The 114,828-nt window shown below is 70.2% G+C and carries 100 protein-coding genes, 7 tRNA genes and 3 pseudogenes (2 of these 110 only partly in view); 81 read left to right on the forward strand and 29 right to left on the reverse strand.

The window, feature by feature from the left end; all coding sequences use genetic code 11:
• The 4 genes from ACIPC1_RS26635 to ACIPC1_RS26650 form a co-directional block, all read left to right on the forward strand.
• Positions 1-566 carry the 3' portion of a thioesterase II family protein gene (locus tag ACIPC1_RS26635; protein WP_402521102.1) on the forward strand. It extends 253 nt beyond the left edge of the window, so only the last 566 of its 819 coding nucleotides appear in the window; its start codon lies beyond the left edge, outside the window; the stop codon is at positions 564-566.
• Positions 563-2,053, forward strand: a complete 1,491-nt coding sequence (locus tag ACIPC1_RS26640; protein WP_402521104.1) for a hypothetical protein — start codon at positions 563-565, stop codon at positions 2,051-2,053. The genes ACIPC1_RS26635 and ACIPC1_RS26640 overlap by 4 nt, the downstream gene beginning before the upstream one ends.
• A 5-nt stretch (positions 2,054-2,058) precedes the next feature.
• A complete protein-coding gene (locus tag ACIPC1_RS26645; protein WP_402521106.1) occupies positions 2,059-8,502 on the forward strand; it encodes an amino acid adenylation domain-containing protein in 6,444 nt (2,147 codons plus the stop codon).
• A 119-nt stretch (positions 8,503-8,621) separates the two neighbouring features.
• A complete protein-coding gene (locus tag ACIPC1_RS26650) occupies positions 8,622-9,608 on the forward strand; it encodes a TauD/TfdA family dioxygenase (RefSeq protein WP_402521108.1) in 987 nt (328 codons plus the stop codon).
• A 130-nt stretch (positions 9,609-9,738) separates the two neighbouring features.
• Here the strand turns inward: ACIPC1_RS26650 and ACIPC1_RS26655 are convergent.
• Positions 9,739-9,894 (reverse strand): annotated as a pseudogene (locus tag ACIPC1_RS26655) (DUF485 domain-containing protein); the annotation flags it as partial.
• A gap of 285 nt (positions 9,895-10,179) precedes the next feature.
• On the opposite strand from ACIPC1_RS26655, the gene ACIPC1_RS26660 reads away from it, so the two are divergent.
• Positions 10,180-11,709, forward strand: coding sequence for a S8 family peptidase (locus ACIPC1_RS26660; RefSeq protein WP_402521110.1), 1,530 nt, complete (start codon positions 10,180-10,182; stop codon positions 11,707-11,709).
• Between the two features lie 189 nt (positions 11,710-11,898).
• Here the strand turns inward: ACIPC1_RS26660 and ACIPC1_RS26665 are convergent.
• Positions 11,899-12,075 (reverse strand): annotated as a pseudogene (locus tag ACIPC1_RS26665) (transposase); the annotation flags it as partial.
• Between the two features lie 454 nt (positions 12,076-12,529).
• Here ACIPC1_RS26665 and argC point away from each other — a divergent pair.
• From argC to ACIPC1_RS26690, 5 genes are read left to right on the forward strand one after another with little or no spacing between them, the layout of a single operon-like run.
• Entirely contained in the window at positions 12,530-13,570 is a 1,041-nt protein-coding gene (argC, locus tag ACIPC1_RS26670) for an N-acetyl-gamma-glutamyl-phosphate reductase (RefSeq protein ID WP_402521112.1), read from the forward strand.
• Entirely contained in the window at positions 13,567-14,718 is a 1,152-nt protein-coding gene (gene argJ, locus ACIPC1_RS26675; RefSeq protein ID WP_402521114.1) for a bifunctional glutamate N-acetyltransferase/amino-acid acetyltransferase ArgJ, read from the forward strand. The genes argC and argJ overlap by 4 nt, the downstream gene beginning before the upstream one ends.
• Positions 14,715-15,626, forward strand: coding sequence for an acetylglutamate kinase (argB, locus tag ACIPC1_RS26680; protein ID WP_402521116.1), 912 nt, complete (start codon positions 14,715-14,717; stop codon positions 15,624-15,626). Before argJ ends, argB begins: the two co-directional genes overlap by 4 nt.
• Positions 15,623-16,831: an acetylornithine transaminase gene (locus ACIPC1_RS26685; RefSeq protein WP_402521118.1), complete on the forward strand. Its 1,209-nt coding sequence runs from the start codon at positions 15,623-15,625 to the stop codon at positions 16,829-16,831. Before argB ends, ACIPC1_RS26685 begins: the two co-directional genes overlap by 4 nt.
• Positions 16,832-16,838: 7 nt before the next feature.
• Complete coding sequence (locus ACIPC1_RS26690) at positions 16,839-17,375, forward strand: arginine repressor (RefSeq protein WP_402521120.1); 537 nt, start codon at positions 16,839-16,841, stop codon at positions 17,373-17,375.
• Positions 17,376-17,493: 118 nt separating this feature from the next.
• On the opposite strand, the gene ACIPC1_RS26695 is transcribed toward ACIPC1_RS26690, so the two are convergent.
• From ACIPC1_RS26695 to ACIPC1_RS26715, 5 genes are all read right to left on the reverse strand, one after another.
• Positions 17,494-18,231, reverse strand: coding sequence for an FAD:protein FMN transferase (locus tag ACIPC1_RS26695; protein WP_402521436.1), 738 nt, complete (start codon positions 18,229-18,231; stop codon positions 17,494-17,496).
• A gap of 43 nt (positions 18,232-18,274) precedes the next feature.
• Complete coding sequence (locus ACIPC1_RS26700; protein WP_402521122.1) at positions 18,275-19,090, reverse strand: FMN-binding protein; 816 nt, start codon at positions 19,088-19,090, stop codon at positions 18,275-18,277.
• 19 nt (positions 19,091-19,109) lie between these two features.
• On the reverse strand, positions 19,110-20,447 hold the full coding sequence (locus ACIPC1_RS26705; protein ID WP_402521439.1) for a ferric reductase-like transmembrane domain-containing protein: 1,338 nt from the start codon (positions 20,445-20,447) through the stop codon (positions 19,110-19,112).
• Between the two features lie 125 nt (positions 20,448-20,572).
• A complete protein-coding gene (locus ACIPC1_RS26710) occupies positions 20,573-21,028 on the reverse strand; it encodes an FMN-binding protein (RefSeq protein WP_402521124.1) in 456 nt (151 codons plus the stop codon).
• Positions 21,029-21,177: 149 nt separating this feature from the next.
• On the reverse strand, positions 21,178-22,530 hold the full coding sequence (locus ACIPC1_RS26715; RefSeq protein WP_402521127.1) for a ferric reductase-like transmembrane domain-containing protein: 1,353 nt from the start codon (positions 22,528-22,530) through the stop codon (positions 21,178-21,180).
• A gap of 220 nt (positions 22,531-22,750) precedes the next feature.
• Here ACIPC1_RS26715 and ACIPC1_RS26720 point away from each other — a divergent pair, with 220 nt between their 5' ends.
• Both ACIPC1_RS26720 and ACIPC1_RS26725 read left to right on the forward strand, forming a co-directional pair.
• Entirely contained in the window at positions 22,751-23,494 is a 744-nt protein-coding gene (locus tag ACIPC1_RS26720; RefSeq protein ID WP_402521129.1) for a response regulator transcription factor, read from the forward strand.
• Between the two features lie 128 nt (positions 23,495-23,622).
• On the forward strand, positions 23,623-25,179 hold the full coding sequence (locus ACIPC1_RS26725; protein WP_402521131.1) for an ATP-binding protein: 1,557 nt from the start codon (positions 23,623-23,625) through the stop codon (positions 25,177-25,179).
• 39 nt (positions 25,180-25,218) lie between these two features.
• On the opposite strand, the gene ACIPC1_RS26730 is transcribed toward ACIPC1_RS26725, so the two are convergent.
• Complete coding sequence (locus ACIPC1_RS26730; RefSeq protein ID WP_402521133.1) at positions 25,219-25,920, reverse strand: L,D-transpeptidase; 702 nt, start codon at positions 25,918-25,920, stop codon at positions 25,219-25,221.
• Positions 25,921-26,009: 89 nt separating this feature from the next.
• Positions 26,010-26,597, reverse strand: a complete 588-nt coding sequence (locus tag ACIPC1_RS26735) for a pyridoxamine 5'-phosphate oxidase family protein (protein ID WP_402521135.1) — start codon at positions 26,595-26,597, stop codon at positions 26,010-26,012.
• Positions 26,598-26,730: 133 nt separating this feature from the next.
• Between ACIPC1_RS26735 and ACIPC1_RS26740 the strand changes: the two genes are divergently transcribed.
• From ACIPC1_RS26740 to ACIPC1_RS26765, 6 genes and pseudogenes are all read left to right on the forward strand, one after another.
• Positions 26,731-27,927: an argininosuccinate synthase gene (locus tag ACIPC1_RS26740; RefSeq protein WP_402521137.1), complete on the forward strand. Its 1,197-nt coding sequence runs from the start codon at positions 26,731-26,733 to the stop codon at positions 27,925-27,927.
• Positions 27,928-28,059: 132 nt separating this feature from the next.
• Positions 28,060-29,493 (forward strand): argininosuccinate lyase, encoded by a 1,434-nt coding sequence (argH, locus tag ACIPC1_RS26745; RefSeq protein ID WP_402521139.1) that lies wholly within the window; start codon positions 28,060-28,062, stop codon positions 29,491-29,493.
• Positions 29,494-29,637: 144 nt separating this feature from the next.
• Positions 29,638-30,609, forward strand: coding sequence for an aldo/keto reductase (locus ACIPC1_RS26750; RefSeq protein WP_402521141.1), 972 nt, complete (start codon positions 29,638-29,640; stop codon positions 30,607-30,609).
• A gap of 98 nt (positions 30,610-30,707) precedes the next feature.
• Positions 30,708-31,289 carry a TetR/AcrR family transcriptional regulator gene (locus ACIPC1_RS26755; protein ID WP_384380176.1) on the forward strand — a complete coding sequence of 194 codons (582 nt, stop codon included), beginning with the start codon at positions 30,708-30,710 and terminating at the stop codon, positions 31,287-31,289.
• 75 nt (positions 31,290-31,364) lie between these two features.
• Positions 31,365-32,897 carry an MFS transporter gene (locus ACIPC1_RS26760; RefSeq protein ID WP_402521144.1) on the forward strand — a complete coding sequence of 511 codons (1,533 nt, stop codon included), beginning with the start codon at positions 31,365-31,367 and terminating at the stop codon, positions 32,895-32,897.
• 58 nt (positions 32,898-32,955) lie between these two features.
• Positions 32,956-33,192, forward strand: a pseudogene (locus ACIPC1_RS26765) (ATP-binding protein); the annotation flags it as partial.
• A gap of 84 nt (positions 33,193-33,276) precedes the next feature.
• On the opposite strand, the gene ACIPC1_RS26770 reads toward ACIPC1_RS26765, so the two are convergent.
• Positions 33,277-33,948: a lysophospholipid acyltransferase family protein gene (locus tag ACIPC1_RS26770; RefSeq protein WP_402521146.1), complete on the reverse strand. Its 672-nt coding sequence runs from the start codon at positions 33,946-33,948 to the stop codon at positions 33,277-33,279.
• A gap of 421 nt (positions 33,949-34,369) precedes the next feature.
• Here ACIPC1_RS26770 and ACIPC1_RS26775 point away from each other — a divergent pair, with 421 nt between their 5' ends.
• The 3 genes from ACIPC1_RS26775 (at position 34,370) to ACIPC1_RS26785 (ending at position 36,664) form a co-directional block, all read left to right on the forward strand.
• On the forward strand, positions 34,370-35,533 hold the full coding sequence (locus ACIPC1_RS26775; RefSeq protein WP_402521148.1) for a glycerophosphodiester phosphodiesterase: 1,164 nt from the start codon (positions 34,370-34,372) through the stop codon (positions 35,531-35,533).
• 74 nt (positions 35,534-35,607) lie between these two features.
• A complete protein-coding gene (locus tag ACIPC1_RS26780; RefSeq protein WP_402521150.1) occupies positions 35,608-36,114 on the forward strand; it encodes an RNA polymerase sigma factor in 507 nt (168 codons plus the stop codon).
• A gap of 46 nt (positions 36,115-36,160) precedes the next feature.
• A complete protein-coding gene (locus ACIPC1_RS26785; RefSeq protein WP_402521152.1) occupies positions 36,161-36,664 on the forward strand; it encodes a GNAT family N-acetyltransferase in 504 nt (167 codons plus the stop codon).
• Positions 36,665-36,685: 21 nt separating this feature from the next.
• Here the strand turns inward: ACIPC1_RS26785 and ACIPC1_RS26790 are convergent, their stop codons facing one another.
• Positions 36,686-37,129, reverse strand: a complete 444-nt coding sequence (locus ACIPC1_RS26790; protein WP_402521154.1) for a hypothetical protein — start codon at positions 37,127-37,129, stop codon at positions 36,686-36,688.
• 1 nt (position 37,130) lies between these two features.
• Positions 37,131-37,490, reverse strand: coding sequence for a hypothetical protein (locus ACIPC1_RS26795; RefSeq protein ID WP_402521156.1), 360 nt, complete (start codon positions 37,488-37,490; stop codon positions 37,131-37,133).
• 68 nt (positions 37,491-37,558) lie between these two features.
• Here ACIPC1_RS26795 and ACIPC1_RS26800 point away from each other — a divergent pair, with 68 nt between their 5' ends.
• The 10 genes from ACIPC1_RS26800 to ACIPC1_RS26845 all read left to right on the forward strand — a co-directional run bounded on the left by ACIPC1_RS26800 (position 37,559) and on the right by ACIPC1_RS26845 (position 50,991).
• On the forward strand, positions 37,559-38,206 hold the full coding sequence (locus ACIPC1_RS26800; protein WP_402521158.1) for an HAD family hydrolase: 648 nt from the start codon (positions 37,559-37,561) through the stop codon (positions 38,204-38,206).
• Between the two features lie 314 nt (positions 38,207-38,520).
• A complete protein-coding gene (locus ACIPC1_RS26805; RefSeq protein WP_402521160.1) occupies positions 38,521-39,621 on the forward strand; it encodes a methionine ABC transporter ATP-binding protein in 1,101 nt (366 codons plus the stop codon).
• Positions 39,618-40,355 carry a methionine ABC transporter permease gene (locus ACIPC1_RS26810; RefSeq protein WP_402521162.1) on the forward strand — a complete coding sequence of 246 codons (738 nt, stop codon included), beginning with the start codon at positions 39,618-39,620 and terminating at the stop codon, positions 40,353-40,355. Before ACIPC1_RS26805 ends, ACIPC1_RS26810 begins: the two co-directional genes overlap by 4 nt.
• A gap of 79 nt (positions 40,356-40,434) precedes the next feature.
• Positions 40,435-41,262: a MetQ/NlpA family ABC transporter substrate-binding protein gene (locus ACIPC1_RS26815; protein ID WP_402521164.1), complete on the forward strand. Its 828-nt coding sequence runs from the start codon at positions 40,435-40,437 to the stop codon at positions 41,260-41,262.
• 30 nt (positions 41,263-41,292) lie between these two features.
• Complete coding sequence (locus tag ACIPC1_RS26820) at positions 41,293-42,120, forward strand: MetQ/NlpA family ABC transporter substrate-binding protein (RefSeq protein WP_402521167.1); 828 nt, start codon at positions 41,293-41,295, stop codon at positions 42,118-42,120.
• Between the two features lie 146 nt (positions 42,121-42,266).
• Positions 42,267-42,902, forward strand: a complete 636-nt coding sequence (locus ACIPC1_RS26825) for a GNAT family N-acetyltransferase (RefSeq protein ID WP_402521169.1) — start codon at positions 42,267-42,269, stop codon at positions 42,900-42,902.
• A gap of 202 nt (positions 42,903-43,104) precedes the next feature.
• The gene (cbiE, locus tag ACIPC1_RS26830; protein ID WP_402521172.1) at positions 43,105-44,325 is read left to right on the forward strand and encodes a precorrin-6y C5,15-methyltransferase (decarboxylating) subunit CbiE; all 1,221 of its coding nucleotides are present in this window, start codon (positions 43,105-43,107) and stop codon (positions 44,323-44,325) included.
• A gap of 345 nt (positions 44,326-44,670) precedes the next feature.
• Positions 44,671-48,639 (forward strand): nicotinate-nucleotide--dimethylbenzimidazole phosphoribosyltransferase, encoded by a 3,969-nt coding sequence (gene cobT / locus ACIPC1_RS26835; RefSeq protein WP_402521175.1) that lies wholly within the window; start codon positions 44,671-44,673, stop codon positions 48,637-48,639.
• A gap of 233 nt (positions 48,640-48,872) precedes the next feature.
• The gene (gene cobA / locus ACIPC1_RS26840) at positions 48,873-50,108 is read left to right on the forward strand and encodes a uroporphyrinogen-III C-methyltransferase (protein WP_402521177.1); all 1,236 of its coding nucleotides are present in this window, start codon (positions 48,873-48,875) and stop codon (positions 50,106-50,108) included.
• A 64-nt stretch (positions 50,109-50,172) separates the two neighbouring features.
• Positions 50,173-50,991 carry a TrmH family RNA methyltransferase gene (locus ACIPC1_RS26845; protein ID WP_384380223.1) on the forward strand — a complete coding sequence of 273 codons (819 nt, stop codon included), beginning with the start codon at positions 50,173-50,175 and terminating at the stop codon, positions 50,989-50,991.
• Positions 50,992-51,036: 45 nt separating this feature from the next.
• On the opposite strand, the gene ACIPC1_RS26850 is transcribed toward ACIPC1_RS26845, so the two are convergent.
• Positions 51,037-52,359, reverse strand: coding sequence for a protein kinase domain-containing protein (locus tag ACIPC1_RS26850; RefSeq protein WP_384380273.1), 1,323 nt, complete (start codon positions 52,357-52,359; stop codon positions 51,037-51,039).
• Between the two features lie 196 nt (positions 52,360-52,555).
• Here ACIPC1_RS26850 and ACIPC1_RS26855 point away from each other — a divergent pair, with 196 nt between their 5' ends.
• The 4 genes from ACIPC1_RS26855 (at position 52,556) to ACIPC1_RS26870 (ending at position 54,821) form a co-directional block, all read left to right on the forward strand.
• Positions 52,556-52,795 (forward strand): hypothetical protein, encoded by a 240-nt coding sequence (locus ACIPC1_RS26855; protein WP_266824867.1) that lies wholly within the window; start codon positions 52,556-52,558, stop codon positions 52,793-52,795.
• A 243-nt stretch (positions 52,796-53,038) separates the two neighbouring features.
• A complete protein-coding gene (locus tag ACIPC1_RS26860; RefSeq protein ID WP_384380227.1) occupies positions 53,039-53,248 on the forward strand; it encodes a hypothetical protein in 210 nt (69 codons plus the stop codon).
• Positions 53,249-53,509: 261 nt separating this feature from the next.
• Positions 53,510-54,445 carry a phosphotransferase family protein gene (locus ACIPC1_RS26865; protein ID WP_402521181.1) on the forward strand — a complete coding sequence of 312 codons (936 nt, stop codon included), beginning with the start codon at positions 53,510-53,512 and terminating at the stop codon, positions 54,443-54,445.
• 73 nt (positions 54,446-54,518) lie between these two features.
• On the forward strand, positions 54,519-54,821 hold the full coding sequence (locus ACIPC1_RS26870; protein WP_384380233.1) for a zf-TFIIB domain-containing protein: 303 nt from the start codon (positions 54,519-54,521) through the stop codon (positions 54,819-54,821).
• 74 nt (positions 54,822-54,895) lie between these two features.
• Here ACIPC1_RS26870 and ACIPC1_RS26875 read toward each other — a convergent pair.
• From ACIPC1_RS26875 to ACIPC1_RS26895, 5 genes are all read right to left on the reverse strand, one after another.
• A tRNA-Val gene (locus ACIPC1_RS26875) sits at positions 54,896-54,967 on the reverse strand.
• A 40-nt stretch (positions 54,968-55,007) separates the two neighbouring features.
• Positions 55,008-55,079, reverse strand: a tRNA-Val gene (locus tag ACIPC1_RS26880).
• Between the two features lie 34 nt (positions 55,080-55,113).
• Positions 55,114-55,185, reverse strand: a tRNA-Val gene (locus ACIPC1_RS26885).
• Position 55,186: 1 nt separating this feature from the next.
• A tRNA-Cys gene (locus ACIPC1_RS26890) sits at positions 55,187-55,260 on the reverse strand.
• A 39-nt stretch (positions 55,261-55,299) separates the two neighbouring features.
• Positions 55,300-55,372, reverse strand: a tRNA-Gly gene (locus tag ACIPC1_RS26895).
• 157 nt (positions 55,373-55,529) lie between these two features.
• Between ACIPC1_RS26895 and ACIPC1_RS26900 the strand changes: the two genes are divergently transcribed.
• From ACIPC1_RS26900 to ACIPC1_RS26910, 3 genes are all read left to right on the forward strand, one after another.
• On the forward strand, positions 55,530-56,567 hold the full coding sequence (locus tag ACIPC1_RS26900; RefSeq protein WP_402521185.1) for a chorismate-binding protein: 1,038 nt from the start codon (positions 55,530-55,532) through the stop codon (positions 56,565-56,567).
• Between the two features lie 118 nt (positions 56,568-56,685).
• A complete protein-coding gene (locus tag ACIPC1_RS26905; protein WP_402521187.1) occupies positions 56,686-57,507 on the forward strand; it encodes an aminotransferase class IV in 822 nt (273 codons plus the stop codon).
• Between the two features lie 82 nt (positions 57,508-57,589).
• On the forward strand, positions 57,590-58,417 hold the full coding sequence (locus ACIPC1_RS26910; protein ID WP_402521189.1) for a GNAT family N-acetyltransferase: 828 nt from the start codon (positions 57,590-57,592) through the stop codon (positions 58,415-58,417).
• Positions 58,418-58,661: 244 nt separating this feature from the next.
• Here ACIPC1_RS26910 and ACIPC1_RS26915 read toward each other — a convergent pair whose 3' ends face one another.
• Positions 58,662-59,171, reverse strand: a complete 510-nt coding sequence (locus tag ACIPC1_RS26915) for a DsbA family protein (protein WP_402521192.1) — start codon at positions 59,169-59,171, stop codon at positions 58,662-58,664.
• Between the two features lie 209 nt (positions 59,172-59,380).
• Between ACIPC1_RS26915 and ACIPC1_RS26920 the strand changes: the two genes are divergently transcribed.
• On the forward strand, positions 59,381-59,824 hold the full coding sequence (locus ACIPC1_RS26920; protein ID WP_402521194.1) for a hypothetical protein: 444 nt from the start codon (positions 59,381-59,383) through the stop codon (positions 59,822-59,824).
• A 156-nt stretch (positions 59,825-59,980) separates the two neighbouring features.
• A complete protein-coding gene (locus ACIPC1_RS26925; protein ID WP_010988207.1) occupies positions 59,981-60,133 on the forward strand; it encodes a hypothetical protein in 153 nt (50 codons plus the stop codon).
• Positions 60,134-60,319: 186 nt separating this feature from the next.
• Here the strand turns inward: ACIPC1_RS26925 and ACIPC1_RS26930 are convergent, their stop codons facing one another.
• Both ACIPC1_RS26930 and ACIPC1_RS26935 read right to left on the reverse strand, forming a co-directional pair.
• Positions 60,320-60,880, reverse strand: a complete 561-nt coding sequence (locus ACIPC1_RS26930) for a CGNR zinc finger domain-containing protein (protein WP_402521196.1) — start codon at positions 60,878-60,880, stop codon at positions 60,320-60,322.
• Positions 60,881-61,146: 266 nt separating this feature from the next.
• Positions 61,147-61,560 carry an SsgA family sporulation/cell division regulator gene (locus ACIPC1_RS26935; protein ID WP_003959770.1) on the reverse strand — a complete coding sequence of 138 codons (414 nt, stop codon included), beginning with the start codon at positions 61,558-61,560 and terminating at the stop codon, positions 61,147-61,149.
• Between the two features lie 191 nt (positions 61,561-61,751).
• Between ACIPC1_RS26935 and ACIPC1_RS26940 the strand changes: the two genes are divergently transcribed.
• Entirely contained in the window at positions 61,752-62,186 is a 435-nt protein-coding gene (locus ACIPC1_RS26940) for a TIGR02611 family protein (protein ID WP_402521198.1), read from the forward strand.
• A gap of 81 nt (positions 62,187-62,267) precedes the next feature.
• Positions 62,268-62,342 (forward strand) — tRNA-Val (locus tag ACIPC1_RS26945).
• A gap of 411 nt (positions 62,343-62,753) precedes the next feature.
• Here ACIPC1_RS26945 and ACIPC1_RS26950 read toward each other — a convergent pair.
• On the reverse strand, positions 62,754-65,189 hold the full coding sequence (locus tag ACIPC1_RS26950) for an SCO7613 C-terminal domain-containing membrane protein (protein ID WP_402521200.1): 2,436 nt from the start codon (positions 65,187-65,189) through the stop codon (positions 62,754-62,756).
• Between the two features lie 51 nt (positions 65,190-65,240).
• Here ACIPC1_RS26950 and ACIPC1_RS26955 point away from each other — a divergent pair, with 51 nt between their 5' ends.
• Positions 65,241-65,720, forward strand: a complete 480-nt coding sequence (locus tag ACIPC1_RS26955; protein WP_402521203.1) for an SRPBCC family protein — start codon at positions 65,241-65,243, stop codon at positions 65,718-65,720.
• A gap of 39 nt (positions 65,721-65,759) precedes the next feature.
• A tRNA-Val gene (locus tag ACIPC1_RS26960) sits at positions 65,760-65,831 on the forward strand.
• 64 nt (positions 65,832-65,895) lie between these two features.
• Here the strand turns inward: ACIPC1_RS26960 and ACIPC1_RS26965 are convergent.
• A complete protein-coding gene (locus tag ACIPC1_RS26965) occupies positions 65,896-66,621 on the reverse strand; it encodes a 3'-5' exonuclease (RefSeq protein WP_384389142.1) in 726 nt (241 codons plus the stop codon).
• A 170-nt stretch (positions 66,622-66,791) separates the two neighbouring features.
• Here ACIPC1_RS26965 and ACIPC1_RS26970 point away from each other — a divergent pair, with 170 nt between their 5' ends.
• From ACIPC1_RS26970 to thrS, 3 genes are all read left to right on the forward strand, one after another.
• A complete protein-coding gene (locus tag ACIPC1_RS26970; protein ID WP_402521206.1) occupies positions 66,792-67,358 on the forward strand; it encodes a DUF4365 domain-containing protein in 567 nt (188 codons plus the stop codon).
• Complete coding sequence (locus tag ACIPC1_RS26975; RefSeq protein ID WP_402521208.1) at positions 67,355-68,581, forward strand: hypothetical protein; 1,227 nt, start codon at positions 67,355-67,357, stop codon at positions 68,579-68,581. Before ACIPC1_RS26970 ends, ACIPC1_RS26975 begins: the two co-directional genes overlap by 4 nt.
• Positions 68,582-68,685: 104 nt before the next feature.
• The gene (gene thrS / locus ACIPC1_RS26980) at positions 68,686-70,662 is read left to right on the forward strand and encodes a threonine--tRNA ligase (RefSeq protein ID WP_402521211.1); all 1,977 of its coding nucleotides are present in this window, start codon (positions 68,686-68,688) and stop codon (positions 70,660-70,662) included.
• A gap of 31 nt (positions 70,663-70,693) precedes the next feature.
• Here thrS and ACIPC1_RS26985 read toward each other — a convergent pair whose 3' ends face one another.
• A complete protein-coding gene (locus tag ACIPC1_RS26985) occupies positions 70,694-71,350 on the reverse strand; it encodes a potassium channel family protein (RefSeq protein WP_402521214.1) in 657 nt (218 codons plus the stop codon).
• 67 nt (positions 71,351-71,417) lie between these two features.
• Here ACIPC1_RS26985 and ACIPC1_RS26990 point away from each other — a divergent pair, with 67 nt between their 5' ends.
• Positions 71,418-71,981, forward strand: coding sequence for an HIT family protein (locus tag ACIPC1_RS26990; RefSeq protein ID WP_402521216.1), 564 nt, complete (start codon positions 71,418-71,420; stop codon positions 71,979-71,981).
• A 218-nt stretch (positions 71,982-72,199) separates the two neighbouring features.
• Here ACIPC1_RS26990 and ACIPC1_RS26995 read toward each other — a convergent pair whose 3' ends face one another.
• Both ACIPC1_RS26995 and ACIPC1_RS27000 read right to left on the reverse strand, forming a co-directional pair.
• Positions 72,200-73,894, reverse strand: a complete 1,695-nt coding sequence (locus tag ACIPC1_RS26995; protein ID WP_402521218.1) for a hypothetical protein — start codon at positions 73,892-73,894, stop codon at positions 72,200-72,202.
• A 150-nt stretch (positions 73,895-74,044) separates the two neighbouring features.
• A complete protein-coding gene (locus ACIPC1_RS27000; protein ID WP_402521221.1) occupies positions 74,045-76,243 on the reverse strand; it encodes an elongation factor G-like protein EF-G2 in 2,199 nt (732 codons plus the stop codon).
• A 219-nt stretch (positions 76,244-76,462) separates the two neighbouring features.
• Here ACIPC1_RS27000 and pgsA point away from each other — a divergent pair, with 219 nt between their 5' ends.
• The 15 genes from pgsA to ACIPC1_RS27075 all read left to right on the forward strand — a co-directional run bounded on the left by pgsA (position 76,463) and on the right by ACIPC1_RS27075 (position 92,077).
• Positions 76,463-77,191 (forward strand): phosphatidylinositol phosphate synthase, encoded by a 729-nt coding sequence (pgsA, locus tag ACIPC1_RS27005; protein WP_402521442.1) that lies wholly within the window; start codon positions 76,463-76,465, stop codon positions 77,189-77,191.
• Positions 77,188-78,147, forward strand: coding sequence for a phosphatidylinositol mannoside acyltransferase (locus ACIPC1_RS27010; protein ID WP_402521223.1), 960 nt, complete (start codon positions 77,188-77,190; stop codon positions 78,145-78,147). The genes pgsA and ACIPC1_RS27010 overlap by 4 nt, the downstream gene beginning before the upstream one ends.
• The gene (locus ACIPC1_RS27015; RefSeq protein WP_402521226.1) at positions 78,144-79,304 is read left to right on the forward strand and encodes a glycosyltransferase family 4 protein; all 1,161 of its coding nucleotides are present in this window, start codon (positions 78,144-78,146) and stop codon (positions 79,302-79,304) included. Before ACIPC1_RS27010 ends, ACIPC1_RS27015 begins: the two co-directional genes overlap by 4 nt.
• A gap of 140 nt (positions 79,305-79,444) precedes the next feature.
• Positions 79,445-79,990, forward strand: a complete 546-nt coding sequence (locus tag ACIPC1_RS27020) for a hypothetical protein (protein WP_402521229.1) — start codon at positions 79,445-79,447, stop codon at positions 79,988-79,990.
• Positions 79,991-80,122: 132 nt separating this feature from the next.
• Complete coding sequence (gene pdxS, locus ACIPC1_RS27025) at positions 80,123-81,046, forward strand: pyridoxal 5'-phosphate synthase lyase subunit PdxS (protein WP_384389175.1); 924 nt, start codon at positions 80,123-80,125, stop codon at positions 81,044-81,046.
• Between the two features lie 6 nt (positions 81,047-81,052).
• A complete protein-coding gene (pdxT, locus tag ACIPC1_RS27030; RefSeq protein WP_402521233.1) occupies positions 81,053-81,658 on the forward strand; it encodes a pyridoxal 5'-phosphate synthase glutaminase subunit PdxT in 606 nt (201 codons plus the stop codon).
• 73 nt (positions 81,659-81,731) lie between these two features.
• The gene (locus ACIPC1_RS27035; protein WP_402521236.1) at positions 81,732-82,484 is read left to right on the forward strand and encodes a YebC/PmpR family DNA-binding transcriptional regulator; all 753 of its coding nucleotides are present in this window, start codon (positions 81,732-81,734) and stop codon (positions 82,482-82,484) included.
• 196 nt (positions 82,485-82,680) lie between these two features.
• Entirely contained in the window at positions 82,681-83,298 is a 618-nt protein-coding gene (gene ruvC, locus ACIPC1_RS27040; protein ID WP_402521238.1) for a crossover junction endodeoxyribonuclease RuvC, read from the forward strand.
• Complete coding sequence (gene ruvA, locus ACIPC1_RS27045; protein ID WP_402521241.1) at positions 83,295-83,903, forward strand: Holliday junction branch migration protein RuvA; 609 nt, start codon at positions 83,295-83,297, stop codon at positions 83,901-83,903. The genes ruvC and ruvA overlap by 4 nt, the downstream gene beginning before the upstream one ends.
• An 88-nt stretch (positions 83,904-83,991) precedes the next feature.
• Positions 83,992-85,062 (forward strand): Holliday junction branch migration DNA helicase RuvB, encoded by a 1,071-nt coding sequence (gene ruvB, locus ACIPC1_RS27050; RefSeq protein ID WP_402521244.1) that lies wholly within the window; start codon positions 83,992-83,994, stop codon positions 85,060-85,062.
• A gap of 163 nt (positions 85,063-85,225) precedes the next feature.
• On the forward strand, positions 85,226-85,777 hold the full coding sequence (gene yajC / locus ACIPC1_RS27055) for a preprotein translocase subunit YajC (RefSeq protein ID WP_402521246.1): 552 nt from the start codon (positions 85,226-85,228) through the stop codon (positions 85,775-85,777).
• 141 nt (positions 85,778-85,918) lie between these two features.
• A complete protein-coding gene (secD, locus tag ACIPC1_RS27060; protein WP_402521248.1) occupies positions 85,919-87,691 on the forward strand; it encodes a protein translocase subunit SecD in 1,773 nt (590 codons plus the stop codon).
• Between the two features lies 1 nt (position 87,692).
• A complete protein-coding gene (secF, locus tag ACIPC1_RS27065) occupies positions 87,693-88,805 on the forward strand; it encodes a protein translocase subunit SecF (RefSeq protein ID WP_402521251.1) in 1,113 nt (370 codons plus the stop codon).
• Positions 88,802-89,341 (forward strand): adenine phosphoribosyltransferase, encoded by a 540-nt coding sequence (locus ACIPC1_RS27070; RefSeq protein WP_384389202.1) that lies wholly within the window; start codon positions 88,802-88,804, stop codon positions 89,339-89,341. Before secF ends, ACIPC1_RS27070 begins: the two co-directional genes overlap by 4 nt.
• A 204-nt stretch (positions 89,342-89,545) precedes the next feature.
• Complete coding sequence (locus ACIPC1_RS27075) at positions 89,546-92,077, forward strand: RelA/SpoT family protein (protein ID WP_402521254.1); 2,532 nt, start codon at positions 89,546-89,548, stop codon at positions 92,075-92,077.
• Between the two features lie 99 nt (positions 92,078-92,176).
• Here ACIPC1_RS27075 and ACIPC1_RS27080 read toward each other — a convergent pair whose 3' ends face one another.
• Positions 92,177-93,406 carry a DUF349 domain-containing protein gene (locus ACIPC1_RS27080; protein ID WP_402521256.1) on the reverse strand — a complete coding sequence of 410 codons (1,230 nt, stop codon included), beginning with the start codon at positions 93,404-93,406 and terminating at the stop codon, positions 92,177-92,179.
• A gap of 135 nt (positions 93,407-93,541) precedes the next feature.
• Positions 93,542-94,363, reverse strand: a complete 822-nt coding sequence (locus ACIPC1_RS27085; RefSeq protein WP_402521258.1) for a peptidylprolyl isomerase — start codon at positions 94,361-94,363, stop codon at positions 93,542-93,544.
• A gap of 187 nt (positions 94,364-94,550) precedes the next feature.
• Between ACIPC1_RS27085 and ACIPC1_RS27090 the strand changes: the two genes are divergently transcribed.
• The 5 genes from ACIPC1_RS27090 to rpsD all read left to right on the forward strand — a co-directional run bounded on the left by ACIPC1_RS27090 (position 94,551) and on the right by rpsD (position 99,640).
• The gene (locus ACIPC1_RS27090) at positions 94,551-95,258 is read left to right on the forward strand and encodes an MBL fold metallo-hydrolase (RefSeq protein ID WP_402521260.1); all 708 of its coding nucleotides are present in this window, start codon (positions 94,551-94,553) and stop codon (positions 95,256-95,258) included.
• Between the two features lie 11 nt (positions 95,259-95,269).
• Positions 95,270-96,532 carry a histidine--tRNA ligase gene (hisS, locus tag ACIPC1_RS27095; RefSeq protein WP_402521262.1) on the forward strand — a complete coding sequence of 421 codons (1,263 nt, stop codon included), beginning with the start codon at positions 95,270-95,272 and terminating at the stop codon, positions 96,530-96,532.
• 124 nt (positions 96,533-96,656) lie between these two features.
• Positions 96,657-97,298: a vitamin K epoxide reductase family protein gene (locus ACIPC1_RS27100; RefSeq protein WP_402521265.1), complete on the forward strand. Its 642-nt coding sequence runs from the start codon at positions 96,657-96,659 to the stop codon at positions 97,296-97,298.
• Between the two features lie 57 nt (positions 97,299-97,355).
• Positions 97,356-98,711 carry a replication-associated recombination protein A gene (locus ACIPC1_RS27105; RefSeq protein WP_402521268.1) on the forward strand — a complete coding sequence of 452 codons (1,356 nt, stop codon included), beginning with the start codon at positions 97,356-97,358 and terminating at the stop codon, positions 98,709-98,711.
• 314 nt (positions 98,712-99,025) lie between these two features.
• Entirely contained in the window at positions 99,026-99,640 is a 615-nt protein-coding gene (gene rpsD / locus ACIPC1_RS27110; RefSeq protein ID WP_365438425.1) for a 30S ribosomal protein S4, read from the forward strand.
• Between the two features lie 33 nt (positions 99,641-99,673).
• Here rpsD and ACIPC1_RS27115 read toward each other — a convergent pair whose 3' ends face one another.
• Positions 99,674-101,833, reverse strand: a complete 2,160-nt coding sequence (locus ACIPC1_RS27115) for an ATP-binding protein (RefSeq protein WP_402521272.1) — start codon at positions 101,831-101,833, stop codon at positions 99,674-99,676.
• A 160-nt stretch (positions 101,834-101,993) separates the two neighbouring features.
• Here ACIPC1_RS27115 and ACIPC1_RS27120 point away from each other — a divergent pair, with 160 nt between their 5' ends.
• The 13 genes from ACIPC1_RS27120 to nusB form a co-directional block, all read left to right on the forward strand.
• The gene (locus ACIPC1_RS27120; RefSeq protein WP_402521444.1) at positions 101,994-102,437 is read left to right on the forward strand and encodes a DUF948 domain-containing protein; all 444 of its coding nucleotides are present in this window, start codon (positions 101,994-101,996) and stop codon (positions 102,435-102,437) included.
• A gap of 7 nt (positions 102,438-102,444) precedes the next feature.
• Positions 102,445-102,801, forward strand: a complete 357-nt coding sequence (locus ACIPC1_RS27125; protein WP_402521275.1) for a DUF6167 family protein — start codon at positions 102,445-102,447, stop codon at positions 102,799-102,801.
• Positions 102,801-105,473: an alanine--tRNA ligase gene (gene alaS, locus ACIPC1_RS27130; RefSeq protein WP_402521278.1), complete on the forward strand. Its 2,673-nt coding sequence runs from the start codon at positions 102,801-102,803 to the stop codon at positions 105,471-105,473. Before ACIPC1_RS27125 ends, alaS begins: the two co-directional genes overlap by 1 nt.
• Before the next feature lie 11 nt (positions 105,474-105,484).
• Complete coding sequence (ruvX, locus tag ACIPC1_RS27135; RefSeq protein ID WP_402521281.1) at positions 105,485-105,949, forward strand: Holliday junction resolvase RuvX; 465 nt, start codon at positions 105,485-105,487, stop codon at positions 105,947-105,949.
• A 125-nt stretch (positions 105,950-106,074) separates the two neighbouring features.
• Positions 106,075-107,925: an endolytic transglycosylase MltG gene (gene mltG / locus ACIPC1_RS27140; protein WP_402521284.1), complete on the forward strand. Its 1,851-nt coding sequence runs from the start codon at positions 106,075-106,077 to the stop codon at positions 107,923-107,925.
• Complete coding sequence (locus ACIPC1_RS27145) at positions 107,906-108,745, forward strand: shikimate dehydrogenase (protein WP_402521286.1); 840 nt, start codon at positions 107,906-107,908, stop codon at positions 108,743-108,745. The genes mltG and ACIPC1_RS27145 overlap by 20 nt, the downstream gene beginning before the upstream one ends.
• Before the next feature lie 164 nt (positions 108,746-108,909).
• A complete protein-coding gene (gene aroC, locus ACIPC1_RS27150) occupies positions 108,910-110,094 on the forward strand; it encodes a chorismate synthase (RefSeq protein ID WP_384389248.1) in 1,185 nt (394 codons plus the stop codon).
• Positions 110,095-110,123: 29 nt separating this feature from the next.
• Positions 110,124-110,606 (forward strand): shikimate kinase, encoded by a 483-nt coding sequence (locus tag ACIPC1_RS27155; RefSeq protein ID WP_384389265.1) that lies wholly within the window; start codon positions 110,124-110,126, stop codon positions 110,604-110,606.
• Positions 110,603-111,694: a 3-dehydroquinate synthase gene (gene aroB / locus ACIPC1_RS27160; RefSeq protein WP_402521289.1), complete on the forward strand. Its 1,092-nt coding sequence runs from the start codon at positions 110,603-110,605 to the stop codon at positions 111,692-111,694. Before ACIPC1_RS27155 ends, aroB begins: the two co-directional genes overlap by 4 nt.
• A gap of 384 nt (positions 111,695-112,078) precedes the next feature.
• A complete protein-coding gene (locus tag ACIPC1_RS27165; RefSeq protein ID WP_402521291.1) occupies positions 112,079-112,945 on the forward strand; it encodes a Pro-rich N-terminal domain-containing protein in 867 nt (288 codons plus the stop codon).
• 116 nt (positions 112,946-113,061) lie between these two features.
• Positions 113,062-114,168, forward strand: coding sequence for a M24 family metallopeptidase (locus ACIPC1_RS27170; RefSeq protein ID WP_384389256.1), 1,107 nt, complete (start codon positions 113,062-113,064; stop codon positions 114,166-114,168).
• Positions 114,169-114,227: 59 nt separating this feature from the next.
• Positions 114,228-114,794 (forward strand): elongation factor P, encoded by a 567-nt coding sequence (efp, locus tag ACIPC1_RS27175; RefSeq protein ID WP_402521293.1) that lies wholly within the window; start codon positions 114,228-114,230, stop codon positions 114,792-114,794.
• A gap of 2 nt (positions 114,795-114,796) precedes the next feature.
• On the forward strand, positions 114,797-114,828 hold the beginning of the coding sequence (gene nusB, locus ACIPC1_RS27180) for a transcription antitermination factor NusB (protein WP_384389259.1). It continues 403 nt past the right edge of the window; the window shows 32 of its 435 coding nt (coding positions 1-32); it begins with the start codon at positions 114,797-114,799; the stop codon falls past the right edge of the window.

Below are 114,828 nucleotides of genomic sequence, written 5' to 3' on the forward strand. Positions count from 1 at the left end.
CGGCGGACGGACTCGACGATGTGCCGCTGGCGCTGTTCGGACACAGCATGGGCGCTCTTGTCGCGTACGAGATGGCCGGGCTCCTCGAAGAACGCGGTGTGCCGGTCGCGCGACTGTTCGTCTCCGGGTGCCGTGGCGCGGCCGTGCCCGACGATCCGCGGCGGTTGCACGCCCGCAGCGACGACGCCCTGATGGCCGAGTTGGCGGCGATGGGGGGAACCGACGTCAAGCTGCTCAGCCACCCGGACATCCGGCAGATGGTCCTACCGCCACTGCGCGCCGACTTCCGTGCCGTGGAGACGTACAGCCACCGGCCCCGGCAACCCTTGCGCGTCCCGGTGACCGCGCTGATCGGTGATATGGACCCCCGGGTGCGGCCGGGCACCGCAGAGGCCTGGTCCGAGCTCACGCTTGGATCGTACGAACTGCGGATCTTCCACGGAGACCACTTCTTCCTCGTGGCGCCGGGGACGTTCGGCGAGGTGGTCAGACTCCTGCGCGACCGGTTGACCGGACCGGGTCCATCGACCACTCACATCTCTCATGGTGAGGAAGAAGCACAATGATCACCCATTGGTGGCTCCATCAGCTGCCCCCGGTTTCCGGCGTCCTCAGGGCGGTCCTCTACGCGGGGCTGCTCGTACTCTGTATGAACCAGCAGCCCACGCCGCTGTTCGCGCCGAAGATCATGGCGAAGACCGAGTCGGCCTTCTACACTCCCGTCCTCGCGCTGCGCGTCCTAGGGATCCGATGGGTCCGCCCGGCGGTGCTCGTGATGGTCAGGAATCTGACCATCGTCGCCTGGATCGCCGCGACGGCGGGCCTGCTGCAACCGGTCGCCGGGATCCTCACCTTCCTGGGCTTCGCGTTCCTGCACGCGGTGAACACCGGTGCGCTGGGCGCCAACCACTCCAGCCACGCAGCCCTCTACACCCTGTTCGCCATGTGCTTCTCGGTGTCCTACGACTTCTCGCTCGACGGGCTGCTCGCCGACCACACCGCCTGGCCCCTGCTGGTGGCCCGCGACTCCGCGTTCACGTCGGGATTCGCCCCCTGCCTGCTGCTGGTGGCACTCGCCTACACCCTGTTCGCCGCCGGCGTCGCGAAGCTGCGCTTCGGCCGACAGGGCTGGTTCGACGGCACCGCGCTGAACTTCTACCTCCGGATCTCCCAGCCGGCGGCACGCTGGCTGTGGCTGTCGCGGTTGATGATCTCTAAGCCGTGGCTGTGCCGGCTGGCCGCCTGGGGCACGCTGGTCGTCGAACTCGGCGCGGTGGCCGCCATGTTCAGCTGGCAGCTGCGCATGCCCATGGTCCTGGCGTGGATCGCCATGCACATCGTCATCCTCTGGGTCATGTTCCCGGCCTACTACATCCAGATGTGGTGCTACCTGCTGCTGTTCGACTGGCCCTGGCTGATCGAGCAGGTCACCGGCGACCGTCCGGCGACGCACGTCTTCACCTCCGACGGGCCGGTCGCCACGACCATGGCCGTCGTGGGCTGCGCGCTGACCGCCGCGCTCCTCTACGTCCTGGTCGTCAGCTCGGAGCAGTGGCCGTTCACCAGCGTGCCGATGTACTCCAACGGCACCGCCGAGGCGGACCTGATCCCGCTGCCGGCCCGTGCCGAACTCCATGAGCGCGCCACCCGGGCGGCCCGCGGGCAGCACACCGCCTGGGGCCGCGCCTGGGTCGACGAGGAGTACCTGGAGGACATCTGGGCCCGTCCGGTGGACCCCGACGCCGAGCCGCAGCGCATGTTCCACCTGCTGATGGAGGAGGGCACTTCGACCTTCGTCCGCTGGTCGCAGTACGCCAAGGTGGTCCGCGAGCTCGCCATCGAGGACGTCCTCGCGAAGCCGCCGAACAGCCCGGAGCATGCCGAGGACCAGGTCTACCCGGCCGCCGCGTTCCTGCGGCAGGTCGCCCCGCTGTTCCGCGCGGCGCTGCCGACCTGGGAGAAGTACGAGGCACTGGAGCTGGTGTGCCGCACCAGTTGCGGTGGTGTCCTGATCGGCCGCGCCGAACTGGCCGAGTCCCGAGTCGCGAGGTGAACCCGATGACCGCACCGCAGAGCATCAGTGAGATCGCGTCCGCCCCGGACGCGGAGTGGTACCCGCTGTCGTCGGCGCAGCTGACGATGTGGCTGGCTGTCCAGTCCGGCGACGCCCACGCCGCGTACACGGTTCCCGCCGTCTACCGGCTGGACGGCGAGCTGGACGTCGAGGCGCTCAAGGAGGCGTTCACCGAGCTGCTGCGGCGCCATGAGGCGCTGCGCACCGTGTTCGGCAGCGTGGACGGCGTGCCCCTGCAGCGGCCGGCCGCCGACGCGGAGCTGGACTGGACGTACCGGGTCGCCACCCAGGGGACCGACCGGCTGATCGAGCACTTCGTGTCGCGCCCGTTCGACCTGGCCGCCGGGCGCCTGCTGCACGTGATGCTGGTGCAGGAGGCCGCCGACCGCCACGTCCTGGTCCTCGCGGCGCACCACATCGCGGTCGACGGATGGTCGTTGACCGTGCTCCTCGACCAGGCGCTGGACGCCTACCGGCGAGGTGTGCGGGGCGCCCCGCAGGAGGCCGAGGACGGGGCCCGGCTCCAGTACAAGGACTACGCGGTCTGGCAGCAGACCGTGCTCGACAGCGGCGCCCTGGACGCCTCCCGGGAGTACTGGTGGCAGCGTTTCCAGGAGCCGGTCGAGCGGGTGGACCTGCCCGCCGACCGCCCCCGCCCGACGGTGCGCAGCCACCTCGGCGCGAACGCCACCCGCGTCCTGCGGCAGGAGACGGTGGCCGCCCTCAAGGACCTCTGCCGGCTGGAGCGGACCACGGCGTTCGCTGCGCTCAGCGCCGCACTGCGGGTGCTGGTGTACCGCTACAGCGGGCAGCGGGACATCGCCCTGGGCACCTCCGCCGTCAACCGGCCGCTGCCCGAGCTGTTCGACCAGATCGGCTGCTACATCAACAGCGTGGCCCTGCGCGATCCGGTGGCGCCCGGCGCGAGCTTCCGCGAGCTGCTGCTCAACAGTCACCGGACCGTGCGCGGCGCCCTCGGCCACGCCGAGTACCCGTTCGACCGGGTGGTCCGTGACGCGGGCGCCGACGCCGAAGTGGGGCGCAACGCGCTCTTCGACATCATGATCATGTCCGATGAGGGCTTCGGCGAGCCCGGCGAACAGGTGCCCGGCCTCGGAGTGCAGGCGGTCCGCGTCGGCAACGGCCACAGCAAGATGGACCTGACGCTGTTCTTCGCGGAGACGCCCGAAGGGCTGCTCGCCACCGTCGAGTACGCCGTCGAACTGTTCGACGCCGACCGCATCGAACGGCTGCTGCGCCACTTCGAGGTTCTGCTGTCGGACGCGGTGGCAAGGCCGGACGAGCCGGTGGAGGCCCTCGAACTGCTCGACGCCGCCGAGCGCGAGCTCGTCACGCACGGCTTCAACCGCACCGATGCACCGTACGACCTCGACACCACCGTCGTGCGGCTGTTCGAGGAGCAGGTCCGGCGCACCCCGGACGCCGTCGCGGTCGTCGACGAGCAACGGTCCTGGACGTTCGCCGAGCTCAACGCGCAGGCCAACCGACTGGCGTGGACGCTGCGCGACAAGTACGGCGTGGCGACCGGCTCCCTGGTGGCGCTGCGGCTGGCCCGGTCCGCCGACCTGACGGCGGCGGTCCTCGGCGTCCTGAAAGCCGGTGGCGCGTACCTGCCGCTGAGCACGACCGACCCCGACGACCGGGTCCGCCACGTCCTGGACGACAGCGGATGCGCCGTCGTGCTGCGGGTCGGGGACGCCGTGGACCCCGCCCTCACCGGCCGGACGCTGCTGGACCTGGCCGGGCCGCTGTCGGAGCGCACCGACGACCCGCCGCCCGCCGCGGGGCCGGACGACCTCGCCTACTGCATCTACACCTCAGGGTCCACCGGGCTCCCCAAGGGCGCCCTGGTCGAGCACCGCTCCCTGGTCAACCGGCTGCACTGGATGGTCGAGGACCTGGGCCTCGACGAGGACGACGTCATCCTGCAGAAGACGCCGTACACCTTCGATGTTTCCGTCTGGGAACTGCTGCTGCCCGGGGCGATCGGCGCCCGGCAGGTCATGCTCCCGCCCGGGGGAGAGTCCGACCCCGAGCTGATCCGGTCGACCATCCGCCGCCACGCGGTGACCGTGGTGCACTTCGTCCCGTCCATGCTCAGCCAGTACCTGAACTCCTGTCAGGACGGCTTCCCGGGAGTGCGGTTCTGCGTCTGCAGCGGCGAGGAGCTCGACAGCAGCCTCGCGCGGAGCTTCTTCGGCGCCGTCGGGGACGACGGTGCGCGACTGATCAACTACTACGGCCCGACCGAGGCGGCCGTGGACGTCACCACGCTGCACGTGGAACGCGACCGGCCGGTCACCCTCGGCCGTCCGGCGCCCAACAACCGCCTCTACGTCCTCGACGACAGCGGCCGGCCGTGCCCGATCGGCGTCACCGGTGAACTCTGCATCGGCGGGGCCCAGGTGGCCCGCGGCTACCTGAACCGCCCGGAGCTGACGGCGGAGCGGTTCGTTGCGGACCCGTTCGGCAATGGCCCGTTCGTCGCGGAGGGGGACGGCACCGGCCGGATGTACCGCACTGGTGACCTGGCCTGCTGGTCGCCCGACGGACAGCTGCGCTACCTGGGGCGGCGCGACAACCAGGTCAAGATCCGCGGCCAGCGCGTCGAGCTGGGCGAGATCGAACAGGCGCTGCGGGACGAACCCGGGATCGAGCGCGCCGTGGTCCTCCCCCGCGCGAGCGGCGGGGAAACCGGGCTGCTCTACGCCTACCTGGAGGCCACCGGTTCGGCGCCCTCCAACGAGGCCCTGCGCGCGGCGCTGCTGCGCCGCCTGCCGACCCACATGGTGCCCTCCCACTTCCTGCGCGTCGACACCCTGCCGCTCACCGCCAACGGCAAGGTGGACCGCCGGGCGCTGTCCCGGCTCGGCGACGGGGAGCTGGCGACCGCGGAGCGGGTGGCGGCCGCCACCGAGACCGAGCGGGCGGTGGCCGGGATCTGGTCCGCACTGCTCGGCAGCGACGCCTTCGGAAGCACGGACGACTTCTTCGTGATCGGGGGCCACTCCCTGCTGGCCCTGCAACTGGCCAGCCGGGTCAACGAGCACTTCGGCCTCGACCTGCCGTCGGCCGCCTACTTCGCCCACCGCACCATCGCCGCCCAGGCCCGCCTGGTGGACGAGACGGCCCCGCGGACCCACACCGGGATACCGGTGGTCGCCCGCACGGACGGCCACCCGCTGTCCTTCGCGCAGGAGCGGATGTGGTTCCTGTCCCAGCTCGACTCCGACAGCACCGCCTACCACATCCGTACGCTGGCGACCTTCCGCGGCCCGCTGGACGTCCCCGCCCTGCGCCTCGCGCTGGAGGACCTCGTCGCCCAGCACGAGCTGCTCCGCGTCACCTACGACGCGGTCGGCGGGACACCGACCCAGCGGGTCCGGGAAGGGCTGCCCGTGGCCTACGCCGAGCACGACCTGACCGCGTGCGATCCCGCGGAGCTGGACGAGGCCGTCGCACGGCTGGTGCAGACCGACGACATGGTGCCCTTCCGGCTCACCGAGGAGGCACCGGTCCGGTTCGCCCTGTTCCGGACGGGCCCGTCCGAGCACCGGTTCCTGCTCACGCTCCACCACATCGCGGGTGACGGCTGGTCCATGAGGCTGCTGATGCGCGATCTCGCGGCCCTCTACGGCCGGCGGGCGGATCCGTCGCAGGCGCAGTCCGTGCCGGCGCCGTCGCGGGTCCAATACATCGACTACGCCGCGGCCGTCCGGGAACGGGTGGCGAGCGGGGCGGTCGAGCCCGATCTGCAGTACTGGCTCGCCAAGCTCGCGGGCGCGCCCCAGCTCGAACTGCCGACGGACGTGCCGGAGCCCCAGGGCAGCGGCCGGGCCGACGGCCGCCTCGCGCGGAGCGTGCCCGTGGAGACCGGCGCGGCACTGCACAGGCTCGCGGCGCATACCTCGACGACCCCGTTCGAGATCGCCATGGCCGCGCTCAACCTGCTCCTGTCCCGGCTCAGCGGCCAGTCGGACGTGGTGGTCGGCTACCCGGTGGCCAACCGTGACGCCGTCGAGACGGAGAGCATCGTCGGCCTGTTCCTCAACACGCTCGTGCTGCGGACCGAGCTGGCCAGCGACTCGACCTTCCTCGACCTGCTCTCCCAGGTCAGCGCCGGGCTCCACGAGGGCTACGCGCACGAGGCCGCGCCGTTCGAGCTGCTGGTGGAGCGACTCAACCCGATGCGGCGCCTCGACCGCAGTCCCGTGTTCGACGTGCTGCTCAACTACCTCGGCCGGCTCCACGAGGAGGCGGTGATCGACGGCGTGGAGACGTCGTTCGACGACACCCTCTGGGAGCCCGAGGCCAAGCTGCCGTTCACGTTCTACGTCTCGGAGCGGGACGACGCCGCCCTGCACATCGAGCTCGTCTACCGCACCGACTCCTGCTCGGCGGCCCGCGCGGCGGCCATGCTGGGGCAGTTCAGCGCACTGCTGACCCAGGTCGTCGCCGCACCGAACCGCCCGCTGGACGCGTACTCCCTGGTCCTGCCCGGTGACGCCCATGCCGGTGCGGCCCTGGCGACGCCGATGGACGCGCCCGCGCAGCCGCCGGTGACCGAACTGATCGCGGCCCGGGCCGCGATCGCACCGGACGCCACGGCCGTCAGCCACGGCGGCTCCGCCCTGACCTACCGGCAGCTGGTCGACCGCTCCGAGGAGCTCGCCCGGCACCTGGTCGCGGCGGGGTGCGGGCGGGGACAGGTGGTCGCGGTGACGGGGCCGCGGAGTCCGGGGTTCGTCGTGGCGATGTTGGCCGTGCTGCGCAGTGGCGCCGTGTTCTTCCCCGTGGACCCGGCGCTGCCAGCAGGGCGGCGTCGGCACCTGGTCGAAGTCGGCGCTCCGGTGTTCTGCGTCCGGGTCGAGGAGGCCGACGAGCCGCAGCCCGCCGTCATCGAGGGCATGCCGCAGACCACCGTGGACGCCGGTACCGGGCTGTCGCAGCTGGCGGGCCGCGAGGCGTCGCTCCCGGCGGCCCCTGAGGTGGCGCTCCCGGCGGTGGACCCCGATTCCCCCGCGTACCTGTTCTTCACCTCGGGAACCACGGGCACGCCCCGCGGAGTCCTGGGCCGGCACGCCTCGTTGACCCACTTCCTGCGCTGGCAGAGCCAGGAGTTCGGTGTGACGTCGCAGGACCGGTGCGCTCAGCTGACCAGCTCCTCCTTCGATGTGATGCTCCGTGACACGCTCGTCGGCCTGGTCAGCGGCGGCACCACGGTGCTGCCCGGGCCCGAGGACGTGCTGGGCGGGAAGGCGGTGTTCTCCTGGCTGGTGAGGGAGCGGATCACGGTGCTGCACGCGGCACCGACGGTGCTCCAGTCATGGCTGCTGGACGCGTCGGCCGGTACCGGCCTGGGCGAGCTGCGGCTGGCCTTCCTGGCCGGCGAGCCGCTCAAGGCGGCGCTCGTCGAGCGGTTCCGGGAGGTCCTCCCCGACTCCGCCGAGGTGGTGAACCTCTACGGCCCGACCGAGACGACGATGGCGAAGTTCGCCTACCGCGTCCCGCGGAACGCCGCGCTGCCGCAGCTGCTGCCGGTGGGCTCGCCGCTGCCGCAGTGCCAGGCCGTCCTGATGCGCGACGGTGAGCTGTGCGGTGTGGGCGAGCTGGGGGAGATCCTCATCCGCACGCCGTTCCGGACCTTCGGCTACTTCGAGAACCCCGAGGCGAACGAGGCGGCCTTCCTGCCGAACCCGCAGCGCGCCGACGCGTCGGACCTGCTCTACCGGACCGGTGACCTGGGCCGGCTGCGCCCCGACGGGCTGCTGGAGGTCCGCGGCCGGATCGACGACCAGCTCAAGATCAACGGAGTGCGCCTGCACCCCGCCGAGATCGAGAGCGTCGCACTGGCGCACCCGTCGGTGTCCGCGTGCGTCGTCGTGGCGCACCGCCGCAGCACGGAGGAGTACCACCTGGTGGCGTACGCCGTCCCTCGTGCGGGCGCCGATACGGACCGTCTGCCGTCGCAGCTGCGCTCGCACCTGGCCGAGCAGTTGCCGTCGGTCCTCGTCCCCGCCGAGTTCATCGTGGTCGACGCGATTCCGACGACGGCGAACGGCAAGCAGGACCGGGCCGCCCTGCCGCTCCCGCGCTTCCTGTCCGACCAGGCCGTCTCCGCCACGCCACCGCGCTCCGCGACCGAGGAGCAGATCTGCGCGATCTGGCAGGACGTCCTCGGCGGCCCCGTCGCCGGGATCGACCAGAACTTCTTCGAACTCGGCGGCTCCTCGTTGAAGGTGCTGCGCCTGCACGCGCTGCTGAACGAGCACTTCTCCAGCGCGGTCCGGGTGGCACAGCTGTTCACCCACGCGACCGTCGCCGGTCAGGCCGAGCTGGTTGCCCCGCGCCAGGTCCGCCACGAGGAAAGCCTCCTCGGTGAAGGGGTCATCGTGCTGGATTTCTAGCCCCTCTTCCTGGAACCACGGAAAGTTCCGGCTGTGCGGGACGGGCTCCCGTCCCGCACAGCCCGGACATCGGCGAATCGAACAGCACCGGCACGGCCGGCGTGATGGATGAAGGACGGATGATGACAGCGGTCAGCAACGGCTCCCCGTTGGTTGTATGGCATGTGGACGCACTTGATGACGCACGTGATGGAGCCCTCGACTGGGCCCGGCGCACCAGGGGGGAGTTGAGGTCGGCCGTCACGGAGCACGGCGCCGTGCTGGTGCGGGGCCTCGGGCTGGGCGACCCGGAGACCTTCGCCGCGGTCAGCAAGGCGCTCGCCGACACCGATGAACTGATGGTGGAACACGAGGGGTTCGCCCACCGCGACGAGGCCCCCGGACCGGTCTACTCCACCGCCAGCTGGGCCGACGACCAGACCATGTGCATGCACCACGAGCTGAGCTACGCCCGCGAGTTCCCCGCCATGCTCATCATGGGCTGCCTGATCGCCCCGGACCAGGGCGGCTGCACCGCTGTGGCCGACTCCAGCGCCGTGGTCGACGCGCTCCCCGCCGAGGTGGTGGACCGCCTGGAGACCGAGGGCTGGCTGCTCACCCGCAACTACAGCGACACGGTCGGGCTGCCCTGGGCGGAGGCCTTCGGCACCTCCTCCCGGGACGAGGTGGAACGGTACTGCCGCGAGGGGGGCATCGAGTTCGAGTGGCGAGGCGACGACCTGCGGACCTGGCACCGTCGACCCGCCCTGATCACCCACCCGGTCACGGGACGGCGGTCCTGGTTCAACCAGATCGCCTTCTTCTCCGAGTGGAGCCTCGATGAGGACGTCCGCGACTACCTCGTCTCGGTGCTCGGGCCCGACGGCCTCTCCTTCAACACCGGGTGGGGGAACGGCGAACCCTTCACCACCGACCTCATCCAGGTGATCAACGAGGCCTATGTGCGAGCGACCCGCCGCGAACCCTGGCAGGCGGGCGACCTGCTGATGGTGGACAACGTCCGGATGGCGCACAGCCGGGAGGCCTTCGAGGGCGACCGGCGCGTCCTGCTGGCCTTCGCGGACCCGCTGCGCGCCCGGCTCCCCGAGACCGCGCTCGGGATCTGACACCCGCGAGTCCCCCGGCCGCACTCGTGCCAGGCACCGTGTCCGCGGTGGATCCCGTACCGTCGGTGAGGGAGTCGCCGAACGCCACCACGCTGCCCGCGGCGCCCGGACGCAGCACGTCGACGCCGGTCACCGAGACTAGGTACCAGGCGATGAACGCCACGGTCAGCGGGAAGGCGAACGAGCGGTGGGAGCGGCGCAGTTCGCCGAACTCGGCGCTCGCCTGGACCTCGGCGGACGGCATCCCGCCCGCAGTCGTGATGGGGGAAGGCGCGTCGGTGGTCACGGGATCTCCTCGTGCTGCGGATGCGTGACGGCGATGGCTGTCGGAGAGGTGTAGCTCACCGGCGGGGACGGGTACGGGGAAGCGCATGCCTCTCCCGCACAAGAGCATTCCTGCGGAGCCTGGAGCCCATTCAACCCTCCTCTTTACTTTTCCCGTAGGTCATCACGAGCAAGTCATTGCCGCCCTAAAGGGGACGGTGGATAGCTTCTCCCGCCACATGGCATGCACCTGCCGGGCGCTACCAAGCGCCAGCTTGTTTACTTTTTCGAATGATATGGAGACCTTGTGGCTCAGCTGACTTCCAAACGACGCCTCGCCCTCGCCGTACCAGTCGTACTGTCGCTCACCGCCTCCCTGGGCTTCCTGCCCGGCGCGGCTTCGGCCGCCGCGGGCACCGCGCCCGCCGCCTCCGCCGCACAGGCCGCCGAGGGACCCGAACTGTCGTACGTGGTCAACACCAGGACGGACCGTCACACCCTCTCAGCGGTCCAGCGAGTCATATCCGCGGCGGGCGGCACGATCGTCGTGACGTACGACAAGATAGGTGTGATCGTCGTCCACTCCACGAACCCTGGCTTCGCCACCGCCCTGCGCGCGGTACCCGGAGTGCAGTCGGCGGGCGCCACACGTCACGCGCCGCTCCCGGCGCAGTCCACGACGGACGTCGGTACGCCGAAGGCGCTCACCGCCGACGAGGTCGCGCACGCCAAGGCCGCTGACGGGCAGGACCCGTTGGAGCCGCTGCAGTGGGACCTGCCCGCCATCAAGGCGGACAAGGCACACGAGCGGACGCTCGGCAGCCGCCGTGTCACCGTGGCCGTCATCGACACCGGTGTGGACGACACCCACCCGGACATCGCGCCGAACTTCAACCGCGACGCGTCCGCCAACTGCGTGTCGGGCAAGCCGGACACCACCGAGGGCTCCTGGCAGCCGACCGCCGAGGAGAGCCCGCACGGCACCCATGTGGCGGGTGAGATCGCGGGCGCCAAGAACGGCGTCGGTATCACCGGTGTGGCGCCCGGCGTGCGGGTCGCGGGCATCAAGGTGGCCACCACGGCCGGCTACATCTACACCGAGGCCGTGGTCTGCGGCTTCATGTGGGCGGCCGACCACCACGTCGATGTCACCAACAACAGCTATTACACTGACCCCTGGTACTTCAACTGCGCGAGCGACCCGGACCAGAAGGCTCTCGCGGAGGCCATCACCCGGGCGTCGCAGTACGCGGAGCGCAAGGGCACAGTCAATGTCGCGGCGGGCGGCAACGATGGCTACGACCTGGACGCCGCCTCCATCACCGACCCGGTCTCCCCCAACGACGGCACGCCCAGTGACCGGGTGATCGACCCGCACCAGTGCTTCGCCATCCCGACTCAGCTGCCGGGCGTGGTGACCGTCGCCTCGACCGGGGCGAAGGGCCTCAAGTCGTCGTTCTCCAACTACGGCCTCGGTGTTATCGACGTCGCCGCCCCCGGTGGTGACTCGACCGCCTACCAAGCCCCCGCCCCGCCCGCCACCAGCGGTAAGATCCTCGGCCCGTTGCCCGGCGGCAAGTGGGGATACATGTCGGGCACCTCGATGGCCACCCCGCATGTCGTCGGCGTGGCGGCCCTCATCAAGTCGACGCATCCGGACGCCTCCGCCGCCATGGTGAAGGCCCTGCTGTACGCCGAGGCGGACGAGACGGCGTGCACCGATCCGTATGACATCGACGCGGACGGAAAGATCGACGCGGTGTGCAAGGGCTCGAAGAACCACAACGGGTTCTACGGGTGGGGCACCGTGAACGCGCTGAAGGCCGTGTCCTGGTGACCGTGCGGCTGCACGCGTAGGGCATGCGCGGGGTCCGGTGCCGTCGGTGCCGGACCCGCGCCATGGTGACGCGCCGCACAGCGCACGGTGTGTTCAAGGGAGGGGGCCGGGAAGATCACCGCCCGTTGGCCCGGACACAAGGTGCACCTGGATGTGAAGATGGTCGGCCGGATCCCTGATGGCGGTGGGCGGGAGCAGCCGCCAGGCGCAGCCGGCCCGCACCCAGTACGCGAGGGCATCGATGATCTCCCGGCGAGGGTGCTTCGCCGGCCGTCCACCCGGCTTCGGCGGCGGCACGAGCGGCGCCAGAACCGCCCACTCCACGTCGGACAGATCGGTCGGATACGCGCGCCGTTCCCCGGCCATCTCGGCCTCCATCAGCGCAGGGACTACCAACTCACCTGCAATGAACGGGGCTTCTCAGACACCCTCTATCCCGGACCGGCCAGCAGACCTCGTCGGCGCCCACCTGCCACGTCGAACTCCACCGACGCGGCCAGTCGTCCCCGAGCCGCAGCCGATCCCGCAGTCCGGCGTCCCCGTCGTACGCCACGACAAGGTGGTCCAGCTGACTTGAATCCGACGGGATCTTCGCTAGCGCTGCCTTGCCCACTCATCCAGAGAAGCATCACTCGACCGGCAACGGGGGCGTTTCGCCGGTACTGCCCGCAACACAGCGTGACGGGACCAAGATTTGCCAACTAGCGTTCTCCATGTGCCAACTAAAAATCTCGGTCGCAATGGGTGGGCCCGCGGCAACATTCGCGTTGCATAAACGTGCAGCGAAACGTATAGTCATGCCATCGAGGAGGAGGGTTCCATGGCGGTACGTGCGGCGGTGGCGGGAGCGAGTGGGTACGCGGGCGGGGAACTGCTGCGGCTGCTTCTGGTGCACCCCGAGGTCGAGATCGGCGCTCTGACCGGCAATTCCAACGCGGGCCAGCGACTGGGTGCGCTCCAGCCGCATCTGCTGCCGCTCGCCGGCCGTGTCCTTGAGGAGACGACCCCGGAGGTGCTCGCCGGTCAGGGCCGGCGGCATGATGTCGTGTTCCTCGCGCTGCCGCACGGACAGTCCGCCGCCGTCGCCGAGCGGCTCGGCCCGGACGTCCTCGTCGTCGACATGGGCGCCGACTTCCGGCTGAAGGACCCGGCCGACTGGGAGCGGTTCTACGGCTCCGCGCACGCCGGGACCTGGCCGTACGGTCTCCCCGAGCTGCCCGGTGCCCGCACCGCGCTGGAGGGGTCCAAGCGCATCGCGGTGCCCGGTTGCTACCCGACGGCCGCCTCCCTGGCGCTCTTCCCGGCGTACGCGGCGGGCCTCGCGGAGAACGAGGCCGTGATCGTCGCCGCCTCCGGGACCTCGGGCGCCGGTAAATCGCCCAAGGCGCACCTCCTCGGCAGCGAGGTGATGGGCTCCATGTCCCCGTACGGCGTCGGCGGCGGCCACCGACACACCCCCGAGATCATCCAGAACCTCGGCGCCGCAGCGGGCGAGCCCGTCACCGTCTCCTTCACGCCGACCCTCGCCCCGATGCCCCGCGGCATCCTCGCCACGTGCAGCGCCAAGGCGAAAGCCGGCGTCACCGCGGAGTCCGTACGGGCCGTATACGAGAAGGCGTACGCGGACGAGCCGTTCGTGCACCTGCTGCCGGAGGGGCAGTGGCCCGCGACGGCGTCTGTCCACGGTTCCAACGCCGTTCAGGTACAGGTCGCCCTCGATGCCGCCGCGCACCGCATCATCGCGATCAGCGCCATCGACAACCTCACCAAGGGCACCGCGGGCGGTGCCGTCCAGAGCATGAACATCGCCCTCGGGCTTCCCGAGGACATGGGTCTTTCCACGATCGGAGTCGCACCGTGAGTGTCACCGCTGCCAAGGGCTTCACTGCCTCCGGCATCGCAGCAGGCATCAAGGAGAACGGCAACCCCGACCTGGCCCTCGTGGTCAACAACGGGCCCCGTCCGGCCGCCGCGGGCGTCTTCACCTCCAACCGTGTGAAGGCCGCGCCGGTGCTCTGGTCGGAGCAGGTCCTCAAGGGCGGCCGGGTGACCGCGGTGATCCTCAACTCCGGTGGCGCCAACGCCTGTACGGGACCCAAGGGCTTCCAGGACACGCATGCCACCGCCGAGAAGGTGGCCGACACCCTCGGGCTCAACGCGGCCGAGGTCGCCGTCGCCTCCACCGGCCTCATCGGTCTGCTGCTCCCGATGGACAAGCTGCTCAAGGGAGTCGAGACGGCGGCCACGTCCCTGAGCGAGCACGGCGGTGAGAAGGCCGCCATCGCCATCAAGACCACCGACAGCGTCCACAAGACCTCCGTGGTCACCGGCGACGGCTGGACCGTCGGCGGCATGGCCAAGGGCGCCGGCATGCTCGCCCCCGGCCTCGCCACCATGCTCGTGGTCCTGACGACGGACGCCGACGTGGAGAGCGACGTACTGGACCGCGCCCTGCGCGCCGCCACCCGCACCACCTTCGACCGCGTCGACTCCGACGGCTGCATGTCGACCAACGACACCGTGCTGCTGCTGGCCTCCGGGGCGTCCGAAGTCACCCCGGAACAGGGCGAGTTCGCGGAGGCCGTACGGAAGGTCTGCGACGACCTCGGACAGCAGCTCATCCGGGACGCCGAGGGCGCGAGCAAGGACATCAAGGTCGAGGTGGTGAACGCCGCGACCGAGGACGACGCCGTCGAGGTGGGCCGCTCCATCGCCCGCAACAACCTCCTCAAGTGCGCGATCCACGGCGAGGACCCCAACTGGGGCCGCGTGCTTTCGGCGATCGGCACCACGAAAGCCGCCTTCGAGTCCGACCGGCTCAACGTCGCCATCAACGGCGTCTGGGTCTGCAAGAACGGCGGCGTGGGCGAGGACCGCGACCTCGTCGACATGCGCTACCGCGAGGTCCACATCGTCGCCGACCTCGCCGCCGGCGAGGAGACCGCCACGATCTGGACCAACGACCTCACCGCGGACTACGTCCACGAGAACAGCGCCTACAGCTCATGAGCAACATGACGCGGAAACACACCGCACTCCCCAAGGCCCAGATCCTCATCGAGGCGCTGCCCTGGCTGACCCGGCACCGCGGCAAGACCGTCGTCGTCAAGTTCGGCGGCAACGCCATGATCGACGAGGACCTGAAGGCCGCCTTCGCACAGGACATCGTCTTCCTGCACCACGCCGGCCTCAAGCCCGTCGTCGTGCACGGCGGCGGCCCGCAGATCAGCGCCGCCCTCGACAAGCACGGCATCGTCAGCGAGTTCAAGGCGGGCCTGCGGGTCACCACCGAGGACGCGATGGACGTCGTACGCATGGTGCTTGCCGGGCAGGTGCAGCGTGAGCTGGTCGGGCTGCTCAACCAGCACGGGCCGCTCGCCGTCGGCATGACGGGCGAGGACGCGCACACCATCACCGCCACCAAGCACCGGCCCGTGATCGACGGCGAGTCGGTCGACATCGGCCGGGTCGGCGAGATCACCGCAATCGACACGGGTGCCATCGAGGCACTGCTCTCCGACGGCCGTATCCCGGTCGTCTCCTCGATCGCCCGCTCCCAGGACGACGGACATGTCTACAACGTCAATGCTGATACGGCGGCTGCGGCACTCGCTGCGGCGCTGGGTGCCGAAACCCTGATGGTCCTCACCGACGTCGAGGGCCTCTACGAGGACTGGCCCAACAGCGACGAGGTGATCAGCCGCCTCACCGCCGCCCAACTGGAGAAGCTGCTGCCCGAGTTGGCCAGCGGCATGGTGCCGAAGATGGAGGGCTGTCTGCACGCCGTACGCAACGGCGTCACCACGGCCCGGGTCATCGACGGCCGGGTCCAGCACTCGATCCTGCTGGAGATCTTCACCGACGAGGGGATCGGCACGATGGTCGTGCCGGACGAGAGCACCGAGGGGGACGCATGACCGGGACCGCGACCAACGCAGAGCTCACCCAGCGCTGGCAGGGCTCGCTGATGGACAACTACGGCACCCCGCGGCTGCCCCTCGTGCGCGGCGAGGGCACCCGGCTGTGGGACGCCGACGGCAAGGAGTACCTCGACTTCGTCGGCGGCATCGCGGTCAACGCGCTCGGGCACGCCCACCCGGCGATCGTCGAGGCGGTCAGCAGGCAGATCGGCTCGCTCGGCCATGTCTCCAACCTGTTCGTCGCCGAGCCGCCCGTCGCGCTCGCCGAACGGCTGCTCCAGCTCTTCGGGCGGGACGGCCGGGTGTACTTCTGCAACTCGGGCGCCGAGGCCGTCGAGGGCGCCTTCAAGATCGGACGGCTGACCGGCCGCAAGCACATGGTGGCGACCCACGGCGCCTTCCACGGCCGGACCATGGGCGCCCTCGCGCTCACCGGCCAGCCCGGCAAGCGGGACCCGTTCCTGCCGCTGCCCGGTGACGTCACCCATGTCCCGTACGGCGACCCGCAGGCCCTCGCCGCAGCGGTCACCGAGGACACCGCACTGGTGATCATCGAACCGGTGCAGGGCGAGAAGGGCGTGGTCGTGCCCCCGGCCGGCTATCTGAAGGCCGCCCGCGCGATCACCGCCGCGACCGGCGCGCTCCTCGTCCTGGACGAGGTACAGACCGGAATCGGCCGGACCGGACACTGGTTCGAGTACCAGGCGCACGAGGGTGTCCTGCCGGACGTGGTCACGCTGGCGAAGGGGCTCGGCGGCGGACTGCCGCTCGGCGCTACCGTCGCCTTCGGCCGGGCCGCCGAGCTGCTGAAGCCGGGCCACCACGGCACGACCTTCGGCGGCAACCCGGTCGTCTGCGCCGCCGGACTCGCCGTACTCGACACGATCGCGTCCGAGGGGCTCCTGGAGAACGTGAAGCGCACGGGCGAGAAACTGCGGGACGGAATCGAGTCACTCGGGCATCCGTTGATCGACCATGTCCGGGGTGCGGGCCTGCTCCTGGGTATCGTGCTCACCGAGCCGCTCGCACCGCAGGTGCAACAGGCGGCTCAGGATGCCGGTCTCCTGGTCAACGCGCCCGCCCCCGATGTCGTACGGCTGATGCCGCCGCTGAACCTCGGCGATGACGAAGTGGACGCGTTTCTCCAGGCTCTCCCTGGTGTCCTCGACGCGGTCGACGGGGAAGGACGAACCGGGGAATGAGACGACGATGAGTCAGGCGCAGGACCACGAGCACGCAGGGCCTGCCGTACCGCAGACCCGCACCGCACGCCACCGCCGGATCGTGGACATCCTCAACCGGCAACCGGTGCGTTCACAGAGCCAGTTGGCGAAGCTGCTCGCCGACGACGGGCTGCACGTCACCCAGGCGACGCTCTCCCGGGATCTGGACGAGCTGAACGCGGTGAAGATCCGCAACAACGACGGCGACCTCATCTACGCGGTACCGAGCGAGGGCGGCTTCCGTACGCCGCGCGTGCCGCTGGGGGAGTCGGCGAAGGAGGAGCGGATGCGGCGGTTGTCCGCGGAGTTGCTGATCTCCGCGGAGGCTTCCGCGAACCTCGTGGTGCTGCGTACCCCTCCGGGGGCGGCGCAGTTTCTCGCCTCGGCGATCGACCAGGCCGAGCTGCAGGACATTCTCGGCACGATCGCCGGGGACGACACCTTGCTGCTGATCAGCCGGGAGCCTGCCGGGGGGCAGGCCTTGGCCGATCACCTCCTGAGGCTGGCTCAGAACAACCACTGAGGTGTACGGGAGTGGAGCCGCACCCGGGGTCCTGTGCGTCGGGTGCGGACCCGTTGTGGCTGCTCGCGCCCACGCGGCGGAGCCGCATGATGTGACAGCCCCGCGCCCCTGTCGGGGCTCAGCCGAGTCGCTGAGCGAGCCCGCCCGTACACCTGACCTCGTCCCCCGCCGTGATGAGCAGGGCCTCCACGTCCGGGAGTGACTCCAGCCAGTCGAGTGCCTGGCGGGAGCCCATCGCAAAGGCTGCCGTGGCCCAGGTGTCCGCCCAGGTCAGGTGGGGGCCCACCACCGTCACGGCGACGAGGTCGGTGACCGCGGACTTGCCGGTGCGCGGGTCGACGATGTGCGCACCGCGCTCGGCGGTGCCGGAGGTGGCCACGGCCAGTTCGTCGGCGCCGGCGGCGGAGACCACGGCCGCCAGGGAACCCGGGCGGAGCGGATCCGCCACGCCGACCCGCCACGGCCGCTGCGGTCCGGGCATGCCGCACAGCTGGACGTCGCCACCGCCGTTCACGCTGACCCCGCTAGCCCCGGCCGCGGCGAGGAGCCGGGCCACGCGCTCGGTCGACCACCCCTTCACCAGACCGGTCGGGTCGAGCTGTCCCTCGTACGTCGTACTGAACCAGCCCTCGCTGAGCCGCTCCGCCTCGGCACACAGGTCGAGCACCTCGGCGACCTCCGGATCGCACTCGGCGACCGTCAGCTCACCGCGCGCCAGACGCGAGATCTGGCTGTCCTGGCGGTAGGTGCTGAACACCTCGTCCACCCGGTGGAGTTGGGCGACCGCCTCCTCCAACGCGGCCTGAACGGCCGCAGGTTCGCCGCCGCGCACGTCGAACGAGAAGACGGTGCCCATGACCTCCTCGACGTGGCGCAGCGCGGGCAAGGCCTCCGCCGGGTCAGGCACCGGCCTTGTCCAGTGCGGACTGGAGGGACTTCTTGTATCCGGCGCTGGTGTAGGTGGCTCCGGAGACCGCGTCGATGTCGGCGCTTTGGGTGGCTGCGGCCGCTTGGTTGAGTTTCGGTACGGCATTGCTGGTCACCTCCGTGCTCTGTCCCCCGCTGGGTGCCTGGATGGCCTCGGCCTTGGAGATCGATGTGCCGTTCAGGGTGAGGCGGACCTGGACGGGCCCGTACTGGGTCTGGACGACATCGCCGTCGACGGTCTGGCCGTCGGGGGCGGGCGCCGCGGCTGCCGCGGACGACGCGGCCGGCTGGGACGGCGACGCCGCCGGCTCGGCCGGTGCGCTCTCGGCGGCCTGGTCGAGGGCGGACTGGAGGGACTTCTTGTATCCGGCGCTGGTGTAGGTGGCACCGGAGACGGCGTCGATGTCGGCGGTTCCCGCGGCGACGGCCGCCTGGTTGAGTTTCGGTACGGCGTCCGCGGTGACCGTGGTGCTCTGGCCGCCGCTGGGCGCCTGGACCGCCTCGGCCTTGGTGATCTTGTCGCCGCTGAGGGTGAGACGGACCTGGACAGGCCCGTACTGGGTGTCGGCCACGCTTCCGGTGACCGTACGCGTTCCGGAGGACGACTGGTCCGAGCTGCCGCCCTGCGGCGACTCCTGCCCGGCCACCGTCGCCTGGGCGGCCGCTCCGCCCTGCGCCGAAGCGGAGGCCGGGTCGGACCCGGGCTTCAGGGACAGCAGCAGGACGATCCCGGACACGGTGGCGGCGCTGGCGAGCACGACACGCCTGAGGGGGTGGCTCTTCTTCATCGCTCCTGACTCCCGTCGCTCACATCTCGAACGACTCGTGATGGATACGGCGGGCGGGGACTCCCGCGCCGCGCAGTGCTTCGTACACCTGCTGCGCGAAGCCGGGCGGCCCGCACATGAAGACGTCATGGTTCTCGATGTCCGGCAGCTTGCGGCGCAGGCTGTCCGGCGAGATGTCCGGGCGCGCCCCGTCGGGGCTGTTCACCGCGTACATCAGGCGGGCCCCACGCTCCTTGGAGATGGACGCGAGCTCGTCCCACAGCGCCAGGTCCTGGGTGCTGTTGGCCCGGTAGAGGAGCGTCAGGTCTCCGGAGGCGCCGGGCAGTGTCTCGAACAGTGCCCGCATCGGCGTGATGCCGACGCCGCCGGCCACCAGCAGGACCTTTCCGCGGCTGCGCTTGGACGCCGTCAGCGCGCCGTACGGGCCCTCGGCCCAGACCCGGGTGCCGGGCTCCAGCTCGCGCAGCGCGGCGCTGTGGTCGCCGATCGCCTTCACGGTGATGCGCAGCATGGTGGGGCGGGGCGCCGCCGACAGCGAGTACGGGTGGGAGCTGAGCCGCATCCCCGGCGCCATGAAGCGCCAGCGGAAGAACTGCCCGGCCTCGGCACCCATCCGGTGCAGCTTCCGCCCGCTGATCAGCACCGACACGATCCCCGGCGCCTCCTCGATCACGGCTTTGACCCGCATCCGGTGCCGCATGTTCAGCCGGACCGGCACGATCACCCGGTACCAGATCATCAGCGCGGTCACCGTCCCGTACAGCGCGTACCAGGCCGTCTTCGCGGTGGGCTGGACGGCGAAGTCGTTGCCGGTGGACAGCTGGTGCCAGAACGACAGGTACACGGCGGCGTAGGTGAGCAGATGGATGTGGTACCAGGTGTCGTACGGCATCCTGCGGCGCACCGGGCCGATGGAGAGCAGGCCGATGAGGAACAACAGGCCGGTGCCGATGGCGGCCTTGCCCATGTCGGGCAGTTGGTTGACCGAGTCGATGGTCTGCTGGACGATGTCGCCGAAGGTCCGGCCGGACTGGAGCGCGTAGCCGTACATCGTCAGCACGAGATGGGCGACGACCAGAGAGATCGTGTAGCGGCCGCTCATCGCATGCCACCGGGCCACCCGGTCGGAGCCCACCCGGCGCTCCAGGGCGGGCACCCGGGCCATCTGCAGCACCACGAGGGCCATGAAGTACCCGGCCAACAAGCCTGTGATCCGGCCCGCGTTGATCATCTGGCTGGTGTGGTCCGCGATGGACGGCGTGTTGCTCCACCACAGCCAGATGACCCCGGCCGCACCCGCCCAGACAGCGAGCAGCAGCAGGACGGCGGGGGAGCGGCGAGGGCGGATGCGGCGCATGGTCTGGCGCCGCGCGGCGCGGCCACCGGCGATCGTGGACACGGTTCCTCCGTGGTCGTCCGTGGGGACGGGGAAAGGGGAGGGGCCCCCTTGGCCCAGAGGTACGTGGCCCGAGCGCTGTGTGTTCAACCGGTTGCCGAGTCCAGTGCGGACTGGAGGGACTGGCGGTAACCGTCGCTCGTGTAAGTGGCACCGGACACCGTGTCGATGTTGGCGCTCTGCGCGGTGATCGCCTCCCTTTTGAGCTGAGGTATCGCGTAGCTGTTGATCTGCTGATCCCTCGGGTTGTCCTGGGGATAGGAGACGGCCGTGACGTCGGTGATCTTGCCGCTCTTCAGGGTGACGCGGACCTGCACGGGCCCGTAGCGGGTCTGCACGGTGGTGCCGGTGAGCGTTCCGGTGGTGGTGCCGGTAACGGAGCTGCCGCTGCTTCCGGTTGTGCTCGCGCCACTGTTGGAGGGCAGGGCGACGGCAGGCGTGCTGTGCGGCTTCAGCGACAGCAGCAGTACGACACTGGAAACGGTGGCGGCGGTCGCCAGCACGACACGGCGCAGCGGGCGGTTCCGGTTCAGGGCGTGCACGGGGTCCTCGCAACTCTCCTGCGCTTCATGGGATCTACGGTGCTCATAGCTCTCCTGCGCTTCACGGATCTACGGTGCTCACAGCTCTCCCGCGCTTCATGGATCTACGGTGCTCACAGCTCTCCTGCGCCTCACGGGATCGACGGTGCTCACAGCTCGAACGACTCGTGGTGGATGCGGCGGTCAGGGACACCTGCCGCGCGCAACGCCCGGTACACGTCCCGTGCGAAGGCGTCGGGCCCGCACACGTACACGTCGTGCCCGCCGACATCGGAGACGGCCGCACGCAGCGTCTGGGCCGTGAAGGGCGGCCGGGAGCCGTCCGCGCCGTTGAGCGCGTACACCACGCGTGCCCCGCGCCACCGTGCGATGGCCTCCAACTCGGCGCCGAGTGCGAGGTCTTCGGCCGTCCGTGCCCGGTAGAGCAGCGTGACCTGACCCGGCAGCGTCTCGAACAGGGCCCGCAGCGGAGTGATGCCGACCCCGGCCGCGATCAGGAGCACCTTGTGCGAGCTGCGCCGGTCCGCGGTCAGCGAGCCGTACGGGCCCTCCGCCCACACCCGTGTTCCGGGACGCAGGAGCGGGACGGACGCGCTGTGGCCGCCGAGCGCCTTGACCGTGATGCGCAGCAGGTCGGGTCGGGGCGGGGCCGACAGCGAGTACGGCGAGGAGGTCCAGCGCATCCCCTCCGCGAGGAATCGCCAGCGGAAGAACTGCCCCGGCTGCGCCCGGAGTTCATCGATGTGCCGCCCGCGTACGACGACGGAGAACACGTCGGACGTCTCTTGGTGCACCGACTCCACCCGCAGTCGGTGGCGCAGATTGAGCCGGACCGGGGTGAGGATCCGGAACCAGACAACCAGCGCCGCGGCGCCCAGGTACAGCGCGTACCAGGCGGCCTGCGCAAGGGAGTTGCCCGTGAAGTCGGCGCCCAGCGCGAGCTGATGGCCGAAGGAGAGGAAGAGGGCGGCGTACGTGAGCAGGTGTACGTAGTACCAGAACTCGTGGCTCACCCGGCGCCGTACCGCACGCGCGGACAGGATCCCGACGGCGACCAGGATCAGCGCGCCCGCCGTGGCCTTCAGCATCTCCGGGTAGGTGAGGACGACGGTCGTCAGCTCGTGCACGATCCCGCTGCCGTCCTGGGCGGCGTACCCGAACAGGATCAGCGTGACGTGCGCGACCAGCAGACAGATCGTGTAGCGCCCCGCCATGGCGTGCCAGCGGGCCACCCGGTCCGAGCCGATCCGCCGCTCCAGGAGCGGGACGCGGGCCATCAGAGCGACGAGCACCGCGCAGCCGTAGCCGCACAGCAGCCCGGCGATCCGCCCGCCGTCTGTCAGCCAGCCCGCCGCTCCGACCACCGAACGGGTGTCCGCCCACCACAGCGCGACCACGGCGAGCGCACCGGCCCAGAGCAGCGCCAGCAGCAGCCCGGCCGGGGAACGGCGTGCCTCCAGCGGCACGGCAGGCGCCGCACGCTGTTCGTACACGGTGGTCATGTGCTCGTCCTTTCGGCTGTCCGGGAGACAACTGTGCGGTCCGCACCTCTGAGCGGGCTCTGAGCGGGCGGCGCCGGCGGTCCGCATCTCCGAGCGGGCGGCGTACGAGGGGCGCGTACACCTGGGTGACCGGCCGCGAGCCGTGTCGGTGCACTCAGAGGAAACTCAGAGCTTGACCGGGCGGCACCGTGGCCGACGAGGGGCGATGCTGTGAGAAGCCATGAACACACTCCGCTCCGGCCGCCCCGAGCTCACCCGTCCCGACGGCACCCCCGTCCGCGTCCTCGTCGTCGACGATGACCCGGACCTGGCCGAGGTCCTCTCCGGCGCCCTGCGCTACGAGGGCTGGGAGGTACGGACGGCGGGCGACGGGGCAGCGGCCGTCACCGAGGCGCGCGGCCTGCTGCCCGATGCCGTCGTCCTCGACGTCATGCTCCCGGACACCGACGGCTTCGCCGTACTGCGCGATCTGCACGCCGTGAAACCCGACGTCTGCGTCCTCTTCCTCACCGCACGGGACGCCGTCGAGGACCGCATCACCGGCATCACCGCGGGCGGCGACGACTATGTGACGAAGCCGTTCAGCCTGGAGGAGGTCGTCGCCCGGCTGCGCGGCCTGCTGCGCCGCGCGGGCATGGCCCGCCAGCTGGACGAGGGACCACGGCTCGTGGTCGGGGACCTCGTGATGGACGAGGAGGCCCGCGAGGTGGCCCGCGGCGGCGATCTGATCGAACTGTCGCCGACCGAGTTCGAACTGCTGCGCTATCTGATGCGCAACCCGCGCAGGGTGCTCAGCAAGGCCCAGATCCTCGACCGCGTCTGGTCGTACGACTTCGGCGGCCAGGCCCATGTCGTGGAGCTCTACATCTCCTATCTGCGCAAGAAGGTGGACTCGGGCCGCGAGCCCATGATCCATACGGTGCGGGGCGCGGGGTACGTCCTCAAACCGGTCGTGGGCCGGTGAGGGCGCGGTGGGCGGGGGTGCGGGGGCCGGTGGCTCGGCTGCGGGCGGGCCGGCTGCGAGCGGGCTGGTTCCCAGGGAGCTGGGCGCGCGGGTTTCGGCTGCGTGGCGGGCGTCTGCGAGAGGGTGGGATGCGAGGGTTTCGGCTGCGTGGCCGGCGCCCGCGAGGTGGCGGGTCGCGCGGGCTGCGGTTGCCGCGCCCGCACACGCTCCGGGCCCGGCTCACCGCGGGGCTCGTGGTGCTGCTCGCCGTCAGCTGCGCCGCCGTCGGGGTGGCCGCCGTGCTCGAACTGGATGGGTTCCTCACGGGACGTCTGGACCAGCAGTTGCGGGACGCGGGCGCCAGCTTCCCCGCGAGTCTGGAGCACGGCAGCAGCGTCAAGCCCTCCGACCACGACGGTGACGAGTACGGCGACACCCGCCGCCAGGCCACCGGCACCTTCGGCGCCCGCCTGCTCGACGGGACCGTCACCAACGAAGCCGTCGTCCGCGCCGGCACCGACCCCACCGACCTGAACGTGGTGCTGACCGCCACCGACCGGAAGGCCCTCGCCGCGGTGCCGGTCGACAGCGGTGGACACAGCGTGCGCCTCTCCGCGCTCGGCTCCTACCGGCTGACGGCGTGGCACGGTCAGGACGGTGACGTACTGATCACCGGGCTCCCCCTGGAACCGGTAGAGGCCGCCGTGCACCGCCTCGAACTGGTCGCCGCCTGCGTCTTCGGCGCCGCCCTCGCGGTCACCGGAGTCGCCGGAGCGCTGTGGGTGCGCTGGTCGCTGCGGCCGCTGAGCCGGGTCGCCGCGACCGCGACGCGGGTCAGCGAACTCCCCCTCGCCAGCGGTGAGGTGGCACTGCCGCCGCGTGCGCCCGAGTCCGACCCGCGCAGCGAGGTGGGCCAGGTCGCCGGCGCCTTCAACCGGATGCTCGGCCATGTCGAGGACGCGCTGACCAAGCGGCACGCGAGCGAGGAACGGCTGCGCAGCTTCGCCGCCGACGCCAGCCATGAGCTGCGCACGCCGGTCGCCTCGGTCCGGGGGCACGCCGAACTGGCCCTGCTGCACCCCGGCCCGGTGCCTCCCGAGGTGACCCGCGCCCTGGAGCGGATCGCCGCCGAGTCGGCGCGGATGGGCGAGATGGTCGACGATCTGCTGCTCCTCGCCCGCCTTGACGCGGGCCGCCCGCTGGAGCGGCGCTCCGTCGACCTCACCCGTCTCGTCCTCGACTCGGTCACGGACGCGCGGGCCGCCGGCCCTGATCACCGCTGGACCCTGGAGCTGGCGGAGGAGCCGGTGACGGTGACCGGCGACGCGCACCGGCTCCAACAGGTGTTGGCCAACCTGTTGGCCAACGCCCGTTTGCACACGCCTGTTGGCGCCAGGGTGACGGTGTCACTGACAGCTGACGCCGCTACGGCCGTCCTGACGGTTCGCGACGACGGCCCGGGAGTACCCGAGGACGTTCAGCCCGGTGTCTTCGAACGCTTCACCCGAGCGGACCGCCGCCGCAGCGAGGGCGAGGGCGGCGGAGCGGGACTCGGCCTGTCGATCGTGGCGGCGGTGGTCGCGGCCCACGGCGGCACAGTGGCGCTGGAGAGCCGCCCGGGGGCGACGACGTTCACCGTCCGGCTGCCGACCGACGCCAGGAGCGACCCATGGGGCGGGCGCGGGGAACAGCGTGAGCAACCATGAACAACCCTTGGCCATCAACGGTCCTGACCCCGGCGCCGCTCAGTAGCGAGTGATCGCGGTCGCCCCGCCCGCCGTGCCGATCGCGATGTGCGGCCCGCGCGCCGGATCGGCCCACCGCACGATCCGCCGCATCGCGTCCGCGGGCACCGACACGCAACCAGCCGTGGCTCCCCGCCCGTTGACATGCAGGAAGATGCCGGCGCCGCGCCCCCGTACCGGCCGCTCGTAGTTGAACCCGACGACGAGGGCGTGCGCGTACTGCGTGGCGTACGAGACCAGGTGCTCGGACTCGGCGGCGCGGCAGTCGGCGGGGCGGGGCTCGGTCCACCGGTTGTAGGCGCGGGAGTCGTTGTCCTGGCACCACCAGGAGTTCCGGTGGACCCGCCGGTAGGGGGCCTTGGTGCCGTCGGGCGCGGCCTCGATCCCGAACGCGTACGGAAGGCCGTACAGACCGGTGGGTGTCGTGTTCGTCCCCTGTCTCCGCGCGCCGCCCTCGACCAGCCCCTTGGCGCCGAAGCGCGCGGCTGCCGAACCGGCCTTCACCCAGCGCCCGTCGCGCCGGTCCCACCAGGTGACGGTCCCCGTCGTCGAGGACGTACGCGTGGCCTGTGCGGTGATGAGCTGTGTGCCGCCGCCGGTGTCCGTCATCCGCCCGGGCAGCGGAGGCGGACCGCTCGGGGCCAGGCCCAAGGTGAGGAGGGACACGGACGCGAGGAGAACGGCGGCACCGGGACGACGCATGGAGCGGACGTTACGGGGAGGCGCCGGTCGGGGCAGCCCGGGGTGGGCCGACCGGGCGGTGTCCGGCGGTGTGCACGGGATGTGCAGGCTCAGGCCGGGGTGGGAGGCAGCGGCAGGGGGAGCCCGGGCAGGCCGTCGATGCTCGTCGCGATGTGCTCCTTCTTCCCGAAGTACGCGTCGAGCGAGGCGTCGTCCTCGCGCGTGAAGCGCTTGGCGTGCAGGTCGCGGTCCTCGTCGTACGACATGAAGGGCACCGCGTATCCGCAGGTGTCACGGATGAGGTCGGCCGTCACGACGATGATCGCGCGCAGCCCGTGCGGGGTCGGGTCGATGTCCGGGAAGTGGGCGAGCAGTTCCGTGAAGCGTGGGTCGTCACGGAAGACGGGCTCGCCGTGGCCGTGCACGCGGACGATGTTCGGCGGCCCCTGGAAGGCGCACCACATGAGGGTGATCCGGCGGTTCTCCCGTAGGTGGGCGATCGTCTCGGCGTTGCTTCCCGCGAAGTCCAGGTACGCCACGGTCAGTTCGTCGAGCACCGCGAAGGAGCCGGTGAGTCCCTTGGGGGAGAGGTTGATCGTGCCGTCCCCCGACAGGGGCGCGGTCGCGGTGAAGAAGAGGGGCTGCGCCTCGATGAAGGTACGCAGTCGGCCGTCAATGCGCTCGTAAGTCTTTCCCATGTCTAACGATTATTGGACAAGTTCCTTACTTTGTCTAAGGAATTGCAGAGTTCCCCGAGTCGTCGGATTGACGAATCATGCAGAGCACTGCATACTCATGCATGCCAGCGAATGCACTGTGAGGAGAAACCCCGTGGCCGAGCGCGTCGTACTCGCCTACTCAGGCGGTCTGGACACCTCAGTCGCCATCGGCTGGATCGCCGAGGAGACGGGCGCCGAGGTCATCGCCGTCGCGGTGGACGTCGGCCAGGGCGGCGAGGACCTGGACGTCATCCGCAAGCGTGCGCTCGCCTGCGGCGCCGTCGAGGCCGAGGTCGCGGAGGCCAAGGACGAGTTCGCCGAGGAGTACTGCCTCCCGGCGATCAAGGCCAACGCCCTCTACATGGACCGCTACCCGCTGGTCTCCGCGCTCTCCCGGCCGACGATCGTCAAGCACCTCGTCGCCGCCGCCCAGAAGCACGGCGCCACCACGGTCGCGCACGGCTGCACCGGCAAGGGCAACGACCAGGTCCGCTTCGAGGCCGGCATCGTCGCCCTCGCCCCCGACCTCCGGTGCATCGCCCCGGTCCGCGACTACGCGATGACCCGGGACAAGGCGATCGCCTTCTGCGAGGAGAAGCAGCTCCCGATCGCCACCTCCAAGAAGTCCCCGTACTCCATCGACCAGAACGTCTTCGGGCGGGCCGTCGAGACGGGGTTCCTCGAGGACATCTGGAACGCGCCGATCGAGGACATCTACGAGTACACCTCGAATCCCGCCGAGGCCCGCGAGGCCGACGAGGTCGTCATCTCCTTCAAGGCGGGCGTCCCCGTCGCGATCGACGGCAGGCCCGTCTCCGTCCTACGGGCCATCCAGCAGCTGAACGAGCGCGCCGGCGCGCAGGGCATCGGCCGGATCGACATGGTCGAGGACCGGCTCGTGGGCATCAAGTCCCGTGAGGTGTACGAGGCTCCAGGTGCGATCGCCCTGATCACCGCCCACCAGGAGCTGGAGAACGTCACCGTCGAGCGCGAACTCGCCCGCTACAAGCGGCAGGTGGAGCAGCGCTGGGGCGAACTGGTCTATGACGGCCAGTGGTTCTCCCCGCTCAAGCGTGCCCTGGACGGCTTCATCAACGAGGCCAACGAGCACGTCAACGGCGACATCCGGATGACGCTGCACGGCGGCCGCGCCGTCGTCACCGGCCGACGCTCCGAGACGTCGCTCTACGACTTCAACCTCGCGACATACGACACGGGCGACAGCTTCGACCAGGCCGCGGCCAAGGGCTTCATCGACATCTACAGCCTGTCGTCGAAGATCGCGGCACAGCGTCAATTGCGGGCATAGCCCGACGTGGACCAGGCGTAGGTCCCGCCTGCATCCGCAGGCGCAGTCCTCGCCCGTACTAGCCTGATGACCGCCTCCTCACCCCTCGGTGCGGAGACGGTGGCACATCAACAGCTTTGAGGAGCAACGCAAGTGAGCAGCAACAGCGGTGACGTACGGCTCTGGGGCGGCCGTTTCGCCGACGGTCCCGCCGAGGCCCTGGCCAAGCTGTCCGCGTCGGTCCATTTCGACTGGCGGCTCGCGCCGTACGACATCGCCGGGTCGCGTGCCCATGCGCGCGTGCTGCACAAGGCGGGTCTGCTCACGGAGGACGAGCTGACGCGCATGCTCGCGGGCCTCGACCAGCTCGCGGCTGACGTCGCCGACGGCTCCCTCGTCGGCACGATCGCCGACGAGGACGTCCATACGGCCCTGGAACGCGGCCTGTTGGAGATCCTCGGCCCCGACCTCGGCGGCAAGCTCCGCGCCGGCCGCTCCCGCAACGACCAGGTCGCGACCCTCTTCCGGATGTACCTGCGCGACCACGCCCGGATCATCGGCGGCCTGATCGCCGATCTCCAGGACGCGCTGATCGGCCTCGCGGAGGCCCACCCGGACGTCGCGATGCCCGGCCGCACCCACCTCCAGCACGCCCAGCCGGTGCTGTTCGCGCACCATGTCCTGGCCCACGTCCAGCCCCTGTCCCGGGACGCGGAGCGCCTGCGCCAGTGGGACGAGCGCACGGCGGTGTCGCCGTACGGCTCAGGTGCGCTGGCCGGTTCGTCTCTCGGCCTGGACCCGGAGTCGGTCGCCAAGGACCTCGGCTTCGAGCACGGCAGCGTGGCCAACTCCATCGACGGCACGGCCTCCCGTGACTTCGTCGCCGAGTTCGCCTTCATCACCGCGATGATCGGCGTGAACCTCTCCCGGATCGCCGAAGAGATCATCATCTGGAACACGAAGGAGTTCTCCTTCGTCACCCTCCACGACGCGTTCTCCACCGGCTCGTCGATCATGCCGCAGAAGAAGAACCCGGACATCGCGGAGCTGGCGCGCGGCAAGAGCGGCCGTCTCATCGGCAACCTGACCGGCCTGATGGCGACCCTCAAGGCCCTCCCGCTCGCGTACAACCGCGATCTCCAGGAGGACAAGGAGCCGGTCTTCGACTCCTGCGACCAGCTGGAGGTCCTGCTCCCCGCCTTCACCGGCATGATGGCGACCCTGACCGTCCACCGCGAGCGCATGGAGGAGCTGGCCCCGGCCGGCTTCTCGCTCGCCACCGACATCGCCGAGTGGCTGGTCAAGCAGGGCGTGCCGTTCCGCGTCGCACACGAGGTCGCGGGCGAGTGCGTGAAGGTCGCCGAGGCCGAGGGCATCGAGCTGGACGGCCTGACCGACGAGCAGTTCGCGAAGATCTCGGCGCATCTGACGCCGGAGGTGCGGAGTGTCCTCAACGTCCACGGCGCCCTCGCCTCCCGCAACGGCCGCGGCGGTACGGCGCCGAGTGCGGTGGCGATCCAGCTGGCCGAGGTGAAGCGGGACGTGGCGGCCCAGCACGAATGGGCCACGGCCAAGAACAAGCGGTGACCGTGACGGGCGCGGGGTTGTGCGACCGGGTGCCGTGGGACGCCGCTCCCGCACCCGCCGAAGCACGGTAGGAACCGAGCTCTGAAGCGGAGGCGAAGGGCATCGCGGGTTACGTTGGTCGAAGCCGACCGAACGGAGCCCGCGATGCCCTTCGCCCGACTGGCCACCGCTACGACCCCCACCGCCCACATCGGCCTGGGCCTCGCGGCGGTCGGCCGCCCCGGCTACATCACCCTCGACCGAGACCGCGACCTCGGTGAGAACCGCAGCGTCGACACGCTTCGCGCCCGCACTCACGAACTCCTTGACGCCGCTCATGCCCAGGGCGTGCGCTACTTCGACGCGGCCCGCTCGTACGGCCGCTCCGAGGAGTTCCTTGCCGACTGGCTGCACAGCCGGCCCGACATCGACGACGTCGTGATCGGCAGCAAGTGGGGCTACACCTACACGGCGGCCTGGCGCATCGACGCCGAGGCGCACGAGGTCAAGGACCACAGCCTCGCCGCGTACCAGAGGCAGCGTGCCGAGACCGCCGGGCTGCTGGGCGACCGGCTCGACCTCTACCAGATCCACTCGGTGACCCCGGACAGCCCGGCCCTCACCGACAAGGAACTCCACGCCAAGCTGGCCGAAGCCGCCGCCCAGGGTCTCTCGATCGGGTTCTCCACCAGTGGGCCCGCCCAGGCCGACGCGATCCGTGCCGCGCTCGCCGTGACGGTCGACGGCGAGCCGCTCTTCCGTACCGTCCAGGCCACCTACAACGCGCTTGAGACCTCGGCTGCGCCCGCCCTCGCCGAGGCCCACGACGCCGGACTCACCGTGATCGTCAAGGAGGCCGTGGCCAACGGACGCCTGGCGGGCGAGCACGCGCCGGGCGTTCTGCGGGACATCGCGGGGGAGGCCGGGCTCGGCGCCGACGCGGTCGCCCTCGCGCTCGTCCTGCGGCAGCCCTGGGCCGGAGTCGTCCTCTCCGGCGCGGCCACGGTCAACCAGCTCACCTCGAACCTGCACGCGGCGGTCGTCGACCTGGGCGATGACCAGCCGGACAGGCTCGACGCGCTGGCGGAGGAGCCGGCCGCCTACTGGGAGCGGCGCGGGCAGCTGCCCTGGCACTGAGTGCGCTGAGAACACTGAGTACCTCGATGGGCCATGGCTGGTGAGACCCGTCCGCCTCTGGTGAGACATGTATGTCTCATGTGGGTTATGGTTGTCTCATGGCCGTCGACCGTGAACATGTGCTGCGCAGCGCAGCCGCCCTGCTCACCCGGAAATCCACCGCCACCATGGACGAGGTCGCCAAGGCGGCCGGGATCAGCCGGGCCACGCTGCACCGCCAGTTCGCGGGGCGGGACGCACTCGTCCGGGCGCTCGAAGAGCTCGGCATCCGGGAGTGTGACGCCGCCCTCGACGCGGCCCTGCTCGACGAGGGCAGTGCGAGCGAAGCCGTACGGCGGCTGGTGGCGGAGATCGAACCCGTCGCGGCCCTGCTCGCCTTCCTCTACACGGAGAACCAGCTCTTCGAGGGCGACGCGCAGCACGAGGGCTGGGCCCGTCTCGACCAGCGCATCGGCGACCTGTTCCGGCGCGGCCAGGAGCACGGCGAGTTCCGTATCGACCTCAGCCCGGCCTGGCTCACCGAGGCGCTCTACGGGCTGATGGCCTCCGGCGCCTGGGCCGTGATGGACGGCCGCGTGGCCGCCAAGGACTTCCAGTTCATGACCGTCGAACTGCTGCTCGGCGGCGCACTGGGGCCTGTCCGGCGGAACAGGCCGGAGGGAAACAGGAGCGCCTTGTAATCCCGCGTCTCCGAAAAACGTGATCCGCCGGACAGGCCCTAAGGGGACCGGACAGACCCCAAGGAGAGAGGAATCATGACCAGCACCCTGCAGCCGGTATCCGTGGCGGAGGTGGAGAAGCGCCCGGGCCGCTGGCTGGCGCTCTGCGTCCTCGTCCTGGCCGTGCTGCTGGTGGCCGTCGACGCGACCGTCCTCGGCCTGGCCACCCCGTACATCAGCGAGGACCTGAAGCCGTCGGGGACGCAGCTCCTGTGGATCGGCGATGTCTACTCCTTCGTGATCGCGGGCCTGCTCGTCTCCATGGGCGGCCTCGGCGACCGCATCGGCCGTAAGAAGTTGCTGCTGATCGGCGCCACGGCGTTCGGCGCGATATCCGTGCTCAACGCCTATGCGACGACGCCTGAACTGCTGATCGTGGCGCGGGCGTTGCTCGGTGTCGCGGGTGCGACCCTGATGCCTGCCACCCTCGCCCTGATCCGCAACCTCTTCCACGACCCGCGCGAGCGCAGCCTCGCCATCGGCATCTGGGGCGCGACCGCCTCCGCCGGTACGGCGGTCGGCCCCGTGGTGGGCGGCTTCCTGCTCGAACACTTCTGGTGGGGCTCGGTCTTCCTGATCAACCTGCCCGTGATGGTTGTCCTCGTCCTCGTCGGCATCAAGCTGCTGCCCGAGTCGCGCACCCCGAACCCCGGCCCGTGGGACCTGACCAGCGTCGGCCTCTCCCTCGTCGGCATGATCGGCATCGTGTACGCGGTGAAGGAGTCCGCCACGCACGGCTTCGAGTGGCAGGCGGTGACGGTGGGCCTGCTCGGCGCCGGCGCCCTCTATTGGTTCGTACGACGTCAACTCACGCTGCCCTCGCCGCTGTTGGACATGCGGCTGTTCCGGCACCGGGGCTTCTCCGGAGCCGTGCTCGCCGACCTGTTCACCATCCTCGGTCTGTCCGGGCTGGTCTTCTTCCTCTCGCAGTACCTGCAACTCGTGCAGGGAAGGGGCCCGTTGGAGGCCGGCCTCGCCGAACTGCCCGCCGCGGCAGGCGCGGTGGCGGCAGGACTGATCGCGGGTACGGTCGCGCGGCGCTTCTCGGTGCGCGCCGTGGTCGCCGGTGGCCTCGCGGCGGTCGGCCTGGCACTCGCCGCCCTCACCCTGCTGAGCGGGTCCACCGGCTATCCGCTGCTCGGCGCCGCGCTGCTGGTCGTCGGTATCGGCGCGGGATTCTCCTTCACCGTCACGGCCGATGTGATCCTCTCCAGCGTGCCCAAGGAGCAGGCGGGCGCCGCGTCCGCGGTCTCCGAGACGGCGTACGAACTCGGCGCCGCCCTCGGTATCGCCCTCCTCGGCTCGATCGTGACCGGCGTGTATGCGGGCTTCACCGGCCCCGCCGGTACACCGGCCGAGGCTCACGAGTCCCTCGGCGGCGCCGTCGAGTCGGCGGCCGGGCTGCCGGCGGACACCGCGGCTGCCCTGATGGACTCGGCCCGCACCGCCTTCGTCGACGGTCTCACGCTCGCCGCGGGCATCGGCGCGGTCGTGCTGCTCGTCACGGCGGTGGCGGCGTGGTTCCTGCTGCGCGGCCAGAAGCTGGAGGACAGCGCCGAACACCCGTAAGCGGAGCGGGCTTTCAGGTCGGCCCGGGAAACATCGAGGAGCCCGGAAGGCCCAGGAGGTGGAGTCGGCCGTCGCCTACGAGACGTGGGCCAACTCGGGACGAGGGGCCGGCATCCTCGACGACTACCAGGCCGGTGTCTTCGACCGGTTCTGCCGCGCGAAGGGCAACGGCGGCGGGCGCGACCGGCACGCCGGCCTCGGCCTCGCGATCGTCCGGCAGGTCGTGGAGTCGCACGCCGGACAGGTGAAGTTGTTCTCCCGGGCCCGGATGGGGGAGGGCTCCACGTTCGTCCCGTGGTTCCCCACCCCTGGTGTCGAACGCCCGAACGCCCGAACGGCGGGCCGCCCGAGGAGCAGCCCGCCGTCTGAGGAAGTACGGTTACGCGGCTTTGGCCTTCGTGGCGTACATGTCCACATACTCCTGACCCGACAGCCGCATGACCTCGGTCATCACCGAGTCCGTCACGGCCCGCAGGACATAGCGGTCGCGGTCCATCCCCTCGTACCGAGAGAACTCCATCGCCTCACCGAAACGGACCGTGACCCGTCCCGGGCGTGGGAAGCCGGAGCCGCCGGGCTGGATCTTGTCCGTGCCGATGATGGCGAACGGGACGATCGGCGCACCGGTCATCATCGCCAGCCGGGCGATCCCCGTACGGCCCCGGTAGAGCCGGCCGTCGGGGGAGCGGGTGCCTTCCGGGTAGATGCTGAAGACCTTGCCCTCCTCCAGCACCCGGCGGCCGGTCATCAGCGCCGCGACACCGCCGCGCCCGCCGTCCCGGTCGACCGGGATCATGCCGCAGCCGGTGAAGAACCAGGCCATCAGACGGCCCTTGACGCCCTTGCCGGTGACGTACTCGTCCTTGCCGATGAAGAAGACCTGACGGTCGCAGAACAGCGGCATGATCATCGAGTCGATGAATGTGAGGTGGTTGCCGGCAAGGATCACCGGACCTTCGCCCGGGATGTTCTCCGCACCCTCCACCCGTGGGCGGAACATCAGGCGCATGATCGGTCCGAGCACTGCCTTGATGAGCGCGAAGCGGGACAACGGGCCCTCCGGTGTCAAGGGATTCGGTATGTGTATGTGCAGGTGAGGACGATACTCGCGGCCCCAGGGGTATTGCACATCGGGTTCACCGAGTGGATACGCAGTGTTGACGTACGTTTACCTGCGGTGGCCTGCCGGTGAGCGGCTGTCGCGGGGGCGTGACGATGTGACCTATCTCGCGCCCGGCACCCCCGCACGCCCGCCGCGCCGCACCGGCTGACCGTCTGCGACCGCTCGCCGTGCCACTGCACTGCGCGTACCCCGCACAGCGGATTCAAAGCCGACGTGCCATCACCCTGCTCGTTCCGTACGACATCCACGGGTACCCGCGTGTTACGCCACAGGTCTCCCTCCCGTCACACAAGAGAACTTACGATCGAACCGCTTTGACAGTGCGGGGGCACAACAGCGGGAGCAGTAAATGGGAGCGCAGGAGTCGAACGGACAAGAGCGGGGCGCCGCACGGCGGACCCTGCTCGGAGCCGCTGTGCTGGGAGCGGGCGGCGCGGTCCTCGGGCTGCCCGGCGTGGCCCGAGCGGACGCGCAGAAGTCGGACGGCGGCTACCAGAGTCTGCCGAAGCCGACGATCATCGGACACCGTGGGGCCAGCGGCTACCGGCCGGAGCACACCTTCGGGTCCTACCAACTGGCCCTCGACCTCGGCGCGGACGTCGTCGAGGCGGGCGACCTGGTGCCCACCAAGGACGGTCACCTCGTCTGCCGTCACGAGCCGGAGATCGGCGGCACCACGGACGTCGCGGATCACCCCGAGTTCGCCGGCCGCAAGACCACGAAGAGCCTTGACGGGGTTGCCACCACCGGCTGGTTCACCGAGGACTTCACACTCGCCGAACTGAAGACCCTGCGGGCGATCGAGCGCATCCCCGCCAACCGTCCGCACAACACCCTCTACAACGGACGCTGGGAGATCCCCACGTTCGAAGAGGTGCTCAAGTGGCAGGACGAGCAGACCCGCAAGCGCGGCAAGCAGGTCTGGATCTACCCGGAGATCAAGCACCCCACCTACTTCCGGGCGCTCGGCCTCGACACGGAGGTGAAGCTCGCCAAGCTGCTGCGCAAGGCGGGCAAGGACAAGAAGAACTCGCCGGTCATCATCCAGTCCTTCGAGCCGACCAGCCTCCAGCGCATGAACAAGCTCGTCGACAACCCGCTCGCGGTCCTGCTCGACGCGGCGAACACCCGGCCCTGGGACTTCGTCACGACCGGCGACCCGCGCACCGTCGCCGACCTCGTCACCCCCAAGGGCCTCAAGGAGATCGCCTCCTACGCCCAGGGAATCGGCCCCACGGTCAACCTGATCATCCCGAAGGACGCGAACGGCGACTTCACCAAGCCGACCACCCTGGTCAGGGACGCGCACGCGCAGGGCCTGATCCTGCACCCCTACACCATGCGCAACGAGAACCCCTTCCTGCCGCCGGCCTACCGCAAGGGCACCGACGCGGACGCCTACGGCGACGTGTTCGGCGTCTTCCAGGTCTACTTCGAGACGGGCATCGACGGCGTCTTCTCCGACAACGCGGACACCGCGGTGCTCGCCCGCGCGGACTTCGTCAACGGCTGACCCCACCACCCCGGTTGGGGTGACAGACGGCCGCCCCGGCAACCACCCGCCGGGGCGGCCGCGTCGTTCCGCATATGACACAGGACATGGTTGCCACGCTGCGCCCACTGCTCGCCGCCGAGGCCTCGGCCGAGGCATATGCGTCCGGCGCCGAACAGGGCGACCTGGAACAGGCCGTCTGGCTGCGCCTCCTGGAGCGCCTCGACACGGACGGCCCACCCGTCGACCCGCAGGGCTGGCTGCGCCGAGCCGTCCGCTCGGAGGCCCGCCGCAGCCGCCGTACGGCCCGCATCGAACGGCCGTACGCCGCCGATCCCGCCGACGACTGTGGCGCGGGACCCGAACAGCAGGCGATGACCGCCGCCCGCCATCGCGCGCTGCATGACGCGGTACGCCGCCTGCCCGGCCGCTGCCCGAGCCTGCTGGCGGCGCTGCTCTCCCCGAAGGACCTCACCTACCGGGAGATCGCCGGGGAGTTGGGTATCTCACAGGGCAGCCTGGGCCCGGAACGTTCCCGATGTCTGGGATGTCTGCGTCGATTGCTGACACCGGAGGTTGCGGCCGGAGAACCGCGGGGATAGGAGTGAGGGACGACCGGTGGAACAGGTGAGCGGGAGGCGTGCACACATGGGCATGAGCGTGACCATCTCGGCGGCGACCACACAGGACGCCGAGCAGATCCTCAAGCTGCAGTACCTCTGCTACCAGAGCGAGGCCCAGCTGTACGGCGACTACGGCATCGAGCCGCTCACCCAGCCGCTCGACTCCCTCAGGGCCGAGCTCGCCGGAGGCACGGTCCTGGTGGCCCGGCTCGGCGACGAGGTGGTGGCCTCGGTCCGCGGCGCCGTGGACGCCGAGGGCACCGCCCGCATCAACAAGCTCATCGTCCACCCGCGCATGCAGCGCCACGGGCTGGGCGGACGGCTGCTCGCCGCGATCGAGGCCAAGCTCGGCGCGGACGGATCGGCCAAGTCCTTCGAGCTCTTCACCGGCCACCGCAGCGACCACAACCTGCGGTTGTACCGCAAGCACGGCTACGCACAGATCTCCACGGAGCGCGTCGACGAGCGGCTCACACTGGTGACCCTGGCGAAGGGCGCACACGCGGGCGCGTTCGTGGCCAGCGCTTAGAAGTTACCGGGTGCCCAGCCGCTACTGAGTGGGCCTGCGAGCAGCCTTGCGAAGCCAGTACATCGCCGACACCGGCAGCAGCACCGGGATGAACAGATAGCCCATCCCGTAGTCCGACCACACCGTGGCGTCGGGGAAGGCGGACGGCTCCACCAGCGTCCAGGTCCCGACGATCAGCACGCCCGCGAGCTCGGCGGCGCAGCACACCAGCGCCGCCCTGCGAGCCGTCTCACCGCCCCGCACGAGCGAGTACGTGATGAACCCGTAGACGAGCCCCGCGACCGCGGACAGCGAGTAGGCGAGCGGTGCCTTGTCGAACTCCGTCGAGATCTGCACGGCGCTGCGTGAGACGGCGCCGACGACCATCACGCCGTACAGCCAGACCAGCAGCATGCCGGGACCGCTGATGAGCCGCGTCCGCTTCTTCTCCTGAGGCACGGTTCCGTTCTCCTCCGTCGCCGTCATCTCAGCCTCCCCAGATGTCATAGAGCCGGACCTCGAGAACGGCGAGGACGAAGCCGCCGGCGGCCACGGTGATCGATCCCCAACGGGTGCGCTCGGTCAGCGACATGAAGCCGGCGGCCGGGATGCAGGCGAAGGCGCCGAGCAGATACGCCACGAAGATCGTCGTACCCTGTTCCGGCTTCTCACCGCGCGCCAGCTGGACGACGCCGATCACGAGCTGGACCACGGCGAGCAGTGACACCACGGCCATGCCGATGAAGTGCCAGTCCTTGGTGGGCTGATCGCGGTAGGCGGCCCAGCCGCACCAGGCGGCGAGCGCGAGCGCGGCGACGGCGGTCGCGACCGTCAGGGCATCAAGCATGTGCCGACCCTATTACGGGCCAAAGACCTGCTGCGCCTGCCCCCGGGGTGCCCCGTAGGGTCGAAGGCATGAAGATCCACGCTGAAGCCCTCCTCTTCGACAACGACGGAACACTCGTCTCCTCCCTGGAGTCGGTGAACCGCTGCTGGACCCGGTGGTACGAGGAGTACGGCATCATCGCCGAGGACTTCGCCCGGATCGAACTGCACGGCCGCCCCGCCGCCGAGATAGCCGCCGACCTGCTGCCCGCCGACCTGGTCCCCGGGGCACTCGCGCGCATCGAGCAGCTCGAGGTGGAGGACGTACCGGGCGGGGTCCTGCTGCTTCCGGGGACGGCCGAGTTCCTCGCCTCCCTGCCCGCCGACCGCTGGGCCGTCGTCACCTCCGCCACCCGGCGGCTGGCCGCGGCACGGCTCGGCGAGGTCGGCATCCGCCCCAAGACGCTGATCACCGCCGACGACATCACCCGCGGCAAGCCCGATCCCGAGCCCTACCTGCTCGCCGCCCGCGAACTGGGTGTCGACCCGGCCCGCTGCGTGGTCTTCGAGGACGCCCCCGCGGGCCTACAGGCGGGCCGCGCCGCCGGAATGACCACCGTGGCGTTGGCCACAACCCACCGGCCCCACGAGCTGGACGCCGACCTCGTGGTCGAGAACCTCTCCGCACTGTCGGCGCTGGTCACGGCGTACGGAGTGGAGATCTCCGACCGGGACTGAGAGCTGTCCACCGCTGTCCGGTATACGGACAGCGGTGGTGGGCCCCACCTGTGTGTCTGCTTTACTTGATCCCATGACCACGACGAGCAGCCGCATCCTTGCGACCGAGGCGACCATGACGCCCGGTGCTCGTTGTATGTGTCGAATGTGCGCCTTCTAGAGGGCCCTCGCACCACCCCGAGTCTCGCGCCCCGAAGCGAGCCGGCGCGACCTGTCCGTCCCCGGACGTGACGGTCGCTGCCCCGCGCACACGATTCTTCTTCACACCCCGGCTGTCATCGCCACCGCGAGAACCGTGCCGCGTTCAAGACCGAATGCACCCGTGCCCGGCGCACACCCACGCCCTGCACTCGACAGTGACGGAAACCCCAGTGATCACGACCAAGGACCTCACGAAGGTCTATCGGGCCCATCGCTCGCGCGGCCGTGAGGTCACCGCCCTCGACGGCGTCGACCTGCACGTCCGCGAAGGCGAGGTGTACGGCGTCATCGGCCAGTCCGGCGCCGGCAAGTCCTCGCTCATCCGCTGCGTCAACCTCCTGGAACGCCCTACCTCCGGCACGGTCACCGTCGCCGGACAGGACCTCACCGCGCTGGCCGGCCGCGGCTCCCGCGCGGGCGGGGAGCTCCGCAGGGCGCGCAGCCACATCGGGATGGTCTTCCAGCACTTCAACCTGCTGTCCTCGCGCACCGTCCAGGACAACGTGGAGCTGCCCCTGGAGATCCTCGGTGTCTCCGGCAGGGAGCGCTCACGCAAGGCGCTCGAACTGCTCGACCTGGTCGGCCTCTCCGACAAGGCCAAGGCCTACCCGGCCCAGCTCTCCGGCGGCCAGAAGCAGCGCGTCGGCATCGCCCGCGCCCTGGCAGGCGACCCGAAGGTACTGCTCTCCGACGAGGCGACCAGCGCGCTCGACCCGGAGACCACCCGCTCCATCCTCCAGCTGCTGCGCGACCTGAACCGGCAGCTGGGTCTGACCGTCCTGCTCATCACGCACGAGATGGACGTCGTCAAGACCATCTGCGACTCGGCCGCCCTCATGGAGAACGGCAGGATCGTCGAGTCGGGCACCGTCAGCGAACTGCTCGCGACGCCCGGCTCCGAACTGGCCGCCGCGCTCTTCCCGGTGAGCGGCGACCCGACCGACGACGACCGCACGGTCATCGACGTCACCTTCCACGGCGAGGCCGCCACCCAGCCCGTCATCTCGCAGCTCTCCCGCACCTACAACATCGACATCTCGATCCTCGGCGCCGCGATGGACACCGTCGCGGGCAAGCAGGTCGGCCGGATGCGCATCGAACTGCCCGGCCGCTACGAGGAGAACGTCGTGCCGATCGGGTTCCTGCGCGAGCAGGGGCTTCAGATCGACGTTCAGGGCCAGGCGCCCGTACTGCTCAAGGATGGTGCCAAGTGACCTGGTCGGAGATGCAGCCGCTGCTGTCCCAGGCGTGTTGGGACACGTTCTACATGGTCGGCTGGTCCACGCTCATAGCCGTCGCCGGCGGTCTGCCGCTCGGCATCCTGCTCGTCCTCACCGACCGCGGCGGACTGCTCCAGAACGTGCTGGCGAACAGGGTCATCGGGCAGATCGTGAACGTCGCCCGCTCCATGCCGTTCATCATCCTGATGGTCGCGCTGATGGGCTTCACACGCTGGCTCACCGGCTCGACGATCGGCCGCGAGGCCGCCATCGTGCCGCTCGCGATCGGGGCGATCCCCTTCTTCGCGCGGCTTGTCGAGACGGCTGTCCGCGAGGTGGACGGCGGGCTCGTCGAGGCCGTGCAGTCGATGGGCGGCAACACCTGGACCGTCGTCCGCAAGGTCCTCGTACCGGAGTCGCTGCCGTCGCTGATCTCCTCGGCGACCACCACGATCGTCGCCCTCATCGGCTACTCGGCGATGGCCGGCACCGTCGGCGCCGGAGGCCTCGGCGACATCGCGATCCGGTACGGCTATCAGCGCTTCGAGACCGAGCTGATGTGGATCACCGTGGGCATCCTCGCCGTGGTCATCTCGGTCATCCAGTTCGTCGGCGACTACGCGGCGCGTGGCCTCCACCGGCGCGGCGGCCAGTCCGGTGCCGGACCGCGGCTGAGGCTGCTGAAGGCCAGGGAGCCCGCGACCGCGGACGTCGGCAAGGTCGCCTGAGCACTTCTTCACCCACCCGCAGATTTCCCCGTATCACCCCTCACGGGGACAGCCACACCCACATGGAAAGGCACTTTTCGTGCGTAACGTCACAAAGCTCGGCACCGCCGTTCTCGCAGCCGGAGCCCTGACCCTGGGTCTCACCGCCTGCGGTTCGGACAAGGACTCCGTTTCCGACACCAGCAGCCCGCTGGTCGTCGCCGCCAGCCCGGTCCCGCACGCGGAGATCCTCGACTACGTCAAGGACAACCTGGCGAAGAAGGCGGGCCTCGACCTGGAGGTCAGAGAGTTCACCGACTACGTCACGCCGAACACGGCGACGGAGGACGGGTCCGTGGGCGCCAACTACTTCCAGAACCAGCCGTACCTCGACGACTTCAACAAGAAGAACGGCACCCACATCGTGCCCGTCGTCACGGTGCACCTGGAGCCGCTCGGCCTCTACTCCAGCAAGGTCAAGAGCGCCGACGACCTGAAGAGCGGCGCGACGATCGCCGTCCCGAACGACAGCGTCAACGAGGCACGCGCACTGAAGCTGCTCGCCACCAACGGGATCATCACGCTCAAGGACGGCGTGGGCAACGAAGCGACCCCCGCGGACATCACCAAGAACCCGAAGGACCTCAAGTTCAAGGAGCTGGAGGCGGCCCAGACCCCGCGCTCCCTGGAGGACGTCGACGCCGCGGTGATCAACGGCAACTACGCCATCGAGGCCGACCTCTCGCCCGCCAAGGACGCCCTCGTCCTGGAGTCCGCGAAGGACAACCCGTACGGCAACTTCCTGGCGGTGAAGAAGGGCAACGAGGACGACCCGCGCGTCAAGAAGCTCGCCGAGCTGCTCACCTCGCCCGAGGTCAAGAAGTTCATCGAGGACAAGTACGAGGGTTCCGTCATCCCGTCGTTCTGACGGGACGACCGGTTTCAGAGGGGTCAACACATGCGCAAGCACGTCATATCCACGGTGTCCGCCGCGATCGTCCTCGGCTTCGGACTGGCCGCCTGTGGTTCGGGCTCGGACTCCGGCAGCGGTGACGACGACGCCCTGGTCGTCGGCGCCACCGCCGTACCGGCCGGCGAGGTCCTGTCGTACATAGAGAAGAACCTGGCCAAGAAGGCCGGACTTGACCTGAAGATCACGGAGTTCACGGACTACGTCCTGCCGAACACCGCGCTCCAGGAGGGCTCGCTCGACGCGAACCTCTACCAGAACCAGCCCTACCTGGATGACTTCAACAAGTCCAAGGGCACGGACCTGGTGTCGGTCGTCAAGGCCTACCTGCCGCCCATGGGCGTGTACTCGAAGAAGGTCAAGGACGTCACCGAACTCACCGACGGAGCCACCGTCGCGGTGCCCAACGATGTCACCAACGAGGGACGCGCCCTCAAGCTCCTTGCCTCCAAGGGTGTCATCACGCTCAAGGAGGGTGCCGGTACGACCGCGTCCCCCAAGGACATCACGGCCAACCCGAAGCACCTGACGTTCAAGGAGCTGGAGCCCGCCCAACTGCCGCGCTCGCTCGACGACGTGGCCGCAGCGGTGATCAACAACAACTACGCCCAGGACGCGGGACTCAGCCCCGCCACCGACGCGATCCTCCTGGAGTCCGCGAAGGACAACCCCTACGCGAACCTCCTGGCGGTCAAGAAGGGCAACGAGGACGATCCGCGGGTCAAGAAGCTCGCGAAGCTCCTGACCTCGCCGGAGGTCAGGAAGTTCATCGAGGACAAGTACAAGGGCTCGGTCCTGCCGGTCACTTCCGGCTGACACCCGTCGTCACCGCACGGGGTTCACTCCCTCACCCGGAGTGGACCCCGTGGTGCGTCACGGTGGTTTCATGCTGCATGCTGGGCAGTTCAGCGGGCCCGGTGGTTTCCCACGGCCCGAGGTTCCCGAAGGTTACGGAGCGGCGCATGACGAGCACCTTCCCCGACATCTCCATCAGCACGGAGCGGTTGGTCATGCGTGCGCTCGAGGACGACGACGTCGCCGCCCTGACCGAGATGATGAACGACGAGATGGTCGCGGCCTGGACGGCGGTGCCCCAGCCCTACACCGAGGACGGCGCCCGCTCCTGGATCACCGACTACGCGCCCACCGAACGCCGGGCGGGCCGCGGACTCGACCTCGCCGTCACGGAGTTCCTCACCCAGCGCCTGGTCGGCATCATCCAGCTCGCCAAGACGAACTGGCACGTGCGGTCCGCCGAACTGTCGTACATCATCGCCCCCTGGGCCCGCGGCGAGGGCTACGCCTCCGAGGCCGCGCTCGCCACCGCCCAATGGCTCTTCCGTGAGCAGAAGTTCGAGCGCCTCGAACTGCGTACGGCCGCCGACAACACCGCCTCGCAGCAGGTCGCCCAGAAGATCGGCTGCATCAGCGAGGGCGTCCTGCGGGGCGCCTGCATAGCGCGTACCCGTACCGAGGACGGCGACTGGACCGACGTACGCACCGACTACATCGTGTGGAGCCTGCTGCCGGAGGACCTGGACGGCGTGGGCGAACAGTTCGCCGACAGCGGTTTCACGTCGTTCTCCGACTGGAACTGACTCCGGGGAATCGCTGAAGGGGAACCGGGAAAGTCCCCGGAGGCGGACCTGGACCCCAGCGGCCCCGGTGCGGCATCCGCGGGACCGCTCCCACCCTCCGGAGCCCGTGAGGACGCCGCGCAGCGGTACCAGGTACTCTCACGGAGCCCGCCCACGGGCCTGCCCTGACGACCTGCGAAAACCTTTCTGGAGACTGACAACGATGGCCGACCGGGTCACGGTGATCGGCTGGGACGGCTCGCCGCTGAGCGCCGCGGCGCGCTCGGCTCTCGCTGCCGCGACGCTGGTGGCCGGCACGGCCCATCACCTCGCGCTTCCCGAGGTGCCCGCGACCGCCGAACGCATACGCCTCGGCAGCGTCGCCCTCGCCGCCCGCCGGATCGCGGGCCACCGGGGCAGCGCCGTCGTCCTCGCCGACGGGGACCCGGGCTTCTTCGGTGTCGTCCGCACCCTGCGGGGTCCCGAGTTCGGCCTGGAGGTCGAAGTCGTCCCGGCCGTCTCCTCGGTGGCCACCGCGTTCGCCCGCGCAGGCATGGCCTGGGACGACGCACACGTGGTCGTCGCACATGCCCGCACCCTGAGACGCGCAGTGAACGTATGCCGCGCACACACCAAGGTCGCCGTCCTCACCTCGCCCGGCGCCGGCCCCGCCGAACTCGGCCTCCTCATGGACGGAGTGCACCGCACCTTCGTCATCTGCGAGGAACTCGGCACCGCGAACGAACAGGTCACGATCCTCACCTCCGACAAGGCGGCCGACCACACCTGGCGCGACCCGAACGTCGTCATCGTCATCGGCGGCTTCGTGGCCGCGGCAGAAGGCGGCAGCTGGATCGCGGGCCCCGAACCCGCCGCGGGACCACGCGGCTGGGCGCTCCCCGCGAAGGCGTACGGCGGCGCACTCGGCGAAGGTGAGACGGATCTGCTGCGCGCCGCCCAACTCGCCCGCCTGGGACCGCGCGTCGGAGACCTCGTCTGGGACATCGGCTCAGGCAGCGGCGCCTTCGCCACCGAGGCCGCGCGGACCGGCGCCGCCGTCATCGCGGTCGACCGGAACCCCGGCTCCTGCGCCCGCACCGAGGACTCCGCCCGCCGCTTCGGCGTCCAGATGCAGATCGTGCACGGCGCCGCTCCGCACGTCCTGGAGGACCTGCCCGAACCCGACGTCGTACGTGTCGGGGGCGGCGGAGTCGCGGTGGTTTCCGCGGTCGCCGATCGACGGCCGCAGTGCATCGTCACGCACGCCTCGACCCGCGACGCCGCCGAACTCGTCGGCAGGCAACTGACGGAGCACGGATACCAGGTGGAGTGCTCCCTCATCCAGTCCGTCGAACTCGACACAAGGGCCTGGACGGAGACGGAACGGAGCGTCGCGTTCCTGCTCACAGGCCGTCTGCCCGATCGCGCCGATCGCGCCCTGTGATCCTGTTGTCGTACTGCGCGCGGTAGGCTGGCCGATCGTTGTACCGCTCTCGGGGGATCAGCCTTTCGTAGGCCAATGTCCGGAAAACGCGCCCGTTTTGAGGTGTGTGTGGTACGGCGGAACCGGAGGACGCGCAACGTGGCGCAGTCCACAGCGGGCCCTCGCGGATCAAGCTGTCGCCAGGGTGGAACGACCGGGATAATGCCAGTTAATGGCTTTGTCGTCTTTCTTGGACGGTCGTTCGTGCCGCTGGGCATGCGCGCTCGTTCTTCACCATGGGGCGGTCGGTGCGCCGTTCCGGGCGAGCTGGACTTGGAAGCACTAACCGATGGGCGAGGGGTACGCATGACTGACACCGGCCAGGTCCCGGGCGAGGGACTGCCGGAGAACGCAGGCATGGTGGATCAGCCGGGCGTCCTCGCGCCGGGTGCCTACACCTTCCTCGAACCCTCCGAGACCCCCGCCGATGATGACGACCTGCTCCTGATGCCGGGCGCCCCGGGGGCACAGGGCGCGTGGGGCAACGAGGTGCCGCCGCCGGCCCCGATGCCGTTCGTCCACGAGGCGGGTCCGCATGAGGCGGGTCTGCGCGAGGCGGGTCCCCATGAACCCGGTCCCCATGAACCCGGTCCCCATGAACCGGGTCCGCACGAGACGGGTGCTCAGGAGCCCGGTCCGCATGAGACGGCCGGGCGGGACAGCGGCTCGGTCGACCTCAGCGCGGTCCGCGCGCCGGAACCCGTGCGCGGCCCCGCGCCGGCCCCGCAGCCGACGCCGGTCCGTCGCCCGCTGCACCTCGGCCCGCCGACCCCGGACGGCTCCGCGAGCCCGGTCCGCTCGCTCGCCGACCGCGGTCCCGCGGGGGCCCCGGTGAGCCCGGTCGCCGGAGCCGCGTTCAGCAACCCCGTGACTCCCGTACGCCACCCCGGGCCGCCGACCGTCGGGCCCGAGTACCTCGATGTGCAACAGCTCTCCGAGATCCCGCCGCAGGGCGCGATGCCGTGGGGTGCCCCGCCGTCGGGTCCGGAACAGGCCGCTGCAGAAACGGTCGTCCCGGAGGCGGCGCCGGGTGTGGAGTCCGCCCGGGCGGCGTCGGCTTTCGAGCAGGCTGCTCATGACCCGGCGCAGGATGTGGCGGAGGGGCAGGGGTTCGCGGCGGGCTCCCAGGAACCGGCGGGCGGTCAGGTTCCGGAGGCCGCGCAAGCTTCCCAGGGCCAGGGCCAGGGCGTGGGCCAGGGCCAGGGCCAGGGCCAGGGCCAGGGCGGGGCTGAGCCCGAGGCGCTTGTTGAGGTCCCGCAGGAACCGGAAGCCGGTCAGGTCCCGGGGTCGGCGCAGGCTTCCGGAGTTCAGGACGTCGCTGAGGTTCCGTCCCTCGCACCCGTCCCCCAGTCCCCCGCCGCCGCTCCGCTGCCCGAGGCAGCCGCGGACGCTTTCGCCCCCAGGGCTCCCGAGGCCGTGCCCTCCCCGGACGGATCACTGGGCTCCCATCTCACGCAGGACCTGGACGAGACGCCTTTCCCGGGGGCCCCGCACGCCCCGGAGCCGACGGACGCCGCCGCCGACGCCTACGTCGCACCCGCGCACCTCGCCGCGCAGGCACCGGTCCCTTCGGACGGCGAGTTCCTCGCACCCGAGCCGAACCTCAAGCCCGAGCCGAAACCGCGCAGAGCACTCGCGACCCCCTCAGAGCTCACCGACCCAGAGCTCACCGATCCGGCGGTCGTGCATCGTGCCGCCCGCCTCGCCGAACGGGAAGAGGGGGGTGACGTGACAGCGGCCCCGGCGCCCCAGTTCGCGTTTCAGGCAGCCCAGTCGGCCGCCTCCGCCGGTCATGTCCCGGACCCCGCCGCCCAGTTCGCGGAGACGGGATCCCCTGTGGAGTTCCCACTCACTCCTGACCACGCCCTGCCGCAGCCACTGCCGCAGGTCCAGGCACAGGAGCAAGTACTCCCTGTGGACGCGCACCCGCGGTTCGCCGAGATGGCCGCGGCCGAGCCCCGGCACGGCGTACCGGCGGGTGTGGGCGCGCACGCGCAAGCGCCGCACACGGCTGTGGGCCAGGCCCATGGCGAACACTTCGCGGCCCCCGGCGACGGAGCAGTCCCGTCCGGTCTCCCGTCCGCCCCGCTTGACCCCCACGCGGCCCAGCCCCACCCCGATCAGTCCCACCCAGAACAGCCCCACCCAGAACAGCCCCACCCGGACCACTCCCTCGGCCAGTTCGTGCCGGTGGAGGGCTCGGTGCCGACGACCCCGCACCTCGCCCCGACCCCGCCGCACGCCATGACGGTGCCGCCCTTCCCCACGGAGGAGCAGCCCGCGGCCGAGGAGCCCACGGAGGGAACCTCGCAGCCCCCCGCCCTTGAAACGGACCTCGTCGCTCCGGTACCCGCGCCCCGCGACGCAGCGGGAGAGGGAACGGAGGCCGAGGCAGCGGCAGAGGTCCAGGCACCCCCGGTACCGGAGCCGCTCCCGGCGTCCCCGGAGCCCGTGGTCGCACAGCAAGCGGACGATCTGGACACCCAGGGCGCCGACCAGGAAGAGAGCACGGCCGCAGTGGCAGACGTAGGAGAGTCCACAGGCCCGGCGGCACCCGGCTACGACGACGCGGAGCGCGAGGCCGTCCTGCGGGTGATGCGCGAGCGCCGGGACATCCGCAACGGCTTCCGCAGCGACCCGATCCCGCACGACGTACTGCTCCGGGTTCTGGAGGCGGCCCACACGGCACCGTCCGTCGGCCACTCCCAGCCCTGGGACTTCGTCGTCATCCGTTCCGCCGACACCCGGCGTTCGATGCACGAACTCGCGGCCCGCCAGCGCGAGGCATACGCGAAGTCGCTGCCCAAGGGCCGCGCGAAGCAGTTCAAGGAACTCAAGATCGAGGCCATCCTCGACACCCCGGTGAACATCGTCGTCACCGCCGACCCGACCCGCGGCGGCCGCCACACCCTGGGCCGCCACACACAGCCGCAGATGGCCCCGTACTCCTCCGCGCTCGCGGTCGAGAACCTCTGGCTCGCGGCCCGCGCCGAGGGCCTCGGCGTCGGCTGGGTCAGCTTCTTCGACGAGCGCGAGATGGTCCGTGCGCTGGGCCTCCCCGAGCACCTGGAGGTCGTCGCGTACCTCTGCGTCGGCTACGTCGACGAGTTCCCGGAAGAGCCCGAGCTGATGCAGGCGGGTTGGTCCAAGCGCCGCCCGCTGTCCTGGGTCGTCCATGAGGAGACGTACGGCCGTCGCGCGCTGCCCGGTGAGGAGCCGCACGACCTGCTCGCCGAGACGATCTCCAACATCCGTCCGCTGGATGCCAAGGCGCTCGGCGAGGCCTGGGAACGCCAGAAGCGGATGACGAAGCCCGCCGGCGCCCTCGGGATGCTGGAGATCATCTCCGCGCAGCTCTCGGGCCTGTCCCGGATGTGCCCGCCGCCGATCCCGGAGCCCGCCGCGGTCGCGATCTTCGCCGGTGACCACGGGGTGCACGCGCAGGGCGTCACCCACTGGCCGCAGGAGGTCACCGCCCAGATGGTGGCGAACTTCCTCGGGGGCGGCGCGGTCTGCAACGCCTTCGCCAACCAGGTCGGCGCCGAGGTCTGCGTCATCGACGTGGGCGTCGCCTCCGACCTCCCGGCCACGCCGGGCCTGCTGCCGCGCAAGGTCCGCGCGGGCACCGCCGACATGACGACCGGTCCCGCGATGACCCGCGAGGAGGTCATCGCGGCCATCGAGGTGGGCATCGAGACGGCCCGCGACCTCGTGGCGGCGGGCAACAAGGCCCTGCTGACCGGCGAGATGGGCATCGCCAACACCACCCCGTCGGCGGCCCTCATCTCGGTCTTCACGGGCACCGACCCGGCAGAGGTGACGGGTCGTGGCACCGGCATCAATGATGAGATGCTCGCCCGCAAGACCGAGGTCGTACGCCGCGCCATCGAACTCCACCAGCCGGACCCGGCCGACCCCATCGGTGTCCTCGCGGCCATCGGCGGCCTCGAACACGCGGCCATGGTCGGCCTCCTCCTCGGCGGCGCCTCCCTCCGTACCCCGGTGATCCTGGACGGCGTCAGCGCCGGCGCCGCGGCCCTCGTGGCCCGTGCCATCGCCCCCGAGGTGCTGGCGGCCTGCATCGCCGGCCACCGCAGCGCCGAACCGGGCCACGTGGCCGCCCTGAACAAGCTGGGCCTGCGTCCGCTGGTCGACCTCGACCTCCGCCTGGGCGAGGGCACCGGCGCGCTGCTGGCGCTGCCGGTGGTGCAGAGCGCGGCACGGGCGATGCACGAGGTGGCGACGTTCGATTCGGCAGGGGTCACCGAGAAGTAGCCTCAACGGCTGTGGGCAGTCGTTCCGCCGGGCGGAACGGGTGGGCACAGCCCGCCCGCTCACCTGGACGTGCGGGGGTCCAGGGGCGCAGCCCCCGGTTTCGGGAAGGGGCGGCCCTGGGGAAAGAACCCCCACCCCACCCCAGCCCCTCACGGCCCCGCACCATAAAATCCGCACGTCAGGGGCCAGCCCGAGGCACCAATGCCCCACCCCGCCCGAGGAGCCGCACCGCCATGGCCGAACACCCCGCCTACCCCGTAGGTCTCCGCCTCACCGGCCGCCGCGTAGTGGTCCTCGGCGGCGGCCAGGTCGCCCAACGCCGCCTCCCGGCGCTCATCGCGGCAGGCGCGGACATCCACCTCGTATCCCCGGAGGCCACCCCCTCCGTGGAAGCGATGGCGGACGCCGGCGAGATCACCTGGACGAAGCGCCCGTACGAGGAGGGCGACCTGGCGGACACCTGGTACGCCCTGATCGCCACCCGTGACCGCAAGGCGAACGCCGAAGCCTCCGCGGAAGCGGAACGCCACCGCGTCTGGTGCGTCCGCTCGGACGACGCCGACGCGGCGACGGCGTGGACCCCGGCCACGGGCCACAGCGAGGGCGTCACCGTGGCGATCCTCACGACGGACGCCCGCGGCCGCGACCCCCGCCGCACCGCCGCGATCCGCGACGCGGTGGTCGAGGGCCTGCGCGACGGGACCCTCGTGGCGCCCCACCACCGCACCCGTACCCCCGGGGTCGCGCTGGTCGGCGGCGGCCCAGGCGACCCGGACCTGATCACGGTCCGCGGCCGCCGCCTCCTCGCCGAGGCGGACGTGGTCATCGCCGACCGCCTCGGCCCGCGCGACCTGCTCGCCGAACTTCCGCCGCATGTCGAGGTGATCGACGCGGCGAAGATCCCGTACGGCCGTTTCATGGCCCAGGAGGCCATCAACAACGCGCTGATCGAGCACGCCAGGCAGGGCAAGTCGGTCGTACGGCTGAAGGGCGGCGACCCCTTCGTCTTCGGCCGCGGCATGGAGGAGGCCCAGGCGCTCGCCGAAGCGGGCATCGCCTGCACGGTGGTCCCCGGTATCTCCAGCTCGATCTCGGTCCCGGGCGCCGCGGGCATTCCGGTCACCCACCGCGGGGTCGCCCACGAGTTCACGGTGGTCAGCGGCCATGTGGCCCCCGACGACGAACGCTCCCTGGTCGACTGGCAGTCCCTCGCCAAACTGCGCGGCACGCTCGTCGTACTCATGGGCGTCGACAAGATCGGTGCCATCGCCCGCACGCTCATGGCCAACGGCAAGGCGGCCGACACCCCCGTCGCCCTGGTCCAGGAGGGCACGACGGCAGCGCAGCGCCGCGTCGACGCGACCCTGGAGACGGTCGCGGAAACCGTCCGCACGCAGGACGTGAAGCCCCCGGCGGTCATCGTCATCGGCGAGGTCGTGAACGTGGGCCCCGCGAACACCAAGAGGTAACCCCCGGTAACACAACACCTTCCCAGCCGTTGGCACCGCACCCAGGACAAGGCAGTATCACCCTGTGGCCGATCTCATCACCGTTGAGGACCCCGCCGACCCCCGTCTGAGCGACTACACGGGCCTGACCGACGTGGAACTGCGCCGCAAGCGCGAACCCGCCGAGGGCCTGTTCATCGCCGAGGGCGAGAAGGTCATCAGACGCGCCAAGGACGCCGGGTACGAGATGCGCTCGATGCTGCTCTCCGCCAAGTGGGTCGACGTCATGCGGGACGTCATCGACGAGCTCCCGGCCCCGGTGTACGCGGTCAGCCCGGAGCTCGCCGAACAGGTCACCGGCTATCACGTACACCGGGGCGCACTCGCCTCCATGCAGCGCAAACCGCTCCCGATCGCGGACGAACTCCTGCAGACCGCGCGCCGCGTGGTCGTCATGGAGTCGGTCAACGACCACACCAACATCGGCGCGATCTTCCGCTCCGCCGCCGCCCTCGGCATGGACGCGGTTCTGCTCTCCCCGGACTGCGCGGACCCGCTGTACCGCCGCAGCGTGAAGGTCTCCATGGGCGCCGTCTTCTCGGTCCCGTACGCCCGTCTCGACTCCTGGCCCAAGGGCCTGGAATCGGTCCGCGACGCCGGCTTCAACCTCCTGGCCCTCACCCCCGACGAGAAGGCGATGTCCCTCGACGAGGCGGCCCCGCACCGCATGGACCGGGTCGCGCTGATGCTCGGCGCGGAGGGCGACGGCCTCTCCACGAAGGCCCTGATGGCGGCGGACGAATGGGTCCGCATCCCGATGGCCCACGGCGTCGACTCACTCAACGTGGGCGCCGCAGCCGCCGTCGCCTTCTACGCGGTGGCGACGGGCCGCCCGCAGCCCTAGGCCCTGTCGGGGGAGCCTGTGTCGACCGTTCCCGTCCGACAGGCCCTAGCCATCCTGCTGCTGTAGCTCACTCCGGTACTGCTGTTGCATCAGATTCCCCGCGGGCAGCGGCTCGAACGACTGCTCCTGTCGTACGACCTCCCGTACGCCACCGTCGTCCTTGAGGCTGCGCGCCGGACCCTGACACCCCTGCGCCGCCGCGATCCCCAGCGCCACCAGCAACGTCACCACGACGAACACGAAGAGCCGCTGACGCAACAGACGCGGGTTGGCGGGCCGCCGGCCGGTACCGGTGGTGCGGGGCGGCGGACGCCCGGTACCGCTGCGGGGCGCGGGCCTGCTTCCCGAGCGACCGGTGTTCCGCGGGGGAGCGGGACGCGCCCCCGACCGCGGACCGCCGCCGTTGGTCCCGCCCGTCCGCGGCGGGGGAGTGCCCTGCGGACGCCGCTGGGTGCGCTGCTCGGCGTACTGCTCGGCGAGCCGCCCCGTCGGCCGGTCGGGATCGGTGCGCGGCGCGGGCGGACGGGCGTCGGCCATCCCCTGTGCCTCGCGGGCGGCGATCTCCTTGAGCCGCAGGGACAGTTGGAGCGTGCTGGGCCGCTCCTCCGGGTCCTTCGCCAGACATGCCCGTACGAGGGGGGCCAGTGCGTCCGGAACGCCGTGCAGTTGGGGCTCCTCGTGCACGACTCTGTAGAGCATCACTTCGGAACTGCCCTGCCCGAAGGGAGAGTCCTGGGTCGCCGCATAGGCGAGCGTGGCGCCCAGCGCGAAGACGTCCGTGGCCGGTGTGACGGCGGCCCCGCGCACCTGCTCGGGCGCGAGAAAGCCCGGCGACCCGACAGCCGTACCGACATGCGTGAGGGTGCTCGCCCCCGTCGCCCAGGCGATCCCGAAGTCGATGATCCGCGGCCCCTTCGGGGACAGCAGGATGTTGGACGGCTTGAGATCCCGGTGTACGACACCGGCCTCGTGCACCGCGACGAGCCCCTCGGAGAGAGCGGCGCCCACGGAGGCCACGTCGGCGGCGGCCATCGGCCCGTCGTCGGCGACCTTGTCGTGCAGGGAGGGCCCGGGAACGTACTGCGTGGCGAACCACGGCCGGTCCGCCTCCAGATCCGCCGCCACGAGCCGCGCCGTGCACCCGCCGCGAATCCGCCGCGCGGCCGAGACCTCGCGTGCGAACCGCGACCGGAACTCCTGATCCTCCGCCAGATCGGGCCGGATCACCTTCAGCGCGACCCGCTGCCCACGTCGGTCGGAGCCCAGGTAGACCACGCCCATACCACCCGCGCCGAGCCGTCTGTGAAGCCTGAACGAGCCGACGACACGCGGGTCCTCGCGCCTCAGGCGCATCATCGCCATGTCCATCCCCGCTGCCCGGTCCGTTTGACGAGCCACAGCTTACGTATACGCGGCCGGTGGCGCGCAGAGGCCGCGCCCTCTCGGCCCGATCGATTGTCAGTGCCGGGTGGGAAACTTGAAAGGTGGTCAGGGAGCGTGTGAACAGTACGGCTTTGTGCTGGCTGTGATCCCAACCATCCGTCGCAGAAGGGGGATTGAGCCCGTGAAGGGTGACCGAGTGGAGATAGTCGTGGACGCCGGGGACACGACGCGTACATACGAGGTGGTGGCCAGCAGGGCAGGCCGCAGGGTGGAGACGGCGGTACGCCGAGGTGTCGTGGAAGTGAGCGAAGTCACCCGAAGCGGATCAGTGGTGCGTACCGCCCGCTTCATGGCGACCCGGGTGCTGGCGCTGGTGGAGCAGCCGGTCCCCCGGGAGGACAGCTCGGAGCAGTCGGGATAGCCGGATCGGACCGGGCGCCCTCTCCGGGAAGACCCTGAGGCCCAGGACCTGGTCTCCACCCAGGGGAGTACTTCGCAGATCACCGGTCATCCTCCGGGAGGCCCGCCAATCGGTACGAGGGCATGACGACCCATCGGCGCCGCACGCCTAGATTTGTTGTCAAGCGGCGGGTGCAGCACTCGTCCCCCGAGGTCAGACACTCGCCGCTGCCAACCACAACAGAAGCTCGGTCAGGAGAGGACCATGGCCCACACGGCATCGCGGACAGTGATCCGCACGCAGGGACGCAAGGCATACGCCGCCGCGTTCGGCACCCGCCGCCAGGGCCGTCGCCACCCATTGGTGGCGACAGCGATGGTCCTCCCCCTGGCGGCCCTGCTCGTAGTCGTCTTCGGCGGCTGGGAAGCAGTGGTCACACAAGCGTCGTCCGTGGGCGTGATGCTGGGGCGCTGAGCGGCGTCCCAGGCCCGGAAGAGCGGTCCGGGCGGGGACATCCGGCCATGAAACCCCGTGGGGACGGGGGTGCGGCGGACGGCAAAAAATGCCCGCGCAGCTGGGGAGCTGCGCGGGCATTGCCGTTTCTTGTGCCTAAACCGGCACCGCTCTCGCGGATGTGGTCGCTCGCCGTCGCGGTTCCTCAATTGATGGTTGCTGTTCAGAGCCCTTCGGTGCCTGCGTACGCTCACAGGGAGCCGTCGTACTTCAGGGGGAGTCGTGACCGTAGACGTGCTGCCGGGGCTGGTCGCCAAGGCGCGGGGCGCGGCCCACGCGGAGCCTGCCTGTGCGCACCCCGACACAGTTCTCGCCGACCGGCAGGACGGCACCGTCGTCCGTCACGCCGACACTGTCGCCAAGGCACACGCGCCTGGCACGGACCCGGGGGAGTTGGCCCGGCGTCTGGCGGTCGCCGCGGACCCCGCCCTCGCGGGCATCCTCCTCGCGCCGCTGCGCCGGGCGCCCGTCGACCTCCACGGCCGAGTGGTGAGCTTCTGGCCGTACGGCACCCCCGTCGACCCGGAGAACCCCGACGCGGCACCGTGGGAGACCGCCGCCACCCTGCTGGCCCGCCTGCACAGGGCGCCCGCGCCGGACGGACTGCCACCCATGCGAGGCCCCGCGAAGGTGGCCCGCGCGATCGCCCGGCTCAGGGCGGTGGGCCCGCACCCGGCGGCCACCCCGGTCCTGCGCGCCTGGGTAGCCCTCCCAGCCTGGGCCCGCGCGGAAGCGGCCATGCCGGCCACGACGACCCTCTGCCACGGCGACCTCCACCTCGGCCAGTTGGTGCGCCACCCCGCCGCGACCGGGCCCTGGCACCTCATCGACGTGGACGACCTCGGCGTGGGCGACCCGACCTGGGATCTGGCGCGACCGGCCGCCTGGTACGCCTGCGGCCTGCTCCCGCCCGAGGAGTGGACCCGCTTCCTGACCGCCTACCGGTACGCGGGCGGCCCTGCCGTCCCCGCCCACGGCGACCCCTGGCCCGCCCTGGACGTCGCGGCCCGTGCCCTCACGGTGCAGACGGCGGCGCTGGCGATCGCCAAGTCCGCTGCGGAGGAACGCCCGTTGGACGAGGTGGAACAGGCCGTGATCGACGCCTGCGACCGAATGAGCGGCGCCCCGCCCGAGTTGGCGCACGATTTCGCGAAGTAGGGTGCAACCGACCGAAGCCGGGCGGAGTCTGTCCTGGCGGAAGCAATACCGACGGCAGGGAGTTGAGCCGAGCATGCAGTGTCCGAAGTGCCATGCGCCGATGCACACGTACAACCGCAACGGCGTCCAGATCGAGCAGTGCAGCGGGTGCCGCGGGATTTTCCTCGACTACGGCGAGCTGGAGTCGCTGACCCGCGTGGAGTCCCAGTGGTCGCAGCCCGCGCCGCCGCCCCAGGCCGGCCCGTACCAGGGCGCGCCCGCGCCGGCCTGGGGAGCCCCGCAGCAAGGCGGTCATGGAGGCCACGGCGGTCACTACGGTGGCCACCAGGGAGGCCACCGTCAGAAGAGCTTCGGCCGCATGCTCTTCTCGTCCTGAGGTTCCCGGGGCCCTTGAGGGTCCCGGGACGACGAAACCCCCAGCCGTACGAGACGGTTGGGGGTTTCGGCCGGTGCGCGATACTGGGATTGAACCAGTGACCTCTTCCGTGTCAGGGAAGCGCTCTCCCGCTGAGCTAATCGCGCAGGTCACGGGGCCTGAGCCACGCGTACTGCTGGTACTGCGTGCGCGATACTGGGATTGAACCAGTGACCTCTTCCGTGTCAGGGAAGCGCTCTCCCGCTGAGCTAATCGCGCGGGGATCCTTGCGGACCGAGTCCTTGCGGACCAGTGGACGATACTGGGATTGAACCAGTGACCTCTTCCGTGTCAGGGAAGCGCTCTCCCGCTGAGCTAATCGTCCTTGGAGGTGGAGACGGGATTTGAACCCGTGTAGACGGCTTTGCAGGCCGTTGCCTCGCCTCTCGGCCACTCCACCAGGAGTGCGGGGAATCAGGAAGAGCCCCCACGTCCTGCGAGCGGACGACCAGGTTCGAACTGGCGACCTCAACCTTGGCAAGGTTGCGCTCTACCAACTGAGCTACGTCCGCTTGTCGTTTCCGTTCGGCTTGCGCGTCGCGGTGACGTGTTGAACTCTAGCGGATTCCGGGGCCAGCACAAAAACGCGTTTGTGCAGCGTGCTGCGGTACGTCCACTCCACGGACACGGCCGGGGCACCCGCAGGTCACCCACCCTAGACTCGACTGTGTGCTCGACCTCCCTCCCCTCGCTCGCTTCGGCGGCCGCGTCGCGACCGGCCTTGTCGATGTGACCAGCGACGCATCGGCTCTGGACTCCACCGGCTTCTGGGCCGTGTCCGCCGACTTCGAGGGACGACTTGTCTGCGCCCGTTTCCGGGACATACGGGACGAGCCGGTGCCGGCGCCGGTGCCCGGGCAGTGGCGGGGTCCCACGACCGGTGACTGGAAGTCGTCCCTCGACCGCGCCGCGTACATCGAGGGCGTACGCCGTATCCGTGAGCACATAGCAGCCGGCGAGGTCTATCAGGCGAACCTCTGCCGCGTCCTGTCCGCGCCCGTCGCCCCCGACGCCGACGTGGACGCGCTCACCGCCCTGCTCGCACGCGGCAACCCGGCGCCGTACGCCGGAACGATTCGGCTACCCGGCCACGGCGTCGAGATAGCCACCGCGTCCCCCGAACTCTTCCTGCGCCGCGAGGGCCGGATCGTCGAATCGGGCCCGATCAAGGGCACCGGACGCACCGAGGCGGACCTCCTGGAGAAGGACTTCGCCGAGAACGTGATGATCGTGGACCTGGTCCGCAACGACATCGGCAAGGTCTGCGCCACCGGCAGCGTGACCGTCCCCGACCTGTGCGTCGTCGAAAAACACCCGGGTCTGGTCCACCTCGTCTCCACCGTCCACGGCGAACTGCGCGAGGACGCGGGCTGGCCGGAGCTCCTCTCCGCCGCCTTCCCGCCCGGGTCCGTGACCGGTGCCCCCAAGTCCAGCGCCCTGCGGATCATCGAGGCCCTGGAGACCGCGCCGCGCGGCCCCTACTGCGGAGGCATCGGCTGGGTCGACGCCGACCGGGGCACCGCGGAACTCGCGGTCGGCATCCGTACCTTCTGGATCGACCGAGGGGAAGGGGTGCTGCGGTTCGGCACGGGCGCGGGCATCACCTGGGGCTCCGACCCGGCGGGGGAGTGGAGGGAGACCGAGCTGAAGGCCGCCAGGCTCCTCGCGGTAGCGTCGGGGGAGTACGAGGCAGGTGGGGGACCCTGACGTGTTGTGTCCATCCCGGGGACGCCGCACCGGACAGCGGCTCCGCCGCGCGCCGGACCCCCGGCCGGACCATCACGTCGCACGACGGACCCGGCACTTTTCAGCGAGGTGGAATTCAGTGAAGCTCTGGCTCGACGGCGGGCTGCAGGACATCGAGGCCGCCCGCGTCTCCGTTTTCGACCACGGGCTGACCGTGGGTGACGGCATCTTCGAGACCGTGAAGGCGGTCGACGGGCGGCCGTTCGCGCTGACCCGCCACCTCGACCGGCTGGCCCGCTCGGCACGCGGCCTCGGGCTGCCCGAACCCGACCTCGACGAGGTGCGCCACGCCTGCGCCGCCGTCCTGGACGCCAACCCGATGCCGCTCGGCCGACTGCGGATCACGTACACCGGCGGCCACGGCCCGCTCGGCTCCGACCGCGGTGAGCACGGCCCGACCCTGGTCGTCGCCCTCGGCGAGTCCGGCCGGCGCCCCGACTCCACAGCCGTGATCACCGTCCCCTGGACCCGCAACGAGCGCGGCGCCCTGACCGGCCTCAAGACCACCTCGTACGCCGAGAACGTCGTCGCTCTGGCCCGCGCGCGCGAACAGGGTGCGTCCGAGGCGCTGTTCGCCAACACGGTGGGTCAGTTGTGCGAGGGCACGGGGTCGAACGTCTTCGTCGTCCTCGACGGCGAGATCCACACCCCGCCCCTCGCCTCCGGCTGCCTCGCCGGCATCACGCGCGCGCTCGCCGTCGAGTGGACGGACGCCAAGGAGACCGATCTGCCGCTGGATGTCCTGGAGTCCGCCGAGGAGGTCTTCCTGACCTCCACGCTCCGGGATGTGCAGGCCGTGCACCGGGTCGACACCCGCGAACTCCCGGGCGCGCCGGGCCTGGTGACGGCCAAGGCGATGCGGATCTTCGAAGAGCGGGCCGGAAACGATCTCGACCCGTAGGACGCCTGTAGGGGATCCGTGGGACCACCATGTCGCGGAAACCGGGATGACGGCAGGCCGCAGGGCGGGTACAACACCACTGATGACCACCACCCTGCGGCCGACCGAGCCGCTCCAGCACGCCGCCGACGGGACGCGTTCGCGTCGCTACCAAGTGTGTGTGAACAGTCGTCCGGTGGGCGCCATACACCTCGCGACCCATCCCGTCTTCGGGCCGGCCGTCGCCCAGATCCGCGAGCTCCGCATCGAAGAGCCGGACCGTGGACGCGGCCGGGGCACGGTGGCCGCACTCGCCGCGGAGGAGGTGGCGCGCGGCTGGGGCTGCGAGCGGATCGAGACCTCTGTTCCCTCCGGCGCCGAGGCCGGACTCCGGCTCACCAAGGCGCTCGGGTACGTCACCCGCAACCGCTGGATGGAGAAGGCGCTCGGCGAGGAGCCCCCGCCCGGACTGCCCGCCGGCAGCCGCGGCCGCCCCATGACGCAGGCCGAGTACGAGCCCTGGGACCGCGAGGGCAGGGAGGGCTACGCGCAGGACTGGATCAGCCGCGGTGTGCCGGAGGCGGAGGCGTACGCCAAGTCGAACCAGGGGCACGATCAGTTGCTGCCCCAGGGACTCGCCACCGAGAACATGCTGATCAGCGTCCTGGAACACGAGGACAAGCTGGTCGGCGACCTGTGGCTGGGCGAGCGCGACGGAAGCGCCTTCGTCTACAACGTCGAGGTCCGCGCGGCGCACCGTGGCAAGGGGTACGGCCGTACGCTCATGCTGCTGGCCGAGGCCCAGGCGGTGGCCGCCGGGAGGAGCCGTATCGCCCTCAACGTCTTCGCGGGCAACACCCCGGCCGAGCGGCTCTATGAGTCGCTCGGCTACGAGACGACGGTGTACCACCTCTACAAGAGCCTTCTGTAGTACGAGGCGACAGGGGGCCGAGTGTCCGAGTTACGCCTCCTGCCAGGTCCTGTCGTCACCTTCCCGTCTGCCTCGCGACGGGAATGCACGCCCTCTCGCCGCACCGGGTGCAGACCCAAGTACGTCCAGTACGAGGGTGTCCACGCCCGGTACACCGAGAGCACGCACCTACTGCGACACAGGCTGCTGCCGCAGCGGGCGCGAGGCCGCCCTCCGGGCGACGACGGGAAGGTGACGACACGACCTAGGCCAGCAGACGGTCGGCGATCTCCTCGATGCGTTCGCGCAGGCCTTGCCGGCTCTTGCCGCCGTCGAGGAGTTCGCCGCCGATGACGTACGTCGGGGTGCCGGTCACGCCGATGGCCTTGCCCTCGGCCTGGTCGGCGTCGACGATCAGGATGTGCCGGCCGTCGATCAGGGCGGTGTCGAACTCTTCGGCGTCCAGGCCCAGTTCACGGGCGACCTCGACCAGGAAGGGTTCGCCCTGACGGTTCAGTTCCTCGACGCGGCCGAGCACCGCCTCGATGTACGGCCACGCCTGACCCTGCTCCGCGGCCTCCTCGGCGGCCTGCGCCGCGGCGAACGCGTGCTTGTGCTTCTCCAGCGGGAAATGCCGCAGCCGCAGCTCCAGGCGGTCGCCGTAGCGGGCGCGCAGTGCCCGCAGGTCGTCCAAGGCGCTGTGGCAGTCGGGGCACTGCAGTTCGCACCAGACGTCCAGGACGGCGGCCGGACGTGCGGATGAGGAGTCGTTCATGGGTGCCAGTCTTCCAGCACCGGCGCGGGTACCCCAACCGGGACCGACGAGGGCCTCTGCCTGCGCACGGTGACCGGGACCTGGGGAGGACGCCGACCCCGAGATCTCCCTGAGGTCCGCCCAGGGCATGGCATATCGGGTGTCGGGCGGTGCAGGATGGATGGGGACGAACCGACTTCGCCCGACCGAGCCCCTGCCTGGAGGACCGGATGATCGCCGAAACCGTCTGTTCCGCCGTCTCCGCGGCGGGCCTGGGCATCGCCGCTGTGACCGCCTACCGCAAGCGCTTCCTCGCGGCCGCGCGCATCGCCGCCTACTCACTCGTGCCGGTCGGCCTGGTGATGACCGGCGTCGTCGGCTGGCTGGCCGACACGGCGCTCAGTCCGACCGCGTGGGCGGGCTTCGTCGTGCTCGGCGGCGCCTGGCTGCTGTTCATGACCACACGCGCCGTGGAGCGACGCGGCGGCGGTACCCGAAAGGAACGCAAGGCGGCACGCGCCGCCCAGCGTGAGGCGGTGGCCCCCGCGGCCTCGGCGCCCTCGCTGGGCCCGGCCGCCCGCCCCGCGGCCCGGCCGGCGACGACACCTCGCGCCACCGGCTCCGGGGACGACTTCAGCGACATCGAGGCCATTCTGAAGAAGCACGGCATATGACCGGGCCATGACCGACTGAAACGACACAGAGGCGCGCGCGGAGCGCGCGTAACCGGTCACGTTCGAGCGTCGTCGTCACATGATCCGGCGAACTCCCGTACTTTCCGGGCGTGTTGATCGACAGCGGGTGTTTGCTGCGTCATCATCGCCCGCGAGATGCTGGACACAACACAGAGCGACACCGCCGCCCCGCCCGAGGAGCGGCGTGGTTGTCTCTTCGCGCTCTCCCAGCCACCGCTGATGATCTTCCTAGCGGTGATCGGCTGTCTCCTGCTCATGGCTTCGCTGCACGACCTGCTGCTGCTCTGAGCCGTACACGGAGCCCCTGGCGCCACCCGCCGAGGGCTCCGTCAACCCGCCGTACCCCCGGCGTGAGCCTGCGGGGATGGGCCCACTCCCTTGTGCCGGGCCTGAAGGGACGGCCCCGCTCTCCTGGTGCCGGGCCCGAAGGAATTGGCCCGCCCTCTTGGTGCCGGGCCCGAAGGGATGCGCCCGTCAGCCCGCTGCTTCCTTGCGGCGTGCGCGGTATGCGGCCACGTGGAGGCGGTTTCCGCAGGTGCGGCTGTCGCAGTAGCGACGGGAGCGGTTGCGGGACAGGTCCACGAAGGCGCGCCGGCAGTCGGGGGCCTCGCAGCGGCGGAGCCTCTCCTGCTCCCCCGCCACCACGAAGAAGGCCAGCGCCATCCCGCAGTCGGCCGCGAGGTGGTCGGCGATCGAGGCGCCCGGCGCGAAGTAGTGCACGTGCCAGTCGTAGCCGTCGTGGTCGGTGAGCCGGGGCGTGGTGCCCGCGGCGGCGATCAGCTCGTTGATGAGACCGGCGGCGAACCGCGGATCGGCGGCGGCGAAGATGCCGGCGAACCGGTCGCGAACCCTGTGCACGGCGGCGAGGTCGTACTCCGACAGCACGCCGACATCGCTGATCTCGTGCTTTCGTACGAAATCGGCGAGAGCGGCGACATTCGCGAGGCCGTCGTCCGTCGTGTGGTCCTCCGGCGCGGTGTTCACCAGATCCACCACGGCGTCGAGGGCACACCGGGTGTCGTGGGTGATCAGCACGGTTCGCTCCCTGGCCTGGGGGTCGGGCTGGCGCCCGCCCGATGCTGGCCGATGGTAGTGGTTTCGCGGCGCGGGGGAGGGGTGCCTGTTCCGGCCGGGGTCACCGGGGTGGGCGGCGTGCGGTCCCCGACGGCCTGCCGGGCACACGCACCGGCGCCGCCCCCGCGGAGATCCGCGGCGACGGCGCCGGTGTGTTCCCTATTCGGTTGTCCAGGCCCGAGCCGTCTCCCCGAGTGGACGGCGCCGGGCGGCTCTGAGGTATCTCGTCAGCTCTCGGCCAGGATGTGTGAGAGCTCTGTGTCGAGATCGAAGTGCCGGTGTTCCGTGCCGGGGGGCACGGCGGCGTCCGTTCGCTTCAGGAACGACTCCAGGGCCCGCGCAGGGGCCTCGAGCAGGGCTTCGCCCTCTGGGGAGCTCAGGGCGATGCACACGACGCCCTGGCCGTGGCTCCGGGACGGCCAGACTCGGACGTCGCCGGTACCGGTGGGCCTGTGCAGGCCCTCGGCGAGGAGGTCGCGGGCGAACACCCACTCGACGGTTTCCTCGGCTCCGGTGTGGAAGGTGGCGTGCACGGCGTAGGGATCGGCCGTGTCATACCGCAGTCCTGCGGGAACAGGCAGTGAGGACTCGCTCGACACAACGAGGCGCAGGTGCAGCTCGCAGCTGACCGTGGTGTTCATAAGCGCCAGGGCCTTTCGCTCAGTGTGCGCTCGGGGATTCGCACGTCGGCGAAATCGACATGCCACCTACGGTGCCGTTGTAAACCCCTCTGAGTGTTTTGCGTGCCTTTACGTAACTCATCCGGCCGAGAGCTCGTTCGCCGGATAGGACCATTCCGGTGACTGGTTTCTCTCGGGTAGGGTTTGGTCGTATGAATACGGGGAGTGACGAGCCGGGCGAGATCGCCACGGTTGAGGACGGGACGAAGGCCGAGCGGCCGCTCGGTTCACGGGCGCCGCATTTCATCAAGGCGCGTCGCACGTTGCACCTGAGCTGGCAGGTGGGCGTTTTCATCGTGGGGCTCGCGGTGGTCGGGGCGGGCGTGATCATGCTTCCGCTGCCGGGCCCCGGCTGGCTGGTGATCTTCGGCGGCATGGCGATCTGGGCGACCGAGTTCGTCTGGGCGCAGCTGGTGCTCCGCTGGACGAAACGCAAAGTGACCGAGGCGACGCAGCGTGCGCTCGACCCCAAGGTGCGGCGCCGCAACATCATCCTCACGACGATCGGGCTCGTGATCATCGTGGCCCTCGTCGCCGTCTACGTCTGGAAGTTCGGCTTCGAGATGCCCTGGAACATCAAGGAGTGACGCTCCGCGCGAGGGGCCTCCGACGGCTCCTCGGCCGGTCGAAGCCATCCTCTGACATGGGGTAATGTTCTCCGTGCGCCCGGGCGATTAGCTCAGCGGGAGAGCGCTTCGTTCACACCGAAGAGGTCACTGGTTCGATCCCAGTATCGCCCACCACCACGTCAGGCGGCCCATCCCCACGTACGACGTGGACCGGGCCGCCTTCGTCGTTTCTGCCTGGGCGAGTCCTGTCCCGGCGCCCACCCGGAGCTCTCCGCACCCCGTGCCAGCAAGCGCTTACCCAAATGGATTCACGCGGCGAGCGCATCGATGTCGCGTCGAGGACGGGAAATCCTCCGGACGTATTCCAGAAGACTGTGGGATTTCTTCCGAAGTACGACAAGAGAAGTGTGCTGTTCCACATCGAGTCCCAAAGGGAAACATCTCCGAGTGCCCGTCAGATCCAACACCATGTCACTTGTCGTCGACGAGAAGGTATTTGAGGAATCCGTCAACAGGCCCGAACAGGTTCGGACCTGGGACGACCAATTCGCCACCCTCTGTGCCTCCGTCAGAACAGGCCCTCTGTCAGCGCATCCGTCCCAGCGCCTCCCGTACTCGCCGCGCGTCCCGGATCCGGCGCTCGTACGTCGCACCCAGTGCGAGCAGCAGCAGGCCGGCGAGCGCGGGAGGCGCCCAACGGGGGAGCGCGCCGGCCACCTGCGCGATGTACGGGGCGAGTTCGTGCAGGGCGTCAAGGGCGAGCACTGTGCCGCCCAGGACGAGCGGTGCCTGGAGGCGGTGCCGGGCGCCCACGAGGGTGACCGCGAGTGCCGCGCCGCCGAGCAGCAGCGGGCGCAGCCAGTGCGTGTCCCCCCACGCCGCGAAGAGGCTCGGGACGAGGGTGACGGCGATGCCCGGTCCGTATGCCGTCCAGGACGAGGCCCGGGTGTCCTTGCCGCGCCGGATCACCCCGACGAGCAGTGCCGGGACGGTCACCGGAAGGGTGTACGCCTCCGGTGAGCCGACGTCCCAGGACGCCAGGCGTACCCAGGTGGCCAGCATGAACAGGGCGGCTGCCGCGTAGCCGACGGGGCGCCGGTCCTCTCGTACGGCCGTGCCCGCGGCGATCACTCCGCAGAGGGTCAGGACCAGGGCCAGCATCGGCGGATCGGTGACCGTGAGTCCGACGGCGAGCAGCGCGGCGGTGGCTCCGGTGACTTCCATGGACAGGGTCGTCGGGGAGGCGCCGAGGCGGGCCGCGAGCAGTACGGCGGCGACGGGCACCACGAGGACGAGCAGCGCGGTCTGCTGCGGCGACCAGCCGAGAGCTGCCCCCACGGCGCAGGCGAGGGCGGTGGCGTGGCCGAGTGAAGCCGGTGCGGCGACCGGGCCGAGGCGCGGTTGCCGGGCGGCGACCGCGAACAGGACCGTCAGCGTGGCCAGGACGCTCAGGGTCGCCGGCCTGGAGGCAAGGGCGAGGAAGGCGAGGCTGAGAGAGGTGAGGAGGGCGAGGCAGAGGGCGACGAGAGGTACGGGTGCGGGAGGCGTCGGGAGCCGCGGAGACCGAAGTGCGTACGCCACGAGAGCCGCAGTCACCAGGAGCTGCGCCAACAGGCCTGCCGTATAGGGGAGTTCGAAGGCTGCGGGGACGATGAGCGCCGTTGCCCAGATCAGCGTCAGCGCGCCGGTCAGGGCCTGCGGGCGCCAGGAGGCGTTGCCGCGGGCCGCCACCGCCAGGACGGCGGCGACGAGTGCGAGTACGAGAGGTGCCGTGGCCGCGTTCGGGGGCCAGGGCAGCTCGGTCGTCACCGCGTCACGGGCGGTCGCAGGGGATCCGGACCACGCGCTGCGGACCCAGTCGACCGGGCCGAGGAGAGCGACGGCGACCGTGGACAGCGCCCACAGCACCGCGACGGCCTGCACGCAGCCGGACGCCCAGGCGAGACCGTGTCGCACCGGCTCGGGAAGGCGGCTGCGCAGGACCGCCAACAGGGCGACACCGCACACCAGATAGCCGGGAACCGTCCATGTGTCGGGCAGCGACGAGTGCAGGACGCCACCGGCACCGGCGACCGAGATCAGGCCGCCGGTCAGCGCGATGCCGGTGCCGACGCGCGGCTTCGGGGCGTGCCACGCCGCGGTCAGGGCGATCGCCGCGGCGAAGAGGAGGAGCGCCGCCGCACGGGCGGCGGCGCTCGTGCCGGAGGCCGTCCAGGACAGCCAGCCGGCGGCAACGGTGCCCCAGCCACCCATGACGTACGCGCCCACGGTCGCGACGACGCGTACGGACTTCACGGGTGACCGGAGGGCGAGAACCGTGTCGAACGCCGCCGTCAGCAGCAGCGCGGCCGTCACGGTGTGGGCGCCCGCGCCGGCCGCACCCGCCCAGAGGAGCAGCGGGAGCTGGGCCGTCGCCGTCGCGAGCGGCAAGGGCAGGTGCAGATGACCGGCCTCCGATGCGGGGTGCAGCGCGGCGAGCGAGAGCCCGTACGCCGCCCATGCCACGGCCAGTACCGCCGACGCCACGGCCGTGTACCCGAGGCCGTCCGTCTCCGGGAGCGCCACCGCGTACAGCGCGTAGGCGTCCAGGACCGTCAGCGCGAGACCGAGACCCGCCACCGACTCCGCGGTCGAGCGCAGCCCCCGCTTGAGGAGCGGCGCGGGCGCGCCCAGCGCGGCCAGCGTCACCGCGCCCAGCACCAGAGCCCGTCCGGCGATGCTCAGGTGGCCCCAGCTGACCAGGGTGAAAGCCATCGCGGCGATGGTCAGCAAGATGCCGCCGAGGATCAGGAGCACGTTCTGAACACTGGGCGCCGTGGTCTCGGGCTGCCGACGTACGTCGGCGGGCCGGGGTGCGGGCACCGGAGACAGCGCGTGGATCAGCCATCCGCGGCGGGTCAGCAACTGGGCCCGGCGTGCGTCGAGTTGCCCCAGCTCGGTGTCGAGGAGCCGCAACTCCTCGGCCGGGGGCGGGATATGGGTCATGCCGAGGAGTGTGGTCCCGGTCACGTTGCCCGGCATGAGTGCGCATACTCAGTCGGTACTCATCTCCCGGGCGGGCACACTCCGTACATGGACTGGAGCCGTTACCGTTTCCACAGCGTGTGGGACCTGCCCGCGCCGCCGGCCGCCGTGTACGTCGCACTGGAGCGGGCCGAGGAGTATCCGCGCTGGTGGCCGCAGGTGCGCGAGGTGACCCGCATCGACGACCACAGCGGTGTCATCCGGATCCGATCGGCGCTGCCGTACAACATGACGTTCACCGGGCGTGAGGTGTGCCGCGATCCGGACGGCGGCGTCCTGGAGATCTCGATGTCCGGCGACATCAACGGCTGGGCGCGCTGGACGCTCACCGCCGACGGGGCCGGTACCCGGGCCCAGTACGACCAGGAGGCCGAGGTGAACAAGGCTTTGCTGCGGCGCCTCGCCGTGCCCGGGCGGCCCGTCTTCCGCGCCAATCACGCGCTGATGATGCGCGCCGGGCGGCGCGGACTCAGGGCATACCTGGAAGCTCCGGGCGCACCTGGAAGCGGTTTGGACGAAGCGGTTTGAACGACACCCTCCGAGACCTGTATTGTTCGGTGCGTTCCCGGGCGATTAGCTCAGTGGGAGAGCGCTTCGTTCACACCGAAGAGGTCACTGGTTCGAACCCAGTATCGCCCACCCGGAGAAGACCGGTCCGTCACAGACGGACCGGTTTTTCTGTGTGCTTGTGTGCTTCCGCTTCTCAGGCTGCCTCCTGGAGGTCCGGGCGCAGCGGCCACGCCGGATCCACCGACTCCTCCGAGCCGCTGCGTGCGAACCACGCCTGCAGGCCGCGCGCCTGAGCCGCGTGCCACACGGCCTGCAGGGTGTGCAGTTCGGCCGGGGACAGCCGCTCCAGACGGGCCGGGAACCGGCGCCCGACCGCCCGTACGACATCCATCGAGGCCAGCGCGTCGGCCGCCGCGTCGTGCGCGCCCTCCAACTCCACGCCGTAGTGCGCGCAGAGGTCGGTGAGCGTGCGCCGGCCCTTGCGATAGCGGTCCAGATGCTTGTCGAGGACCCGGGGGTCGAGCACGCGCAGCGGCTTCGCCTCGAACCAGCGGTCGAGTGACGAAGCGCGATGACGGCGCAACTCCCGGTCCAGCAGGGTCAGATCGAAGGGAGCGTTCATCACCACGAGCGGGCGGCCCGCCGCGGCCTGTTCGGCCAGCTCCCTCGCTATCTCGTCCACCACAGGCGACGGCCAGCGGCCGTTGCATTGCAGATGCTCATCCGTCAGCCCGTGCACCGCCGTCGCCCCCGCGGGCACCGGCACTCCCGGGTTCACCAGCCACCGGGTCACCCGGGGACGGGTGCCCGGGGCATCCTGGACGACGACGGCGGCCGACACTATCCGGTCGGTCTCGACGTCCACGCCGGTGGTCTCCGTGTCGAACGCGGCCAAGGGGCCCTCGTACCAGCACGTCATACGAACACAACTCCTCGTTCACCCAAGGCAGCTGACGCGCCGTCTTCTGCCAGTTTGGTGATACCCGGGCTGTTTGCGCCGTACGCCGGGAGGAGACAACAGAGATACGGGTCTTCGCAGTTCAGCGGCCCGTCGCGGGGATACACCTGGTTTGGAAGGCTGTTGGACTCATGGCACTCGCGCAGCCCGAGTGGGGAGGGCTGCTGCCCCAGCGCACAGCACCCCACAGAGGCTCACTCGCCACCACCGCCTGCATGGAGACTCTGCAGGTGGGTTATCTGCACGCCGTCGCGGCGGCCGCGGGCTGCTCGCTGTCCCAGCCGTTTCCCGACAACGGCATCGACTGGCACGTCAGCCACAGCGCCCCCGGGCACACGGTCGACGACGAAGTCACCATCAAGGTGCAGCTCAAGTGCACGTACCAGACACCGCCGAACCCACCGGGCCCGGCCTTCTCCTTCACGCTCGACAACGCTCACCTGGAGAAGCTGGCCCGCACCCCGGTCTCGGTGCACAAAATACTGGTCGTGATGCTGGTGCCCAGATCGCAGGACGAGTGGCTGCGCGCCAGCCACGACCGCCTCGACCTGCGGCACTGCTGCTACTGGATCAACCTCGCCGGCCACGCCGTCACCGGCCGGCGCAGGACCACCGTCCGCATACCGACCGCGCGCATCTTCGACGACAGAGCGCTCTGCGAGATGATGACGCGGATCGGGACGGGAGGAAAACCGTGACGCACCGCCCGATCGACGAAGTACCGCGGCCGGTGAGGCCGCATCCGGTCGACGCCCAGTGGAACGAACCACCCGAGCCCGACAAGGTCGACCCCGCAGTGCTCAGCGCGCTGCTGCACCGGCACGGCTGGCAGCGGCGCGGCGGGGCACCCGGACGGTACGGCCGCTGGACCCCACCAGGGCCCGGCGGCGGCGGTACGAGCCTGCTGGTACCGGAAAGCCGGGCCTTCCCCGACAGTGACGACCTGCTCGGCGAGGCACTGGTCGCGCTCTCCCGCAGCGCCTCCCCCTCCGCGCGCGACGTCCTCATCGCGCTCGCCGTGCCCAGCGACGAGATCCGCTGGTGGCGCGATGTCCCGAGCGGACCGGTGGGCGCCACGCCCTGGACCGTCGAGGAACAACTGCGCGCCGCCGCCCGCCAGATGCTGCTGGCCGGGGCCCTGGCCACGCGCGCGCGTGCGGGCTACTACGGCGCCCGCCACCGCAGGCCCGCCGTCGCCGCCCTGGAGAGCGTCCTCGTCGGCGCCGAGCCCGGCGGACGCCAGCTCACCGCCTTCGTGCCCGTCGACACCGGGCGCCCCTTCGCCGTACGCCTGCACCAGGCGCTGTACGCCGCCCGCGAGGCCATCGACTACCAGCGGGCCACCGGCGGCATGGACGCCTTCGACGCGGCCGTCGAGGCCGGCGTCAGCCGTGAGCTCACGGAAGCTCTGGTGGCCCTCGTACGTGGCACCGAGGGCGCACGGGTCGCCGTCGAGTGGGCGCCCGCGGCCGGCGTCCCCGAAGGCTGCGCCGTTCCCACCGAGCCCGTCGAGTTCTCGCCCGGCGACCTGCCCGTGCTGCGCGAGGCCGGGGCCCGCTTCCTGCGCGAGGAGCCTTCCGTGCCGGTGCGCGTCACGGGCGCCGTCGTCCTGATGCGCAGGTCCGGGCCGCGCGGCGAGGGCAGCGTACGGCTGAAGGTCATCGCCGGGGCGGAGGTCCCGTACATCCGGATGACGCTCGACGAGGAGGCGTACCGGATAGCGGGCCACGCCCATCTGGTCGGGCTGCCGGTGCGGGTGCACGGGCGGCTGGAGAGCCGGGGCGGTTTCCGCCGGCTCACGGAGGCCTCGGGGGTCGTACCGGTACAAGTTGACGAGGCCGAGCGGGACCGGTTGATGAAGTCGCTCCAGGAGACCGCAGAGATCACGGCCTTCTTCGAGGAGGCGTGCAGCGGGGACTGAAACGGGGTGGCGCTTAACCGTTTAGCGAACGGGACCCGAGGCTCGGTACGATTCCTGTCTGCGTACGCGCACGTGTACGCGCCCACCTCAGTCAGGAGAGACCGGTGTCAGACGTCCGTGTGATCATCCAACGCGATTCCGAGCGGGAAGAGCGAGTGGTGACGACGGGCACTACGGCCGCCGACCTCTTCGACGGGCAGCGCACCATCGTCGCGGCCCGCGTCGGCGGCGAGCTGAAGGACCTGGCGTACCCCGTGCAGGACGGCGAGGAGATCGAGCCCGTCGAGATCTCCTCCGAGGACGGTCTCAACATCCTGCGCCACTCCACCGCGCACGTCATGGCGCAGGCCGTGCAGGAGCTCTTCCCCGAGGCCAAGCTGGGCATCGGCCCGCCGGTCAAGGACGGCTTCTACTACGACTTCGACGTCGAGAAGCCCTTCCACCCCGATGACCTCAAGGCCATCGAGAAGAAGATGCAGGAGATCCAGAAGCGCGGCCAGCGTTTCTCCCGCCGTGTGGTGACCGACGAGGCGGCTCGCGAGGAGCTGGCGTCCGAGCCGTACAAGCTGGAGCTCATCGGCATCAAGGGCGCCGCGTCCACGGACGACGGGGCGGACGTCGAGGTGGGCGGCGGCGAGCTGACCATCTACGACAACCTCGACGCCAAGACCGGCGAGCTGTGCTGGAAGGACCTCTGCCGCGGTCCCCACCTGCCCACCACCCGCTACATCCCGGCGTTCAAGCTGATGCGCAACGCCGCCGCGTACTGGCGCGGCAGCGAGAAGAACCCCATGCTCCAGCGCATCTACGGCACCGCGTGGCCGTCCAAGGACGAGCTGAAGGCGCACCTCGACTTCCTCGCCGAGGCCGAGAAGCGCGACCACCGCAAACTGGGCAGCGAGCTCGACCTGTTCTCCATCCCCGAGCAGATCGGCTCCGGCCTCGCCGTCTTCCACCCCAAGGGCGGTGTCATCCGCCGGGTGATGGAGGACTACTCGCGCCGCCGGCACGAGGAGGAGGGCTACGAGTTCGTCTACACCCCGCACGCCACCAAGGGGAAGCTCTTCGAGACCTCGGGCCACCTGGACTGGTACGCCGACGGCATGTACCCGCCCATGCAGCTCGACGAGGGCGTGGACTACTACCTCAAGCCCATGAACTGCCCGATGCACAACCTGATCTTCGACGCGCGCGGCCGCTCGTACCGTGAACTGCCCTTGAGGCTCTTCGAGTTCGGCACGGTCTACCGCTACGAGAAGTCGGGCGTCGTACACGGCCTGACCCGCGCCCGCGGCTTCACCCAGGACGACGCGCACATCTACTGCACCAAGGAGCAGATGGCGGACGAGCTCGACAAGACGCTCACCTTCGTCCTGAACCTGCTGCGCGACTACGGCCTCACCGACTTCTACCTGGAGCTGTCGACCAAGGATCCCGAGAAGTTCGTCGGCTCCGACGAGGTCTGGGAGGAGGCCACCGAGACGCTGCGGAAGGTGGCCGAGAAGCAGGGCCTCCCGCTGGTCCCGGACCCGGGCGGCGCCGCGTTCTACGGCCCGAAGATCTCCGTCCAGACCAAGGACGCCATCGGCCGCACCTGGCAGATGTCGACCGTGCAGCTCGACTTCAACCTGCCGGAGCGTTTCGACCTGGAGTACACCGGCCCCGACGGCACCAAGCAGCGCCCGGTGATGATCCACCGCGCCCTGTTCGGCTCGATCGAGCGCTTCTTCGCGGTGCTCCTGGAGCACTACGCGGGCGCGTTCCCGGCCTGGCTGGCGCCCGTGCAGGCGATCGGCATCCCGATCGGCGACGCGCACGTCGAGTACCTGGAGAAGTTCGCCGCCGAGGCGAAGCGGAAGGGTCTGCGCGTCGAGGTCGACTCGTCCTCCGACCGTATGCAGAAGAAGATCCGCAACGCGCAGAAGCAGAAGGTGCCCTTCATGGTCATCGCGGGCGACGAGGACATGACGGCCGGCGCCGTCTCCTTCCGCTACCGCGACGGCTCGCAGGAGAACGGCATCCCCCTCGACGAGGCGATCGCCAAGATCGCGAAGGTCGTGGAGGAGCGGGCGCAGGTCTGACACCCGTCCTCAAAGCCCCCGGGGAGCTGCTTCAGCTCCCCGGGGGCTTTTCGTCGCCCTCGCGCGAGAACACCTGCAGCAGCCACGACGAGAACGACCCCGTCACCGCGCCGAGAAGCGCGAGGCCACACGCCATCAGGCCGACCGCGATCGTCCGCCCCGCGGGCGTCACCGGCGCCACATCCCCGTATCCGACCGTCGCGAGCGTCGCGCAGGTCCACCACACCGCGTCACCGAAGGTCCGTATCGTCGCGCCCGGCGCCGCATGCTCCTGCTGGTAGACGGCGAGGGCGCCGGCGAACCCGAGCAGTGCGACGGACAGGCCCGCGTACACGATCACGCGCGAGTAGAGGGCGAGCCGGGGCTCTCCACGCCGACGCTGTACGGCCTCGTAGACCTTGACGACGCGCAGCGGACGCAGCAGCGGCAGGACGACGACCAGAGTGTCCAGCCAGTGCGTCCGTACGAAGCGGAGCCCCTGCCCGCTCAACCGCCAGCGCACGGCGTAGTCGATCGCGAACACCGCCCAGGCGGCGAACAGCACGGCGAGGCAGATGTCCTGCCCACCGGTGGGCAGACCGTGTGCCAGGACGCGGACCGCGTACGCGGCGAGGTACAGCACCGAGGTCAGGCCGAGCGGGATCTCGGTGAGCCGCTCCCAGCGGTCCTTGCGGCTGTCGTCGTCCATCGCCCCAGCTTGGCCGTGGACCCTTTTGTTCGGCACCCGCCGACACGCCGCGAACGGGCGAAGCAATATGCTGCATCTCATGACGAGTGAGCCGGAGCAGCAGATCGGAGTGGGTACCCAGGACGCGTTCCAGCGCCTGTGGACGCCCCATCGGATGGCTTACATCCAGGGTGAGAACAAGCCCACCGGCCCCGGGGCCGACGACGGCTGCCCCTTCTGCTCGATCCCCGCCAAGTCCGACGAGGACGGGCTCATCGTCAGGCGCGGCGAGCAGGTGTACGCGGTGCTCAACCTCTACCCGTACAACGGTGGCCACCTCATGGTCGTGCCCTACCGCCACGTCGCCGACTACACCGACCTGACCGCCCCGGAGACCGCCGAACTCGGCGAGCTGACCAAGCAGGCGATGACCGCCCTCCGTACGGCCTCAGGCGCACACGGCTTCAACATCGGCATGAACCAGGGCACCGTCGCAGGCGCAGGCATCGCCGCCCACCTCCACCAGCACATCGTCCCCCGCTGGGGCGGCGACACGAACTTCATGCCGGTGGTGGGCCACACCAAGGTCCTGCCCCAACTCCTGGCAGACACCCGCAAGATGCTGGCTGAGGCCTGGCCGACAACAGCCTGACACCACAGCGGGAACCCGCATCCGTACGGCGGCGGGGGGACTGTGGCCCCCGCACGACGGCGCAAGGGGCCGTGCCGGAACGTCCGCCCGCAGCGGCTGGCGCGTCAACACCGCCCCCTTACCAAGCAACCGATTCCGCGCCCGACCGAGGACGGATGCTCCGGCACGGCCCCGACCCCCGACAAACCGCAGGCGATCCGCACACCAGCCGTCAGCCGCTACGCGTCGTACACATCAGCCTTCCGAGGCATCGGATCCTGCACCGCAGTGCTCAGGAACGAAGACCGGTTCCCGAACTGCTCCGTGTCGACCCCGTTCTCCTCAAGCACCTTGATCGAGGCGGAGTGCACCACGCGCAGCACCGGCGCCGCGGCCCGCAGGGCGTCGTCGGCCATGAAGCGATGCCGCCACGGCTGGTCGGCCCAGGCGTGCCGCAGCCCGAAGGGCTCGGGGAGCACCAGCGTGCCGCCGAGCCAGTTGAGCAGCGGCGGATACCAGGTCAGGGGAGCGCGGGCCGCGAGCCGCACGACCTCGTCGGTGGTGACCAGCGGCAGATTCACCTTGCGGGTCTCCCAGAACTTGACCGCCTTCGCGACCTCTTTGGTCGGGGCCTCGGGCTTGCTGGTGAACAGGGAGTTCACCGGCCCCAGGGCATGCCCGGTGACCTCGATCCGCAGCGTCTGGTGCAGCACGGTCACGGTGATCAGCATGGTGATGACCAACTGGCCGTCCCAGAGCGTCCACTGGACTCCGAGGTAGTGCCGGTCACCGCTGCCGAACTGCTGCTTGTTGCAGATGTCCTGTATGGCGTGGTTCTTGATCGTGTACGCGTCCACGTCCGTACCGCCCGGCCGCGACACCACCTTGGCGTTCTCGCCGATCGGCGTCACGATCCAGTGCTTGATCGTCGGCTTGGTGAAGCCACCGGTGTTGAGCGGCCCACGCTCCAGCATGCGGAGCTGGTCGTGGATGGACCGGATGACGTCCCAACTCCGGAACGGGTGGAACTCCTTGGCCGCGTCGCGCGCCACCAGCTCCTCGGCGAGCTGCCAGCTGCCCCACCGGGTGCCCATGCCGAGTATGCCCTTGGGCCCGGCGTAGAAGACGGAGTTGGACTGCTGCTCGGCGCTGAGCCGGGCCAACTCCTGCCGCAGCCGTTCGGCCGCGGACTCACCCGGGCTGCCGGGCACCGCCTCGGGGATCTTCGCGCCGATGGCACCACCCGACAGGAGGCTGCCCCAGCGCCCGCGCAGGTCCTTGGCGGTGCGCTCGCAGATCTGCTTGGCCCAGAGCCAGCCGACGACCGGGAGGATGACCGACGCACGTGCGTACCAGCCCCAGAAGCCGGTGAACGGCATTTTGACGAGGAAGAGCACGGCCAGGGCGCCGACGGCGACCAGGAGTGTGGTGGCCAGGGCGGAGGCCCGCTTGTCCGCGGTCCTGGCGATGGTGGACCGGATCTGGAAGACCAGCAGCCATATCAGCAGGCCGGGCAGGAAGAGCACACCGCACAGCACCATCACGGCCGACAGCCGGTTGTCGCGCTCGCGCCGGATGCGGTTCGCCGCGAGGCAGTGCTCCACCACGACCTGCGGCTCGGTGCCGAAGGACTGGATGAGCGGCTTGCGGCCGGCGCCCAGCATGCGGTCCTGCACCGCCCGCGCGAAGGCCTCGCCCAGGTTCGGCGAAAAGAGCTTGATCCTCGGCGGTTTGACGGTGGACTTGTGCCATTCGTTGTCGGCCTTGAGGATCTCCTCGACCCCGCTGTCCCGGTACGACGCCGAGGCGAGGGCGTAGGTCGCGGCCGTCTGTCCCTCGGAGCCCGAGAGCGGCACCTGCGCCCCAGGAGTGAAATCGAAACCGTCGAACGCCACTTCCGCCCCCCACTGCCGCTGTTCCGCTGCTGCGGCCATTCCCGACTTCCGTGCCTCGCACACCTGTTGATCAGGTCATCGTCTTGATCAGGTTCTCAGAGTATCCGCCGGGGCCGACATTCGTCGGCGGACGACCGAAGCCGTCCGCCGACCCGAAGGAGAATCCGGACCACTCGCGGCGCAGCCGAACTACGAGGCATCCCGAGCCTGTTCACGAATCCTCTCGGCGATCTGAGGCGGCATCGGCTCATGCCGCGCGTAACTGCGGCTGAAGCGCGCGGTCCCGTGCGAGAGGGAGCGTAGATCGACGGCGTACCGCCCGATCTCGATCTCCGGCACCTCGGCCCGTACGAGCGTGCGCCCGCCCCCCGCCTGCTCGGTCCCGACGACCCGGCCGCGCCGCCCCGACAGGTCGCTCATCACGGCGCCCACATAGTTGTCGCCGACCATGACGGTCACCTCGGCCACCGGCTCCAGGAGATGGATCCTGGCGTCGGCGGCGGCCTCGCGCAGGGCGAGCGCGCCCGCGGTCTGGAACGCGGCGTCGGAGGAGTCCACGGAGTGCGCCTTGCCGTCGAGCAGGGTGATCCGGATGTCGTTGAGGGGATGGCCGGCGGCCACTCCCTTGGCGGCCTGGGCGCGTACGCCCTTCTCGACGGAGGGGATGAACTGCCGTGGCACCGCGCCGCCGACGACCTTGTCCACGAACTCGATGCCGGAGCCGTTCGGCAGCGGCTCGACCTCGATCTCGCAGATCGCGTACTGGCCGTGCCCGCCGGACTGCTTCACATGGCGCCCACGTCCGGCGGCCCGGTCCGCGAACGTCTCCCGCAGGGAGACCTTGTACGGGATCACGTCGACCTGCACGCCATAGCGGTTGCGCAGCCGCTCCAGGGCGACGTCCGCGTGGGCCTCGCCCAGGCACCACAGGACGACCTGGTGGGTGTTCTGGTTCTGCTCCAGGCGCATGGTGGGGTCCTCGGCGACCAGCCGGCCCAGGCCCTGCGAGAGCTTGTCCTCGTCGGCCTTGCTGTGTGCCTGGATGGCGAGCGGCAGCAGCGGGTCCGGCATCTGCCAGGGCTCCATCAGCAGCGGGTTGTCCTTGGCCGAGAGGGTGTCGCCGGTCTCGGCCCGGCTCAGCTTCGCCACGCACGCCAGATCGCCCGCGATGCAGTGCGTGAGGGGACGCTGCTGCTTGCCGAAGGGTGCGGACAGGGCACCGACGCGTTCGTCGACGTCGTGATCCTCATGGCCCCGGTCGGTAAGACCGTGCCCGGAGACGTGCACCGTCTCGTCGGGGCGCAGGGTGCCCGAGAAGACCCGTACGAGCGAGACACGGCCCACGTAGGGGTCGGACGCCGTCTTCACGACCTCCGCGACCAGCGGCCCGTTCGGGTCGCAGGCACTGACCTCGCGCGCCCTGCCGTCCGGCGTGGTGACCGTGGGTGCCTCGCGCTCCAGCGGGGTCGGGAAACCGCCCGTGACGAGTTCGAGGAGTTCGACCGTGCCGAGGCCCTGGCGGGCGCCGTCGGCGGCGGGCGCGGCGGCCAGCACCGGGAAGAAGACTCCGCGCGCCACGGCCCGCTCCAGGTCCTGGACCAGCGTCTTGAGGTCGATCTCCTCGCCGCCGAGATAGCGGTCCATGAGGGTCTCGTCCTCGCTCTCGGCGATGATCCCCTCGATCAGCCGATCCCGCGCCTCCTCGATGAGCGGCAGCTGGTCGGGGCCGGGCTCGGCCTCCTTGCGCTCCCCGGAGGAGTAGTCGAACAGGCGCTGGGACAGCAGCCCGATCAGCCCGGTCACGGGTGCGTGCCCGTCCGGCCCCGGTGCGCCGTGCAGGGGCAGATACAGGGGCAGTACGGCGTCGGGGTCGTCCGCGCCGAAGGCCTCCGCGCATCTCCGTGTCATCTCGTCGAAGTCCGACCGGGCGGATTCGAGGTGGGTGATCACGATGGCCCTCGGCATACCGACGGCCGCGCACTCCTCCCACACCATCCGGGTCGAGCCGTCCACCCCGTCCGAGGCCGAGACGACGAAAAGGGCCGCGTCCGCCGCTCGCAGACCGGCCCTCAGTTCCCCGACGAAATCGGCGTATCCCGGGGTGTCCAAAATGTTGATCTTGTATCCGTCCCAGTCGACGGGTACCAGGGAGAGCTGCACCGAGCGCTGCTGCCGGTGCTCGATCTCGTCGTAGTCGGAGACGGTGCCGCCGTCCTCCACGCGGCCCGCCCGGTTCACCGCTCCCGCGGTCAGCGCGAGAGCCTCCACCAATGTCGTCTTGCCCGATCCGCTGTGGCCGACCAGCACCACATTCCGTACGGACGCGGGGTGGTCGGCCGCCGTAGCCCTGCCGGCGGCTCCGGGGTGTGCGTTCGCCTTGTCGCCCATGGCCTTGCCTCCCGTGCACGGTGAGGTCACTGTGGGCGCGGACATACCGAAGCCGCGTGCGGTGGCGGCTCCGGTGACGCCCGCGGTGCCTTCGAGCTTTCCACTCGTGTCACGGTGCGTCCATACAGCGGACGTGATCGCGCCACGGGACCGGCGTGATCGCGCCGGGACGCGGTGGCGCGGGTGCCCGACCGTCGCACAAGCGCGCGCGTGGCTACGATGGGCCAGCCGGTGGCCAGCAGGGGCCGCGCGGCGACACCGACCCTCGGGAAGGCCATGCTGAACAAGTACGCGCGTGCATTCTTCACGCGTGTCCTCACACCGTTCGCCGCGTTTCTCATCCGCCGGGGGGTAAGCCCCGACACGGTCACCCTCCTGGGTACGGCCGGAGTGGTGGCGGGCGCGCTGGTCTTCTTCCCCCGCGGAGAGTTCTTCTGGGGCACGATCGTGATCACGCTCTTCGTGTTCTCGGACCTCGTCGACGGGAACATGGCGCGCCAGCTCGGCCGCTCCAGCCGCTGGGGTGCCTTCCTGGACTCGACGCTCGACCGGGTCGCCGACAGCGCGGTCTTCGGCGGGTTCGCGCTCTGGTACGCGGGCAGCGGCGACAACAACGTCCTGTGCGCCGTCTCGATCTTCTGCCTGGCCAGCGGCCAGGTGGTCTCGTACACCAAGGCCCGCGGCGAGTCGATCGGGCTGCCGGTCGCGGTCAACGGACTGATCGAGCGTGCCGAGCGACTGGTGATCTCACTGGTCGCGGCGGGCCTCGCGGGCATGCACAAGTTCGGGATCCCCGGCATCGACGTACTGCTGCCCATCGCTCTGTGGATCGTCGCCGTCGGCAGCCTGGTCACGCTGATCCAGCGCGTGGTGACGGTGCGCAGGGAGTCCGCGGAGGCGGACGCCGCGGCCGAGGCCGAGGTCCGGAGCAGCGGGACCCCGTCGTGAGCGGTCTCCAGGACCGGCTGACGGACGGGGCGTACGCGCTCGGCTGGAGCACCGTCAAGAAGCTCCCCGAGCCGGTCGCCGTGCGGCTGGGCCGGACGATCGCCGACATCGCCTGGAAGAAGCGCGGCAAGGGCGTACGGCGGCTTGAGAGCAACTACGCGCGCGTGGTGCCCGACGCGACCCCGGAGCGGCTCGCCGAGCTCTCCAGGGCGGGCATGCGCTCCTATCTGCGCTACTGGATGGAGTCCTTCCGGCTTCCGGCCTGGAGCAAGGAGCGCGTGAAGGCGGGCTTCGAGGTGAAGGACGAGCACTTCCTCACCGACGGGATCGCCTCCGACAAGGGCGTCATCCTCGCGCTGCCCCACATGGGCAACTGGGATCTCGCGGGCGCCTGGGTCACCACCGCACTCGACACCCCCTTCACGACGGTCGCCGAGCGGCTCAGGCCCGAGTCGCTGTACGACCGTTTCGTCGCCTATCGCGAGGGCCTCGGCATGGAGGTCCTGCCGCACAGCGGTGGCACCGCGTTCGGCACGCTGGCCAGGCGGCTGCGCGACGGCGGCCTGGTCTGTCTGGTCGCCGAGCGCGATCTGTCCGCGTCCGGCGTCGAGGTCGACTTCTTCGGCGAGGCGACCCGGATGCCTGCCGGACCGGCGCTGCTGGCCCAGCAGACCGGCGCCCTGCTTCTTCCCGTGACGCTCTGGTACGACGACTCGCCCGTGATGCGGGGCCGTGTACATCCCCCTGTCGAGGTCCCCGAGGCAGGCACCCGGGCCGAAAAGACGTCTGTCATGACACAGGCGCTGGCCGACGCCTTCGCCACCGGGATCGCCGACCATCCGGAGGACTGGCACATGCTCCAGCGCTTGTGGCTCAAGGACCTCGATCCTGAGAGGGATCCCCAGAAGGGCCCTGACCAGGGTCCCGAGCAGTATCCACAGAAGGGGACCCCGTGAGGATCGGCATCGTCTGCCCGTACTCCTGGGATGTGCCGGGCGGCGTCCAGTTCCACATCCGTGATCTGGCCGAGCACCTCATCCGCCTCGGACACGAGGTGTCCGTCCTCGCCCCCGCGGACGACGAGACCCCCCTGCCGCCGTACGTCGTCTCGGCGGGCCGAGCGGTTCCCGTGCCGTACAACGGCTCGGTGGCGCGCCTGAACTTCGGCTTCCTGTCGGCGGCCCGGGTACGGCGCTGGCTGCACGACGGCACCTTCGACGTGATCCACATCCACGAACCGGCCTCGCCGTCGCTGGGCCTGCTGGCGTGCTGGGCCGCGCAGGGCCCCATCGTCGCCACCTTCCACACCTCCAACCCGCGCTCCCGGGCGATGATCGCCGCGTACCCGATCCTGCAGCCCGCCCTGGAGAAGATCCGCGCGCGGATCGCGGTGAGCGAGTACGCGCGCCGCACCCTGGTCGAGCATCTGGGCGGCGACGCGGTCGTCATCCCGAACGGCGTCGACGTCGACTTCTTCGCCCGCGCCGAGCCCAAGGCCGAGTGGCAGGGCGAAACCATCGGCTTCATCGGCCGGATCGACGAGCCCCGCAAGGGCCTGCCCGTCCTCATGAAGGCCCTGCCGAAGATCCTTGCGGAGCGCCCGCGGACCCGTCTCCTGGTCGCGGGGCGCGGCGACGAGGAAGAGGCTGTCGAGGACCTGCCGGAGGAGATGCGTTCGCGGGTCGAGTTCCTCGGCATGGTCAGCGACGAGGACAAGGCACGCTTCCTGCGCAGTGTCGACGTGTACGTGGCTCCCAACACCGGCGGCGAGAGCTTCGGGATCATCCTGGTGGAGGCCCTTTCGGCGGGGGCGCCGGTGCTGGCCTCCGACCTCGACGCGTTCACGCAGGTGCTGGACCAGGGCGCGGCCGGCGAGCTGTTCGCCAACGAGGACGCGGACGCGCTGGCCGCCTCCGCCGTACGGCTCCTCGGTGATCCTGCACGTCGAGCGGAGCTGCGCGAGCGGGGGAGCGCACACGTACGGCGGTTCGACTGGTCGACCGTCGGGGCGGACATTCTGTCCGTGTACGAGACGGTGACGGACGGGGCTGCCGCGGTGGCCACCGATGAACGGACGGGTCTGCGGGCGCGGTTCGGGCTGGCTCGGGACTGAGGGGGACGGGCTGAGGGGGGCCGGCCCTTTCAGGGAGCGGACGGTCCGTGCGCCCGCGCGCGGGTGGACAGTTCACTTCTCCAACTGCCCGTGTCCGGGCCCTCGAAGAGCTGGGCCCCCGCACAGGTAGCCTTCCGCCCGTGACCCCAACCCTCATCTGGACCCTCGTCGGCCTTGTCGCGATCGGCCTCTACCTGAGCTGGACCGCGGGGCGACTCGACCGGCTGCACGCCCGGATCGACGCGGCCCGCGCCGCCCTCGACGCGCAGCTGCTGCGCCGGGCCTCGGTCGCCCAGGAACTGGCCACGTCCGGAGTCCTCGACCCGGCCGCGTCGATCGTGCTGTACGAGGCGGCGCACGCGGCCAGGCAGGCCGAGGAGGAGCAGCGCGAGGTGGCCGAGAGCGATCTGAGCCAGGCGCTGCGGGCCGTGTTCGGGGAGGTGCAGCAGGTCGAGGCCGTGCGGGCCGCGCCCGGTGGCGAGGAGGCCGCCGGGGAACTGGCCCAGGCGGTGCGGCGGGTGCCGATGGCCCGGCGCTTCCACAACGACGCCGTACGGGCCGCCAGGGCGCTCCGCGAGCACCGTGCGGTCCGCTGGTTCCATCTGGCCGGGCACGCGCCGTTTCCGCTGGCCTTCGAGATGGACGACGAGCCCCCGGTGGCCCTGGCGGACCGTCCCACGACCTGAGTGTGAGGGTTTCTCGCCTCCGCGGGCGAAGAAAAATGAGCCACCGCCTCCCCATTGGCCCTTGCTGTGGCCTGGTTCACTCGCGTTTCCTCGGTAGTGCAGAAACCCTCTTTCACCGAGCGAGGTCAACCCGTGTCCAGCACACTCTCCAACTCCGCACAGCCCACTGAAACCACTGCGACCGGCACCGCGCGCGTGAAGCGCGGCATGGCCGAGCAGCTCAAGGGGGGTGTGATCATGGATGTGGTCAACGCCGAGCAGGCGAAGATCGCCGAGGACGCGGGCGCCGTCGCCGTCATGGCCCTTGAGCGCGTCCCGGCCGACATCCGCAAGGACGGCGGCGTGGCCCGCATGTCGGACCCGACCATGATCGAGGAGATCATCGACGCGGTCTCGATCCCGGTCATGGCCAAGTCCCGTATCGGCCACTTCGTCGAGGCCCAGGTCCTCCAGTCCCTCGGCGTCGACTACATCGACGAGTCCGAGGTCCTCACCCCGGCCGACGAGGTCAACCACTCCGACAAGTGGGCGTTCACGACCCCCTTCGTGTGTGGCGCCACCAACCTGGGCGAGGCCCTGCGCCGGATAGCCGAGGGCGCCGCCATGATCCGCTCCAAGGGCGAGGCCGGCACCGGCAACGTCGTCGAGGCGGTCCGCCACCTGCGCCAGATCAAGAACGAGATCGCCAGGCTGCGCGGTTACGACAACAACGAGCTGTACGCCGCCGCCAAGGAGCTGCGCGCCCCGTACGAGATCGTGCGCGAGGTCGCCGAGCTCGGCAAGCTGCCGGTCGTGCTGTTCTCCGCCGGTGGTGTCGCGACCCCCGCCGACGCCGCGCTGATGCGCCAGCTCGGTGCCGAGGGCGTCTTCGTCGGCTCCGGCATCTTCAAGTCCGGCGACCCGGCCAAGCGTGCCGCCGCCATCGTGAAGGCCACCACCTTCTACGACGACCCGAAGATCATCGCGGACGCGTCCCGCAACCTGGGCGAGGCCATGGTCGGCATCAACTGCGACACCCTCCCCGAGGCCGAGCGCTACGCGAACCGTGGCTGGTAGGCACCCATGAGCACTCCTGTCATAGGCGTCCTGGCTCTCCAGGGTGACGTACGGGAGCACCTGATCGCCCTGGCCGCGGCCGACGCCGTGGCCAGGCCGGTGCGGCGTCCCGAGGAACTCGCCGAGGTCGAGGGTCTTGTCATCCCCGGCGGCGAGTCCACCACCATCTCCAAACTGGCCGTCCTGTTCGGCCTGATGGAACCTCTCCGCGCGCGCGTGCGGACCGGCATGCCGGTATACGGCACCTGCGCCGGCATGATCATGCTCGCCGACAAGATCCTCGACCCGCGTTCGGGCCAGGAGACCGTCGGCGGCATCGACATGATCGTGCGCCGCAACGCCTTCGGACGTCAGAACGAGTCCTTCGAGGCGGCGGTCGACGTCACGGGTATCGAGGGCGACCCTGTAGAGGGCGTCTTCATCCGTGCTCCCTGGGTCGAGTCCGTGGGCGCCGAGACCGAGGTGCTCGCGGAGCACGAGGGCCACATCGTCGCCGTACGGCAGGGCACCGCGCTCGCCACGTCGTTCCACCCTGAACTGACCGGGGACCACCGCGTGCACGCCCTGTTCGTCGACATGGTGCGCGCGAACCGGACACCGGAGTCCTTGTAGGATCTGGGGATCCCCCAGGCTCCCGAAGCTCGGGGAGTTCGTACAGGATGGGTTACGCGAAGGAGACAGGCAGATGTCCGGCCACTCTAAATGGGCTACGACGAAGCACAAGAAGGCCGTGGTCGACGCCAAACGCGGCAAGCTCTTCGCGAAGATGATCAAGAACATCGAGGTCGCGGCCCGCACGGGCGGCGCCGACGTGTCCGGCAACCCGACGCTGTTCGACGCCATCCAGAAGGCCAAGAAGAGCTCGGTTCCGAACAAGAACATCGACTCCGCGGTCAAGCGCGGCGCCGGTCTCGAAGCCGGTGGCGCCGACTACGAGACAATCATGTACGAGGGTTACGGCCCGAACGGTGTCGCGGTGCTCATCGAGTGCCTCACCGACAACCGCAACCGAGCCGCCTCGGACGTCCGCGTCGCCATGACGCGCAACGGCGGCAACATGGCAGACCCGGGCTCCGTCTCGTACCTCTTCCACCGCAAGGGCGTCGTGATCGTCCCCAAGGGTGAGCTGAGCGAGGACGACGTCCTGGGTGCCGTGCTCGACGCGGGCGCCGAGGAGGTCAACGACCTCGGTGACTCCTACGAGGTCATCTCCGAGGCCACCGACCTGGTCGTGGTGCGCACCGCGCTCCAGGAGGCGGACATCGACTACGACTCCGCCGAGGCGAACTTCGTCCCGGCCATGCAGGTCGAGCTCGACGAAGAAGGCGCCCGGAAGATCTTCAAGCTGATCGACGCCCTCGAGGACAGCGACGACGTGCAGAACGTCTTCGCCAACTTCGACGTGAGCGACGACGTCATGGCGAAGGTAGACGCCTAGGCCCTGTCGTGATTTCGGTGGGCCGGCGGGACACGTCCCGCCGGCCCACCGTCGTTGTCGGTGGCAACGGATAGCCTGGCGAGGACAGATGATGATCGTCGGCCACGGACCGTAACCACCGATTGAGCAACCACGATGGCGATCAGCCACTTCCGCGAGAGCGGCGGCGGTTCGGCCGCAAGAGGGAGGGGTTTCAGTGCTGGTACTGGGTGTTGACCCCGGGCTCACACGGTGCGGTGTCGGCGTGGTCGAAGGTGTCGCGGGCCGGCCCCTCACCATGCGCGGCGTCGGAGTCGTACGCACCGCGGCGGACGCCGAGTTGGGACTGCGCCTCGTCGCCATCGAGCAGGGCATCGAGCAGTGGCTCGATGAGTACCAGCCCGAATTCGTCGCCGTGGAGCGGGTGTTCAGCCAGCACAACGTCCGTACGGTGATGGGCACCGCCCAGGCCAGCGCGGTCGCCATGCTCTGCGCCGCCCGGCGTGGCATCCCGGTAGCCCTGCACACCCCGAGCGAGGTCAAGGCGGCCGTCACCGGCCAGGGCCGCGCGGACAAGGCCCAGGTCGGAGCGATGGTCACCCGCCTCCTTCGCCTGGACGCGCCGCCCAAGCCCGCCGACGCCGCCGACGCCCTCGCCCTCGCCATCTGCCACATCTGGCGCGGGCCCGCCCAGAACAGGCTCCAGCAGGCCGTGGCGCAGAACCGGCTCCAGCAGGCCCACGCCCTGCACGCATCGCAACAGGCATCGAGACAGGCAGCGCAACCCGCAGCACAGCCCGTATCGCCACCCGCATCGAAAGGCCGTACCGCATGATCGCCTTCGTCAGCGGCCCGGTCGCCGCCCTCGCCCCCGACTCGGCGGTTCTCGAGGTCGGCGGCATCGGCATCGCCGTCCAGTGCACGCCCAACACGCTCTCCGGTCTCCGCATGGGACAGCCCGCGAAGCTCGCCACCTCCCTCGTCGTGCGCGAGGACTCACTGACCCTGTACGGCTTCGTGGACGACGACGAGCGGGGGACCTTCGAGCTGCTGCAGACCGCGAGCGGCGTCGGCCCCCGGCTCGCCCAGGCGATGCTCGCCGTGCACACGCCGGACGCCCTGCGCCGCGCGGTGTCCACCGGTGACGAGAAGGCGCTCATGGCCGTCCCCGGCATCGGCAGGAAGGGCGCGCAGAAGCTCCTCCTGGAGTTCAAGGACCGGCTCGGCGCGCCCGTCGGCACCGGCACCGGAATCGGCGCCCCGGTCAGCACCGGCTGGCGCGACCAGCTGCACGCCGCGCTGATCGGCCTCGGGTACGCGACGCGCGAGGCCGACGAGGCGGTCTCCGCGGTCGCTCCGCAGGCCGAGGCCGCCGAGGGCACACCGGAGGTGGGCCGACTCCTGAAGGCCGCCCTGCAAACCCTGAACCGAGCCCGCTGAGCCGGCGGCCCCCAGCGGCTGCGCCACGGCCGGACCCCGGCCGGAAGCGGCACCCGGCCCACCTACGATCACTCGCGAGGCACACGCAATGAACTGGGACGACCCGACCGACGAAGCCGCCGACGAGCGGCTCGTCGGAGCGTCCGCCGACCGCGAGGACCAGGCTGTCGAGGCCGCGCTGCGCCCCAAGGACCTGGGCGAGTTCATCGGCCAGGAGAAGGTCCGTGAGCAGCTCGACCTCGTCCTGCGCGCCGCACGCGCGCGCGGCGCCACCGCCGACCATGTGCTCCTCTCGGGCGCTCCCGGACTCGGCAAGACCACCCTCTCGATGATCATCGCGGCCGAGATGGAAGCCCCCATCCGCATCACCAGCGGCCCCGCCATCCAGCACGCCGGAGATCTCGCCGCGATCCTCTCCTCGCTCCAGGAGGGCGAGGTGCTGTTCCTCGACGAGATCCACCGCATGTCCCGGCCCGCCGAAGAGATGCTCTACATGGCGATGGAGGACTTCCGCGTCGACGTCATCGTCGGCAAGGGCCCCGGCGCCACCGCCATCCCGCTCGAACTGCCGCCCTTCACCCTGGTCGGCGCCACCACGCGCGCGGGCCTGCTGCCACCGCCGCTGCGCGACCGCTTCGGCTTCACCGCGCACATGGAGTTCTACGAGCCCGCCGAGCTGGAGCGGGTCATCCACCGTTCGGCGAACCTGCTCGACGTCGAGATCGACACCGTGGGGGCCGCCGAGATCGCGGGCCGCTCCAGGGGTACCCCCCGTATCGCCAACCGCCTGCTGCGTCGCGTCCGCGACTACGCGCAGGTCAAGGCCGACGGCTTCATCACGAAGGACATCGCCTCGGCGGCTCTCGCCGTGTACGAGGTGGATGCGCGCGGCCTCGACCGCCTGGACCGTGGAGTGCTCGAAGCCCTGCTCAAGCTCTTCGGCGGCGGTCCGGTCGGCCTGTCCACACTCGCGGTCGCGGTGGGGGAGGAGCGTGAGACCGTGGAGGAGGTCGCCGAGCCCTTCCTCGTACGGGAGGGACTGCTCGCCCGTACTCCCCGTGGCCGGGTGGCGACACCGGCGGCATGGGCACATCTCGGGCTCACCCCGCCCCGTCAGTCAACCGGCGGAAACGGACAACAGGACCTGTTCAGGGCGTGACGGCGCTGGTCCTGTACGGGGAAGGAACCCCGGTGTGATGCTGAGCGTTGTTCCATCAGTGCGGACTCGCTTAGACTCCGCCGATGCCGCCCTTGTCGGCGGTGCACACCCCCCATCCAACAGGCCGCTCATCATCGCGGTCGACTGAAGGAAGTTCCGACCCGTGAGTCTCGTGACCCTCCTCCCGTTCATCGTGCTCATCGGGGCGATGTTCCTGATGACCCGCTCGGCCAAGCGCAAGCAGTCGGCGGCCGCGCAGATGCGCAGTGACATGCAGCCCGGTACCGGCGTCCGCACGATCGGGGGCTTGTACGCGACGGTGAAGGAGGTCAACGAGGAGACGGTTCTTCTTGACGCGGCCCCCGGCGTAGACCTCGTCTTCGCCAAGAACTCCATCGGCGCCGTCCTGTCCGACGACGAGTACAACCGCATCGTCCACGGCGTCGAGCACGACCTGAAGTCCGATGGCACCGTCGTCCCGGACGACGCGTCCTCCCTCACCGAGACCGACGAGCCCGCCGCCGACGCCTCTTCCGATGCTTCCGACGACAAGCCCATCGACCTCGGCAAGAAGGACGCCGTGGACGAGCCGGCCGACGAGCCCGCCGACGCGAAGGCCGACGAGCCTGCCGACGCGAAGGCCGACGAGCCCGCGGAGGCCAAGGCCGACGAAGCAGAGCCGAAGAAGACCGACGGCGAGTCCGGCGCGAAGTAGGCACACCCCCAGGCCGCGGCGCGATCCGCTCGCGCCCCGCCGCCGAGGGGATGTGCGGTCCTCGCACGGAATCGCGACACCATGTCATGGCCGCCCGCGCGCTCACCCGGCGTGAGGCGGCCCGAGAGGGAGTACGAGAAGGTGGCAGCACCGAAGAAGGGCCGGAGCGCGAGCGCCCAGAGCAGGCCGGGGCGCTCGCTGGCCCTCATCCTGATCGCCATCGTGGCGCTCACCGGGGGGATGTTCCTCTCCGGGCACACCACTCCGCGTCTCGGTATCGACCTCGCCGGCGGCACGAGCATCACGCTCACGGCGAAGAACGAACCGGGCCAGCCCAACGCGATCAACAAGACCAACATGGACACCGCGGTCGACATCATGAACCGCCGTGTCAACGGTCTTGGCGTCTCCGAGGCAGAGGTCCAGACCCAGGGCGACAAGAACATCATCGTCAACATCCCCAAGGGCACGAACTCCGAGCAGGCCCGGGAGCAGGTCGGCACCACCGCCAAGCTGTACTTCCGTCCCGTGCTGGCCACCGAGGTCTCCGGGGCCGACGCGTCGGCCAGCCCGTCCCCGAGCGCGTCCAGCAGCGCTTCGAGCAGCTCGTCCCCGAGTGCGTCCAGCAGCGCGTCCCAGGAAGCCACCGACAAGGCGACCTCCGCCACCCCGTCGGCCACCGCCACCTCCCAGGGCCGCGCCGTCACCGACGCGCTGAAGGCCGACAGCACGCCGTCGGCGACCACCTCGGCCAGCCCTTCGGACAGCGCCACGCCGTCCGCGACCGAAAGCGTCGACGCCGCGACCGCCAAGCTCCAGGCCGACTACACCGCGCTCGACTGCACCGACAAGGCGGCCCGCGCCACGGCCGGCGAGGGCGCCAAGCCCACGGACTCCACCGTGGCCTGTGGTCAGAACTCCTCGGGCCAGTGGCAGAAGTACGTCCTCGGCCCGGCCGCGGTGTCGGGCACGGACATCAAGTCGGCCGCCGCGGTCTTCGACACCCAGGGTGCCGCAGGCTGGAAGGTCACCATGGACTTCACGTCCGGTGGCTCCAAGAAGTTCGCCGACATCACGGGCCAGCTCGCGCAGAACACCACCCCGCAGAACCAGTTCGCCATCGTCCTGGACGGCGAGGTCGTCTCCGACCCGTACGTCAGCCAGGCGCTGACCGGCGGCAGTGCGGAGATCTCCGGCACCTTCGACCAGACCGAGGCGCAGGACCTGGCGAACATGCTGAAGTACGGCGCCCTGCCGCTCAGCTTCACGGAGTCCAGCGTCACCACGGTGACCGCCGCGCTCGGTGGCGAGCAGCTGCACGCCGGTCTGATCGCGGGCGCGATCGGCCTGGCCCTGGTCGTCATCTACCTGGTGGTCTACTACCGGGGCCTTTCGATCATCGCCATCGCCTCGCTGCTGGTCTCAGCCGTCCTGACGTACGTGATCATGTCGCTGCTCGGTCCGACCATCGGGTTCGCCCTGAACCTGCCGGCGGTCTGTGGTGCGATCGTCGCGATCGGAATCACGGCGGACTCGTTCATCGTGTTCTTCGAAAGGATCCGCGACGAGATCCGTGAAGGGCGCTCGCTGCGCCCGGCCGTCGAGCGTGCCTGGCCACGCGCCCGGCGGACCATCCTGGTCTCCGACTTCGTGTCGTTCCTCGCCGCCGCGGTGCTCTTCATCGTCACCGTCGGCAAGGTCCAGGGCTTCGCGTTCACGCTCGGTCTGACGACGCTGCTCGACGTGGTCGTCGTCTTCTTCTTCACCAAGCCGCTGATGACGATCCTCGCCCGCAGGCAGTTCTTCGCGAGCGGTCACACCTGGTCCGGTCTCGATCCGAAGCGACTGGGCGCCAAGCCGCCACTGCGCCGCACCCGTCGTCCCTCCGCCCCCGTCGACACGAAGGAGGCGTGAGATGTCGAAGCTCGGCACCCTCGGCGCCCGGCTCCACCGCGGTGAGATCGGCTACGACTTCGTCGGCAAGCGCAAGATCTGGTACGGCCTCTCGATCCTGATCACCATCACGGCCATCCTCGGCCTGACGGTCAGGGGCCTGAACATGGGCATCGAGTTCCAGGGCGGAGCCGTCTTCACCACCGAGAAGACCAGCATCTCGGTCAGCCAGGCCGAGACGTATGCGGAATCGGCCTCCGGGCACGACGCGGTCGTCCAGAAGCTCGGCAACGGCGGACTGCGCATCCAGATCGCCGGCATCGACACCGGCAAGTCCGACGCGATCAAGACCGTTCTCGCCAAGGACCTGAACGTCGACCCGGAGAAGATCGCCGCCGACCTGGTCGGTCCCAGCTGGGGTGAGGACATCGCAAACAAGGCCTGGCAGGGCCTGGTGATCTTCATGATCCTCGTCGTGATCTATCTGGCGATCGCCTTCGAGTGGCGCATGGCCGTGGCCGCACTCGTCGCCCTGATCCACGACATCACCATCACGGTCGGCGTCTACGCCCTGGTCGGCTTCGAGGTCACCTCGGGCACGGTGATCGGTCTGCTCACGATCCTCGGTTACTCGCTGTACGACACCGTCGTCGTCTTCGACAGCCTCAAGGAACAGACGAAGGACATCACCAAACAGACCCGCTGGACCTACAGCGATGTCGCCGACCGCTCGATCAACGGCACGCTGGTCCGCTCCATCAACACCACGGTGGTGGCGCTCCTGCCCGTCGGGGCCCTGCTGTTCATCGGTGGCGGCGTCCTCGGCGCGGGCGTGCTCAACGACATCTCGCTGTCGCTGTTCGTCGGCCTCGCGGCCGGTGCGTACTCCTCGATCTTCATCGCCACGCCGCTCGTCGCCGACCTCAAGGAGCGCGAGCCGCAGATGAAGGCCCTCAGGAAGCGCGTACTCGCCAAGCGGGCCCAGGCCGCGGCGACGGGCGAGTCCGTGGAGGAGCCGGTCGTCGAGGAGGAGTACGACGACGAGGAGGACGCCGCCCCGGCGGTCGTCGGCCCGCGCAACCAGCCCGCGTCCCGCAACCGGGGCCGTGGCCGGCCTTCGGGGAAGCGCCGATGACCGGTATCGAGGAGCTGCTGCTCAGCCGCATCCGCGATGTCCCCGACTACCCGAAGCCGGGCGTGGTGTTCAAGGACATCACCCCGCTTCTGGCGGACCCGGCCGCGTTCACGGCGCTCACCGATGCCCTGGCGGAGCTCAGCCTGCGGCACGGCGCCACGAAGATCGTCGGCCTGGAGGCCCGGGGCTTCATCCTCGGCGCCCCCGTCGCCGTCCGCGCCGGCCTCGGCTTCATCCCCGTACGCAAGGCGGGCAAGCTCCCCGGAGCGACCCTGAGCCAGGCGTACGAGCTGGAGTACGGCTCCGCCGAGATCGAGGTGCACGCCGAGGACCTGGCCGCGGGCGACCGCGTCATGGTCGTCGACGACGTCCTCGCCACCGGCGGCACCGCCGAGGCCTCGCTCGAACTCGTCCGCCGGGCGGGCGCCGAGGTCGCGGGCGTCGCCGTGCTGATGGAGCTCGGCTTCCTGGGCGGCCGCGCCCGCCTGGAACCGGCCCTCGCGGGCGCTCCGCTGGAGGCGCTGCTCCAGCTCTGAGGGCAACCGCGAGGAAGGCCTCAGGAAAGGCCTGGGACACCCGTAGGACACCGCGGAGGCGGGCCCGGAGGAATCCGGTGCCCGCCTCTGGTGTTTCACGTGTACGAACAGTCTCACTGGCCGAAAGAGAGCCCGAAGCCCAGGATCGCTACCATGGGGGTCCGGAGCCTGACCGGGGACCCGGAACGCGCACGAGGAGCCCTCTTGCCAGACGAGGCCCAGCCACTCATCGCCGCCAAGCCCGAACCGACCTCGGGCCCGGTGGCCACGCCCGCGAAGGACACCGGCCGCGGGCCGATCGAGCACGCCCAGTCCGCACCGGACGACAAGGCGGCCGAGCAGCCACGGCCCAAGCCGGCTCCTCCCGAGGCCGACCGTGCGGCGAGCACCCCGGTGGTCCGTCCGGCGGCCGCGGGCCAGCCCGCCCGCACCGGCGGCGGCTCCTCCAACCGTGTGCGTGCCCGCCTCGCGCGGCTCGGCGTGCAGCGCTCCAACCCGTACAACCCGGTTCTGGAGCCGTTGCTGCGGACAGTGCGCAGCAACGACCCGAAGATCGAGACGGCGACGCTCCGCCAGGTCGAGAAGGCGTACCAGGTCGCCGAGCGCTGGCACCGCGGCCAGAAGCGCAAGAGCGGCGACCCGTACATCACGCACCCGCTCGCCGTGACCACCATCCTCGCCGAGCTCGGCATGGACCCGGCCACGCTGATGGCGGGCCTGCTGCACGACACCGTCGAGGACACCGAGTACGGCCTGGACACCCTCAAGCGCGACTTCGGCGACCAGGTCGCCCTGCTCGTCGACGGTGTCACCAAGCTCGACAAGGTCAAGTTCGGCGAGGCCGCGCAGGCCGAGACCGTGCGCAAGATGGTCGTCGCCATGGCCAAGGACCCCCGCGTCCTGGTCATCAAGCTCGCCGACCGTCTGCACAACATGCGCACCATGCGCTATCTCAAGCGCGAGAAGCAGGAGAAGAAGGCGCGCGAGACCCTCGAGATCTACGCGCCGCTCGCCCACCGGCTGGGCATGAACACCATCAAGTGGGAGCTGGAGGACCTCGCGTTCGCGATTCTCTACCCCAAGATGTACGACGAGATCGTGCGCCTGGTGGCCGAGCGCGCCCCCAAGCGCGACGAGTACCTCGCCATAGTGACCGACGAGGTCCAGTCCGACCTGCGCGCGGCCCGCATCAAGGCGACGGTCACCGGCCGCCCGAAGCACTACTACAGCGTCTACCAGAAGATGATCGTCCGCGGCCGTGACTTCGCGGAGATCTACGACCTGGTGGGCATCCGCGTCCTGGTCGACACCGTTCGCGACTGCTACGCGGCGCTCGGCACGGTGCACGCGCGATGGAACCCGGTCCCCGGCCGGTTCAAGGACTACATCGCGATGCCCAAGTTCAACATGTACCAGTCGCTGCACACGACGGTGATCGGCCCCAACGGCAAGCCCGTCGAGCTACAGATCCGCACCTTCGACATGCACCGTCGTGCCGAGTACGGCATCGCCGCGCATTGGAAGTACAAGCAGGAGCCGTCCGCCGGCGCCTCCAAGGTGCGCACCGACGCGCCCAAGGCTCTGGGCAGGGACAAGGACGGCGTCAACGACATGGCGTGGCTGCGCCAGTTGCTCGACTGGCAGAAGGAGACCGAGGACCCCAGCGAGTTCCTGGAGTCCCTGCGCTTCGACCTGTCCCGCAACGAGGTCTTCGTCTTCACGCCCAAGGGCGACGTGATAGCGCTTCCGGCGGGCTCGACCTCGGTGGACTTCGCGTACGCGGTCCACACGGAGGTCGGCCACCGCACGATAGGCGCACGGGTCAACGGACGCCTGGTCCCGCTCGAATCCACCCTGGACAACGGCGACTTGGTGGAGGTCTTCACCTCCAAGGCGGCCGGTGCGGGCCCCTCCCGCGACTGGCTGGGCTTTGTGAAGTCCCCCCGCGCGCGCAACAAGATCCGCGCCTGGTTCTCCAAGGAGCGCCGCGACGAGGCGATCGAGCAGGGCAAGGACGCCATCGCCCGCGCGATGCGCAAGCAGAACCTGCCGATCCAGCGCATTCTCACCGGCGACTCCCTGGTCACGCTGGCGCACGAGATGCGCTACCCCGACATCTCGTCCCTGTACGCGGCGATCGGCGAGGGCCATGTCGCCGCGCAGAGCGTCGTGCAGAAACTGGTGCAGGCCCTCGGCGGCGAGGAGGCGGCCACCGAGGAGATCGACGAGAGCGTCCCGTCCCCCCACGGTCGCGGCCGCAAACGCCGTTCCAACGCCGACCCCGGTGTGGTCGTGAAGGGCGTCGACGACGTGTGGGTCAAGCTCGCCCGCTGTTGTACGCCGGTACCGGGCGACCCCATCATCGGCTTCGTCACCCGCGGCAGCGGCGTCTCCGTGCACCGCAACGACTGCGTCAACATCGAGTCGCTGTCCCGCGAACCCGAGCGCATCCTCGAGGTCGAGTGGGCGCCCACCCAGTCCTCGGTCTTCCTGGTCGCCATCCAGGTCGAGGCCCTGGACCGCTCCCGGCTCCTCTCGGACGTCACGCGCGTCCTGTCGGACCAGCACGTCAACATCCTGTCGGCGGCCGTCCAGACATCCCGCGACCGGGTCGCCACATCCCGGTTCACCTTCGAGATGGGCGACCCGAAGCACCTGGGGCACGTCCTGAAGGCCGTCCGGGGCGTCGAAGGCGTCTACGACGTGTACCGCGTCACCTCGGCCCGCAGGCCGTAACCGGGCACTACGTAGAGGGGCTCCCGTACGCAACGTACGGGAGCCCCTCTACGTAGAAGCGGGAAAACCGGCCGCCTCAGTTGCTGCTCAGTACCTGCCTCAGCCGCCGAACTCCTGCAGGCCCTTCAGCGCCTGGTCGAGCAGCGCCTGACGGCCGTCGAGCTCCTTCTGGAGCTTGTCGGCCCTCGCGGTGTTGCCCGCGGAGCGCGCCGTCTCGATCTGGCCCTGGAGCTTGTCCACGGCGGCCTGGAGCTGACCGGTGAGACCCTCGGCACGCGCGCGTGCCTCCGGGTTCGTCCGGCGCCACTCGGTCTCCTCGGACTCCTGGAGCGCCCGCTCCACCGCGTGCATCCGGCCCTCGACCTTCGGGCGGGAATCGCGCGGCACGTGGCCGATGGCCTCCCAGCGCTCGTTGAGGGAACGGAAGGCGGCGCGGGCCGTCTTCAGGTCCTGCACCGGGACGAGCTTCTCGGCCTCCGCGGCCAGCTCCTCCTTGAGCGTCAGGTTCTCCGTCTGCTCGGCGTCCCGCTCGGCGAAGACCGAACTGCGGGCAGCGAAGAAGACGTCTTGGGCGCCGCGGAAGCGGTTCCACAGATCGTCCTCGTGCTCGCGCTGCGCACGGCCCGCGGCCTTCCAGTCCGTCATCAGATCGCGGTAACGCGCCGCCGTCGGACCCCAGTCCGTCGAACCGGACAGCCCCTCGGCCTCGGCGACCAGTTTCTCCTTGGCCTTGCGGGCGTCCTCGCGCTGCGCGTCCAGCGACGCGAAGTGCGCCTTGCGACGCTTGGAGAACGCCGAGCGTGCGTGCGAGAAGCGGTGCCACAGCTCGTCGTCCGACTTCCGGTCGAGCCGCGGCAGCCCCTTCCAGGTGTCCACCAGGGCACGCAAGCGCTCACCGGCCGCCCGCCACTGGTCGCTCTGCGCCAGCTCCTCGGCCTCGACGACCAGCGCCTCCTTGGCGTGCCGCGCCTCGTCGGACTGCTTGGCCCGCTGGACCTTGCGCTCCTCACGGCGTGCGTCGACCGTCTCGACGAGCTTGTCCAGCCGCTCCCGCAGCGCGGCCAGGTCGCCGACCGCGTGGTGCGCGTCCACCTGCTCGCGCAGGTGGGCGACGGCGGTCTGAGCGTCCTTCGCCGACAGGTCGGTGGTCTTCACTCGCTTTTCGAGGAGGCCGATCTCGACAACCAGGCCTTCGTACTTGCGCTCGAAGTAGGCCAGCGCCTCATCAGGAGAGCCGGCCTGCCAGGAGCCGACGACCTGCTCGCCGTCGGCCGTACGCACGTACACGGTCCCCGTCTCGTCGACGCGGCCCCACGGGTCGCTGCTCACAGCGCCTCCTCCACATGATGCCTGCGAGAGGCGTCAGCGCCCCCGGGCATCGTCCACAGTTTCGTAACGGCCAACATAGGCGACCGGCAGGGCGGCTGTCCGCATCCCGCGCGACCGAAATTTCGCAGCTGGCGGTCAGGATTTCGTCACGGTCATCTTGTTGATCACGACGGTCGCGTTGGGCGCTCCGTCACCCGCGCCGGTGCTCTCGCCGGCCGCTGCGATCTTCTCCAGGACCGCCATTCCGTCCTTGGAAATAGTTCCGAACGGTGTGTAGCTGGCCGGTAGCTGGCTGTCCTGGTAGACGAGGAAGAACTGGCTGCCGCCGGTGTGCGCCTGGCCGGTGTTGGCCATGGCGATGGTGCCCGCCGGATAGACGCCGCCCGCAAGGGTTTTGTCCTTCAGGTTCTCGTCCGGGATCGTGTAGCCGGGGCCGCCGGAGCCGGCGCCCGTCGGGTCACCGCACTGCAGCACGTAGATGCCGTTCGTGGTGAGCCGGTGGCACTTCGTGTGGTCGAAGTAGCCCTTGGCCGCGAGGAAGCTGAACGAGTTCACGGTGTGCGGTGCCGCGGCCGTCTTCAGCGCGATGTCTATCTCGCCGCAGGTCGTGGCCATCTTCATCGTGTAGTCCGCGGACTTGTCGATGGTGATCGCGGGTTCCTTCTTCCAGGTCTCCGTCTTCACCGCGCCCGCCGCGGCCTTCTCGCACGGATCCGGCGCCGCGCTCGGCGCCGAGGCGCTCGGGGTCGCCTCCGCGGCCGCGGTGGACGCCTTGTCGTCGTTCTTGAAGACCCCGGTCGCATACGACACGACGCTGCCGATCACGATGACGCCGAGGACCGAGGCGATGATCGCGTTGCGTGCGTGTGTCTTGCGCCGCGCGGCTGTACGCCGCTGCTGCTGTCGCAAGAACTTCTCCCGGGCGAGCTGACGCCGCCGCTGCTCCTGGGTGACCACCGGGTTTTCTCCTCATGCGTCTCGTATGTCAAGTGGGACGCGTGCGTCTTGTGAGCCGACCGCCTGCGTGTGCCCCGTACCGTATATGGGTTCGCTGAGGATTCGGCAGCGCCGGTAGGCTCTGATCCACAGCCGCCCGCCCCGTACGACGCCGTATGACCTCGTACGCCACAAACGAAGGACGATCGTGCTCATTGCCGGGTTCCCCGCAGGGGCCTGGGGGACCAACTGTTATCTGGTTGCCCCCGGCGCGGGTGAGGAGTGCGTCATCATCGACCCCGGCCATCAGGCCACCCAGGGAGTCGAGGACGCGCTCAGGAAGCATCGGCTCAAGCCCGTCGCGGTCATCCTCACGCATGGCCACATCGACCATGTCGCCTCGGTCGTCCCGGTGTGCGGAGCGCATGACGTACCGGCCTGGATCCACCCCGAGGACCGGTACATGATGAGCGACCCGGAGAAGGCGCTCGGCCGTTCCATCGGGATGCCGCTGATGGGCGAACTGACCGTGGGGGAGCCGGACGACGTCCGCGAACTGACCGACGGCGCACGGCTGTCGCTGGCCGGCCTGGAGCTGTCCGTGGCGCACGCCCCCGGCCATACGAAGGGGTCGGTGACCTTCCAGATGCCCGAGAACACGGACATTCCTTCCGTTTTCTTCTCCGGGGATCTGCTCTTCGCCGGCTCCATCGGACGCACCGACCTGCCGGGCGGCTCCCACACCGAGATCCTCGACTCACTGGCCCGCGTGTGCCTGCCGCTCGACGACTCGACCGTGGTGCTGTCCGGCCACGGCCCCCAGACCACCATCGGCCAGGAGCGCGCCGCCAACCCGTATCTGCGGGAGGTGGCCTCCGGCCTCGGGAGCACGGACGCTCCCCGACGAGGAATGTGACGAGAACCTTCGTGAGCACCTTCAAGGCCCCCAAGGGCACGTACGACCTGGTTCCGCCGGAGAGCGCGAAGTACCTCGCGGTCCGCGAGGCGATCGCCGCCCCGCTCAGGAACTCCGGCTACGGCTACATCGAGACGCCCGGTTTCGAGAACGTCGAGCTGTTCGCGCGCGGGGTCGGTGAGTCCACCGACATCGTGACCAAAGAGATGTACGCCTTCGAGACCAAGGGCGGCGACAGGCTGGCGCTGCGCCCCGAGGGCACCGCGTCCGTGCTGCGCGCCGCGCTGGAGGCCAACCTGCACAAGGTGGGCAATCTCCCCGTCAAGCTCTGGTACTCGGGCTCCTACTACCGCTACGAGCGCCCCCAGAAGGGCCGCTACAGGCACTTCTCACAGGTCGGCGCCGAGGCGATCGGCGCCGAGGACCCCGCGCTCGACGCCGAGTTGATCATCCTGGCCGACCAGGCGTACCGCTCGCTGGGACTGCGCGAATTCCGCATCCTGCTGAACTCCCTCGGCGACAAGGAGTGCCGTCCCGTCTACCGGGCCGCCCTCCAGGACTTCCTGCGCGGGCTGGACCTGGACGAGGAGACGCTCCGCCGCGCCGAGATCAACCCGCTGCGGGTCCTCGACGACAAACGCGACGACGTCCAGAAGCAGTTGGCCGGCGCACCGCTGCTGCGTGACTACCTGTGCGACGCGTGCAAGGCCTACCACGAGGAGGTGCGCGAGCTGATCACGGCCGCGGGTGTCTCCTTCGAGGACGACCCGAGACTCGTGCGCGGGCTCGACTACTACACCCGGACGACCTTCGAGTTCGTCCACGACGGTTTGGGCTCCCAGTCAGCGGTGGGCGGCGGCGGCCGCTACGACGGCCTCTCCGAGATGATCGGCGGGCCCGCGCTGCCCTCCGTCGGCTGGGCGTTGGGCGTCGACCGTACGGTTCTCGCGCTGGAGGCCGAGGGTGTCTCGCTCGAACTCCCGTCGTCCACGAGCGTGTTCGCGGTTCCGCTGGGGGAGGAGGCCCGCCGGGTGCTCTTCGGTGTGGTCACCGAGCTGCGCAGGGCGGGGGTCGCGGCGGACTTCTCCTACGGGGCGAAGGGGCTCAAGGGCGCGATGAAGAACGCGAACCGGTCGGGCGCCCGGTACACGATCGTCGCCGGCGAGCGGGATCTCGCCGAGGGCGTCGTGCAGCTCAAGGACATGGAGTCCGGTGAGCAGGTCGCGGTGGCGGTCGAGGGGATCGTGGCAGAGGTCGCAGGGCGGTTGGGCTGAGCGGCCCCGTTCGTGGAGGCCTGCGGGCGCGTGTTTCCTTATGCCCATCGAACGGTGGGCACGCGTGCGCGTGCGGCACAATGTCCGTGCCCGCAGGCCCCTTCGAAGCTACGGAAACGGCGTGATGAGCAAGACGACAGTCAAGGACGTCTCCACCGACCACGATGACCGATCCGCCGCCGCCCCGCGGACGGTCGGCGGCAGCCGTGCGCTCGCCCTGCTGCTGGTGATCACCGGTGCGGCAGGCCTCCTTGCCGCGTGGGTCATCACGATCGACAAGTTCAAGCTGCTGGAGAACCCGGACTTCGTGCCCGGGTGCAGCCTGAACCCGGTCGTTTCCTGCGGCAACATCATGAAGAGCGACCAGGCCGAGGCGTTCGGGTTCCCCAACCCGATGCTCGGCCTGGTGACGTACGCCATCGTGATCGGCGTCGGCATGAGCCTGCTGGCCCGCACCACCTTCCCGCGCTGGTACTGGCTGACCTTCAACTTCGGCACCCTCTTCGGCGTCGGATTCTGCACCTGGCTGCAGTTCCAGTCGCTGTACCGCATCAACTCGCTGTGCCTGTGGTGCTGCCTGGCGTGGGCCGCGACGATCATCATGTTCTGGTACGTGACCTCGTCCAACATCCGCAACGGCTTCCTGCCCGCGCCGAACTGGCTGAAGAGCTTCTTCGGCGAGTTCACCTGGGTCCTGCCGGTGCTGCACATCGGGATCATCGGCATGCTGATCCTGACGCGCTGGTGGGACTTCTGGACCAGCTGACAGCAGCCCATCCCGGGTGGGAGGGCGTTGTCAGTGGCGTGACATAGGGTTTTGTCCGTGGAGCCCGACCTATTCACCGCCGCGGCGGAAGAACGCCAGGAGAAGGACCCGTCCAGCAGTCCCCTGGCGGTCCGGATGCGCCCGCGCGTCCTCGACGAGGTCGTGGGGCAGCAGCATCTGCTCAAGCCGGGCTCCCCCCTGCGCAGACTGGTCGGTGACAGCGGCTCAGGCCCGGCCGGGCCCTCCTCGGTGATCCTCTGGGGCCCGCCCGGCACCGGTAAGACGACCTTGGCGTACGTCGTCTCCAAGGCCACGAACAAGCGCTTCGTCGAGCTCTCGGCGATCACCGCCGGCGTCAAGGAAGTCCGCGCGGTCATCGAGAGCGCGCGCCGTGCCACCGGCGGCTTCGGCAAGGAGACCGTCCTCTTCCTCGACGAGATCCACCGCTTCAGCAAGGCCCAGCAGGACTCCCTCCTCCCGGCGGTCGAGAACCGCTGGGTGACGCTGATCGCCGCGACCACCGAGAACCCGTACTTCTCGGTGATCTCCCCCCTGCTCTCCCGCTCGCTCCTCCTCACCCTCGAACCGCTCAGCGACGACGACCTGCGCGGTCTCCTCAAGCGCGCACTCTCCGACGAGCGCGGCCTCAAGGACGCCGTGACCCTCCCCGAGGACGCCGCAGAGCACCTTCTGCGGATCGCCGGCGGTGACGCCCGCCGTGCGCTCACCGCCCTGGAGGCCGCCGCCGGGGCCGCGCTCGACAAGGGCGAGCCGGAGATCACCCTCCAGACCCTGGAGGAGACCGTCGACCGGGCCGCCGTGAAGTACGACCGCGACGGCGACCAGCACTACGACGTGGCGAGCGCCCTCATCAAGTCCATCCGCGGCTCCGATGTGGACGCCGCCCTGCACTACCTGGCCCGGATGATCGAGGCCGGTGAGGACCCCCGCTTCATCGCCCGCCGCCTGATGATCTCCGCCAGCGAGGACATCGGCCTGGCCGATCCGAACGCGCTGCCCATAGCCGTCGCGGCCGCCCAGGCTGTCGCCATGATCGGCTTCCCCGAGGCCGCGCTCACCCTCAGCCACGCCACCATCGCCCTCGCCCTGGCCCCGAAGTCCAATGCCGCGACCCTGGCGATCGGCGCCGCCATGGAGGACGTACGCAAGGGGCACGCGGGCCCCGTGCCGATGCATCTGCGCGACGGGCACTACAAGGGCGCCGCCAAGCTCGGGCACGCGCAGGGATACGTGTATCCGCACGACCTGCCCGAGGGCATCGCCCCCCAGCAGTACGCCCCGGAGGAGCTCAAGGACCGGGAGTACTACACGCCGACCCGTCACGGGGCCGAGGCGCGCTACGCGGACGCGGTGGAATGGACCAGGAAGCACCTCGGTCGAGGGCGGTCCTGACCACCCTGTAGAATCCTCGAAGCGCTGCGTCCCGTGTCCGGCTCCGGTCGGCACCACCAGAACGGGACATCCAGCCGGAGCCCCGCCTCCAAGGGGGATTCCAGGAGCGTCGCGCACCGTCGAAGGTGTCGCGGGCAGCCCACCACCCTCCCGGTATCGGGAAACGGTCGGTGGGCCACTCGCGTGCTGCACGTATGTGCCCAGTCCAGGGAGCGGCTGCCCAGCAGGTCCGTAAGGGCCCCAAGGGTTTCCCAGGCTGCGGATGCGACCTCCCTTAACTCTGGTGAGCCGAAACCCGAAAAGAGAGACAGAGAGTGGCGAATCAGCCCCGCCCCAAGGTCAAGAAGTCGCGTGCCCTCGGCATCGCGCTGACCCCGAAGGCCGTCAAGTACTTCGAGGCCCGCCCCTACCCGCCGGGCGAGCACGGCCGTGGCCGTAAGCAGAACTCGGACTACAAGGTCCGTCTGCTCGAGAAGCAGCGTCTGCGCGCGCAGTACGACGTGTCCGAGCGTCAGCTCGTCCGCGCCTACGAGCGTGCCGCCAAGACGCAGGGCAAGACCGGTGAGGCCCTGGTCATCGAGCTGGAGCGTCGTCTCGACGCCCTGGTTCTGCGTTCGGGCATCGCCCGCACGATCTACCAGGCCCGCCAGATGGTCGTCCACGGCCACATCGAGGTCAACGGTGGCAAGGTCGACAAGCCGTCCTTCCGCGTCAAGCCCGACGACGTCGTGATGGTCCGCGAGCGCAGCCGCAGCAAGACGCTGTTCGAGGTCTCCCGCGCCGGTGGGTTCGCCCCCGACGGCGAGACCCCGCGCTACCTCCAGGTGAACCTCGGCGCCCTGGCGTTCCGCCTGGACCGCGAGCCGAACCGCAAGGAAATCCCGGTGATCTGCGACGAGCAGCTCGTCGTCGAGTACTACGCCCGCTGATCACTTCTCAGCGGACGTAGCACCACCTGCGCGTCAGCCCGTCGTCTCGCCGCCCTTCGAGGTGGGCGAGACGGCGGGCTTTCGCATGTCCGGACACAGCCCGCGCGGCGCAGGCACCGCACCGAGCGGCCGGACCCCGGCCCGCCCCAGCGCCCGCGACACCGCCGCCTCCTGCCCGAGCCGCGCCCCTTCCCGTACGCACTCCTCGTACCGCCCGTCACCCAGCCGCTCCCGGGCACTCGCCTCGCACCGCTCGTGCGGCGCGTTGTAGTACGCCGAGCCGAACAGCGGCAGGCCCACCGAGGGCCACATGCGGGAAGCGGCCCCCTGTAGCAGGGCGGCCTCCGCCGGATCGCCCTCCTCCGCGGTGACCAGCGCGAGCAGCTCGATGGCGAGGACCGTGCCGAGCAGGTCGTTGAAGGCGTGGCCGATGCCGATGCTCTCCTCCAGGAGACGCCGGGCCCGCGCCTGATCGCCCTCGGCCAGGGCCCCGTACGCCAGGACGTACAAGGCGTACGCCAGCGCCCAACGCTCCCCGTGGTCCTCGCACACCTGGCGGACGTCCTCGCACAGATTCACCGCGTCCGGCAGATCTCCCTGGAACGCCAGGGCCATCGCCAACTCGACCTGGCCCATCAGGACATTGCTGTTGAGCTCGCCGATCGCGTGGTAGCGGTCAAGGGCCGAGCGCAGCAGGGTTTCGGCGCGCGGCATGTCGTCCGTGAGCAGGGCCAGGCAGCCGGTGCGGTGCTCGGCATACGCCACGGCGGTGGCGTTGCCGGTACGGTCCGCCTCCGCACGGCACTCCTGCAACGCGGTCAGTGCGGGGATCATGTCGCCCTGCAGAACGGCCACATAGCCCAGCACCCACAGCGCCTTGAGCCGCGACTGATCACGATCACTGTCGAGTTCGACGCCGCGCTGCAGCCAGTGCCGCCCCTCCGACAGCCGGCCGCAGCCGACCCAGTAGAACCAGAGAGTGCCCGCGAGGTACTGGCCCAGGTGTGCCTCACCCGGCTCGGTCATACAGTGCTCCAGCGCGCGGCGCAGATTCGGCAGCTCCGCCTCGACGCGCGTCGCGACCTCGCCCTGGCGCGGCGAGAACCAGTCCAGCTCGCACCAGGTGGCCAGGCCCATGTACCAGTCGCGGTGGCGGCGGCGAAGCCGTGGGGCGTCGCCCGTCGCCTCCAGCCAGTGCGCACCGTAGGCGCCGACCGTGTCCAGCATCCGGTAGCGCACGCCCGCCGCCGTCTCCTCGCGGGACAGCACGGACTGCGCGAGCAACGCGCCCAGGACGTCGAGGACATCGTCGCTGTGCAGCCCGTCGCCGCTGCACACGTATTCGGCGGCCTCCAGGTCGAACCGCCCCGCGAACACGGACAGGCGTGACCACAGCAGCCGCTCCTCGGGCGTGCACAGCTCATGGCTCCAGCCGATCGTCGTACGCAGCGTCTGATGCCGAGGGAGCGCGTCGCGCCCGCCGCCTGTCAGCAGGCGGAAACGGTCCTCCAGACGGGACAGCAGCTGCGCGGGAGACAGGGCGCTCAGCCGCCCCGCCGCCAGCTCGACGGCGAGCGGGATCCCGTCGAGGCGCCGGCACAGCTCCCGTACGTCGGACCGGTTGCCGTCGTCCAGCGCGAACCCGGGCACCCGCGCCGCCGCCCGGTCCTCGAACAGCACCGCCGCCTCGGCCTCGGCCAGCGGCGCCAGCGGGAACAGCCGCTCGCCCTCCAGGTCCAGGGGCCGCCGCCCCACCGCGAGCACCCGCAGCCCCGGCGCGCACCGCAGCAGTTCGCCCACCAGCGAGGCACACACGTCCACCAGATGTTCGAACCCGTCCAGAACCAGCAGGAGTTGGCGCTCGGCGAGATCATCGAGAAGGACCTGACGCGGCGGCCTCGACGTGTGATCCGTCAGGCCGAGTGCCTCGACGACGGCGTGCTCGACGAGGTCCGGCGCGCGCACCGCGGACAGCTCCACGCGCCAAGCCCCGTCGCGTACGTCCGTCTGTGCCGCGGCCCGCGCCGCGAACCGTGACTTGCCGACACCCCCGACGCCAGTCACCGTCACCAGGCGGGACGTCTCCAGCGCCTCGGTGAGGTGGGCGAGTTCGGCCGAGCGGCCCACGAACGCGTTGAGTTCCAGGGGCAGGTTGCCGAGCGGCGAACGGTCGGAGCGCTGAGAGCCTTGCATGGGACACGGAGCGTACTGACCCGTGTGCGGTCCGTACAATCGCCTCCCGTGGCCCTGGTGCCGGGGGCGGTAATGCGGTACGGAGCGACGGCCTCGGCGCGATAGGCTCGGCCAACCGAAATTTTGGTTTCCGATGATCAATGCACGTATCAGGGAGCGGGTGCAGACAGTGTCCGGTGGAGAGGTGGCCGGGATTCTGGTGGCCGTCTTCTGGGCGATCCTGGTCTCCTTTCTCGCCGTCGCACTGGCGAGGCTGGCCCAGACGCTCAGGGCGACCACCAAGCTCGTGGCGGACGTGACCGACCAGGCCGTCCCGCTGCTTGCCGACGCCTCCTCGGCGGTGCGCTCCGCGCAGACCCAGATCGACCGCGTCGACGCCATCGCCTCCGACGTCCAGGAGGTCACGTCGAACGCGTCGGCGCTGTCCACCACGGTCGCCTCCACCTTCGGCGGCCCCCTGGTCAAGGTCGCGGCGTTCGGTTACGGCGTGCGCCGGGCCATCGGAGGCCGTCGCGAGAACGAGCCCCCCAAGGCGTCCCGCCGTACCGTGATCGTGGGCCGTACCGTCCCGTCGGCGCGACGGGGAAAGCGGAAGAAGGACTGACGCAGCGATGTTCCGCCGTACGTTCTGGTTCACCGCGGGCGCAGCCGCCGGCGTGTGGGCCACCACCAAAGTCAACCGCAAGCTCAGGCAGCTGACCCCCGAGAGCCTCGCGGCGAAGGCCGCGAACAAGGCGATCGACGCGGGTCACCGGCTCAAGGACTTCGCGCTCGACGTCCGCGACGGCATGGCCCAGCGAGAGGCCGAACTCGACGAGGTGCTCGGACTGAACGCGTCCGTCGACCACGAACTGCCGGGCCCCCGACGCCGCGCCGCGATCGAGAACCGCAACAACCCGGACTACAGCAAGAACCCGACGTACGTCGAGAGGTCGACGTACACGTACAACCGGAATGAGGACCACTGATGGAGTCGGCCGAGATTCGCCGCCGCTGGTTGAGCTTCTACGAGGAGCGCGGTCACACCGTCGTCCCCTCGGCGTCGCTCATCGCGGACGACCCGACTCTGCTCCTGGTCCCCGCGGGCATGGTCCCCTTCAAGCCGTACTTCCTCGGCGAGGTCAAGCCGCCGTGGCCGCGTGCCACCAGCGTGCAGAAGTGCGTGCGCACGCCCGACATCGAAGAGGTCGGCAAGACCACCCGGCACGGCACCTTCTTCCAGATGTGCGGCAACTTCTCCTTCGGCGACTACTTCAAGGAAGGTGCCATCACCTACGCCTGGGAGCTGCTCACCTCGCCCCAGGACAAGGGTGGTTACGGGCTCGACCCGGAGCGCCTGTGGATCACGGTCTACCTCGATGACGACGAGGCCGAGCAGATCTGGCGCGAGAAGATCGGCGTCCCCGCCGAGCGCATCCAGCGCCTCGGCAAGAAGGACAACTACTGGTCCATGGGCGTCCCCGGACCCTGCGGCCCGTGTTCCGAGATCAACTACGACCGCGGTCCGGAGTTCGGCGTCGAGGGCGGCCCGGCCGTCAACGACGAGCGGTACGTGGAGATCTGGAACCTGGTCTTCATGCAGTACGAGCGCGGCGAGGGCACCTCGAAGGAGGACTTCGAGATCCTCGGCGACCTGCCCAGCAAGAACATCGACACGGGCCTCGGCCTTGAGCGACTCGCCATGATTCTGCAGGACGTGCAGAACCTGTACGAGATCGACACCTCCATGGCCGTCATCAGGAAGGCCACCGAGCTGACGGGTGTCGAGTACGGCGCCGGTCACGACTCCGACGTCTCGCTGCGCGTGGTCACCGACCACATGCGTACGTCCGTGATGCTCATCGGCGACGGAGTCTCGCCCGGCAACGAAGGCCGTGGCTATGTGCTGCGCCGCATCATGCGCCGCGCCATCCGCAACATGCGACTGCTCGGAGCCGGCGGCCCGGTCGTGCAGGACCTCATCGACGTCGTGATCGAGATGATGGGCCGGCAGTACCCGGAGCTGGTCTCCGACCGCAGGCGCATCGAGACCGTGGCCCTTGCCGAGGAGGCCGCCTTCGTCAAGACGCTGAGGGCCGGCACGAACATCCTCGACACCGCTGTCTCGGAGACCAAGGCCGCCGGTGGCAAGGTGCTGGCCGGCGACAAGGCCTTCCTGCTCCACGACACCTGGGGCTTCCCGATCGACCTCACCCTCGAAATGGCCGCCGAACAGGGCCTTTCGGTGGACGAGGACGGCTTCCGCCGCCTGATGAAGGAACAGCGGGACAAGGCCAAGGCCGACGCCCGGTCCAAGAAGACCGGCCACGCCGACCTCGGTGCCTACCGCCAGATCGCCGACGCCGCCGGTGAGACCGACTTCATCGGATACGACAGGACCGAGGGCGAGTCGACGATCGTCGGCATCCTGGTCGACGGCGCCTCGTCCCCCGCCGCCACCGAGGGCGACGAGGTCGAGATCGTCCTCGACCGCACCCCGTTCTACGCCGAGGGCGGCGGCCAGATCGGCGACACCGGTCGCATCAGGCTCGACACCGGTGCCGTCGTCGAGGTCCGCGACTGCCAGAAGCCGGTCCCGGGCGTGTACGTCCACAAGGGCGTCGTCCAGGTCGGCGAGGTCACCGTCGGTGCCAAGGCCCAGGCCTCCATCGACGCCCACCGCCGCAAGTCCATCGCCCGCGCCCACTCGGCCACGCACCTCACCCACCAGGCCCTGCGCGACGCCCTCGGCCCGACGGCCGCCCAGGCCGGTTCCGAGAACCAGCCCGGCCGTTTCCGCTTCGACTTCGGCTCCCCGTCGGCCGTACCGCACACGGTGATGGCCGATGTCGAACAGCAGATCAACGAGGTGCTCGCCCGAGACCTGGACGTGCACGCCGAGGTCCTGAGCCTCGACGAGGCCAAGAAGCAGGGCGCCATCGCCGAGTTCGGCGAGAAGTACGGCGAGCGCGTCCGCGTCGTCACCATCGGCGACTTCTCCAAGGAACTCTGCGGCGGCACGCACGTCCACAACACCGCCCAGCTCGGCCTGGTCAAGCTGCTCGGCGAGTCGTCCATCGGCTCCGGCGTACGCCGCATCGAGGCCCTGGTCGGCGTGGACGCGTACAACTTCCTCGCCCGCGAGCACACGGTCGTCGCCCAGCTCCAGGAGCTGGTCAAGGGCCGTTCCGAGGAGCTCCCGGAGAAGATCTCCGCCATGCTCGGCAAGCTGAAGGACGCTGAGAAGGAGATCGAGAAGTTCCGCGCGGAGAAGGTCCTCCAGGCCGCCGGCGGTCTCGTCGACTCCGCCAAGGACGTACGCGGTGTCGCTCTCGTCACCGGCCAGGTCCCGGACGGCACCAGCGCCGACGACCTGCGCAAGCTGGTCCTCGATGTGCGCGGCCGTATCCAGGGCGGACGGGCCGCCGTGGTCGCCCTGTTCACCACGGCGAAGGGTAAGCCGCTCACGGTGATCGCCACCAACGAGGCCGCCCGCGAGCGCGGTCTCAAGGCCGGCGAGCTGGTCCGTACGGCCGCCAAGACCCTCGGCGGCGGCGGCGGCGGCAAGCCGGACGTCGCCCAGGGCGGCGGCCAGAACCCGGCCGCCATCGGCGACGCCATCGACGCGGTCGAGCGGCTCGTCGCCGAGACGGCCAAGTAGGGTCCCGGGACATGCGCAGAGGACGTCGTCTCGCGATCGACGTCGGGGATGCCCGTATCGGGGTCGCCTCGTGCGACCCCGACGGGATCCTCGCGACCCCGGTCGAGACGGTCCCGGGGCGCGACGTCCCCGCGGCGCACCGCCGGTTGAAGCAACTCGTCGAGGAGTACGAACCGATCGAGGTGATCGTCGGCCTCCCTCGCTCCCTCAAGGGCGGCGAGGGTCCGGCCGCGGTCAAGGTCCGTGCCTTCGTCCAGGACCTCGCCCGGGGCATCGCTCCCGTTCCGGTCCGGCTCGTGGACGAGCGCATGACCACGGTGACGGCCAGTCAGGGCCTGCGAGCCTCGGGCGTGAAGTCCAAGAAGGGCAGGTCCGTCATCGATCAGGTGGCGGCCGTGATCATCCTTCAGCAGGCTTTGGAGTCCGAACGGGTGTCGGGTAAATCTCCGGGCGAGGGCGTCGAAGTGGTTGTCTGATCGCGATACGGTAACGTTCCGCGCGATGCGGCTCTGTTCGAACAGCCGCCGCACAGCAGAAGAGACGGAACGGAGGCGGTGCCGCAAGCACCGCGTGCCCGCCGCCTCGCGGCTCTAGGGGATCAATGACTGAGTATGGCCGGGGCCCAGGCTCCGAACCGTGGCATCCGGAGGACCCGTTGTTCGGGGACAACGGATGGGGAGGACAGGCCGACGACGGCCAGTCCCCCTACGGCGGCCAGCCGCAGCAGTATCCGCAGCAGCCGCAACAGCAACAACACCACCAGCAACAGCACCAGCAGTACGGCGAGTGGGCCGCCGGTCAGCAGGGTGGCTACGGTCAGGACCAGCAGCAGTACCAGGGCCAGGGGCAGTTCCCTGCCCAGAGCCAGCAGCCCTATGTCGACCAAGGACAGCAGCAGTACGCGGACCAGAGCCAGCAGCAGTACGGCGGCCAGGGTCAGCAGCCGTACGGCGGTCAAGGGCAGCAGCCCTACGCGGACCAGGGTCAGCAACAGCAGTACGTGAATCAGGGTCAGCAACAGCAGTACGGCGGCCAGGGCCAGCAGTACGACAACAGCGGCTGGGGCAACGGGGCGCATCAGCAGGTCCCCTACGCCGCCGACCCGGCCGACCCCTACGGGGGCCAGCCCGTTGCGTACGGCGGTGAGCAGCCCGACCAGTACGGGACCCCCGACGCCTACCCGCCCCCCGAGCCGCCGGCCCGCCGTCGCGCCGAACCCGAGCCGAAGACCGACTGGGATCCCGGACCCGACCAGGGTGAGCACGCCTTCTTCGCCGGGGGTGGCGACGATGACGACGATGCGGACGACGACGATCCCAAGGGCCGCGGCGGACGCGGTGACAAGAAGGGCAGAGGCGGCGGCAAAGGCAAGAAACGCCGCAGCGGGTGTGCCTGTCTGGTGGTCGTCCTGGTCTTCGGAGGCGGGATCGGCGGAGTCGGGTATTTCGGGTACCAGTTCTATCAGGATCGTTTCGGCGCGGCGCCCGACTATGCCGGGGACGGCACGGGCGACAGCGTGAACGTCACCATTCCCAAGGGTTCCGGCGGTTATGCGATCGGGCAGGCGTTGAAGGACGCCGGCGTGGTCAAGAGCGTCGACGCTTTTGTGGCCGCGCAATCCCAGAATCCCAAGGGCAATTCCATTCAGGCGGGCGTCTACACGCTCAAGAAGGAAATGTCAGGGGAAAGCGTCGTCGCGTTGATGCTCAGTCCTGCCAGCCGCAACAACCTGATCATTGCCGAGGGTAAGCGCAATTCTGAGATCTACGCGATGATCGATACCCGTCTTGAGGTCAAGAAGGGCACGACCAAGGGCGTCGCGGAGAAGGACTGGAAGAGCCTCGGTCTCCCTGACTGGGCGAACACCGACAAGGACATCAAGGACCCGCTGGAAGGATTCCTCTACCCCTCCAGCTATCCCGTTTCCAAGGGTATGGAGCCCAAGGAAGTCCTGGAGCAGATGGTCGACCTGGCCAAGGAGAAGTACGCCGACTACGGCCTTGAGTCCAAGGCCGCGGGCCTGAAACTGAAGAATCCGCTGGAGCTCCTCACCGTGGCGAGTCTCGTCCAGGCCGAGGGGAAGACGCATGAGGACTTCCGCAAGATGTCCGAGGTCATCTACAACCGCCTGAAGCCCACCAATACGGAGACCAACCAGCTGCTGCAGTTCGACTCGACCTTCAACTATTTGAAGGGGCAGAGTAAGATCAACATCAGCGAGTCCGAAATCAACAGCAACCAGGACCCGTACAACACGTACACGCAGAAGGGCCTCCCGCCCGGGCCCATTGACAACCCTGGTGACGACGCGTTGAAGGCCGCGCTGAATCCGACGGGCGACGGCTGGATCTACTTCGTGGCGACCGACGGTCAGAACAAGACGGAGTTCGCCAAGACATACGCGGAATTCAAGGATCTCAAGGAAAAGTTCAATGACAGCTCGGGCAGCTGACGCCCGCCGGGCCGCCGTACTCGGTTCCCCGATCGCCCACTCCCTCTCCCCGGTGCTGCACCGTGCCGCCTACGCGGAACTCGGCCTCGGAGACTGGTCGTACGACCGCTTCGAGGTCGACGAGGAGGCGCTGCCGGGGTTCATCGGGAAACTCGGGCCGGAGTGGGCGGGGCTTTCGCTGACCATGCCGCTGAAGAGGGCCGTGATGCCGCTGCTCGACGAGGTCAGTGAGACGGCGGGCTCGGTGGAGGCGGTCAACACGGTCGTGTTCACCGAGGACGGTCGTCGCGTCGGCGACAACACCGACATCCCCGGGATGGTCGCCGCCCTGCGCGAGCGGGGCATCGAGCAGGTCGACTCCGCCGCGATCCTCGGCGCGGGTGCCACCGCCTCGTCGGCGCTCGCCGCGCTGGCCCGGATCTGCACGGGCGAGGTCGTCGCGTACGTCCGTAGTGCGGAGCGTGCCGCCGAGATGCGGCAGTGGGGCGAGCGGCTCGACGTGGAGGTGCGGACGGAGGGCTGGGCGGACGCCGGTCAGGCGCTGCGCGCGCCGCTCGTGATCGCCACGACCCCGGCGGGCACGACGGACGCGCTGGCCGCGGCCACTCCCGAACAGCCCGCGACCCTCTTCGACGTGCTGTACGACCCATGGCCGACCCAGCTCGCGGCGCGCTGGTCGGCGTACGGAGGCGCGGTCGTGAGCGGGCTCGATCTGCTGGTGCACCAGGCGGTGCTCCAGGTCGAGCAGATGACCGGGCGTTCCCCCGCGCCGCTCGACGCCATGCGGAAGGCCGGCGAGCACGCTCTCGCCGGGCGCTGACCCGTCGGCGTCCGTCCGTCTGATGGACCTGTGACCGGTTCTCATACGTGGACGTGGGAGGATCGGGGTGGCGGGCCTGGGCCGCGCACCCGGTCGCGCCGTCGCGGTACGCGAGGACGCGCGTACGCAGCAGCAGTACCAGGGCGCGAGCATGAGGAGCACCGTTGAGCAGGTTGCGCTGGCTGACCGCGGGGGAATCCCACGGTCCCGCACTTGTCGCGACGCTGGAGGGACTTCCCGCCGGCGTGCCGATCACCACGGACATGGTGGCGGACCATCTGGCCCGGCGGCGGCTCGGCTACGGGCGCGGTGCCCGGATGAAGTTCGAGCGCGACGAGATCACCTTCCTGGGCGGCGTACGCCACGGGCTCACCCTCGGTTCGCCGGTGGCCATCATGGTCGGCAACACCGAGTGGCCCAAGTGGGAACAGGTCATGTCGGCCGACCCCATCGATCCGGAGATCCTCGCCGATGTCGCCCGCAACGCCCCGCTGACCCGGCCCCGGCCCGGTCACGCGGACCTCGCGGGCATGCAGAAGTACGGCTTCGACGAGGCACGGCCGATCCTGGAGCGGGCGAGCGCGCGGGAGACGGCGGCGCGGGTGGCGCTGGGTGCGGTGGCCCGTTCGTACCTGAAGGAGACGGCCGGGATCGAGATCGTCTCGCACGTCGTCGAGCTGGCGGCGGCGAAGGCCCCGTACGGCGTCTACCCCAAGCCCTCCGACGTGGAGAAGCTCGACGCCGATCCGGTGCGCTGCCTGGACAGCGACGCGTCGAAGGCGATGGTCGCGGAGATCGACCAGGCCCACAAGGACGGCGACACGCTCGGTGGCGTGGTCGAGGTGCTGGCGTACGGCGTGCCGGTGGGTCTCGGCTCGCACGTGCACTGGGACCGGCGGCTGGATGCCCGGCTCGCGGCCGCGCTCATGGGTATCCAGGCGATCAAGGGTGTCGAGGTCGGCGACGGTTTCGAGCTGGCGCGGGTGCCAGGCTCGCAGGCGCACGACGAGATCGTGCACACCGAGGACGGCATCCGGCGCACCTCCGGTCACTCCGGCGGCACCGAGGGCGGTCTGACCACCGGTGAGCTGCTGCGCGTTCGTGCGGCGATGAAGCCGATCGCGACCGTGCCGCGCGCGCTGGCGACCATCGACGTGGCCACCGGCGAGGCGGCCAAGGCGCACCACCAGCGCTCGGACGTGTGCGCGGTTCCGGCCGCCGGGATCGTCGCGGAGGCGATGGTGGCGCTGGTTCTGGCGGACGCCGTGGCGGAGAAGTTCGGTGGGGACAGCGTCCCGGAGACACGCCGCAACGTGCGGTCCTACCTCGAGAACCTGGTCGTGCGGTGACCGGTCCGCGGATCGTCCTCGTCGGCCCGATGGGCGTGGGCAAGTCCACGGTGGGCGCGCTGGTCGCCGAGCGGCTCGGCTGTGTCTACCGGGACACCGACGACGACATCGTGGGGGAGCAGGGCCGCACCATCGCCGACATCTTCGTCGACGACGGTGAGCCGGTCTTCCGCGCGATCGAGAAGCAGGCCGTGAAGCGGGCGCTGGCCGAGCACGACGGTGTCCTGGCGCTCGGCGGCGGCGCGATCCTGGACGAGGAGACACGCGCTCTGCTCGCCGGGCACCAGGTCGTGTACCTCTCGATGGACGTCGAGGAGGCGGTCAGGCGCACCGGCCTCAACACGGCGAGGCCGCTGCTGGCCGTCAACCCGCGCCGGCAGTGGCGCGAGCTGATGGACGCGCGCCGCGACCTGTACACCGAAGTCGCCCGGGCGGTCGTGGCAACCGACGACCGCACCCCCGAAGAGGTCACCCAAGCGGTCCTCGACGCACTGGAGTTGAAGGAAGCATGAGCGAGGCAGTGACCCGTATCCAGGTCGGCGGAACCGCGGGCACCGAGCCCTACGAGGTGCTGGTCGGCCGTCAACTCCTCGGTGAGCTGGGCGGGTTGATCGGCGACAAGGCCCAGCGTGTCGCGATCATCCACCCCGAGTCGCTCGCCGACACCGGTGAGGCCCTCCGTGCCGACCTGGCCGAGCAGGGCTACGAGGCCGTCGCCATCCAGGTGCCGAACGCCGAGGAGGCCAAGACCGTCGAGGTCGCCGCCTACTGCTGGAAGGCGCTCGGGCAGTCCGGCTTCACCCGCACCGACGTCATCGTGGGCGTCGGCGGCGGGGCCACCACCGACCTGGCCGGGTTCGTGGCGGCGACCTGGCTGCGTGGCGTGCGCTGGATCGCGGTCCCGACCACCGTGCTGGCCATGGTGGACGCGGCGGTCGGCGGCAAGACCGGCATCAACACCGCCGAGGGCAAGAACCTCGTCGGCGCCTTCCACCCGCCGGCCGGTGTGCTCTGCGACCTGGCCGCGCTGGACTCACTGCCGGTCAACGACTTCGTGTCCGGGCTCGCGGAGGTCATCAAGGCCGGTTTCATCGCCGACCCGGTGATCCTGGAGCTCATCGAGGAGGACCCCGAGGCGGCCCGCACGCCGGCCGGTCCGCACACGGCCGAGCTGATCGAGCGGTCCATCAAGGTCAAGGCGGAGGTCGTCTCCGGCGACCTCAAGGAGTCCGGGCTGCGCGAGATCCTCAACTACGGGCACACCCTCGCGCACGCGATCGAGAAGAACGAGCGCTACAAGTGGCGGCACGGCGCGGCCGTTTCCGTCGGTATGCACTTCGCCGCGGAACTCGGCCGTCTCGCGGGCCGGTTGGACGACGCGACCGCCGACCGTCACCGCACGATCCTGGAGTCCGTCGGCCTCCCGCTGAGCTACCGCTACGACCAGTGGCCCAAGCTCCTGGAGAACATGAAGCTCGACAAGAAGTCCCGCGGCAACCTGCTCCGCTTCATCGTCCTGGACGGCCTCGCCAAGCCGACCGTCCTGGAGGGACCCGATCCGGCCGTCCTCCTCGCCGCGTATGGCGAAGTGGGGGAGTAGGCGCGGATCCACGGCTCACGGTGACGTGGCTCAGGAGTGCTCACGGCGACGTGGCTCAAGAGGGCTCACGGCGACGTGACTTAAGAACGTAACGTCCAACGGGCCCGCACTTGGCCCGATTTGCCCCCGTCCGACGGGCACTTCATACCCTCCCCGGCCGTTCACACAACGGCGGCCGGGGAAGGTACCGTTCGGTAGCGAGTGGGCCTCGGGCCTCGCTCGCCAGCGCCAGTTGTCTGCCGCGAGGGAGCCGAAGGGACGCGTCGGTGTCGAGAGCGTGAGCGCGCGGAGGCCCGAAGGGCTGAGCGTGATCGCGCCCGGGACACTGATGGAGGCGTCCCGGAGGCGAACGAGCCAAAGAACCACGAGACGGAGTGGCACCGGATGCAGCACGCAGTGGGGGGTCCGCTGCCGCCGCCCCACCAGCCGGGGCAGGGACCGGCCGCCGGCTGGTCGCCGGCCGGACCGCAGCCCGGACACCCGGGTCCCGTACCCCCGCCACCGCCGGCCCCCGGTTTCACCGGCCCGCCACCGGGACACATGGCGCCGCACCCGCACGCACCGCAGCACATGCCCCCGCAGCACGCCCCCGTGCCGCCCAAGCCGGACACCACCGGCCATGTGCAGCTGCCCCCGGGCGGGCCCGTCGCCATGCCGAGCGCGCCGCCCGCCGCGGGCCATGCCGACCCCACGTCCACCACGCTCGCGGTGCTGCTGATCGGCCCCGCGGGCGCCGGGAAGACCAGCGTCGCCAAGTACTGGGCCGATCACCGCCGGGTCCCCACCGCCCACATCAGCCTCGACGACGTACGCGAATGGGTGCGCTCGGGTTTCGCCGACCCGCAGTCGGGGTGGAACGACCATTCGGAGGCGCAGTACCGCCTGGCCCGCCGCACCTGCGGATTCGCCGCACGGAACTTCCTGGCCAACGGCATCTCCTGCATCCTCGACGACGCCGTCTTCCCGGACCGTCCGGTCGTCGGCCTCGGCGGCTGGAAGCGGCACGTCGGGCCGGGCCTGCTGCCCGTCGTCCTGCTGCCGGGCCTGGAGATAGTCCTGGAGCGCAACGCCGAGCGCTCCGGAAACCGCCGCCTCACCGACGAGGAAGTCGCCCGCATCCACGGCCGGATGGCCGGCTGGTACGGCTCGGGGCTCCCCATCATCGACAACTCGCAACTCGACGTACCGACCACGGCCCGCGTCCTGGACGACGTCCTCGCGCGGTCGATCGCCAGCCCGCCTCAGTGGTGATCCGGGCGGGCTCGCGGTCGATCGCCGGCCCGCCCCAGTGGTAGTCCCGGCGGGCCCGCCGCCCGTCCAGCCCCGTTGAACCGGCGCCATCCGGCCACCGCTCGTACGCTCGGTTTATGTCAGAGGTGTACGCGGCCCGCCGAGAGCGGCTCCGGGAGCGCTGTACGGCGGGCGGCAGCGCTACGGCGCTCGTCACCCGCCCGGCCAATGTGAGGTATCTCGCCGGTGCGGCCCCGCGCGGCGCCGTCCTGCTGCTCGGCAGGGGTGAGGACGTGCTGCTCTTCGGTGGTCCGCCGGGCGGCGGGGCCGAGGAGGGCCGCCCGGACCAGGCGCTGCGTGTGCAGGTGCTGCCGGGCCCCGGCGGTGACCCGGCCGTCGCCGCGGCCGATGTGGCTCTCGCGCAGGGCGCCGAGTCCCTCGCGGTGGAGGAGCACCACCTGACCGTGACCCGGCACCGTGCGCTCGGCTCGGTGGCGCCCCGGCTGCGCCTCGCCGACCTGGGCGGCGCGGTGGAGCAACTGCGAGTGATCAAGGACGAGGAGGAGATCTCCTGTCTGCGGATCGGCGCCGAGATCGCCGACCAGGCGCTGGGGGAACTCCTCGAATCGATCCTGGTCGGCCGGACCGAGCGTCATCTCGCGCTTGAGCTGGAGCGCCGCCTCGTCGATCACGGCGCAGACGGCCCGGCCTTCGCGACCTCGGTCGGCACAGGGCCGAACTCCGGGCGCCGTGGCCACCGGCCCACCGACCGGCGGGTCGAGGAGGGAGATTTCCTCTCCGTCTGCCTCGGTGCGAGCTACCGCGGCTACCGCTGTGAGATCGGCCGTACGTTCGTGATCGGGACCTCGCCCGCCGACTGGCAGATCGAGCTGTACGACCTCGTCTTCGCCGCCCAGCGCGCCGGACGCGAGGCGCTGACACCCGGCGCCGCCTACCGGGACGTGGACCGCGCGGCCCGCCAGGTACTCGACTCCGCGGGGTACACGGAAGGCCTTCCTCCGCTGACCGGGCACGGTGTGGGGCTCGAAATCGACGAGGACCCGCAGCTGGCCCCCGCGGCCATGGGTAAACTGGACGCTTGCGTGCCGGTCACCGTCGAACCGGGGGTCCACCTCCCGGGACGGGGCGGTGTCCGGATCGATGACACGCTCGTCGTACGCCCCGAGGCGGACGGCGGACCCGAGCTACTCACCATTACGACCAAGGAACTGCTCGCGCTCTAGCCTTCGAGCTGCGCGCGTGCACCGGGGTCGTCCACGTCAGTCCAGGAGATTCCGCAACCGTGGCTTCCACGAACGACCTCAAGAACGGCCTGGTACTCAAGCTCGACGGAGGCCAGCTCTGGTCCGTCGTCGAGTTCCAGCACGTCAAGCCCGGCAAGGGCCCGGCCTTCGTGCGCACCAAGCTGAAGAACGTGCTCTCCGGCAAGGTCGTCGACAAGACGTTCAACGCCGGCGTCAAGGTCGAGACGGCCACGATCGACAAGCGCGACATGCAGTTCTCGTACATGGACGGCGAGTACTTCGTCTTCATGGACCTGGACACGTACGACCAGCTGATGGTCGACCGCAAGTCCGTCGGCGATGCCGCCAACTTCCTGATCGAGGGCTTCACGGCCAGCGTCGCGCAGCACGAGGGTTCGGTGCTCTTCGTCGAGCTGCCGGCCGCCGTCGAGCTCGTCATCCAGGAGACCGAGCCCGGCGTCCAGGGCGACCGCTCCACCGGCGGCACCAAGCCCGCCACCCTGGAGACCGGTCACCAGATCAACGTCCCGCTCTTCATCACCACCGGTGAGAAGATCAAGGTCGACACCCGCACGAGCGACTACCTCGGCCGGGTGAACAGCTAACCGTGGCTGCCCGCAATACGGCCCGCAAGCGCGC

The organism is Streptomyces sp. NPDC087263 (assembly GCF_044744645.1).
In the GTDB taxonomy this organism is placed as follows: domain Bacteria; phylum Actinomycetota; class Actinomycetes; order Streptomycetales; family Streptomycetaceae; genus Streptomyces.

Bases quoted from the DNA above. Each gene is read 5' to 3' on its own strand.
- ACIPC1_RS26970 (WP_402521206.1), top strand. From the start codon at position 66,792: ATGGCACTCGCGCAGCCCGAGTGGGGAGGGCTGCTGCCCCAGCGCACA.
- ACIPC1_RS26640 (WP_402521104.1), top strand. From the start codon at position 563: ATGATCACCCATTGGTGGCTCCATCAGCTGCCCCCGGTTTCCGGCGTC.
- ACIPC1_RS26695 (WP_402521436.1), bottom strand. From the start codon at position 18,231: ATGGGCACCGTCTTCTCGTTCGACGTGCGCGGCGGCGAACCTGCGGCC.
- ACIPC1_RS27155 (WP_384389265.1), top strand. From the start codon at position 110,124: ATGGGCGTGGGCAAGTCCACGGTGGGCGCGCTGGTCGCCGAGCGGCTC.
- alaS (WP_402521278.1), top strand. From the start codon at position 102,801: ATGGAGTCGGCCGAGATTCGCCGCCGCTGGTTGAGCTTCTACGAGGAG.
- ACIPC1_RS26940 (WP_402521198.1), top strand. From the start codon at position 61,752: ATGAATACGGGGAGTGACGAGCCGGGCGAGATCGCCACGGTTGAGGAC.
- mltG (WP_402521284.1), top strand. From the start codon at position 106,075: ATGACTGAGTATGGCCGGGGCCCAGGCTCCGAACCGTGGCATCCGGAG.
- ACIPC1_RS26935 (WP_003959770.1), bottom strand. From the start codon at position 61,560: ATGAACACCACGGTCAGCTGCGAGCTGCACCTGCGCCTCGTTGTGTCG.
- argC (WP_402521112.1), top strand. From the start codon at position 12,530: ATGGCGGTACGTGCGGCGGTGGCGGGAGCGAGTGGGTACGCGGGCGGG.
- ACIPC1_RS26750 (WP_402521141.1), top strand. From the start codon at position 29,638: ATGCCCTTCGCCCGACTGGCCACCGCTACGACCCCCACCGCCCACATC.
- ACIPC1_RS26700 (WP_402521122.1), bottom strand. From the start codon at position 19,090: ATGAAGAAGAGCCACCCCCTCAGGCGTGTCGTGCTCGCCAGCGCCGCC.
- ACIPC1_RS26760 (WP_402521144.1), top strand. From the start codon at position 31,365: ATGACCAGCACCCTGCAGCCGGTATCCGTGGCGGAGGTGGAGAAGCGC.
- ACIPC1_RS26955 (WP_402521203.1), top strand. From the start codon at position 65,241: ATGGACTGGAGCCGTTACCGTTTCCACAGCGTGTGGGACCTGCCCGCG.
- ACIPC1_RS26790 (WP_402521154.1), bottom strand. From the start codon at position 37,129: ATGACGGCGACGGAGGAGAACGGAACCGTGCCTCAGGAGAAGAAGCGG.
- ACIPC1_RS26720 (WP_402521129.1), top strand. From the start codon at position 22,751: ATGAACACACTCCGCTCCGGCCGCCCCGAGCTCACCCGTCCCGACGGC.
- ruvA (WP_402521241.1), top strand. From the start codon at position 83,295: ATGATCGCCTTCGTCAGCGGCCCGGTCGCCGCCCTCGCCCCCGACTCG.
- ruvX (WP_402521281.1), top strand. From the start codon at position 105,485: ATGCGCAGAGGACGTCGTCTCGCGATCGACGTCGGGGATGCCCGTATC.
- cobT (WP_402521175.1), top strand. From the start codon at position 44,671: ATGACTGACACCGGCCAGGTCCCGGGCGAGGGACTGCCGGAGAACGCA.
- ACIPC1_RS26950 (WP_402521200.1), bottom strand. From the start codon at position 65,189: ATGCCGGGCAACGTGACCGGGACCACACTCCTCGGCATGACCCATATC.
- ACIPC1_RS26870 (WP_384380233.1), top strand. From the start codon at position 54,519: ATGCAGTGTCCGAAGTGCCATGCGCCGATGCACACGTACAACCGCAAC.
- ACIPC1_RS27100 (WP_402521265.1), top strand. From the start codon at position 96,657: ATGAGCAAGACGACAGTCAAGGACGTCTCCACCGACCACGATGACCGA.
- ACIPC1_RS26995 (WP_402521218.1), bottom strand. From the start codon at position 73,894: ATGGCCGCAGCAGCGGAACAGCGGCAGTGGGGGGCGGAAGTGGCGTTC.
- ACIPC1_RS26910 (WP_402521189.1), top strand. From the start codon at position 57,590: ATGACCACCACCCTGCGGCCGACCGAGCCGCTCCAGCACGCCGCCGAC.
- ACIPC1_RS26800 (WP_402521158.1), top strand. From the start codon at position 37,559: ATGAAGATCCACGCTGAAGCCCTCCTCTTCGACAACGACGGAACACTC.
- ACIPC1_RS26805 (WP_402521160.1), top strand. From the start codon at position 38,521: ATGCACCCGTGCCCGGCGCACACCCACGCCCTGCACTCGACAGTGACG.
- pgsA (WP_402521442.1), top strand. From the start codon at position 76,463: ATGGGCCAGCCGGTGGCCAGCAGGGGCCGCGCGGCGACACCGACCCTC.
- ACIPC1_RS26780 (WP_402521150.1), top strand. From the start codon at position 35,608: ATGACACAGGACATGGTTGCCACGCTGCGCCCACTGCTCGCCGCCGAG.
- ACIPC1_RS26775 (WP_402521148.1), top strand. From the start codon at position 34,370: ATGGGAGCGCAGGAGTCGAACGGACAAGAGCGGGGCGCCGCACGGCGG.
- ACIPC1_RS27035 (WP_402521236.1), top strand. From the start codon at position 81,732: ATGTCCGGCCACTCTAAATGGGCTACGACGAAGCACAAGAAGGCCGTG.
- ACIPC1_RS27170 (WP_384389256.1), top strand. From the start codon at position 113,062: ATGTCAGAGGTGTACGCGGCCCGCCGAGAGCGGCTCCGGGAGCGCTGT.
- cbiE (WP_402521172.1), top strand. From the start codon at position 43,105: ATGGCCGACCGGGTCACGGTGATCGGCTGGGACGGCTCGCCGCTGAGC.
- ACIPC1_RS26730 (WP_402521133.1), bottom strand. From the start codon at position 25,920: ATGCGTCGTCCCGGTGCCGCCGTTCTCCTCGCGTCCGTGTCCCTCCTC.
- ACIPC1_RS26860 (WP_384380227.1), top strand. From the start codon at position 53,039: ATGGCCCACACGGCATCGCGGACAGTGATCCGCACGCAGGGACGCAAG.
- ACIPC1_RS26795 (WP_402521156.1), bottom strand. From the start codon at position 37,490: ATGCTTGATGCCCTGACGGTCGCGACCGCCGTCGCCGCGCTCGCGCTC.
- ACIPC1_RS27145 (WP_402521286.1), top strand. From the start codon at position 107,906: ATGACAGCTCGGGCAGCTGACGCCCGCCGGGCCGCCGTACTCGGTTCC.
- ACIPC1_RS26990 (WP_402521216.1), top strand. From the start codon at position 71,418: ATGCTGCATCTCATGACGAGTGAGCCGGAGCAGCAGATCGGAGTGGGT.
- ACIPC1_RS26685 (WP_402521118.1), top strand. From the start codon at position 15,623: ATGACCGGGACCGCGACCAACGCAGAGCTCACCCAGCGCTGGCAGGGC.
- ACIPC1_RS26645 (WP_402521106.1), top strand. From the start codon at position 2,059: ATGACCGCACCGCAGAGCATCAGTGAGATCGCGTCCGCCCCGGACGCG.
- ACIPC1_RS26985 (WP_402521214.1), bottom strand. From the start codon at position 71,350: ATGGACGACGACAGCCGCAAGGACCGCTGGGAGCGGCTCACCGAGATC.
- aroB (WP_402521289.1), top strand. From the start codon at position 110,603: ATGAGCGAGGCAGTGACCCGTATCCAGGTCGGCGGAACCGCGGGCACC.
- ACIPC1_RS27070 (WP_384389202.1), top strand. From the start codon at position 88,802: ATGACCGGTATCGAGGAGCTGCTGCTCAGCCGCATCCGCGATGTCCCC.
- ACIPC1_RS26850 (WP_384380273.1), bottom strand. From the start codon at position 52,359: ATGGACATGGCGATGATGCGCCTGAGGCGCGAGGACCCGCGTGTCGTC.
- argB (WP_402521116.1), top strand. From the start codon at position 14,715: ATGAGCAACATGACGCGGAAACACACCGCACTCCCCAAGGCCCAGATC.
- ACIPC1_RS26785 (WP_402521152.1), top strand. From the start codon at position 36,161: ATGGGCATGAGCGTGACCATCTCGGCGGCGACCACACAGGACGCCGAG.
- ACIPC1_RS26920 (WP_402521194.1), top strand. From the start codon at position 59,381: ATGATCGCCGAAACCGTCTGTTCCGCCGTCTCCGCGGCGGGCCTGGGC.
- ACIPC1_RS26925 (WP_010988207.1), top strand. From the start codon at position 59,981: ATGCTGGACACAACACAGAGCGACACCGCCGCCCCGCCCGAGGAGCGG.
- ACIPC1_RS26825 (WP_402521169.1), top strand. From the start codon at position 42,267: ATGACGAGCACCTTCCCCGACATCTCCATCAGCACGGAGCGGTTGGTC.
- ACIPC1_RS26755 (WP_384380176.1), top strand. From the start codon at position 30,708: ATGGCCGTCGACCGTGAACATGTGCTGCGCAGCGCAGCCGCCCTGCTC.
- ACIPC1_RS27000 (WP_402521221.1), bottom strand. From the start codon at position 76,243: ATGGGCGACAAGGCGAACGCACACCCCGGAGCCGCCGGCAGGGCTACG.
- pdxT (WP_402521233.1), top strand. From the start codon at position 81,053: ATGAGCACTCCTGTCATAGGCGTCCTGGCTCTCCAGGGTGACGTACGG.
- ACIPC1_RS26690 (WP_402521120.1), top strand. From the start codon at position 16,839: ATGAGTCAGGCGCAGGACCACGAGCACGCAGGGCCTGCCGTACCGCAG.
- ACIPC1_RS26735 (WP_402521135.1), bottom strand. From the start codon at position 26,597: ATGGGAAAGACTTACGAGCGCATTGACGGCCGACTGCGTACCTTCATC.
- ACIPC1_RS27125 (WP_402521275.1), top strand. From the start codon at position 102,445: ATGTTCCGCCGTACGTTCTGGTTCACCGCGGGCGCAGCCGCCGGCGTG.
- ACIPC1_RS26820 (WP_402521167.1), top strand. From the start codon at position 41,293: ATGCGCAAGCACGTCATATCCACGGTGTCCGCCGCGATCGTCCTCGGC.
- ACIPC1_RS26915 (WP_402521192.1), bottom strand. From the start codon at position 59,171: ATGAACGACTCCTCATCCGCACGTCCGGCCGCCGTCCTGGACGTCTGG.
- cobA (WP_402521177.1), top strand. From the start codon at position 48,873: ATGGCCGAACACCCCGCCTACCCCGTAGGTCTCCGCCTCACCGGCCGC.
- ACIPC1_RS26650 (WP_402521108.1), top strand. From the start codon at position 8,622: ATGATGACAGCGGTCAGCAACGGCTCCCCGTTGGTTGTATGGCATGTG.
- ACIPC1_RS26965 (WP_384389142.1), bottom strand. From the start codon at position 66,621: ATGACGTGCTGGTACGAGGGCCCCTTGGCCGCGTTCGACACGGAGACC.
- ruvB (WP_402521244.1), top strand. From the start codon at position 83,992: ATGAACTGGGACGACCCGACCGACGAAGCCGCCGACGAGCGGCTCGTC.
- ACIPC1_RS27165 (WP_402521291.1), top strand. From the start codon at position 112,079: ATGCAGCACGCAGTGGGGGGTCCGCTGCCGCCGCCCCACCAGCCGGGG.
- ACIPC1_RS26705 (WP_402521439.1), bottom strand. From the start codon at position 20,447: ATGCGCCGCATCCGCCCTCGCCGCTCCCCCGCCGTCCTGCTGCTGCTC.
- ACIPC1_RS26725 (WP_402521131.1), top strand. From the start codon at position 23,623: ATGCGAGGGTTTCGGCTGCGTGGCCGGCGCCCGCGAGGTGGCGGGTCG.
- ACIPC1_RS26715 (WP_402521127.1), bottom strand. From the start codon at position 22,530: ATGACCACCGTGTACGAACAGCGTGCGGCGCCTGCCGTGCCGCTGGAG.
- ACIPC1_RS27115 (WP_402521272.1), bottom strand. From the start codon at position 101,833: ATGCAAGGCTCTCAGCGCTCCGACCGTTCGCCGCTCGGCAACCTGCCC.
- secF (WP_402521251.1), top strand. From the start codon at position 87,693: ATGTCGAAGCTCGGCACCCTCGGCGCCCGGCTCCACCGCGGTGAGATC.